Raw genomic sequence first — 106,667 nt, 5'->3', positions numbered from 1 at the left:
GAATACTTCCAAGATGTGAAAGTATATTTCCTTATCGCAAAATGCTAGGTGAATGATGAAAGGATGGCAAACTCATTTCGTGATCTGCCGCACATGCTAGAGTGCAGTCTTGCCGGTGGATGCCTCGGAGGACAAATAAGTCCCACCTGAGGTGCAGAACCTGGAGCTGGGCGGTAGAGCCTGGAGCTAGGGGGCAGAGCGCGGTATCACCTCGAGCGCAGAACTCACTCGCGGACCTGCGTCCCGTACATCTTCACCGGACGGCGGAGCAGCAGACGCCGAGAAACCTGAGCTGGCGGCGATTCGCCCCCAGTCGTGTCGCCGCACAACGGTCGATGTGATGATTCGGCCGAATCAGCACTGAAAGGCGGCAGATATGACCACAGGTATCGAATCCCCACTACCCAGTACGACTGCAGCTGGCACCCCGGCAGCCAGCACCCGAACAGCTGGCACCCCGGCAGCCAGCACCCCGACGGCTGGCGCTGCGAATGGCTCCACTCTGTGGCTGCGCAATCCCATGGCCGTCCACCTCGGCCGCGACACCGATCCGGCGCAAGCTTCCGGCGGAATCGTCGTCGATAGGCAATCCGGGACGATCGTCGAACTTGTCCCTGTAGGTGGCGAGCCCACTGGAGGGGCACAGTCCGTCGCCGAGGTGGTCGATGCGAGTGCGCATGTCATCACTCCAGGGCTCATCAACACTCACCATCACTTCTACCAGACCCTGACACGAGCGTGGGCTCCCGTGGCGGACCTGCCACTCTTCGGGTGGCTGACAAACCTGTACCCGGTCTGGGCCCGACTGACGCCGAAGGCTCTTGAGCTGGCCACTACTGTGGCTATGGCCGAACTCCTCGAGTCCGGGTGCACGACAGCCGCCGACCACCACTATCTGTTCCCGACCGGAATGGACGATGCGATCGATATCCAAGTCGAGGTGACCAGGAAGCTCGGCATGCGCGCCATGCTCACCCGCGGGTCCATGTCCCTGGGCGAGAAGGACGGCGGGCTGCCGCCGCAGCAGACCGTGCAGGATGCCGACGTCATCCTTGCCGACTCCCGCCGCCTCGTCGAGGCCTATCACGAACGGGGCGCCGGGGCGCAGGTGCAGATCGGATTCGCCCCCTGCTCGCCCTTCTCCGTGACCACCGAACTCATGCGCGAAAGCGCGATTCTCGCCGAGGAACTCGACGTCCGACTCCATACGCACCTTGCAGAGACCCTCGACGAGGAGGAGTTCTGCCGCGAACGATTCGGGCTGCGCACCGTCGACTATCTCGAGTCCGTGGGGTGGTTGAGTGACCGATCGTGGCTGGCCCACGGTGTCCACTTCGATACGGATGAGATCACCCGCCTCGGCGAGGCCGGTGCCTCCGTGGCGCACTGCCCGACGTCGAACATGCGCCTGGCCTCGGGCATCGCTCGGGCTGTCGAGCTCGAGGACGCAGGTGTCAACGTCGGCCTCGGCGTCGATGGCTCGGCGTCGAACGATGCCTCGAACCTCATCCGTGAAGTCCGGCAGGCGCTCTACATCCAGCGCCTGCGCTACGGCTCGGCTGATGTCACCTGCGCTCGCGTGCTCGACTGGGCCACTCGCGGATCCGCGGCGGCGCTGGGCCGTGATGACGTCGGTCGGATCGAGGTCGGCAAGCAAGCAGACCTGGCGATGTTCCGCCTCGACGGACTCGCCTTCTCCGGCTCACACGATCCGATTCCTGCCCTCGTGCTCTGCGGGGCGGAGAAGGCAGATCGGGTGATGGTCGCCGGTCAGTGGCGAGTGCTCGACGGCAATGCGATCGGCAGCAACGGGGTACAGCTGGATAAGGAAGCGCTCATCGCGGCCCACCAGGAGGAGGCTCGCAAGCTCGTGGCCGGCTGAGACCCAGCCCACGGGCCCAGCCCGCCCTCAGCTCTCGGGCTTGCGGAACACCTCGCGCATATGATCGCTGGTGAGGAAATCACCGACGCCGATCATGATGAGGCTGAAGACGATCTGCTCGGTGATCATCCAGACCGGATAGAGGCCGGGGATGGCCGCCATGACGAGGGTAATCACCGGGAAGATCTGGGCGAAGAGGCGCAGTCGCTGGTAGCCCCAGTAATAGCCCTTCGTCGAGCGCCAGAAGAAGTAGAACAGGGTGGCGGTCATTCCGAGAACGACGACGGTACGCATCCAGACTGCGAACGGCACGGGTTCGCCCGCGCGGGCGATGATGACAGCGAAGACGACGGCCCCGACGCCGAGGACCAGCTCGAAGGCGAGCAGCCCTGTGATCCACGCGAATGCGCGCTGAGTCTTCGGGTGGGCGAGCCCTTCGGCAGGAACGATGAGTCCTGCCTTGCTGCCACCCGCGATGCGGTCGATCTTTGCGAACAGATTCTCCATGGACATGCTTTCAGGCTAACCGTCGTCGACCCGGATACCCTGCGAAATCGGGAGGTTTGAGGGTGTGAGGACGAACATCAATCAAAAGTTGGGATAAGAGTTCAATCCTCTGGGTCAGGATTCGAATGCCGGATCTTGATGAAGTAGAAGCATGAAGAAAATATTCAACGCGGCATTCGCATACATGATCATCGGCGTCCTCTCCGGCCTGTTCTACCGGGAGTTCACCAAGGCCAACGATTTCCCAGAAGGAGGCTTCACCCAGCTCAGCGTCGTCCACACCCATCTGCTCACGCTCGGCTTCATCGTCCTGCTCATCGTCCTCGTCCTCGACAAGGTCTTCGGCCTCTCGGGCACCAAGATGTTCTCCTGGTTCTTCTGGACCTACAACGCCGGCATCATCCTCACTTCAGGCACCATGGTCTGGCACGGCATGCTCACTGTCCTCGGCCAGGAGTCCAGCGCCATGATCTCCGGCATCGCCGGACTCGGGCACATCGCACTCTCCGTCGGCATGGTTCTGCTCTTCCTGTCACTGCGCAAGGCCATCGTCGCCGATAAGGCCGTCACCACGGCCACAGCCCGGTCAATCGCCGGCTGACCACCCCTCGGATCTCAGTTCAGATCCCAATTCGGAATAACCACTCAAATACCGCCGCCGAGGTGGTGCCGGGGCCCGTGTTCAACGACGTCATCGTTGAGTACGGGCCCAGTTTCGTGTGCCTATGTGTCACGGTGACAGATTCACGGCGCCGTCGGCGTCAACGCAGTGTCGGTTTCGAGACCTTGTCGGCTTCAAGCCAGTCTCGGTTTCGAGACTCTGTCGACGGCGCCGGTTCGCATCGGTGACAATGGCGGCATGAGCGAAGTGAGAATCCTGGTCATCGAACACGAGAGCGGCGCTGGCCCGAAGAGGTTCGGCGAGTGGCTGAGCGAAGCTGGCGCCGAGGTGGTTGTCATTCGTCCCTACCTCGGCGATGAGATTCCTTCCGCTCTCGACGGCTCGCCTGCGCCTGTCGGCTCCGCTGAAAGTGACAGCTATGACGCTCTTCTCGTCCTCGGCGGGTCTGCCGGGCCACTCGAGGACACCGTCAATCCATGGCTGCCCCAGGTCAGGGACCTGTTGCAGCGATCGGCGGCGGGGGAGTTCCCGAGCTTCAACATCTGCCTCGGCGGGGAGCTCCTGGCCGCGGCCACCTCGGCGAAGATCATCCGCCGGGAACACCCGCAGATCGGGATCTACGATCTGCACACCACCTCGGCGGGCGAGGAGGACCCAGTGTTCTGCGCAGTTGCAGGGGAGACATTTCCGGCGGTCCTCTTCCACCAGGAGGAGATGGAGCTGCCGGACAGCGGTGAACTCCTGGTCACCGGGTCCGATGCTCCGATCCAGGGTTACCGGGTAGGGGAATTCGCGTGGGGGACACAGTTCCATCCCGAATCGGACGCCACGCAGGTTCAGCAGTGGCTGAGCTCGGACCCGTTGCGGCTGCCCGACGGCAAAACCAACGAGTCCATCAAGACGGAGGTAGCCGAGGCGGACGCCGATCTGATCCGGATCAACCAGACACTTGCGCACAGCTTCGTTCACTTCCTGCGCGGACGGCAGTGACCTGTGGAAGAGCGCGGTGATTTCGGAAACGGCACAGTGGCCTAGGCCCCGTTGAAAGCTGAATATTAGCTGACAGCTTGCGGCGTTCTTGCTAGGTTGTTGTCAGGCGCCGGTGCCGGACCGATCCTCCGGACGAATCGCTAGCAAGCGCCCGTGAGAATGAATCCCATAATTGAAAACTCTGCCCAGATCCACGACACCGATGTCCTGGATGCCCTTCCGATCAGCGCAGATCGGATGATCCCCACCTCACCAGCCGCCGATATTTCTGCGACTGCAGACATCACCGCCTCCGACATCACCGCCGCCTCCGGCGTCGATCAGGCGATCGAATCGTTCTTCGGCCCGATTGCACAGGCCTTCAGCAACATCGTGTTCTTCGAACTCAACATCGGCGGGCTCGGTATACCCCTCATCGTCGTCTGGCTCATGGCGGCCGCGGTCTTCCTGACCATTTACCTGAGGTTCCAGCCGGTCAGGGGGCTGAAGTATTCACTCGGAATCATCCGCGGACGCTTCACCCGCAAGACCGATCCTGGTCAGGTCTCGAGCTTCCAGGCGCTCGCCACGGAGCTCTCCGGCACTGTGGGACTCGGCAATATCGCCGGTGTGGCCGTCGCGATCACCATCGGCGGGCCGGGTGCTGCCCTGTGGATCATCATCTTCGGATTCTTCGCTATGTCGGTGAAGATGGCCGAAGCCACGCTCGGAGTGAAATACCGCAAGATCCACGCCGACGGCACTGTCTCTGGTGGACCCATGTACTACCTGCGAGACGGGCTGGCCGAGATCGGACGCCCGAAGTTGGGCAAGTTCCTCGCGGTCTTCTACGCCGCGACCACCGTCATCGGTGTGATCGGTGCGGGCAACCTGTTCCAGGCCAACCAGGCGGCGTCGATCCTCGTCAAGGCCACCGGCGGTGAGAACAGTTTCTTCGACGACAAGCTGTGGCTCATCGGCGCAGTCATCGCAGCACTGACGGCACTGGTCATCCTCGGCGGAATCAAGAAGATCGGGCAGTGGACCTCGAAGCTCACCCCGATGATGGCGATCCTCTACTTCCTCAGCGTCGTCGTCATCCTGACCATGAATGCCAGCGAGATCCCGCACGCATTCGTGCTGATGTTCACCGGGGCATTCAGCCCCGACGGGGTGACCGGTGGACTCATCGGCGTCGCCATCGTCGGCATCCAGCGTGCCTTGTTCTCAAACGCGGCAGGCGTCGGTTCGGCCGGTATGGCCCATGCCGCATCGAAGACGACGAAACCCGCGACCGAGGGCTTTGTGGCGATGTGGGAGCCGCTCATCGACTCCGTCATCATCTGCACCCTGACCTCCCTGGCGATTATCACCACAGGCCTCTACGAGTCGACATCCGAGGACGGGATCGGACTGACCTCCGAAGCGTTCGGTACGGTGGCCGGCTGGTTCCCGATCCTGCTGACGATCTGCGTGGTCCTCTTCGCCTTCTCAACGATCCTCGCCTACGGGTACTACGGCCAACAGGCCCTGGGGTACCTGACGGGGAACTCGAAGAAGGCCGACAAGGCCTATCAAGTCTTCTGGATCCTGGCCGTGATCGTCGGCGCCTCGATGTCGCTTGAGTCTGTCATTGCGTTCTCAGATGCGATCTTCTTCCTCATGGCCTTCCCCAACCTGCTGGGACTCTACTTCCTGTCGCGGATCCTGCGGCTTGAGATTCTGCGCCTGCGGAAGAAGATCGACGCCGGTGTGATGCGGGAGATCACTCCCGAAGAGCTGCAGGTCGGCATGGGCGATCATGAGCCGACAGCCGATCAGATCAGAGCCGCTGAGGCGGGCCGCCGGCGAAAGCGCGACAAGCTGCGTGAGGTCCGGGACTCCCTCAAGGCGAAGAAGCTGGAGCGTGCCCAGAAGGGCAGCTGAAGAACGGCAGCTGAAAAGTTCCGCGTATCCCGACACCAATATCCTCACACCGAAGAGGCCCGTCGTTTCCCAGCAGTACGCAATGCTGGGAAACGACGGGCCTCTGTTGGGTGACGCGCCTGCGACGAACGAGTCGACGCGGGTGTGATCAGGCTTTCTTGAGCTCCTGGTCTGTGTTCGAGTAGTTGATCGAATCGGCTGTGGTACCGACCAGTCCCATCGTGACTCGCAGGAGCCCCGGTTCGACATCGTCCATGGTCGGCGGCGTTTCGGGACCCAGGGTCAGCGAATCGCCGTTCTTCGTCGTGGCGGTGATCGAACCGATGTACACCGTGACATCGCCCTTGAGCGTCATTGTGTCAGCAGTGGTCAACAGTCCTTCCTTCTCCTCCGGCGGGCGCACCGTGAGTGAGAACCCGGAGATTGTTATCTCATCAGCCTGGATCTTCAGCGTGGTGATCTTCCCGCCGTCGGCGGTCGGAACAGCTGCGAACGAGATCCCGCTGAGCCCCTTGAAGGACAGTGACTCAGACCCCATTGCCGCCGGAGTCTTCGTGAAGATCGGAGCATTCTCATCGAGCTGCGCATCCTTCGGGAAGTCGCCGTTGAGCTCTTCATCCGACTTCTCGTCCGGGTCTTTGACTCCCAACCCACCGGGATCGGTGGGCTCCGTCGTCGGTTCATTCGTCGGCGTCTCAGTCGGTCCGTCCGTAGGTGTCTCGGACGGTCCGTCTGTGGGCGTCTCTGTCGGTTCGTCCGTGGGTCCCGGCGATTCCGGGGTCTTCGGCTTCACAGGAATCTCCGGAGAGATCGGTGCTTTGGGCTTCGTGTCATCCGACCCCGGCTCAGTCGAATCCGAACTTTCGCATCCGAGCAGCGGAGTGCACAGCGGGGACGACTGAGCGGGTGCTGCCGCTGTCACTCCCACGGCCGAGGGGACGATGAGGACTGCTGCCGCCAAGAGCGACGCCGTGCGGCGGCTGGGCGCCCTCATGCAGCGCCCTCTTCACCTGCGGATTGAGTGTCTTCCCTCCGCCCGGCAGCTGGTGCCTGAGCGTCCGAGCCTTGAGCATCGGACTTCGGCGCCCGAGGTCCCATCCAGGCGACCACGAGGATCGATCCGATGGAGGACAGCAGCATACCGAGGATGAACCCACCGAGGTTGACCCCGACGAGCGAGTAGACAGCAAGAACGAGGGCGATGATCCCGTAGAACACGTGATGCGTGGGCTTGAAGATCGCCAAGAGCCCGAGCACCACGAGGGCGATCGGAATGACCGTGGCCTGCAACCCTTCGATGCCGAACTGGATTTGCAGGTTGCCTGTGTCGAGCTGCCCGGAGAAGAAGAGCTCGATCCCCCCGAGCGCGGCCAGCACCCCGCCGATGAAGGGGCGCTGGAGACGCCAGTTCCGGAAGCGGCGACGCTTTGGGGCATCCTCACGACCGGCTTCTTCGCGCGCGGCATTCTCAGGACCGGCGTCCTCGCGACCGGATGCTGCAGCATCGAATTCAGCCGTCTCAACGGTCGATTCGGGCTTGGCCTCCTCGCGTTCACTGTTGCGGCGCGACCGGCGGGACAGCGCGAGCAGGCTCGTTCGCTGCTCGGCGCCCTCCGGCTTGTCGGTCTGCTGATCGCTGATTGCGGCCTCCTTCATCAGAAGCACTTCTCGGATCCGTCAGTGAGCTTCAGCTCCATGTCCTTCAGGGTGAACACCGAGGCCGTGGTGCTCCACGAGTCCTGTTTCAAGTCCTTGATCGAGATCGTGTCGGCGTCCTGGGCGAAGTCGCCCTTGGACCCTTTTTCCTTGGTGTTGACGTCGGAAGCGTCCACGCCGATGCGGATGTTCTTGAACTCGGCGTCGCCCTTGAGTCCCGTCATGCCGATCTGAAGGTTCTTGGCCGATGCCGGCTCGCCTTTTCCGCCAGCCTTGATGAGAACGCCCACCTTGCCCATCGGGGTGTCCGCGACTGCAGACTGGCAGAGATTTTCGAGCGTGGCGTTGCCGATGTTGGCGGTCACGACGGAGTGCTTTGCACCCTCTGCGTCCTTGGCGAACCCGCTGTACTGGGAGAAATCTGTTCCCTCGAGCTGTGTGGAGCTGATCTTGAACTGGCTTCCCGATATGGCGAATGAAACAGGTACTGCACCCTGAGCAACCCCGCCCATCAGGATGGCGGAGACAACGCCGGTAGGAATCGCTACCAAAGCGATCCGCCCTGCGTGGGATTTGCCGACCGCGCTGATGCTGCTGGCGAGCTTTGGGAACTTCATTGATCCTCCTCCGGATGCCGACAGCTATGTCAGCATCGCATCGTGACGTATCTCGTCGCGTTGTGATGTATGTTACTGCGGGGTATTACCGACGAGTATATCGGTCGATTGTGTCGAGTCAATAACTTTCTTCGACGTTCTTCGGACATCGCCTGTGGAAACGCCCCTTGTGCTATCGCTGCTGAGACCAGAAACAAGGGGCCTCACCAGCAGATGAACCCATTTCAGGGAACCATTGCGCAGGCCAACCTGTAGACGAGTGGCGAGCGAATGTCGTCCGCGGTGTTTCGCGCGCTGCGATGATGTTCGGTGCCCGAGCGCCGCCGCAGTGCACCTTCGCAACAACAGCAATGGTCTCAATGGGATCCGCGGCCAGGGCAGGTGCGGATGGCGTGGTGACGCATCACCGCACCGGAGCGTCAGGGCCGAGCGGGATGCCCAGGCCCCACCAGAGGAAGAAGAGCAGGCTCCACATGATCGTCATGCACACCGCCAGCGGCAGGGTGTGGGAGGCAAGGGTGCCGATGCCGGCGGACTTCTGATAACGCTGCATGAAGCCGAGGGCAAGGATGAAGTAGGGGCTCATCGGGGTGATCGCAGTCGAGCCCGAATCGGCGATGCGGAAGATCGCCTGCGAGGTCTCAGGCGGAACGTCGAGGAGCATGAGCATCGGCACGATGACCGGGGCCATGATCGCCCACATGGCCGATCCGGAAGTGATGAGGACGTTGACGACGGAGAGGACGAGCAGCACGAGGATGAAGATGACCCATGTGGGCAGTCCGAGGCCGGTGAACAGTTCCGAGCTCGACACGGAAACCAGCATGCCGATGTTCGTCCACTCGAAGTACTCGAGGAACTGCGCGATCGCGAAGAACAGGACGAGGACCGGGGCCATGGACACGATGCCCTGGCTCATGAGCTTGGGGACGTCGGCGAACTTCTCGATCGTGCCCTCACGGAACCCGTAGACCATGCCGCCGACACCGAAGAGCATGGCGATGATGAACGCGATGCCGGTCAGGAACGGTGACTCTCCGATGGGGCCGTCTCCGCGCAGGGGAGCATTGTCCGGGACCACCAGGACGACGACGAAGAGGAGCATCGCGATCACAGCGAACATCGAGTACCGCAGGGCCGAGCGTTCCCTCTCCGTGATGACGAGGTCTTCGTGCTCGGCGTCCTCGTCAGCTTCGAGGTTCTGCCGCTTCGTGAGCACAAGTTCGGTGACGATGGTGATGACGATGGCCAACAGGATTGAGCTGGCGATGTTGAAGTACCAGTTGCCGATCGGGGTGACCAGATAGTCGGGATCGATGATGTGGGCCGCCGCCGAGGTGATTCCCGCGAAGATCGCATCATTGGGAGTCGGGATCGGGCTGGCGTCATATCCCGAGGCGATCGAGGTGTACGCGACGATGACGCCGAGGACGGGGGAGCGGCCGACCGCCTTGAACACCATGCCGCCGAGCGGGACGAGGATGACGTAGGCCGCGGCCGAAGCAACGTGGGAGACCGTTCCCATGAACGCGACGGTGAAGACGATGAGGGATGCGGGGACTCTCGCGATCGAGACCTTCATCGCCGTGGACAGGAGTCCGGTGCGCTCTGCCAGGGCCACGCCCATGATGACGACCATGATCGTGATCAGCGGTGGGAAGGACTGGTAGGCATCGAGCGAGGTGCTCACCGCCATCGCGATCCCGTCGCCGCTGAGCAGGTTGTTGACCGGTGTCCATTCCCCTGTGCCGGGGTCGTTGACCCCGACTCCCATGACGGAGAGGACGAGGCTGAGGACGGCGAGGATTCCTGCCAGGATCCAGAACAGCCAGAAGGGGTGCGGGAGTCGGTTGCCGACGTTCTCGATAACGTTGAGGAATCGGATGACGCCCGGGAGTCGTTCCTGAGTGGGTTTGTCGGTGGTGGTCGTTTCCATGGCTGGCTCCTGTTTGTCCAGGTGATGAAGGAGCCTTTGGGCACGACTCGGCGCTACCCGTGAACTCCATTGGTCAGAGAGGTGGGACTGAGATGGGGAAGATGTGGCAGTGGCGGAAGTCTGTTGGGGCAAACGAGTGCGAAGATCAGGCGGCATAGCCTGTCATAGGCGCAGCATCTCCCGGGAGTAGGCGACAAGTGCAGAGACGACCTCGCCGAGGATGTCCTGCCCGGCCGCGGCCGTGGCGGTGCGTGGATCCCCGAGGACCCCGTTGTCGGAGTATTGGTCGAAGGTGACGGCACTCGACGGTGATTTGGTCCGGGTCAGTCGCGCCCGCGGAGACAGTTCGTCCAATACTGTGGCTCCGGCGCTCAGATGGGCAGAGTCGACGAGGCGGTCATCGATGGCCAGCATCTGCGAGGTCTCTGATTCCCCGGAGTGTCCGCTGACTTCGGTGCGGGGCAGCGTCGCAGTGGTCTCGGTGGCCAGGCCGCTGACCGGTGAGTAGGCGAAGGCGAGATCCGGGTGGGAACTCAGCAGCACCTGTTGGGCGACGCCGAGGGCGGCGATATTGCCCCCGTGGCCGGTGATCACCAGGATGCGGGTGAAACCGGAGTCGCAGAGCTGGCCGGCGACCGTGGTGACGATGTCGACGAAGGTCCGCGGATCGAGGCTCACCGTCCCGGGCAGATTCCCGTGATGAGGAGACACCCCGTAGTCGATGCTCGGGAGGACGAAGGCCCTGCCAGGCACGGTTCTGTCACTGCCGGCCAGATCGTCGGCCCCTGCTAGATCTTCAGCCACTGCTAGTTCTTCGGCCACCGCCATGGCCACATGGTCGGCTCGGATGCTGTCGGTGCTCAGGGGGAGTCCGTCGCCGTGCTGCTCGCAGGCACCGACCGGCAGGATGAGGAGAGCGTTGTCCTCCTTCGCGACGTCGACCTCGAGCGAGGTCAGCTGCCCGTACTTGCGAACCTGTGGTCGGATCTCGGTCACGCTCTGACGGGTCACTGCTCGGTTCCTTCGGTGAGTGCGCGCGATTCGGTCGCCGCGAGGGACTCGGCGGCGGTGGCCTCCTCGGCGTCGGTGCGTTCCGACCAGTCGGCGAGGACGGCGGCCCTGATGCTCTCGAGGTGCTTACGGGTCCGATGTGAGGCTTCGAGTCCGTCGCCGCGCTTGATGGCATCGAGGATGTCGGCGTGCTCATCGTGGTCGCGGAGACGGTCGTAGGTGAACCGAGCCGCCTGCTGAGTGCGGGAGTGGATGGCCAGCAGCGAGACGAGCATCTCGTGCAGGGCCCGGTTTCCCGAGGCCTTGGCCAGCTCCACGTGGAAGTGCCCCGCAGGCACCTCGGTGTGCAGCTGCAGAGCATTGTCGACCGCGGTCTCCATCGTCTGCACGGCGTCCTTGCCCTGGACGCTCGCCGCAAGTTCCGCGATGCCGGGTTCGATGGCGATGCGCGCATCGAGCAGCTCGATGGCGGCGGCGAGGTCGACGGGCACATAGTGCGGGTTGTCGAGGATCCGACGGTTGATCGCCTCCCGCACATAGGTCCCGGAACCGTGCTTGAGTTCGACCGATCCGGTGGCCTCGAGGCGGCGCAGGGCCTCGCGGACGGTGGGGACTGTGACCTCGAAGCGTTCTGCCAGAGCTTTGGCCGAGGGCAGGGTCTGGCCGGGTTGCAGGTTCTGTGAGCGAATGGTTTCGACGATCTCACGAGTGAGACGTTCGACGAGTCCGATGGGTGCTGTCATGGCACTCTCCTTCAAGTGTTTAAGTCATCTAATCACTTAGTGAATCGAGTGTCAAGGGTCACTTGTGGATGCGTGGGTGACTCTCGAAGAAGGTCCATATCGTCTTTGTGGCGGAGAAGTCCTGCGTGACATAACCGCCTCCGCTGTACATGGTCTCACCTGGCCAGACGTGCCCGCCGTCGGCAACAGAATAGAGTTCGACATCGGCCCCGTCTTGGCAGTTCTGCCATTGGGTGCGCACGACTTTCTCACCCTTCTTGCCGACTTTCCTGTCCTTCGAACCCGTGCAGCCTGCGGCCTCTGTCCAAGGCTCCAGCCAGGTGCGCACTGCCGGATAGATCTCACCTTGGCGCTCGCCTCCCTCGTAGTGCATGGTGGCGTCGCCCGTGCCGTGAATGGCGAGCATCGGCGTCGGCTCGGAGTAGTCACATCCCGCGAAGGACTGCGGATAGTAGGCGCCTGCGACGGTGGCGAAGGCGGAGAATCTGTCCCGCAGCTGGCAGGCAAGGACCGAGACCATCCCGCCGCCGTTGGACTTTCCAGTCGCATAGACGCGATCGAGATCGATGCAGAATTCGCTCTCGATCGAGTCGAGCAGATCGGCGACGAAGCGCACGTCGTCGGCTCCGCCGGCGTATGGCGCGCCCTGCCAGGCACGTTTTCCGTCCTCGGCGATGCCGTCGGGGAAGACCGTGATGGCAGGCAGTTCGGGGAGTCCGGTGTAGTTCTGAAACTCCGCCCCGTCGGAGCCTCTGCCGTGGAAGCCGAGGATCAGCGGCAGCGGGGCGGTGAAGTCGTAGTCGCGGGGGATGTTGACCCGGTAGGTTCGTTCGTCGCCCGCCGAGGTGATCGTGCCCTGGTCGTTCCCAGGCTTCTTCTCGACACCGCATCCCGTTGAGTGCCGACTCGCGGCTTGGCCGGGCGGGGAGGCGGCGGCATCGGTTCGCGGTGTGAGTGCAAGTGCCAGGCCGAGCAGGAGGGTCAGGACCAAGCTGACGGGCAGTATGCGTTTCATCATCGAATGCAATGTTCTTCCTTTGATCGTCGGTGATCGTGGGCATCACAATACACGAGTCCTCTAATCACTTGATGAATTATTTTGAGCGCGAACTAGATCTCGGTTGGGTCGGCATGTGGGCTCAGTCGGCCCTATGGCTGGTGAGCGTTGACCAGTTCTCGCATGTCAGTGCGATCGCCAGGTCGGCGTCGCCGGCACGGACGGCGGCAACGATCTCCGCGTGCTGCCCGGGCGAGGCAGATCCCTTGACGGAGTCGAAATGCAGGTACTCGGCTCGCCGCAGTGTCGCGGTGACGACCTCGAGATGATCGGGAATGAGGGGGTTGCCGCTGCGAGCCAGGGCGACCTCATGGAATGCATCATCGGCGGTGATGGCCGCGTCGATGTCGGCATTGCGCAGGGCCCATCTCAGCTCTTCGTTGGCGGCTTCCATTTCGGAGATATCGGATGCGTTGAGGTGCGGGAATGCGAGGCTCATGGCTAGAGCGTGCAGCTGAGCCGCGATCTGGCGGGCGTGGATGACTGCCTCGGGATTCTCCGGTGCCACGCGGGTCATGCGCCCCGGCTCGGCCAGGATCAAGCCGGCCTGCGCCAGACGCTGAAGGGCCTCCCGGACGGGAGTGCGTGAGACCTGCAGCCATGCGCCCAGCTCCTGGTCGCGCAGCTGTTCCCCGGGAGCCAGTTGGCCCCGAACGATGGCGTCGCGGATCGAGCGATAGACGTCATCGCGCAGCAGCCTTCGCTGGGGGATCGGCGCGTTCGTGGGAATCGGCACTCTCGACCTCTCTTGGTCCTCGCATCGGGGTTGGCTTATTGGGCAGTCCGGGCATCGCATCCAGTTGTACTGGCATGTGGGACGTAGCGCTTGTGCCATTGTAGTCGCCACCGGAATGCAATATATTGCATATCGTAGAGACGTATCGACAACAGCTTGAAGCAACTGCTCTCCAGCCTCCAGTACCACCAGACGAAGAGGACACCATGCCAATCACCGATTTCGAACGCTACCCGCTGACCTTCGGGCCCAGCCCGGTCCACGAGCTGAAGCGACTGAGCGACCACCTCGGCGGGGCTCGGGTGTGGGCCAAGCGAGAGGACGTGAACTCCGGTCTCGCGTTCGGGGGCAACAAGACCCGCAAGCTCGAGTACATCGTTCCCGACATCCTCGCCTCCGGGGCGGACACGCTCGTCTCGATCGGCGGCTACCAGTCGAACCACACCCGGCAGGTCGCGGCCGTCGCGGCCCACCTCGGACTGAAGTCGCGCCTCGTGCAGGAGCGCTGGGTCGACTGGGACGACCCGGTCAACGACAAGGTCGGCAACATCGAACTCTCGCGCATCATGGGTGCCGATGTGCACCTCGACTCGGCCGGGTTCGACATCGGCATCCGCTCCAGCTGGGAGAACGCCATCGCCGAGGTCGAGGCTGCGGGCGGCAGGCCCTACCCCATTCCGGCCGGTGCCTCCGAGCACAAGTTCGGTGCACTCGGTTTCGTCAACTGGGCCTATGAGGTCGCAGAGCAGGAGAAGGAGCTCGGCGTCTTCTTCGACACGATCATCGTATGCACGGTCACCGGTTCCACCCACGCGGGAATGATCGCAGGCTTCGCCGCGCTCGAGGCGGCCGGAGGTCCACACCGCCAGGTCATCGGCATCGACGCCTCGGCGACCCTGGACAAGACCCGTGATCAGGTCAAACGCATCGCGAACAACGCGGCAGGTCTCATCGGACTCGGACGGGAGATCACCGACGCTGATGTCGATATCCGTCCCGGCTGGGAAGGCCCGGCCTACGGCATCCCCGATGAATCGACCATCAACGCGATCCGCACAACCGCGGAACTCGAAGGTGTCATCCTCGACCCTGTCTACGAGGGCAAGTCGATGGCCGGCCTCCTCGACCTCGTCGGACGCGCTGATGTCGACGGTCAGGCTGACGTCGAAGGCCAGTCTGACGTCGAAGGCCAGCCTGGTGCTGAAGACCGGGGCGCGGTGGCGAAGGAGTCGACGGTTCTCTATGCCCACCTCGGCGGACAGCTGGCCCTCAATGCCTACAGCTCGATCTTCTGAGGCGTTCCGTCACAACGGAGAACAGGCCGCCTCGTTCAACGCTGAGTCAGAATTTCGCTGTTGCCTTGACGCGAAAACCTGACTCAGCGTTGAATGAGCGCCACGACGCGGTGCAGATATCGTGAGTGCGTCTAGCCGTGGATGCGGATTTCGTGACATCACCCGCGAAATCCGCACAACCTCGGCGAGGGTGGTCCGGTCTGTCGCGAACTGATGATTCCCCCAGGTTCCGCCACTTGTTGCGCACGTCACGTGTTGATAGCGTGAGAGGCAGACATACGCGATCCGTCGATTTCGGCGGTGAACAGCGATGCAAACGCCTTATCCGGCGCCACCAGGGCGCCACTAGTCAAAGGAGTCTGGAATGAGCAATGTAGGCAGTGCTGCAGGCGGCTACCGTGTCGAGAACCCGGCCACGGGCGAGGTCGTCGAGAAGTTCGACAACGCCACTGACGCGCAGATCGAGGAGACCCTCGACGCAGCTCACAAGGGCTTCCTGAGCTGGCGCGAGAAGACGATCGAGGAGCGCGCTGCGATCGTGAACAAGGTCGCCGCACTGTTCGGTGAGCGCAAGGAAGAACTCGCGACGGTCATCGCCTTGGAGATGGGCAAGCCCGTCGCCGAAGGCATCGAGGAGGCCGAGTTCTGCGAGGCCATCTTCAACTACTACGCGGACAACGGCCCGAAGTTCGCCGCGGACGAGCCGATCGAATCGATGTCGGGCGGCAAGGCATTCATCCAGCGCCGACCCGTCGGAGCACTCCTGGGCATCATGCCCTGGAACTTCCCCTACTACCAGGTCGCCCGCTTCGCTGCGCCGAACCTGGTGCTGGGCAACACGATCATCCTCAAGCATGCGGAGATCTGCCCCCGTTCATCGGCGATCATCGCCGACATGATGAAGGAAGCCGGCATTCCCGAGGGCGTGTACAACAATATCTACGCCACGCATGAGCAGATCGAGACCGTCATCGCCGATGATCGGGTCGAAGGCGTATCGCTGACAGGCTCCGAGCGTGCCGGTTCGGCCGTGGCCGCCACCGCAGGCAAGAACCTGAAGAAGGCTGTCCTCGAGCTCGGCGGCTCCGATCCCTACATCGTCCTCGACACCGACAACATGGACGAAGCCGTGGACACCGCCTGGGGCACCCGCCTCTATAACACCGGCCAGGTCTGCAACGCGAACAAGCGGATGATCGTCATGAATGACATCTACGATGACTTCGTGTCCGGACTGACCAAGCGCGCCCAGGATTGGACGAAGGGCACCCCCGACGAGGCAGGCGACGGCAAGTATTCGCCCATGTCCTCACGTGGTGCTGCAGAGAACCTGCGCAAGCAGCTCGACCGTGCAGTCGAGCAGGGAGCGAAACTCGTCGGCGGCGAGCTCGCCAGCGACGGTTCCGCCTACGTATCGCCGGCCGTGCTGACCGGGATCACCTCGGACATGGACGCCTACCGCGAGGAGCTCTTCGGACCCGTGGCCACCGTGTACAAGGTGACCAGCGACGACGAAGCTCTCAAGCTGGCCAATGACACCCGCTTCGGTCTCGGCGGCGCCGTGTTCTCGAAGGACGAAGAGCGTGCTGCGAAGCTGGCTCAGCGTCTCGATGTGGGCATGTCGAACGTCAACACTCCAGGTGGCGAAGGTGCGGAGATTCCGTTCGGCGGCACCAAGCGTTCGGGCTTCGGCCGCGAGCTCGGCCCCTACGGCATGGACGAGTTCGTCAACAAGCGCATGTACTACGTCGCTGACTGACTCTGACTGGGCAGTCCCAGCTGGACACCGAAACACGGTCGTCCTGCCGAGGCACTGCCGCCGAGTCTGAAGCGAGATCGAGACGCGGGCGTTGCGTCGAGAATGACGGGGAGAACCCGATTCTTCGGCACAGCGCCCGCGTCTCGCTGTGTCGGGGCGAGTGTGCAGGCGAGAGCGGGAGCGAAGCGTTTCGCGGGCACGACGTGAGTCTCGTCGAACCCTCGACTCCCAGGTGCTGGGTCGATAGCGTCAATGGATGCCGAAACTGCTCGTACTCGGCCTGTGCGCAGGGTATTTCCTCGTCCTCCTCGATGTGACAGTCGTCAACGTCGCACTGCCGCAGATCAACGCTGATCTGCAGGCGGGCCAATCGGGGATGGCAGGAGTGATCAACGCCTACACCTTCGTCCTCGCCGCACTGCTGCTTGCCTTCGGAGCGATCGGGGATCGCTGGGGTCATCGCCGGATCGTGGTGTTCGGTTTCCTCTGCTTCTTCCTCGGCTCGCTGGCCTGCTCGCTGGCGCCGACGATCGAGTTCCTCGTTGCCTCACGTGCTCTGCAGGGTGTTGGCGCCGCCGCAACGATGACCGGCACCCTGGCAATGCTCTCGGAGTCGGCTGCCGATGACCGCGAGCGAAACAAGCTCGTCGGGCTGTGGGCGGCACTGGGTGGGGTCGCCCTTCCTGTGGGACCTCTGCTGGGAGGACTGCTTGTCGAGCTGGGCAACTGGAGGGCAGTGTTCTGGTTGAACCTGCCCGTCATTGTCGCCGCACTCATTCCCATCCTGATGCACTCCACACCGAGGCCGGCGTTGGCCAGAAGCGGTGGGCCAGCCAAGGGCACGGTGCCCGATCAGGTCTCTGGCCGCGTCGGGTCTCCGGATCACGCTGAGTCTCCAAAGTTTCCGGGCTCTACCCGGTTTTCGGTCTCTTCGCGAGCGAGGCTCCTGCTTGCCTGCATCGTCGCAGCGCTCATGAACTTCTGTGTTCTCGGGTCTCTGTTCCTGCTCACCCAGTTCTTCCAGGGCGATCGGGGACTGAGCCCGCTGCAGGCGGGGCTGGCCACTCTTCCTGCTCTGCTCCCGATGCCGGTATTCGGTGCGCTGTCGGGAAAGGTCAGCAACCGCCTCGGCGCGTGGAGGACGAGTGCAATGGGGCTTATCGTGGCTGGTGTGGGGCTCGGGCTGATGGGTCTGACTGTGTCAGGGGCGAGCCTATGGGGCCTGTGGCTCGCACTGTTCGTGTGGGCGATCGGGGTAGGGATCCTCACGCCCGCGATCGTGGCCGCGGCGATGCATGCCCTGCCGCGTCGGCCGGGATTCGCTTCCGGCGCGGGAAGCACCGCCCGCAACGTCGGCGGCGCAACCGGAGTGACGGTCTTCGCCGTTCTGTACACGGTCGACACCGGAATGCTCATGGCAGGGGCCGGGGTCGTGATGCTCGCCGCCTCGTTCATCTGCCTGGAAGTGGGGCGACGGACACAGGGTGGTCGTTCCCAGGGCAGTCGGTCAGAGGGCGGTCGGTCGCAGGGAGGACATGCCGCATCACCGGCAACTCCCGGTGGAGTGGAGTTACGAGGCAGGGCCTAGGATTCGAAAGTCCACGAAGCATCGTGGGGGAGTGAGGGAATGGGCCAATCGGGATGCGGCTGAAACGTCTGATAGCCGGCATCGAAGGGAAAGCGCCACGCGGTTACGTCATCGACGGCATTTGCAGCCGCTTGGCGGATCTCGGCGACATCACTGCCAGAGAAGAGCCCCGCTTCGTGCGCGAATGCAAGCTCGTCCTCGTCTTTGTAGCGATAGGAGCCATCGGCGCTGGCCACGACATCGAGTACGAGGTCTGAGGTTTCGATACCCACATCGGTTCGAACGTATGGCACTTCGATGTTGATGTAATAGGAGTCCCGCAGTCCCGACTCAGTCTCGAACAACCAGACGGAATACATGATCTCGGGCTGGAACACGGCGAGAATTCCGGCCCCTGCCCAGTCCCGGATCGCCTGAGCTCGAGGAGCCATGAAGCGGTCGGATCCTTCGAGTGAGCGAATAGGACTTCCATCGGCGATCACCTGATGGAGCATGCGAGAGCCAGGTGCCAGCCACACCGCAAGGTGGCGGTCGTCATCGGCGACGACCGTGACGGGGCGCTGGTCAAGGAGTCCTGGAAAGTCGGGATTCACATAGGTCCACAGGATCTGGCTACCTGGTTGCCATCGAGTCTCACCTGCACTGCTCATGCCCACCATTGTCACCCAACGCTGGTTGCTCAGGGCGGAGGTGGGCACAAGCAGTGACCGATTCTCGGTCTGAAGCGGGGCAGCCTCCGATCAGGCCCCGGTTGACTGCGCTGTCTTCGCAGCGGCGCGCTCCTCGGCGGTTGGGATCTGAATGATCGGGCCGAGCACCACTGTGTAGAAGAAGATGCCGATGCCCAGGATGACTCCGCAGACGATGAACGCGGCACCGAAGCCGCCGGTCGCCTGGACGACGAAGCCGGTGACGATCGGCGCCGAGACACCGATGAGGTTGTTCACCGAGTTCATGATCGAGCCGGTCGCGCCGACCCCGCCTTCGGGGGCGATGAGCGCAGGCAGGGAGTTGGTGACGCAGAAGGAGACCGTGATCCCGCTGGTGCCCAGGGTGATCCAGAACAGGGCCCAGCCCGGGTCCTCGGTGAAGGCCGCGCCCATCACCGTCATGGCCAGGAGCATCCCCGCAACGATGAAGGTCTTGCGGACAGCCGTGCCCGACTTCCCGATCCGCATCAGGTGGTCAAGCAGCCAGCCGGGGAAGATGAACTCGACGGCCACGGCGACGAGCCAAGGCAGGGCGGTGAAGATGCCCGAGGACATCACGCTCATGCCCATCTCCGACTGCAGGTAGCCGGGCAGCCACGTGAGGAGCATCCACTGCGTATAGCCGGCGCATCCGAGGCCCAGCGACATACCCCAGACCTTGCGCTGCTTGAGGATGTAGCCGAGGTTGGCCAGAGGGTTCGGGCGATGTGCGTCCTCGTCCTGAGCGCCGCCCTCGCGGATGTATTCGAGCTCAGAGTCCTTGAGCTTGCCGAGGCGATTCATCTCCTTGGGGTCGCGGTACTTCCAGAAGAAGACGAACACATAGGCGAGGCTGAGGAGGCCCATGGCCACGAAGGCTCCGCGCCAGCCGAAGGACACAACGGCCATGGCCACGAGTGGGAAGCCGATGACATTGGACAGGCGCTGACCGGAGTCGAAGATCGCTGTCGCCGTTCCGCGTTCGGAGCGCGGGAACCAATAGCCCGTTGCCTTCATTGCCCCGGGGAAGATCGGTGATTCGGCCATGCCGAGGACGATGCGGGCCAGAATGAGCAGGCCGGTGCCGCTGATGATCGCCGTGATGAAACAGGAGACGCTCCACATGATCGTTGCGGCCCTGAAGACCCACTTGATGCCGATCTTGTCGAGGAGGAGACCGGCAGGAATCTGCATGAGCACGTACGACCAGCCGAAACTGGACAGGACGATGCCCATCTGACCGGCACTGAGCCCGAAGTCCTCGCGAATATGGCCCTCCGCCACAGCAATCGAGCTGCGGTCGATGTAGTTGATGAGGACACCGAAGAACAGCAGGATCGCAATCGCCCACCGCATCTTGCCGATGCCCGACCGGTTGGGCTTCACTCCCGGAGTGTGGGTTTCCTGGGGAGTGAACTTGAGCTCGTCCGGATCGGCGCCACTCGGCTGGGTCTGAGGCTCCACAGTGAGTCCCTTCGTTGGTATCTCGGTATTGGTGTCTCGGTCGCCGATGATCGAGCGACATGGGAATGGACTCCGGGGCGGCAACACCCACGATTCCACGATATGGAAATGGTATTTCGTTAGAGCCAAGTCAACGTATAACGGCGGTTAGCGGAATGTCAAAGAGTCGGCTTTGCCGAGTTGGTCCGGATGGTTACCGAAAGCAAGGGAAAATGGATGATACGCCTCGTCTGCGCAGGTAGCGGGGTTAGTCCGAAATATAATCCGCTATTTCGGATTGTCGTCTCCAGTGAGACAATTGCGTGTTTTCGCGCCAGTCGACCGAAGCCCGATAATTGAATGATTACAGATTAAGAATTGAAACCGGCGACTCCTATACTGGGGAAGCGGCCCAGACCGGGCCACAGGCAGGCTGAGGACGCACCCGGATCCAGCTATGCCGCAGCTATCTGGAGGTCATACGTGCCGATCACCTCGACGGTTCTCAACGCCGCTGGGAACAATCCCGAGCAGCTCGCCCTCGTCGGCGCCGACGAGCGGCTGACCTACTCCGAGCTCGTCGAAGACTCTCGCCGGATGTTCGCCGTCGTCGACGAACTCCACCGAGCGCAGTCCGACCCGCCAGCCCCCGCCCATGAGACAGACGGCATCCCCATCACCGCGGTCAGCCTCACCTCGGCGTTTCACGCCTCGCGGATCATTGCCGGGCTTGCTGGCTACCGAGCCGTATCCGCGACCATCGATCCGCGCTGGCCGCTCGACCATCAGCTCGGCGTCATCCGTACCACCGGAATCGGAGTCGTCATCAGCGACAACAGCGAACTCGCCGAGGCGCTCGCCTCCTCCTCGTGGACCGGCACCCTCATCGGCCTCGTCGACTTCCGAGCCCGCGAAGCTGCCGTCACTTCTGCCCCCGCACCCGCCGTCCGCGATGCGTCCGAGCCCTTTCTCATGCTCTTCTCCTCGGGTACGACGAGCAACCCGAAGGCCTTCATCAAGACGCGGCAGCAGTATCGCGACAATGTCGGCGTCTCCTCAGCCCACCTCGAACCGCTGCCCGAAGTCGCGACGCTGGCACCTGGCCCGGTGTCCTACAGCCTCACGCTCTACGCGATCATCGAGAGCCTCGCGACCGGGGGCAGCGTGCACGTCGCCGACGAATTCGACCCGATCACGATGGGTCGGCGCATCGAAGCCGAGGCCATCACCCGTGTCGTGGCCGTCCCTGCAGTCGTCCGGGCCCTCGCCGAGGCAGCCCGCCGTGACCCCGAACGTTTCACTCACCTCGACCTCGTCGTCACCGGCGGAGCCAATCTGCCGGCGAGCATCCGCGACTGCCTCGCCGAGATCCTCCCGGAAACACGGCTGGTCAGCTACTACGGTGCCGCAGAGATCGGTTTCATCGGTGACAGCCGCGATGGTGACGGCACCTGGATCACCGTCTATCCGAGCATCGGAGCGCAGATCCGGGACGAGTCCGGCGCAGAGGTTCCCGAGGGAGAACTCGGCACGCTGTGGATCCAGGCTGCGGCCTGCTCGTACGGCTACGTCACCGGCACCACCGACGCGGTGCTGCGCGGGGCAGACGGTTGGGCCACCGTCGATGACCAGGGGAGGATCGTCAACGGCATGTTGCAGCTGGCGGGTCGGGTCGGTGACATCGCGATCACCGGAGGTCACAAGGTCTCACTGCCAGAAGTCGAGCGGGCATTCGAAACGTACGACAACCTCGGCGAGGTATGCGCCATCGCCCTCGAGGACCCGGCGTTGGGCAGCCTCATCGCCCTCGTCATCGAGGCCGGTGCCGGTACGCACGAAGGACTGGGCAAGACAGAGCTGCTCGATCATGCACGTGCCCGCCTGGCGCCGCAGTTCGTTCCTCGTCGCATCTATCGACTCCAGCACCTGCCCAGGACAGTCGGCGGGAAGATTCGGCGCGCCGAAACCGTTGACCTCATCATGGACGGACAAGGACAGCGACTGTGAGCGGACAGGTCTCCACAGGCCGGGGCGCACCGGCCACCGAAGGCAACCGCGTCGTCATCACTGGAATGGGCGCGATCACGCCGAGCGGCAATGATGTCGACGCACTGTGGGACTCCGTGGTCACCGGCCGCAGCGCGATCGGTCGACTCGAGGGGGAGCAGTTTGCGGATCTGGCCGTGCGCATCGGCGGCCAGGTGAGAGACTTCGACGCCGAGGCGATCCTGCCCCGCTCTCTCGCTCGCCGACTCAGCCCGGTCCAGCACTGGGCCATCGCCGCCGCAGACCAGGCCCTGACGCAGGCCGGGATCGCACGCCCGGACACAGGGGTGAAAACGGGTGCAGGCGCGCAGACCGACGACGCTGCCCCCGACTCCCTCCCGTGGGACCGATCCCGCGTCGCCGTCATCGCTGCCACCGGCTCCGGCCCCGTCGACGCCATGCAGAACGCCACACGCTCACTCCTCGACGGCGGCCCCCGCTCGGTTCCCCTGACATTGGCGATCCACGGCGCACCCGACTCGGCCGCAGCGCTGCTGAGCCAGCGCTACGATTTCCGCGGGCCCGGGCAGGGAGTCTCGGCCACCTGCGCCAGCGGGGCCATCGCCCTCGGCGAAGCAATGCGCCGCATCCGTCACGGATACGCCGACGCGGTGCTCGTCGTCGGGATGGAGGACTGCCTCAACGCGGTCAACCTCGCCTCGAACGCGAACATGCGTGCGCTCGCCGCCGGCTTCGAGGACGATCCCACATCCGCCAGCAGACCCTTCGACAGTGCGCGATCCGGGTTCGTCATGAGCCAAGGCGCCGGTGCGATCCTCCTCGAATCCGAGGCCGGAGCCGCCGCCCGCGGGACCACCGCGCTCGCCGAACTCGCAGGATTCGGAGCCGCCAGCGACGCCCACCACCCGACGAACCCGCATCCCGATGGCCGAGGTGCCGCCTCGGCGATGGGTGAGGCCCTGGCCGATGCCGGACTGGGTCCCGAGGACATCGGCCACATCAACGCCCACGCCACCGGCACTCCCGCCGGTGATGCGGCGGAACTCAAGGCCTTCGACGCCGCACTCGGCACCACCGCACACGCGATTCCGATCAGCGCCACGAAGTCGTCCACGGGCCACCTGCTTGGTGCTTCGGGCGTCATCGAGGCCATGATCGCCGTCCGTACGATGATGGAGCAGACGCTGCCTCCGACACTCAACCTCGAGACCTGCGAATTCGACGGATGGAGGATCGTTGCAGGTCAAGCGCGCAACATCGGCCGTGACGGCTTCGACGATGCACCGATCGACACAGTCCTGTCGACCTCGTTCGGATTCGGCGGGCACAACGGTGCGATTATTCTGCGCCGGCCCCGCTGATCAACGTGGGACGTCGACTCGCTGCCCCCGATCCAATCGGGAATCTGACCCCATCCGCTAGGAGACATGATGACCGACCGTGAGACCCGCCTCGGCGAACTGGCCGAGAAGTACCTTCCCGCCGAGGTGCTCGAACGTTTCCGCGAACGTGCGGGCGTCTACGACCGCGAGAACCGCTTCTTCGATGAGGACCTCGAGGAGCTGAAGTCGCTGGGCTACCTCACTCTGTTCGTTCCGGACGCCTACGGCGGTCCGGGGCTGAGCCTGCACGAGGTCTCGCGTCTTCAGCAGCGTCTGGCCTCAGCCGCTCCGGCCACGGCATTGGCGATCAACATGCACCTCATGTGCACCGGCGTCGTCAAGGCACTCAACGACCGCGGCGATGCCTCATTGAACTGGGTCTTCGAGGAGGCGATGGCGGGGGAGATCTTCGCCTTCGGCATCTCCGAACCCTCCAATGACTGGGTCATGCAGGGGTCGAACACGGTGGCTGAACCGACCTCTGACGGCGGCTACCGGCTCACCGGCGTGAAGATCTTCACCTCGCTCTCCCCCGTGTGGACGCGGCTGATCGTCCACGGAGAGATCGCTTCCGCTGAAGAAGGAATCGCCGGCCCCGATGCAGACCAGCCAGCCGAGGGCCAGCTGGTCTACGGCTTCATCGAACGCGGCGCCGAGGGCATCACGGTCTCCGACCAGTGGGACGTCATGGGAATGCGGGCCTCCCAGTCGCGGGCGACGATGCTTGACCAGGTGCCCATGCGCCCCGAACGGGTCTCGCGCACCATCCCGGCAGGTAAGCACCCCGACCCGCTGACCTTCGCGATCACCAGCAACTTCCAGCTGCTCATCGCCTCCGTCTATGCCGGCGTGGCCGCCCGCGCGCTCGAACTCGGCGCTGCCGGGCTGAAGAAGCGGAAGTCCGCGAAGTCCGGGACCACCTTCGCCGAGGTGCCCGAGACTCGCGCTCGCCTCGCCGACGCGCATCTGGACTACCTCGCCGTCCCCGCCATGCTCGACGCCTTCACCAGGGACTTCGACGCTCTGGTCGACCACGGGGCCGGTTGGCCGCTGCGGCTGGTGGGAGCCCGGATCAAGGCCTCCGATGCGGCCAGGAACGCGGCCGAGACGGCTCTCATGTGTTCCGGCGGCGGCGGCTTCGACAATAGCCACGAACTCTCGCGCCTGTACCGGGATGCGACCGCCGGTCTGTTCCATCCGCCGAGCGCCGACGCCGCCCGCCCCATGTACGCGGCGGCCCTCCTCGACGACTGAAGGGTGGCCATCGGCTCTCGTTCGATACGGGGCTTTCGTTCAACGTTGAGTCAGGTTTTCGATGTTGCCTCGCGGTGAAAACCTGAGTCAACGTTGAACGAGAGTCTCAGGCTCCGAGTCGGCCGGACAGGGCACGGCTGGACGTGGCACCATGGCCGCAACTATACGAGCTGCAAGGACGGAGTTTCCTATGGAGGAGAGAACACCCACGATCGTGCGGGCGAACTCGATCGTGTCGCAGGCGCGGACGCGGCCAGGCGCCAGCTCGGCTCTCGAACCGGAGGCCTTCGCACTCACCGGTGAGACCATCAGCGCGACCGGAACGCTGACTGAACTGCGGGAGCGATTCCCCACCGCCGAGGTGCTCGACTTCGGTGACTCGACGATCATCCCGGGCCTCAACGACGCCCACATCCACCTGGCCATGACCGCCGGCGACGCCCTCCACCTCGACCTGTCCCATGCAGCGGTGGGAGACGTTCCCACCCTCTTGGACACGATCGCCGCCGAGGTGGGGACAACCTCGGCGGGGGAATGGGTCAAAGGCAGCCGATACGACGATGAGAAGACCGGGATCGTCCTCCGCGACGAACTCGACCGGATCGCGCCCGAAGTCCCGGTGATCGTGAACCACGTCGCCGGGCACTGGGGTGTTCTCAATTCCGCCGGACTGCGGTTCCTCGGCATCGACGAGTCCTCACCCGACCCGGACGGCGGCCGCTATGACCGCTATTCCGACGGTCGGCTCAATGGCAAGCTCATCGAACGGGCGCTGATGAACGTCCTCATGCCGGCCACAGCCCGCGGTGACCGTTTCATCCCCGGTGACACGGTCGAGGACCTGCAGCTCGGTGCCGCGCGGACGATCGCGAAGTGGAATGCCGCGGGCCTGACCTCGATCTGCGACGCACTCATCAGCCCCCAGGACATCGGGATCCTCTCAGCATTGCGCGCCGACGATGCACTCGGCCTGCGCATCGGCATGCTTCTGTCCATCGACCACTATGACAAGGCCGCCGAGCTCGGAGTAGGCAGTGGATTCGGCGATGATCGGCTCAAGCTCATCGGCGTCAAAGCCTTCCTCGACGGGGCGATCGGCGGGCGGACCTGCCTGCTCTCCGAACCATTCACCGACCCGAACTATCAGGGCGTGCAGACCACTTCGACCGATGAGCTGCGAGCCAACGTCGAACGCGTCCATACCGACGGCAACCGCATCGGCGTCCACGCCAACGGCGACGCCGCGATCCGCCTCGTCCTCGACGCCTTCGACGACGTTGCTGCCCGGATCCCGCGCCCGGGCCTGCGGCACCGGATCGAACACTGCAGCCTCATCGACGACGACATCCTGAAGCGGATGAACCGCCTCGGCGCCATTGCTGTCCCCTTCGCCGGATATCCCGGCTATCACGGTTCGGCGCTGAACTCCTGGTACGGCGAGGCGAGGACGGAGCGGATGTTCGCGCACCGCTCGTTCCTCGACGCTGGGGTCACGGTGGCAGGATCATCGGACTATCCGTGCGGGCCCTACCAGCCGCTGTTCGGACTGCAGTCGCTGGTGACGAGGACCGGCGTCGACGACGGGGTCACCGTCGGAGCCTCGCAGAAGGTCACAGCAGCCGAGGCGCTGTCGATCTTCACTCTCGGATCTGCCGAGGCCTCAGGGGAGGAGTCCTACAAGGGCAGACTGGCCCCGGGATACCTCGCCGACTTCACCGTCCTCGGAGACAACCCAGTGACCATCGACCCCCACGGAATTGCGGACATCGACGTGCGCGCAACGTATGTCGGTGGGAGTGAGGTGTACCGGGGCTGAGGTTTCCGTTGACCTGTGTGCCGGCGCCGCTGTCCCGCCTCAGGCATTCACCTTCGCTCGCTCCGCTGCCGGAACCCACCGTGGGTCCGGCTTCGCCAAGGTGACGATGACGACGATGATGAGGTTGACCGCGACTGCCCACAGGCCGCCGTTGATGCCCAACAGCGGATCGTGGCCCGTGTAGTGCAGGGCCACCATGGTCACCGAGCCGACGATGAGGCCGGCGGCAGCGGCCTGTTTGCTCATCCGTGGCCAGTAGAGGGCAAGCAGTGCGGCGGGCACGACTTGGGCGAGACCTTCGTAGCTGAGCACGGAGAGCTCGACGAGGGCATCGGGCATGAGCAGGCTCATCACCAGCGCAATCACACCGACGATGAGGCACACCCACTGGGACAGCGTCTTCTGCCGCAGACCCCGCGCGGCGAGCTGTTTCTTCGTCATCGACGCGGAGTTCTTCGGGCCGGACAGCCCTCCGCCGAGAACCGTGCGACCCCACATCGAACCGATCGAGAGCATATACACGCTCATCGGCACGATGGCTGAGAGTGCACCGGCGACACCGATGAGGGCGACGAGCGGGGCCGGCAATGAGTCGATGACCACGGAGAACAATGCCAGGTCCGCATCCTTGAGCGCGGGAATGACGAAGAGCGCGGCCACGCCGACCATCATCGGCACGAGGAGCAGCAGCTGGTACCAGGGCAGGATGATGGAATTGCGGCGCAGAGTGTTCGCCGAGGTGCCCGACAGGTATCCGGCGATCGAGGTGGGGAAGACGGTGATCGTGATTCCATTGAGGATGATCGTCGAGATGAACCAGGCGCTTCCATAGGTCCCCTCACCTGCACCGGGGAAGGTCAGCCACTGCGACTTCTCACTCACAAGGCGGTCGAGGAGTTCGCCCAACCCGTCGAAGTAGTGCAGCGGAACATAGACCGCGAGGAAAGCCACGGCGAGGATGACGAGGCCGTCCTTGAGGGCGCTGACCCACGCGGAACCGCGCAGACCGGAGAAGAGGATGAACGCCTCGGCGACGATGAAGGAGATGATGGCGGCGACCTTGAGGTCGATCGCCCCGTAGCTCATGGCGTTGACGACGGCACCCATGCCCTGGATCTGCAGCTGGATGTAGGGAACGATGAACACGGTCGCGAGCACGGCGACAAGGATCGCCAGACCCCGCGAGCGGAAGCGGTGCTCGACGATGTCGGAGAGGCTGACGAGCTTGTGCCTGGCCGCATAGGTCCAGAACAGCGGGCCGACGAGGTAGGCGACGACGAGTCCGACGCTGAGATAGCCGATGAGGTAGAGGATCGGCACACCATAGGAATACGACCAGCCGGCTGTGCCGAGGAACGAGAAGCTCGTATAGGTCTCTCCTGCCATGAGCAGGAGGATGAAGACGAACCCGAGTCCGCGTCCGGAGACTGACCATTCGTCGAGTGACTTCTCACGCCCGCGGCCCGACCAGATGCCGATGCCGATGGTTGCGAGCATGGCAATGCCGAAGATAATGCAGGCGATGATTGCTGAAGTGCTCATTTGCCGGCCTCCTCGATCGGGTAATCCTCACCGAAGGCGACATCAGCTGGCACGTGTTCGGCCAAGTTGTGCCGGTAGTAGCGATCACCGCGGGCGGCCATCCACACGAAGAACCAGGTGAGGATCGTGACGACGATCGTGTAGGTGAGGATGAACGGCATCCCGAAGATGCGTGGCTCGATCGAATTCGCGACGAAGGGCGTCAGTAGGTAGCCCACGACGGGAATGATGAGGAGCAGCAATGAGTACCGCCGCCGAGGTGGCCTGGACGGCGGTGGTGAATCGTGGACTCCCGACATGCGCAACCTCTTCCTCTTCGAATTCTCCGGTGGGCGGACCGAGCCAGGCTAGTGGGGAGAGTCGCAGCAGGTCGAAGCCGTTCCGAAGTGTGAAATCCGCCAGTCGTCACGAGGCGCGAATGCGACAAGACATACAGAGACATACAATGACTGACAAGACATACAGAGACATACAAGAATGTTCCTTCTAGGAGGCTGAAATGTCGCTTCCCTATGTCATCCCGCCGTTGCCGAACGATCAGGATCAGCCGTCCCCATTCACGCCGACCTTTGGGCGCGTGCCACCAGTCCTCGCTGATCGTCAATCCTTCATCAACGACTTCGCCTATGCTCTCGATTCAGGTCCTGGTTCTCAAGGCCGCGCAACTTTTGTCACTGGGCAGAGAGGCGTCGGCAAAAGTGTGATGCTCAAGGTGTTCCGTGATGTCGCGGCATCGAGGCAATGGATTTCGGTGCATTCGGACGCATCCCCCGGATTCATTCGCCGGATAGCCGAATCGCGGATTCCTGAAGTCATTGATCAGTTGGACCCCGGCACAAACACCAAGACGCGACTGACAGGTGTGAATCTGCCATTCGGTGGTGTAGGAGTGTCGACTAAGACCGAAACCACCAACCCCATTGTCCGAGACTTCGAGCATCAGTTGAACAAGATCCTCATGCTGCTGGTCGAACACGGGACCGGATTGCTGATCACGTTGGATGAAGTCCACAAGGCGCAGTTGACTGAAATGCGAGAGCTGACCGGCACAATTGCCTATGCATTCAGCGAGGGAGCTCCGGTTGCCTTCGCTGCGGCCGGTCTTCCTGAGACAATCAACTCCTTGGTCAACGATGACATCTCCACCTATCTTCGACGCTCAGCGAGAGTCGAACTTGGAGATCTCAGTGACAGTGGGGTGCGGACGGGTCTGCTGGCACCGATCGAAGACCACGGGAAACGTATCAGCGAGGCAGCATTGAACAAAGCTGCCGACGCGACGGGGCGCTATCCCTACCTGGTTCAGCTGATCGGTGATCAGGCATGGAAGCGAGCTTCACGCCGAGTTGAAATCACCGACGCCGATGTGACGGCTGCCGTCGAAGCATCGCGCGGAATGATGTTTGAACAGATTCATCGGCCAACATTCAGCCAGTTGTCCGGGCGGGAGCGCGAATTCATGGTGGCCATGAGCGCTGATGCCGAAGACTCGGCGCTCAAAGATATTGCTGCTCGAATGGAGATCAGCGGAAAGAACGCAAGCGTATATCGCCTGAGGCTTTTGGCTAAAGGCGTCATCGAGGCTCCTGCCCACGGCAAACTCCGCTTCGCGGTCCCCTTCACGCGAGAATATCTCCGCAGCGCCTGATCGGATCTCCGTCAGCATAATATGTTGCTTGATCACCGGGCGTGAGACTCAATGACGTCCTTGATAGAATGGGTGACATGTACCTCGGTATTGCTTCGATGAAGTTGTGGGACCGCCGCTGACGGCGGCGGGACCTTCCTGATCTCTCGTTCGCCGTCCTGGCCTTTCGCCGGACGGTCCAATCGTGCTGTCCGGCTCCATGACGAGCGGAGAGAACGCAATGCCGATCACTTCATCCTTGAGAAACCGAACCCTGCCCGCAGGATCAGCCGCACACATTCGAGCAGAAGGCCTCCACGTCGCCCTCGGCGGCCGAACCATCCTCGACCGACTCGACGTCACGATCTCGGCCGGCTCGCGTCTGGCGATCGTCGGTGAGAACGGTCGGGGCAAGACGACCCTGCTGCACATCCTCGCCGGCACGCTGACCCCGGACAGCGGGACGGTCGTGCGTGCCGGAACCGTCTCCGTCATCGAACAGGACCTCGACGTTGACAATGACAAGACCGTCGGAGATCTCATCGACGACGCCATCTGCGAAGAACGTGCTGCCCTCGAAGCCCTCGAGTCGGCGACCGAACAGATGGCCCAAGGCGAGGCTGGGGCAGACGACGCCTACGCCGAGGCACTCGAACTGTCGATCCGATTGGATGCTTGGGACGCCGAGAGGCGCATCGACATCGCCCTCGAGGGGCTGAACGCCTGCACGGATCGTGACCGCACTCTGTTGAGTCTGTCCGTCGGGCAGCGCTACCGGGTCCGTCTGGCCGTGGTGCTCGGGGCGAACACCGATCTGCTGCTGCTCGACGAACCGACCAACCACCTCGACGCGGCAGCGCTCGAGTACCTGGCCGGGCGCCTGCGAGACCACCCCGGTGGAATTGCAGTCGTCAGCCACGATCGAGCACTGCTGCGGGATGTGGCGTCGACCTTCATCGACCTCGATCCCAGCCGTGACGGGCTGCCCCAGACATATGCTGGCGGCTACGAAGGGTGGCTCGAGGGTCGGCGAAGAGACCGCGAACGCTGGGAACAGGACTACGCCGCCGAGGTGGCCGAGCACGCGCGCCTGACGCAGGCGGCAGAGGACGCTCGTGGTCGCCTGTCGACCGGGTGGCGCCCGCCCAAGGGCACCGGCAAGCACCAGCGGGCGACTCGAGCCGACGGGATCGTGCGGGCCTTCAACCGTCGCACCGAGGACCTCGAGGCTCATCGGGTCACAGTGCCCCAGCCGCCGATGCGTCTGCGGTGGCCGGAGTCCCGGACTCGAATCGGCAGCCGGATTGTCGCCGCCGATGACATCACTGTGTCCAAGAGGCTGTCCGTGCCGGTGTCGGTGGAAGTCGACGGCGGTGACCGGTTGGCCCTCAGTGGCCCGAACGGTGTGGGCAAGTCGACTCTGCTGGCGGTGCTCGCCGGCCGAATCGAGCCGAGCGAAGGCACAGTGTTCCGGCATGCGGGTTCGCACATTGTGCTGCTGTCGCAGGAGGTGCCCGAATGGAACTCGGCGGCTCCGGCGCATCGTGTATTCAGCGACCACCTCGCCAAGAGCGGTCGAACCCGCGATGACGCGCCATCGCTGTCGAGTCTGGGCCTGCTCGATGCGGCTTCCGCAGGGTCGCCGGTGGGACGTCTCTCCCAAGGACAGCAGCGGCGGCTGCAACTGGCGATGTGTCTGGCTGAACGGCCGGACCTGCTGATGCTCGACGAACCGACGAATCATCTTTCGTCATCGCTGGTCGACGAATTGACCGAGGCGGTGGAGGCCACCTCGGCGGCGATCGTCGTCGCCACTCACGACCGGCAGATGCTCAGCGACCTCGAGTCCTGGCCGCGTTTCGAGCTGGATGGCTGACCTGACGCGGCCGCACCAGCTGGGCCCAGCCTCAGAGCTCGGAAAGCAGTGAGATCGGGTTCGCGATGAACGGCGTGAACAGATACCCCACGACCGGAATGATGAGAAGGAGTAGAGAGTAGCGCCGCCGAGGTGGCCTCGGCAGGGGTGACGAATCGCGGACCCGTGACATGCACAACCTCTTTAGCTTGCTCTGCGTCGACTGCCTCTGGCATCTGAGGCACGGCTCCTTCGTTCATCACGTCTTCGTGCTTTCCAGTAGTTGAGGAGCAACAAACTAACCATTTGCATGTTGCAAGAGAGCTTGACGGTACCATCGAAACGGCCAAGCGCCGTATGCGAAGACGGAACTTCCTCCCGGCCGACCTTTCATCGGCAGCCTGAAGCATTCGAGACGCACTTGACGGCCGTGTTCACAGCGTTGGCAGTCGCGAGGTTCATGCAGGCAATAACGGGCCTGTCGTTGAAGAAGATGATCATCGCGCTGAGGCCGCTACGGGAATGCACGGGCGAGAATGATGGGCACGAACCCGTGTTCCCACCCGAACTCACATCGACTGCCGCCGAGTCGGTCGGCAGAATCGAAGACCACGGGTCCGGGCAGGGACACTAACGTGAAGTGCCTCCGATCACAGCTCCGGCAGCAGGGAGATCGGGTTCTCGATGCAGTCGGCGACGAAGGTGAGGAACTGGCTCGGCTCGGCACCGTCGCAGGCGCGGTGGTCGAAGACAAACGACAGGTACATCACCTTGCGCACAGTGAGCTCGCCATCGACGACCCACGGACGTTCCTTGATCCGCCCCAGGCCGAGCATCGCGACCTCCGGCAGGTTGATGATCGGCGCAGAGCCGTCGACCCCGAACACGCCGTAGTTGTTGAGAGTGAACGTGCCGCCAGTCAGCTCGGCCGTGTTGAATTTGCCGGTCGACGCTTTGACGACGGTCTCGGACACGGAGTCGCGCAGCCGCCGCAGGCTCATCTCATCGGCGCCGTGAACGACGGGAACCATGAGGCCACGCGGCGTCTGCGCGGCCAGGCCCAGGTTGATGTCACCGTGGGTCACGATCTCGTTGGCTTCGGTGTCGATCGAGGAGTTGATGATCGGGAACTTCTTCAGCCCGGCGACGACGAATCTGGACACGAGTGAAAGCAGGGAGTACTTCTCTCCGGTGCGGGCCTCGAGGGTACGTTTCGTGTTCAGCAGTTCGGTGGCGTCGACGTCGAGCCAGATGGTCGCCTCGGGGATTTCCTGACGTGATCGCGTCAGTCGTTCGGACACGACCTTGCGCAGCCCCGTGATCGGAGTGCGGGTGTCGCGGTCGGCAGATTCCCCGGAATGGTCCACGCTCGCCGAGGCGGTGGTGCCGACATGGTCGCCACTGGCCAGGGCGGCATGGTTCGCGACCGGGGCCGTCGTGCCCGATTCGATGGCTTTGAGCACATCTGCCCTGGTGACAATGCCGCCAGGGCCGGTGCCTTGGAGATGTTTGGCACTGAGTCCATTGTCCTTCGCGAGCTTGCGCACGATGGGGGAGGAAACCGGAGAAGTCATCGGCTCGACTGCGGGCTCGGCAGCAGTGTGGGCCGGGGCTTCGGCAGCGGTATGAACTGGGGCTTCGGGGGCGGAGGCCGGGGGAGTGGCCGCCGCCGAAGCAGAGTGAGCATCCGGTGAGCCGCTGGTCTTCGCACCGAATGACCGCTGCTTCGTCGACCGTGCTTTGGGCTCGGACGTGCCGTAGCCGATGAGGTTCGCACCGCCGCTGTCAGTCTCTGCCGCCGAAACTGATGCCTCGCTCGAGACAGGGCCGGCACCGGAGTCCACGTCCGCACTCGGCCGGGCACTGGAGTCCGTGTTCGCACTCGAACCAGCACCCACCTCGGCGACGGAGAGCAGGGCCTGACCTGCGGATACGGTGTCACCGGCGGCCGCATGCAGCGCCTCGATGCGTCCTGCGAACGGGCAGGGCAGCTCGACGACGGACTTGGCGGACTCGACCTCGACGACCATCTGGTCGACGTGGACCTCGTCGCCGACATTGACCAGCCAGCTGATGAGCTCGGCCTCGGTCAGTCCTTCGCCCAGGTCGGGGAGGATGAAATCGCGGGCGCTCGTCGTGCGTGCGGAATTCCCAGTGTCGGCAGCACCGGACACACTCGTCTCGGCACTCATCACAGCTCCCAGTCCCAGGATTCGAGAGCATCGAGAATGCGTTCGGCGGTCGGCAAGAAGTACTCCTCGAGCTTCGGGGACGGGTAGGGCACATCAAATCCGGTGATCCGCAGGATCGGGGCCGACAGATGGGTGAAGTTGGCTTCGGTGACCCGGGCGGCCACCTCGGCGCCGTAGCCTCCGAACTGGGCGGCCTCATGGATGATCGCGGCACGGGACGTTTTGCGCACCGATGCGGACACGGTCTCATCGTCGAAGGGTGAGAGCGACCGCAGGTCGATGACCTCGATCGACAGTCCGTGCTCGGCACCTTCCTCGGCCGCGGCCAGGGCGGTGCGCACGGTGGGCCCGTAAGCCAGAAGAGTCACGTCGGACCCAACGCGTACAACCTGGGCTCGATCCATCGGTGCGGTCTGCACGGGCAAGCTGAGCTCGTCCTTCATCCAGTACCGCGACTTCGGCTCCATGAAGATCACCGGATCCTCGGAGGCGATGGATTCGCGCAGCAGGGAATAGGCATCGGCTGGGTTCGAGGGGGTGACGACGGTGAGGCCCGGGGTCGAGCACCAATAGGCCTCGGACGAATCCGAGTGGTGCTCGACGCCGCCGATATCGCCCGCGTAGGGAATCCGGATCGTCAACGGCAGGCTGACCTTGCCCTTCGTGCGGTTGCGCATCTTCGCCACGTGGGACACGATCTGCTCGAACGCAGGGTAGGCGTAGGCATCGAACTGCATCTCGACGACCGGGCGCATCCCGGCCATCGCCATGCCGATCGCGGTGCCGACGATCCCCGACTCCGCCAGCGGAGAATCCCAGACGCGTTCGGGACCGAATTCCTTCCGCAGGCCCTCGGTGACACGGAATACCCCGCCGAGGCGGCCGACGTCCTCACCGAAGACCAGGACGTTCTCGTCCTCGCTCAGGCTGTCGCGCAGAGCCTGGTTGAGCGCCTTCGTCATCGTCACCGAAACTGGCGTCGGAACGTCTTCTGCCGTGGTGGCAGCGGTGACGGTCATGACTGCGCCGCCGTTGCCAGCTCGGCCTCGAGCTTCTCCTGCTGTGTGGCAAGGTTCGCACGCGGGTTCGCATAGACGTAGGCGAAGAGTTCGCTCGGATCGACCTCGGCATCGGTATTCATGGCGTCACGGACGGAGGTGGCAAGCTCTTCGGCGCTCGCCGTGATCTCTGCCGCGCTCGCGTCATCGAGGACCCCGGCTGTGCGCAGGTGCTTCTCGAGGCGATCGATGGGATCGAACTGCTTCCAATGCTCGACCTCCTCGGCGTCACGGTACTTCGTGGGATCGTCGGAGTTCGTGTGCGACTCCATCCGGTAGGTCAGGCACTCAATGAGGGTCGGGCCCTCGCCGTTGCGGGCGCGTTCGAGGGCTGCCGTGACGGCGGCGAACACGGCGGCGATATCATTGCCGTCCACCCGGAGGCCGGGCATTCCGTACCCGGCGGCGCGGTCGGCGAGCATGGTCGCATTCGACTGCTCACGCAGCGGAGTCGAGATCGCATACTGGTTGTTCGCCAGCACGAAGACGGTCGGGGTCTGCCATACCGAGGCGAAGTTGAAAGCCTCGTGGGTGTCACCCTCACTGCTGGCGCCGTCACCGAGGAAGGTCAGGGTGCAGGCGTCTTCGCCCTTGAGCTTGGCGGCCATGGCGTAGCCGGTCGCGTGCAGAGTCTGCGTGGCAAGAGGTGTCGCCGCAGGTGAGGTGTGATATTCGTTCGGGTCGAATCCGCAGTGCCAGTCGCCGCGGAAGGCAGAGAGGATCTCCGTCACCGGAACGCCGCGGGTCAGCAGCGAAGCTGAGTCGCGATAGGTGGGGAACAGCCAGTCGCCCGGCGCCAGTGCGGTGGTAGCTCCGACTTCGATGGCTTCCTGGCCGGCGGCGGACGGGTAGGTCGCGAGTCGCCCCTGCCTGGTCAGGTGGGTGACCTGAGCCTCGAACCGTCGGACCTGCACCATCTTCTGGTAGAGACCCAGGAGGGTGCGATCGCTCGGGATCCTCAGCCCATCGGTGGGAACATCGGTGGGCTGACCGTCTGCACCGATGAAGCTGACTGGCTGCAGCTGGGGCAATGAACGGTGAGAGGTGGGAACGTCAATGGTCATGGCCCCATGGTGGCGTGAGCCGAGTCACCGATCCAGGGTCTGCCGTCAGGTCCGGACGGGGGTGCCGATTGTCTTGGGAAGAGTGGACGAAGTGTTCGGTTGCCGCGTGAGCGGAGGGACGTTTGGCCCGGGTCGATTAGTGCCCAGAACCGGGACGGTGTCCTTCCGCCTCATCGAGGATGAGCAGAGAGCGGGAGGACACCACGCCGGGGACTTCGTGGATTCTGCGCAGGATGACCTGGGACAGGGCCGTGTTGTCGGGAGCATTCACGGTCACCAGGGCATCGATGTCACCGCTGACGGCCTGAACCTTCTCGACGAACGGCAACTCTGCGAGGTCGTCTCTGACTTCGGGCCATGGCCGATCGCCGATCTTGACAACGACCACAGCGGTCACGGTCATGCCGAGGGCACTGCGGTCCACCTCGGCGGTGAATTTCCTGATCGCCCCGGACTCGACGAGAACCGAGAAGCGCTTGTGGGCAGCCGACCGGGAGATGTGCACCTGCTCAGCCAGCTGGCGGACGCTCAGGCGCGAGTCGTCGACAAGGGCGGCGATGATGCTGCGGTCGATGTCGTCGAGATCGAATGCCACGAGGCGCTCCTTCAGCGTTGATGCGGGCGTCGGACTCACCGGGTCACTTCCGTTTCCAAGGGCGGTCGTTGCCCGGTCACGGTCGGTGGCTCCATTCTAGGGCCCGTTTCTTGAGCGCGCTCTCACTCCTTCTGCAATCGCTTCAGTCGCCACGATGAGGACGCAATCGGTCTGTGCGGGTAGAATTTGTTCGAACGTTCGTACAATAAGCATGTTAGCTATGGCACACAGGAAGTAGGATGTCTGACTGAGTACTTTTCCGGGCTTCCTCACAGACCCGGGTGTCGGACGAGAACGTGCTGACTGTAGATTATGAGGCAGAAGTCTCATTTGCAGATGAATTGCCTCACGGAATAGGAGTCATCCTTGAAGATCGCGGTGTTGGTCAAAGAGGTCCCGGACACATACGGGGATCGGAAACTGAATTTGGAGACCGGCTTGGCGGATCGTTCCGCTTCGGAAGCGGTCCTCGACGAAATCGGCGAGCGTGCCCTCGAAGTGGCTCTCTCCTATAAGGATGGCAGCGACGGAACCGAGGTGACCGTCATTTCGATGGCGCCCGACACCGCGACCGCCACGATCCGCAAGGGCCTGGCCATGGGCGCGGACAACGCCGTGCACGTGTCTGACGAGGAGCTCCTCGGTGCCGATCTCGGCCTCACCGCCGAAGTCCTGGCAGCAGCCATTCGCCGTGGCGGCTTCGACCTCGTCGTGACCGGCAACGTCTCCACCGACGGCAACGGCGGCATGATTCCCGCGATGCTCGGCGAGCACTTGGACTTCCCACACGTGACCGGCCTGACCTCTGTCGAGATCAGCGACGGCAAGGTAGCAGGAACCCGCGGAGTCGAGGCCGGCAAGCAGGAAGTCAGCGCGCAGCTTCCAGCCGTCATCTCCATCACCGAGGCGCTTCCCGAGGCCCGGTTCCCGAACTTCAAGGGCATCATGGCGGCCAAGAAGAAGCCGTTCGAGGTCATCAGCCTGTCCGACCTCGAGGTCGATGCCAACGACCAGTCCACAGCACGATCGATCATGGTCACAGTGGCCGAGAAGCCGCCGCGTGAAGCTGGAGAGAAGATCGTCGACGAAGGAAACGGCGGAGCAGAGCTCGCCGAATACCTCATCAAGAACCGCTTGGCCTAAGGAGAATCGATATGTCCGAATTCCCACAAGACTCCATTCTCGCCGTCCTCACCGCCGATGCCGAAGGTCAGCTGGAGAAGCCGGCTGCTGAACTGCTCGGCGGCGCCGGTGAGATCGGTTCGCCCGTCGCGCTGATCCTCGCACCTGCCGGTCAGGGCGAGACCGCTGCGCAGCAGGCCGCATCATTTGGTGCTGCCCAGGTTCTCACCGCTGAGGTGCCCGAGGGCAACTCTGCGCTGGGAACCTTCGCAGTCGACGCCCTGAGTGCCGCGAGCGATCTCGTTGCCCCCGACGCCGTCCTCCTCTCCCACTCGATCGACGGACGCGACATCGCCGGACGCTTCGCAGTGCGCAGCGGTTCGGCTCTGTCCGTCGATGCCTTGGGTGTCGAGCGTGACAGCGAAGGCATCGTGGCCAACCACTCCGTCTACGGCGGCGGCTACACCGCATCCTCGGCACCGACTTTCGGTGCCCCGGTCATCACCATTCGCCAGGGATCCATCGAGACTCGTGGCGAGGCGCAGTCGACGAACTCTCAGGCCCTCGAGGTTGCCGATTCGGGCAAGCGCTCGGCCCAGATCGACTCCTTCGAAGCTGTCGTCGAGACGTCCTCGCGTCCCGAGCTGCGTGGCGCTTCGAAGGTCGTCTCCGGTGGCCGCGGTGTCGGCTCCGAAGAGTCCTTCGAGCTCGTCGGCGAACTCGCCGATGTCCTCGGTGCCGCAGTCGGTGCCTCCCGCGCAGCCGTCGACGCCGGCTACATCGCCCAGTCCCACCAGGTCGGACAGACCGGTGTCTCCGTGTCGCCGCAGCTCTACGTCGCACTCGGCATCTCCGGCGCGATCCAGCACAAGGCCGGCATGCAGACCTCGAAGACCATCGTCGCTGTGAACAAGGACGGCGAAGCGCCGATCTTCGACATCGCCGATTACGGCGTCGTCGGCGACCTGTTCAAGGTCGTCCCGCAGTCGATCGAGACCTTGAAAGCGAAACAGTCCTGATATGGCCACCTACTCCAGTTCGCTGCGCTCGGGCCTGCCCAGAGTTGAGGGCGGTGATCCATGGCCACCTGAAGGTGTCATCGGTGAGCCGCTCGAGCCGGGCGCCTCAGTTGTGTCGGAAGAGTCCTTCGAGCCGGAAGATTCGGCTGCCCCGGACGAGTCCGTCGACGAATCCGGCTCCGTCGGGACCGGTGCTGCCATTGGAACTGGGGCTGCCGTCGGCGCGGCTGGCGTCGCGGCGGGCACGACCGCTGTTGCCTCAGATTCGAATGAGGATGCGAATTCAGTAGATGACTCCGATGAGGGTCCAGGAGTCGTTGAGAGCTCAGAGTTCATTGAGAGCTCAGGGTCCGTTGAGGCGCTGGAGCAGCCGTCTGAGTCGTCCGAATCCGTCGCCGAGGCGAGCAGTGAGGTTCCGCTGCGCCGTGGTCTGCCTCGTGTCGAAGGCGGCGACCCGTGGCCGCCGGAAGGCCTCGCACCTGCCGGTGTGAAGGCTCCTTCGAGCACCTCTGATGCCGAGAGCGAACCGGAAGCTCAGTCCGACTCCGAGTCCTCTGCTGCTCCTGCCGCCGCAGTCGCGACAGCGGGTGCAGGAGCCGCTGTGGGCACAGCCGCTGTGGCATCAGGCTCCGGCGCTCGGGACGCAGCCGCTTCGGAAGAACCTGTTGCAGCTGAGACTGCGCCGGCTGAGTCCGCAGTGACTGAGCCTGCACCTGCTGGTGACGTTCCTCTGCGCAGGGGACTGCCTCGCGTGTCCGGGGGCGATCCGTGGCCACCAGAAGGTCTGGCTCCGGCTGGTGCGAAAGCCGCCTCGACCACTTCTGCGTCCTCCTCGGCGCCGGCAGCTGCGGTTGCTCCGGCCGCCGAAGCCTCAAACGCACCGACAGATCAAGAAGCTCCAGCTGCGGGTGAACAGCCTGCCGAGACGGAAAAGTCATCGGCAGCTCCAGCCGCTGCAGCAACTGCCGGTGTCGCCGGTGCAGCTGTCGGCGCTGGTGCGGCGGTTGCCGCGTCCGGGAAGAAATCCTCCGGCGAACTCAGCGACACACCGCTGCGCCGCGGATTGCCTCGCGTCGTCGGCGGTGACCCATGGCCGCCCGAGGGCTTCGCTCCGGCGAGTGCTGGCGCCACCTCTGCTTCGACATCTGCCTCGACCGAAGCGGACGCTTCACGTGCAGGCTCGGCCGACAGCACGTCGACCGGCGCCGCCTCGACGCCCGCTGCCACAGAGGCGGACACCGCTGCCCCGGCTGAGAAGCCGGCTGCGGACACCTCCGCACAGGCAGACACCTCCGCACAGGCGGATTCCGACTCCTCTTCGGCAGCTCCGGCCGCCGCAGCGGGAGCCGCGGCCGTCGGTGCAGGTGCGGCCGGTGCCGTGGCTGCCTCGTCGAGCTCGGACGAGAAGCCAGCAGCCGCCTCGGCGGAAGACAAGCCTTCTCGATCCGGACTGCCGAAGTCCACAGCACCGGCGCAGCGGAAGCCGATGGCCAAGCCCGCTGCCAAGGCCAGGGACAAGCCGACCGCGAAGCCGGCTGCCAAGCAGGCCGACAAGCCTGCCGCGAAGTCGAGCTCCGCACCGGCGAAATCTGCCTCGAGCTCGGCGGCGGCCAAACCTGCTGCCGCGAAGAAGAAGGAACCGACGATGATCGGTTCGAAGTCCGTGGGTCAGTGGGCGAAGCTCGGTGGCCTCGGACTCGGCGGACTCATCGTCGCTGCTGGGATCATCATCCTCGCGGCTCGTGGAGTCACGACTCTGCCCGGTGTGCCCGAGTTCCTCGAACGCTACCCGGGCGAATACCACCTGCCTGAGTTCGTCGACCCAGGGTTCCCCGCGTGGGCCCGCTGGACGCACTTCCTCAACTTCTTCTTCATCGTGCTCATCATCCGTTCGGGTCTGCAGGTACGTCACCAGCAGAAGCCGCCGGCTTTCTACACCCCGAAGAAGGGTGGCAAGAAGGTCAGCATCAACCTATGGCTGCACACGAGCCTGGATCTGCTGTGGCTGGCCAATGGTGTTGTCTTCGTCGTCCTGCTGTTCATCTCCGGACACTGGGCGCGGATCGTGCCGACCAGTTGGGAAGTCTTCCCGAATGCGGTATCGGCGATGCTGCAGTACATGACTCTCGAGTGGCCCGCTGAGAACGCGTGGGTCAACTACAACTCGCTCCAGCAGCTCATGTACTTCATCGTCATCTTCATCGCGGCTCCCCTTGCTGCGATCACCGGCGTGCGGATGAGCGAATGGTGGCCGAAGGATGCCACGAAGCTCAACAAGTTCTACCCGGCACCGCTGGCTCGTGCGATCCACTTCCCGACGATGATCTTCTTCGTCGTGTTCGTCCTCATCCACGTGTTCCTCGTGTTCACCACGGGGATCCTGCAGAATCTCAACCACATGTTCGCAGGCACACACGCGGACAACTGGGTCGGATTCATCTGGTTCGTGGTCTCACTGGCATTCGTCGTCGGAGGCTGGTTCGCTGCCAGACCAATGCTGCTGGCGCCGATCGCGAATATGTTCGGCCGGGTGTCCAGCCGGTAGCGGGGCTCGCAGCGGAGGAACGACTCCGGGGCGCAGCTGGAAGCGCGGGACGAGGAGGGCCCCTGCAGGACGATAGCGTCCTGCAGGGGCCCATTCGCTTTGACGGGACGTGTACCGGCACTTGTGCGTCATCGTCGACGTTAATTCTCGGTGAGCGCTCTTGGGATGCCGTCGAACGCCTGCCCGGAGCGTTCGGCGATCTGCTCGTCCGCTGATAGCACCGGCGGACGAGGCTGTCACCTACGACCCAAGTGACCTGGCAGCCTTGTTCGCCGACAAGCACCGAGTCTCTCAGGGCAGAGGTGGGAGCTCATGGCCTCCGGTGAGTCGAGCACCGACTTCGCCAGCGGTGTCTTCGTCGGCCCACCGGCATTCGGTGCAGGCCGATCACTTCTTCTGCCGACGGCTGCCGCCGTGCCAATCCTCCTGCTGACCGACTGAATCGGTGTCGACGCCGAAAGCAGCAAGCTGCGGTCGCTCCCGCAGACTGCGCTTGAGTTCTGAGAAGCCGGGGAAGCTTGCCAGTCCGATGACATGGTCCCACAGCTCGACGGCCGCGTCCTCGTCCGGCAGCCGACTGATCACCGGCCCGAAGAAGGCCACACCCTCAGGCGGCGAGAAGTGGATGATCGGTGTGCCCACGTCCTTCCCTGTCAGCGCGAGTGCCTCACCTGTCTCCTGGCGAATCTCAGCGTCCCAGGTTACGTCGTCGAGGGCCTGCGCCAACTCCACGGGCAGGCCAGCCTCGGCGAGGATCGGTTTCGCGAACTCCTGTGTCCCGCGTTCGTCACGCACCTGGTCTTCAGAACGGTGGTTCGGCCAATCAGCCGCGCCATCGAAGATGTGTCTCCCCATCGCCGCATACAAGGCACTCACGGACTCGCGGCCGAATTCCGCTCGTGCCCGAGCTGCCACTCGCAGAAGCCGAAGTCCGGCCGTATGCCCGGCCTCGTATTCGGGTGGAAACTGCGCATCGTAGTCAACATCGGCATTGATCACACGCAATGAGATGAATCTCCAGTCCACGGTGTAGTCGCGCTGGGCTTGCACTTGCCGTACCCATTTGCTCGTCATCCATGCAAAAGGGCAGACCGGGTCGAAATAGAAGCGTATGTCGGCGTTCATGCGGCCAACGCTTGCACCGTCTGACGACCAGCGTCAAGCCTGGGATGTGGCGCAGCGCTGCATTACTGGTCCTGTCAGCTATCGTCGGCACATCCATTGTTCCGCGGGATTACAGGCCGCATCGGCGAAGAGCCCATGGACAGCCGAAAGGATGATCGTTACTCGCCTGGCCGCTGGCGTCGGCTCACAGGTCTCTGAGCAGGGTGGTGAACCAGAGCTCGGCCATCGTCCCGGGCGCCGCGACCTCCTCGAAGAGCCCGGACAGTGGTGACATGTCCGAAAGGGTTTCGTTCACGTCGAAGACGATGATTGAGGGGCTGGCGCTCACAACGCTCTCCTTCACAGCACGGGGCAAGTTCAGTGAATCCATTCTGCCCGAACCTCGGGATGCGGAACAGGCACCGTGCAAAAGAGTCGATTCGGTCGGCCCGATGAAAGTTCTTCTTGAAAAACACCCTTGACCCTGTCACTCCAGCCCCTTAATGTTTATGCAACAGGGTTGCAAGCAGTGCAACACCTTCGTATCAGTCACGATGATGGAGAAGACAACGATGTCGATATTCGCTCCCATGAGATCGGCGGTGTGACCATGTCTCAGATCTCGGCTCCCGCCACGTCCCCCTCGGTCAGACAGAAACGCGTCCTGCGCCGTGTCATCTCGGCGAGCTTCATCGGCAACTTCGTCGAGTGGTTCGACTACGGCGTGTACGGATACTTCGCGGCCACGATCGCACTCGTCTTCTTCCCCGCCTCCGAGGGCAACATCGCCCTGCTCTCGACCTTCGCGGTCTTCGCGGTATCCTTCGTCGTCCGTCCGATCGGCGGGTTCATCTGGGGCCACATCGGTGACAAGATCGGTCGTCGATCGGCGCTGTCCGTGTCGATCCTCATCATGTCGGTCTCGACCTTCGCCATCGGACTGCTGCCCAGCTACGCCATGGTCGGTCTGTTCGCGCCGCTTCTCCTCCTGCTCGTCCGTCTCGTGCAGGGCTTCTCCGCGGCAGGTGAGTACGCGGGCGCCTCGGCATTCCTCGTCGAATACGCACCCCCAGGCCGGCGTGGTCTCTACGGGGCAGTGGTCCCGGCCAGCACCGCTTCCGGACTCCTGTTGGGCTCCGTGCTCGCCGCGATCCTGACCTCTGTGCTCACCGACGTGCAGTTGGAGACTTGGGGGTGGAGGCTGCCGTTCTTCCTCGCGGCTCCCATGGGTCTCATCGGCCGCTATATACGCACGCGACTCGAAGACACCCCGGCCTTCCGTGAGCTGGCCCAAGAGGACGAAGTCATCAAGGCGCCGGTCTTCGCAATGTTCCGCGACCATTGGCGACCCCTCATCATCGCCATGTGCGCGGTTCTGCTCAATGCGGTCGGTTTCTACGTGGTGCTCACCTATATGCCCACCTACCTCACGACGGAATTGGGATACGGTGCCACCGAATCCTTCGTCGCCACGACGATCGCGCTGCTGACGTATATCGGCTTCATCCTGCTGACAGGGCTGGCCTCGGACCGGTTCGGGCGCAAGCGGATGCTCTTCATCGCCTCCATCGTCTTCATCATCTTCACGGTCCCGGCGTTCATGCTTCTCGGGTCCGGCAGTTTCACCGTCGTCGTCCTCGTCCAGATCGCGCTGGGCGGCATGCTCACCCTCAACGACGGGACGCTGCCGACCTTCCTCGCCGAGATGTTCCCGACGAGGATCCGCTACAGCGGATTCGCCGTCAGCTTCAACCTCTCGAACTCCCTCTTCGGCGGCACAGCACCGTTCATGGCCACTCTGCTCATCGGCATGACGAATTCACCGCTGGCGCCCGGCTGGTATCTCATGGCTGCTGCCGTCGTCTGCCTGAGCGCAGTCCTCTGTGCCAAGGAAACCTTCCACAAACCTCTGCGCGACGTCTGAACGCGCAGACGCACCGCTCCCTACTCACCCGCAACGCACCCCGACTCACCCACGGTTCACCCACACGAGAAGGAGATCTCATGACCACCACCAACACCGCCTCTGTCGCCGATCTCGAGCGCCTCAAGGTCCTCCACAACGGCTCCAAGTCGAAGCTGACGTTCTCTGACGCAGAAATGGAGCGTCGGCTGACCGGATTGCGGGCGATCATGGCCGAGAAGGAGCTCGACGCCGTCGTGCTCACCTCGTATCACAACATCAAGTACTATTCGGACTTCCTCTTCACCTACTTCGGTCGCTCCTACGCGATGGTCGTCACGTCAGATGACTCGGTGACGATTACGGCCAACATCGACGCGGGCATGCCTTGGCGGACGAGCTATGGCGAGAACATCGTCTACACGGATTGGCGTCGCGACAACTACCTCTATGCGATTCGGGAGGGCCTGCGCCAGCGCGGCATCGATACTCCGAAGCGCCTCGGCGTCGAGGACGACAATCTGCCGCTGGAGAATCGCAATAAAATTCAGGCGGCGTTCCCATCCGCGAGCCTCGTCGATATCTCACAGCCTGCGATGCGTCAGCGCATGATCAAGTCGGGCGAGGAGATCGAGGTCATCAAGCACAGCGCCCGGATCGGAGACCTTGGTGGAGAGGCGATCAAGGCTGCGATCACTGAAGGCATCAGCGAGTACGAGGTTGCCCTCATCGGCACCGAGGCGATGGTCCACGAGATCGCAAAGACCTTCCCTGACCAGGAGATCCGCGACACCTGGGTGTGGTTCCAGTCGGGCATCAACACCGACGGAGCGCACAATTGGGCGACGACGCGGAAGGTGCGCAAAGGCGACATCCTCAGTCTTAACTGCTTTCCGATGCCCTCGGGCTACTACACCGCTCTCGAGCGCACCCTGTTCTACGGTGAGCCCGACCAGGCCTCGCTCGCCTTGTGGAACGTCAACGTCGAGGTGCACAAGCGGGGGATCGAACTGATCAAGCCGGGAGCGGTGTGCAAGGACATCGCTGCCGAGCTCAACGAGATCTACGTCGAGCACGGGCTGTTCCCGAACCGCACATTCGGCTACGGTCACTCCTTCGGTGTACTCAGCCACTACTACGGCCGCGAAGCCGGTCTCGAACTGCGCGAGGACATCGACACCGTGCTCGAGCCGGGCATGGTCGTGTCGATGGAGCCGATGATCACCGTCCTCGAGGGGCAGCCGGGAGCCGGCGGCTACCGCGAGCACGATATCTGCGTCGTCGGCGAGTCCGGATCAGAGGACATCACGAAGTTCCCCTTCGGACCCGAGCACAACATCATCCCCGCCTGAGCGGTACGACCACTCACGCAGGAGCTGAAACAGGAAGGACCGGGTTGATCCCGGTAACGTCTGCGGGCATCGTCAGTCGGTGCCCGCGGACGAATACACTGACACCATGCCTCGACAGTCTTCCGACACCTCCCACCGCGGTGCCTCCGTCATCGAGAACACTGTGTCGATCCTCCGCTGCTTCTCCCCGGATCGGCAGGAGCTCGGCGTCACGGAGATCGCGCCGCGAGTGGGTCTGCACAAGAGCACCGTGTCCAGAATCCTCACCGCACTCGAGGCCCAGGGCATCGTCGAGCAGGAATCGTCCCGCCGCTACCGACTGGGTCTCGGAATCCTCGCGCTCGCCGGGCCCTTGCTCGCCGATCTCGATGTCAGAAGGGCGGCCTATCCGATGCTTCAGGACCTGACCCGCGATACCGGGGAGACCAGTGCCCTCATGGTGTGGAACGGGGCCGAAGCGATTACCGTCGAGCAGATTCCCAGTCCCCAGCAGGTCAAGCACACGTCGAGTCTGGGTTCACGGTACCAAACCGCCCACAGCGCTTCGGTGCAGGTCTTCCTTGCTTTCGAAGAAATCGAAGAGATCCACGCCCTTGTCGACAGCGGCACACTCCAGGGGCTGGACTCCAGCTCCGGCGGTTTCGACAAGTACCGTGACCTCCTGGAGAGCAATCGCGATCGTGGCTACGCGCTCAACGACGCTGAAACGTCACCGAATGAGGTCGGCATCGCTGCAGGTGTCCACGACCATCGGGGAGCGCTCGTTGCAGCCGTTCTCATCGCCGCTCCCAAATTCCGCACCGATGCGGAGCAGATTACGAGTCTTGGTGAGCGGTGTGTGGAAACTGCTCGTCGGGTCTCGCAGCGTCTGGGGGGACGCTGACCTCAGAACTCAGCGCAGGGCGGAGCGCAGTGTCTTGTCGAATTCGCGGACGTGTTCGGCCGCGTGGGCTTCGACAGCCGACTCCTTGCCCTCGAGAATCGCCTCGAGGAGGTCGATGTGCTCGCGGATGTGGCCGATCAGGTCTGGAATGCGCGGGATGACAAGGCACCAGATCCTGGTGGCCAGGTCGTCCAGGCGCACGAGCGTCTCCATCAGGTGGGGATTGTCGACCGAGCTGTAGATGAGGCGATGGACTTCGAGGTCACGCTCCATGAGGGCGCGCGGTTCATCGTCGGCGCTGAGCTCGCGCAGGTCGGCGATTGTCGCTTCGAATTCGCGGCGGCGCTCAGGGGTGAGGTTGAGGGCAGCTTTGCGGGCGGCGATGGGTTCGAGGACCTCTCGCATCTCGGAGATCGTCGACAGGTCTTTGAGGTCGACATTGCTCGCGAAGGTTCCGCGTCGGGAGTAGGAGACGACGAGATGGTCGCTCTCCAGACGCTTGAGCGCTTCCCTGATCGGGGTTCGTCCGACCTCGAGCTCTGCGCTCAGGGCCGCCTCGTTGATGGGGTCACCGGGGGCGATGTCGAGCATGATGAGGCGGTGCCGAAGAATCTCATAGGCGCGTTCGGCCAGGGAAACCTTCGGTGAGCTCACGGTAGCCGACGACGACATTATCAATCTCCTGAAATCACCCATTGCACTTTCGTGTTTTCTCGTCATAGACTACAGGAACGCAGCTGATATATTAGTTGACGATCAAATGGTCGAAGGAGATCACATGACAGAACAACTCGCGGAACGTTGCGAGACTGCGACGTCGGCGCAGGCCACATCCCCGTCATCGAGCCGGGCCTGCGGAGAATTCGCCAGCAGAGATCCCGTCGAGCTGAGCACCTCCCTCGCCGAGCTTGATCCGCAGATCGCGGGCTTCATCGATGCGGAGCTTGCTCGTCAGCGCGAGGGACTCGAGATGATCGCCTCGGAGAACCACACCGCCTCCGCCGTCATGGCCGCGCAGGGATCGGTGCTGACCAACAAGTACGCCGAGGGCTACCCCGGACGCCGCTACTACGGCGGCTGCGAACACGTCGACGAGATCGAACGCATCGCCATCTCCCGCGTCAAGGCCCTCTTCGGCGCCGAGTACGCCAACGTCCAGCCCCACTCCGGTGCTCAGGCCAACGCCTCTGTCATGCACGCACTCGTCCGGCCAGGCGACACCGTGCTCGGTCTCGACCTCGCCGCCGGCGGGCATCTCACCCACGGCATGAAGATCAACTTCTCCGGTCGTCTCTACAACATCGCCGCCTACGGTGTGCGCGAGGACACCAACTGCATCGATATGGCCGAGGTCGATCGCCTCGCCCAGGAGCACCAGCCCAAACTCATCGTCGCCGGCTGGTCGGCCTACTCCCGCCAGCTCGACTTCGCCGAATTCCGCCGTATCGCCGATTCCGTCGGTGCCTACCTCATGGTCGACATGGCTCACTTCGCCGGGCTCGTCGCGGCAGGGCTGCATCCCTCTCCGGTCCCACACGCCCACGTCGTGACCTCGACGACGCACAAGACCCTCGGCGGTCCACGCGGCGGGATCATCCTCACCAACGACGCTGACATCGCGAAGAAGGTCAATTCCGCAGTCTTCCCCGGTCAGCAGGGTGGGCCGCTTGAGCACGTCATCGCAGGCAAGGCCGTGGCCTTCGGTCTCGCCGCCACTGAGACCTTCGTCGAGAAGCAGGCGCGGACACTGTCCGGCTCGTACGAACTCGCTCGACGCCTCGGCGAATCCGATGTCGCCGACCTCGGGATCACCGTCCTCACCGGCGGCACCGACGTCCACCTCGTCCTCGTCGACCTGCGCAACTCCGTCCTCGACGGTGGACAGGCCGAAGACCTGCTCGCTTCGATCGGCATCACCGTCAACCGCAATGCCGTGCCGAACGATCCGCGCCCGCCGATGGTCACCTCCGGCCTGCGGATCGGCACCCCGGCCCTGGCCAGCCGCGGGTTCGGTTCCGCTGCCTTCGCCGAGGTGGCCGGCATCATCGCCGAGGTGCTCAAGGCCGGCGCTGCCGAGGCCGGTGCCGAACCGCAGGTCATCGCCGAGCTCAGCGACCGTGTGTCGGCTCTGGCGACCGCCCACCCGCTCTACCCCACCATGAACGAAATCGGAGCACGCTGATGGCTGACCAACTCCCCGAACACCCCGACTTCCTGTGGCGCAACCCGGAACCGAAGAAGTCCTACGAGGCCGTCATCATCGGCGGCGGCGGGCACGGTCTGGCCACTGCGTACTACCTGGCGAAGAATCACGGCATGACCAACATCGCGATCCTCGAACGCGGTTGGCTGGCCGGCGGCAACATGGCCCGCAACACGACCATCATCCGCTCGAACTACCTGTGGGACGAGTCCGCAGCCATGTACGAGAAGTCGCTCAAGCTCTGGGAACAGCTGCCCGAGGAACTCGACTACGACTTCCTCTTCTCCCAGCGCGGCGTGCTCAACCTCGCCCATACACTGCAGGACGTGCGTGAGTCTCAGCGACGGGTGAATGCGAACGCACTCAACGGAGTCGACGCCGAGTGGCTCGACCCCAAGCAGGTCAAGGAAGTCTGCCCGATCATCAACATCGGCGACGACCTGCGCTACCCGGTGATGGGCGCGACCTATCAGCCGCGCGCCGGCATCGCCAAGCATGATCACGTTGCCTGGGCATTCGCCCGCAAGTGCGATGAGATGGGCGTCGATATCATCCAGAACTGCGAGGTCATCGGGATCGAGCGCATCGGCGACAAGGTCGTCGGCGTCGAGACCACCCGCGGCCACATCACCACCGAGAAGGTTGCCATGTGTGTGGCCGGAGATTCCTCGGTGCTGGCCGACATGGCCGGCATCCGCCTGCCGATCCAGTCCCACCCGCTGCAGGCGCTCGTGTCCGAACTCTTCGAACCCGTGCACCCGACCGTGGTCATGTCCAACCATGTCCACGTCTACGTCTCCCAGGCACACAAGGGCGAACTCGTCATGGGTGCCGGGGTTGACTCCTACAACGGCTATGGCCAACGAGGCGGCTTCCACGTCATCGAGGAACAGCTGGCCGCCGCTGTCGAACTCTTCCCGATCTTCGCCCGGGCCCACGTGCTGCGCACCTGGGGCGGCATCGTCGACGTCACCCTCGACGCCTCGCCCATCGTGTCGAAGACCGAAGTCCAGGGCCTCTACGCCAACTGCGGCTGGGGCACCGGCGGCTTCAAAGGCACACCCGCCGCCGGACTGACCTTTGCGCACACGATCGCCAATGACGAACCCCACCCGCTCAACGCCCCCTACGCCCTCGACCGGTTCGAAACCGGCCACCTCATCGACGAGCACGGCGCCGCAGCCGTGGCGCACTGAGCGAACCCGACAAGGAAGGACCAGTCATGCTCCTCATCAGCTGCCCGCACTGCGGACCACGCGACGAAACCGAATTCCACTACGGCGGCCAGGCACACGTCGCCTACCCGGCCGACCCCCACGCGCTCAGCGACACAGAGTGGGCCGAATTCCTCTTCTATCGCGACAACGACCGCGGCGCCTACGCCGAACGGTGGAGTCACAGCCTCGGGTGCCGCAAATGGTTCAACGCCATCCGCGACACCGTGACCTATGACTTCACAGCCATCTACCCCATGGGCGCGGCCCGTCCGACGACTGCGGTCCCTGCGACGAAGGAGCCGGTGACCGCGGAACTGACACTAGTCGAAGCGGATCCGACTCCAGCAGAAGGTGAGGGTGCACGATGACCTCCGCAGATACGAATTCCCGCCTCGAGAACGCGACCGGCATCGACCGATCGCGCCCCATCGCCTTCAGCGTCGACGGCCAGCCGTACTCCGGCTTCGCCGGTGACACGATCGCCAGCGCGCTCATCGCCGCCGGACGAATCGAGTGCGGCAACTCGACCTACCTGGGCCGGGCCCGTGGCATCCTGAGTGCCGGAATCGAAGAGTCCAACGCACTCGTCCGCGTAAAAGGACGGATCCCCGGCGACGTCAGCGAATCCATGCTGCCCGCCACCCGCGTGCCGATCACCGAAGGACTCGAAGCCGACTATCTCTCCGGTCTCGGCATCCTCGATCCCGGCCAGGACGAACTGGTCTACGAACACAAGCACGTCCACACCGATGTGCTGGTCATCGGCGCGGGTCCCGCCGGACTCGCCGCGGCACGTGAGGCTGGAAAGTCGGGAGCCCGGACCTTGCTGCTCGACGACAGGTCCGCTCCCGGTGGGTCGCTGCTGTCGAATTCGGCAGTCAGCGTCGACGGCATGCCCGCCGCCGAGTGGATCGAGTCCACCGTCGCCTCGTTCGCCGAGGCGGAGGAACTGACCTACCGAACGAACACGACCGTCTTCGGCAGCTACGACTCGAACTACTTCGTCGCCCTCGAAGACCGCACTCTTGAGCTCGTTGAAAACGGGGGAGCGGGTGCTCGGGGCAGCGACAATGCCAACGGTGCGTCCGCAGCCAGCGGCGGTCCTTCCCGCCCGGGCACCCGCCAGCGGGTCTGGCACATCCGGGCCCAACAGGTCGTGCTGGCCACCGGAGCCCATGAACGCCCGATCGTCTTCGCCAACAACGACCGTCCGGGCATTATGCTCGCCTCTGCCGTGCGCACCTACCTCAATCGCTACGGCGTCGCCGCAGGACAGTCCGTCGCGATCGCTGCGACGAACGACTCGGCCTACGAACTGCTCGCCGATCTTCACACGGCAGGCATCGAGGTGCCCTCGATCATCGATTCCCGGACCACCGCCTCGGCGATGGCGGAATACGTTGCCCGGGAAACCGGAACCCGGCTCATCCTCGGTTCCGCGGTCAGCGACGCCGCAGGGGAAGGGCCTGCCGGACGCATCAGTGCGATCACGGTCTCGGGCCTCGACGAGGACGGTGTGGCCACCGGCGACTCCGAGGTCATCGACGTGGATCTGCTGGCCGTGGCGGGCGGATTCTCTCCCGTCATCCACCTGCACGGGCAACGCAAGGGGCCGATCGAGTGGCGGAGCGACATCGCCGCCTTCGTCCCGACGAGGCCCGTGCGCGATCAGTTCACAGCCGGCGCGATCAATGGTGACTACTCGCTGGCAGCAGCGCTCGAGCAGGGTGCCGAAGCTGGCAATGCGGCCGCTGAACGCACAGGATTCTTAGCCGTGCTCAGTGTTCCGACGGCAGCGTCGGTGCCCCCTGCCGAGACCCGACCGCTGTGGCTGGTCACCTCGGCGAACGACGACCACACGGCGCTGACCACGCACTTCATCGACTTCCAGCGCGACCAGTCCGTTGCTGACGTGCAGCGGGCGATGAACGCGGGCATGCGCTCGGTCGAGCACATCAAGCGCTACACCTCGATCTCGACAGCCAATGACCAGGGCAAGACCAGTGCGGTCAACGCCATCGGCGCGATCGCCAAGGTGCTCGGCGAGGACGACCTGGGCTCGGTCGGCCACACGACCTTCCGCGCACCCTTCGCCCCCGTGCCCTTCGCGGCACTGGCCGGTCGGCGCAAGGGCGTGCTCTTCGACCCCGCCCGGATCACTGCGATCCACCCCTGGCACGTCGACCACGGTGCTGAATTCGAAGACGTCGGCCAGTGGAAGCGCCCCTGGTTCTACCCGCAGAACGGGGAGGACATGGACGCGGCGGTGCTGCGCGAATGCAAGGCTGTGCGCGAATCGGTCGGCTTCCAGGATGCCTCAACCCTGGGAAAGATCGAGATCCGCGGCACCGACGCCGGCGAATTCCTGGGCCAGATCTACACCAACGGGTTCAAAAAGCTGGCGATCGGCAAGGGCCGCTACGGTCTCATGTGCAAACCCGATGGGATGGTCTTCGACGACGGCGTCACCCTGCGCGTGGCCGAGGACCGCTACTACATGACCACGACCACCGGCGGCGCTGCCACCGTCCTCGAATGGCTCGAGGAATGGCACCAGACCGAATGGCCGCACCTCGACGTCGTCTTCACCTCGGTGACGGAAGAATGGTCGACCGTCGCGGTCGCCGGACCCAAGTCCCGTGAGGTCATTGCGAAGCTCGCCCCGCACCTGGACGTGTCCAATGAGGCCTTCGAGTTCATGGGATTCAGGGAGACGACCCTGGCGAGCGGCATTCCGGCGCGCATCTGTCGGATCTCGTTCTCCGGGGAGCTCGCCTTCGAGATCAACGTCGAGAACTTCTACGGGCTCACCGTCTGGGAAGCCGTCGCCGAGGCGGGGGCCGAGTTCGGCATCACCCCCTACGGAACCGAGACAATGCACGTTCTCCGCGCGGAGAAGGGCTTCATCATCGTCGGCCAGGACACCGACGGGACCGTCACCCCGCAGGACGCGGGCATGGACTGGATCGTCTCGAAGCTCAAGGACTTCATCGGCAAACGCTCCTACTCACGGGTCGATACATCCCGCGAGGACCGCAAGCACCTCGTCGGCGTGCTCCCGGTCGACGGCACGACCCGCCTGGCCGAGGGCGCGCAGCTCATCACCTCCGGCACCCCGGTGACTCCCGAGGCAGGACCGGTCCCGATGATCGGGCACGTCACCTCCTCCTACATCTCCCCGAGCATGGACCGACCCTTCGGCCTCGCGCTCGTCGAGAACGGCCGGAACCGGATGGGCGAGATCGCACAGTCTCCGGTCGGCGGCGAACTCGTCGACGTCGAGATCACCTCACCCGTCTTCTACGATCCAGAAGGGAACCGCCGCGATGGCTGACACCACCCAGAGCACACAGACCACTCAGCAGCAGAACTTCGACACTCCCGCCGAGGTGCTTGATGCACTCCGCGTCTCACCGGCAGCCCACCTCGCCGAGGACATGGCCACCGCCACTGCCACCGGCGGACAGGCCGTCGGCCTGCGGGAACGGTGCTTCGCTGTCCAGCTCGGATTGCGCGCCACCCCGGGAACCGCCTCGGCGGAGGCGCTCGAATCTGCGCTCGGAATCACCTTGCCGCAGCAGGTGGGCGAGGTCACCGGCGACGCCGCGAGCCTGCACACGCTGTGGCTGAGCCCCGATGAATTCCTCACCGTCGACGTCTCCCGACAGCAGCGGCCCGGGGAGACCCTCGTCGCCGAGGCGGCCCTCGAAGGTCTGCCGGGACAGGCCGTGGATCTCTCGTCCAACCGCACGATCCTCGAACTGACCGGGACGAAGGCAAGAGAGGTCCTTGAGAAGAGCGTCCGCGCCGATCTGCACCCGCGTGCCTTCGGCATCGACACAGCGATCTCGACCCAGATGGGTCCGGTTCCGGTCATCGTGCACCACTCATCGGAGCTCGAATATCGGGTCTACCCGCGGGCCAGCTTCGCGGACTTCGCGGTCCGTTGGCTGCTCGACGGGATGGCGGAATTCCTCACCGACTGACACCGGGAGGGAGCGGGGTCGGCGTGGGCGCCTCGGGCGCGACCGGAGAGTTCGAAGTTGACCGACGTGAGCCTCGCACCCAATGATTGAGTACACCCATCGAGCAAGGAAGCAGTGGATATGCAGGATTACGTCTTCACCCTGGAATGCGACGAACGGCCGGGAATTCTTCATTCCGTCACCGGAGCGCTCCTCACTCACGGCGGTGACATCAAGGAGCTCAAGCAGTTCGACGACCAGTTCGCCGAGCGCCTGTTCCTCAGGATCGACTTCAGTCTCCAGGACGAGTCGAGTGCCTCGATCGATGCTCTGCGCACGGACTTCGAAAACATCGGCTCCGAGTTCGAGGCGACGTGGAAGCTGTGGCCGCAAGGGGAGAAGCGTCGGGTCCTCATCATGGTCTCGAAGTTCGAGCACTGCCTCAATGACCTGCTGTTCCGGTCCCAGATCGGTGAGCTGCCCATCGAGATCGCGGCCGTGGTGTCCAATCACCCCGATCACCGTGAACTCGTCGAATGGCACCACATCCCGTTCTTCCGCATCCCGGTGACCAAGGAGACGAAGCCGGAGGCAGAGGCGAAGCTGCTCGAACTCGTCGACCGCTTCGAGATCGACCTCGTCGTCCTCGCCCGCTACATGCAGGTCCTCTCCGATGACCTGGCGCGCGAACTGACGGGCAAGGCCATCAACATCCACCACTCCTTCCTGCCCTCGTTCAAGGGCGCCAAGCCCTACCACCAGGCATGGGAGCGGGGAGTCAAGACCGTCGGGGCGACCGCACACTTCGTCGACAGCGAACTCGACGAGGGCCCGATCATCGCCCAGCAGGTCGTCGACGTCGACCACTCCTTCGGTCCCAAGGACCTCGTCGCCGCTGGCCGTGACGCCGAGTGCAAGGCTCTGTCCAATGCCGTGAAGTGGCACTGCGACGGCCGCGTGTTCCTCTCCGGGAAGCGCACCGTCGTCCTGCGGTGAGTCTGTGGGGCCGGGTCGCGGCGCCGGGGCGCAGCGCCGCTGCATTTCATCGCGGGGCGACCTCAGCTTCGAGAGCAGACTCCAGGGAGTGTGCTCTCGACGCTAAGCTGTGCTCTCGACGGCCGGGCGGTGGGGCGGCCACGTCGATGCGCTGGTGGTCGCAGGCTCAGCGGGCGTGGTTGATCTGGACGTGCTTGGTGCGGGAGAAGTCGTTGAGGGCGTAGATCGAGAGGTCGCGACCGTAGCCCGAGCCCTTGAACCCACCCCAGGGGACCTCGGTCGCGAGCACGAGGTGCGAGTTCACCCACACGGTGCCGAAGTCTAGGTGACGCGGAACGTCGAGGCTGCGCGCCGAGTCCTTCGTCCACACCGATGCCGCCAGGCCATAGGGCACTTCGTTGGCGCGTTCGAGGGCCTCGTCCTCAGTCTCGAAGGTCTCGATCGTCACGACCGGTCCGAAGATCTCATGTTGTGAGGCCTCCGCTCCGGGTGCGACGTCGGCGAGCACAGTCGGAGCAATGAAGAACCCTGGCCCCTCGAGTGCATTCCCACCGACGACAGGGGTCGCCCCATCGGCGATCGCGCGCTCGAGGAAGCTCGTGACGCGCTCGAAATGGGCCTGCGAGATCATCGGTCCCAGCTCCACCTTGTCGCCGCCGCGAGGGTCGCCGACGACGTAGCTGCGCACCTGGTCGGCCAGGAGCTTCGTGAACTCCTTCGCAACAGATGAATGGACGAGCACTCGGGTGCCGGCGCCGCACTCCTGGCCCGCATTCCAGTAGCCGGCGTTGCGAACACCCTCGGCGGCCGCCTGCAGGTCGGCGTCGGGAAAGATGATGACAGGGGCTTTGCCGCCCAGCTCGAGGTGAACGCGCTTGAGCGTGTCGCCTGCACTGGTGGCCACTGCCTTGCCGCTGGCCACGCTGCCGGTCAGCGCCACGAGATCGATGTCCGGGTGACCCGAGAGCCTCGCCCCGACCTCGGGGCCCAGCCCGGTGACGATGTTGAGCACACCTGCAGGGAGGAGATCGGCAATGAGCTCGACCAGCTTGAGCGTGGTCAGCGGAGTCTGCTCCGAAGGCTTGAGCACGAGCGTGTTCCCGGTTGCGAGGATCGGGCCGATCTTCCACGCGGCCATGAGCAGCGGGTAGTTCCAGGGCACGACTACACCCACAACACCGACTGGCTCGCGCAGGATGATCGACGTGTGATCCTCGACGTAGTTGCCCGAACCCAACTCGGTGAAGGCACGTCCGGCTCCGGCGGAGAAGCGGAACGTGTCGGCGGCCATCGAGATATCGTCTTCTGATACGACGGTCGGCTTGCCCGCGTTGAGAGATTCGAGGCGGATAAGTACATCCGCGTTCTCCTCGATGCGATCAGCGATCCTATAGAGGATATCGGCGCGGTCCTTCGGGGTCGACTCGCGCCAGTTGGTCAGGGCTCGCCGTGCCGCCACCACAGCGGAATCGACGTCGGCGGCGGTGCCTTCGGCCACCTCAGCGATGGTGGTGCCGTCTGCCGGATTGACGATGGTCGTCGACGCTGATTCCGTGTTTGGTGCTGCGTCTGTCGTGCGGTCGACGAACGCGCCGTCGATGAAGTGCGTCAGCGGTGGGAACTCGTCCTCGGCAACCAGAGAGGTCGACGAATTGCCGCGGACGACTTCGGTGGTCGGATTGGTGGTCATGGAGGCCTCCACTTCCTTGGGTCGGCAGATGCTCATCCGATCACAAGCCGTGACGGATGTGATCACATTATCTCGAATTTCATGTAGCATGCAATGGAATCGTCAGAAAGAACTGCCCGAGATCCCCGTTGCCGCATCGCTGGCCGAGGACTGACCACGACCACGGAGAAGTGCTCATGGACATCACAGCTCAGCTGCAGGAAATCGCGAACGCCATGTGGATGCCGGTCATCGTGCTGGCCATCGTCACAGGTCTGTACTTCACAATCCGCACCCGCGTGCTGCAAATTCGGCTGTTTCCGCAGATGCTGCGAGAGCTCAAGGGCGACGGAGAGGTCGCTGCCGGCGGACTCACTCCGTTCCAGGCACTGGCACTGACGATCGGCAACCGCGTCGGCGTCGGCAACATCGCCGGTGTCGCCACAGCGGTCGGCTGGGGTGGGCCCGGAGCGCTGTTCTGGATGGGCGCGATGGCCTTCTGCGGTGGAGCCACAGCCTTCATCGAGTCCACTCTCGCCCAGATCTACAAGGAACGGGTCGGAAACGAGCTCAAGGGCGGAGTCCCCTACTATCTCTACAAAGTATTCCAGAAGCGTTGGCTGGGCATGATCGCCGCAATCATCGCCCTCATCCTCTACACTCTCCTCGCTCCCGGGATACAGGCCAACAGCATCGCAGTCAGTGCCGAGTACGCATTCGGCATCCCCGGCTGGGTGACCGGAATCGTCGTCACCGTGGTGCTCGGCGCCATCATCTGGGGCGGACGTGAACGTATCATCAGAGTCGTCAACATCGTCGTTCCGATCATGGCTGTGGGCTACATCAGCGCGGCGATCGTCGTCCTGTGCGTCAACATCACCGCTCTGCCCGGTGCCCTCGGGCTCATCATCTCCTCGGCTTTCGGTGCCGATCAGGTCTTCGGCGGAATCGTCGGCTCTGCCATCGCCTGGGGTGTTCGCCGGGCCCTGTTCTCCAACGTCGCCGGCGTCGGAGAGGGAACCTACGCTGCCGGCGCAGCCGAGGTCAGCCACCCCGCCAAGCAGGGGCTCGTGCAGACCTTCTCGATCTACATCGACACGCTCACCGTCTGCATGCTCACCGGACTGATGATGGTCGTGACCGGCAAGTACAACGTCATCACCGAAGACGGACAGGAGATCCTGGTCAACCTCCCCGGGGTCGAAGCTGGGACGAACTTCACCCAGGCCGCCGTCGACACCGTGGCGGTGGGCTTCGGCAGTCCTTTCATCGCTGCCTCGGTGGCCATGTTTGCGATCACGACGATCGTCGCTTTCTACTTCATCGCCGATACGAACCTCTCGTTCATCGTCGGCGAAGGCAAGAAGATCTACGTCAGGATCCTGGAACTCGTGATGCTAGCAGTCTGCTTCATCAGCTGCATCGTCGATGCCGGAGCCGTGTGGGCGGTGGGCGATATCGGCTATGCGACTCTGGGCATCATCAACTTCATCGCCCTCATTCTGCTCTCACGCATCGCGCTGAAGACCCTGAAGGACTTCGACCAGCAGCGCAAGCTCGGACTCAACCCGGTCTTCGATCCGCGGAGGCTCGGCATCAAGCACGCTGACTTCTGGGAGAGGCTGGGCGATGAGGACGAGTTATCACATGCCCGCCGATCAGACTCCAGAGACTCACAGGAAGGCCCGAAATGACGATCGTTGCCGCATTCCCCTATGGAAAGAGGGACCGCTCCGCCCTCCACCTCGCCGGGCTGTTCGCTCGCTCGAGTGGTGAGTCGGTGCGCATCGTCAGCATCGTCCCTGAACAGGGGAAGTCGATGATTCCCAGCGGCAGTGAGCTCCAGTTCGCCGCCTGGTCGCGTGAACGCGGACGCAGAGCCATCGCCGAGGCTGAGCAGGCGGCCGATGAGATCTGCCCTGATATCGACACCGAGGCCGTAGCCGTCGCCTCTCGGTCACGGGCCAAAGGCCTCATCGCCGAGGCGGTCGCCGCGAATGCCTCTATGCTCGTCGTCGGGTCTGGCACCGAGGGAGCACGTGGTCGGATCCGCGTCAGCGCGACCTCAGACCGACTCCTCCACTCCTCACCCGTCCCGGTGGCGCTCGCGCCAAAGGGGCTGGTCACCGAACTCGGGGCGCAGATCGTGCGAGTGACCTGCTCGTTCAGAGGTGACGGTGGGTCAGGCCGGGTGCTGGAGAAGACCGCCGAGATCTCCCAGTCCGTCGACGCGAAGTTGAGAGTCGCGACATTCGGCGTCGGCGGACGCACCGTCGAACCGTCCTCGCTCGACGAGGACTCGCGCCGAAGGGAATACGCAGCGCACCTCAAGGCGGTACAGGCCAGGGCGGTCGACAAGGTCGATGAAGACATATCGGTCGAGGAGGCAGTGGGCATCGGCAGGGACTGGAAAGTAGCGCTGGGTGCGATCGACTGGACGCCCGGCGAGGTCCTCGTGATCGGGTCCTCGTCCGAGGGGCGGCGTTCCAAGGTCTTCCTCGGCTCGAACGCCGCGAAGATCATCCGGCACACCCCGGTTCCGGTCGTGGTCGTGCCATGATTCTGGTGACGATTACTTGGGTAACGAGGACTCCGGAGTCGTCATCTGTGAGCCAGTCGCTTCGGTGAGGTTGAGCTCATCGCTGGGCACCACCTCGGCGACGATAGACTGTCGAGCATGAGTGAGACCCAGGCTGAGACCGGCATGCGCATCGGGGACCAGGTGTTCGAGGCCATGCAGGCGAGTATCCTCAACGGCGAGTATCGGAGCGGCCAGCGGCTGCGGATTCGGCAGCTTGCCTCCGCGCTGGGGACGAGTGTGATGCCCGTGCGGGAGTCGATCGCGCGACTCGAAGAGGTCGGCTTGGTCGAGACAAGCCCGCACAGAGGAGCCGCGGTAAAGGTGTTCACCGCGGAGGAGCTGCTCCAGATCTACTCGGTGCGTCTCATGCTCGAGGTCGAAGCCACGGTTCAGGGTGTGACGAAGCTGGACAAGGAATCTCGTGTGCGACTCGAATCGGAGTACACGGCCATGGAAGAGGCACTGGCAGCCGGCGACGCTTCGAGCTACCTCGACCATGACGAAGAGCTCCTCGCGATCATCTACGCGGCAGCGGGAAATCCTGTGCTCGTCGAGACGATTCGCGTGCTGTGGCTGCGCTGCCGGGCATACAAGTTCGTCGGCGCGCGAGGAGTGCTCGCCTCCGACGATGTCTCGCCGTTGCTCAAGCACCAGCAGCAACTGATGCGAGCCATCGACGACGGCGATCAGGAAGCCGCCGGTCGGGTCACCAAGGAGTCGCTGAACGAGGCGATCCTTCGGATTCGGAGCGCACTCGTGCAGTAGCCGGATCTCGCTCGCGGAGCGGATTCCGCCAGGACGAGCCGTCGCCGTTATGGGGCTGACAAAACGCTTGAAGAAAAGTCACCGAATCGCTTGCAATTAAATGTGATCACATCCTACGCTTTGTGCAGAAGCCTGCGCGACGGTGCGTCGGTGCACATAGGAGAGAGGGGGTATCACCCCATGAAAGATGCCGTGATTGTCGGTGGAGGACTGGCTGGACTGTCTGCAGCGTGGCGACTGCGCAATTGGGATATTGCCCTGCTCGAGTCAACCTCGCGCGTCGGCGGGCGAATCCGGTCGGAAAACAGAGGGCGCTACTTCCTCAACTGGGGCGGGCATATGTTCGCCGGAGGCAAGACCGCCACGAACGACCTCATCACCGAGACCCAGACCCGGTCCACGGAGATCCCCGGGTCGTTGTCGGCGATCTCGATGAACGGAAAGCTGCTCATGGGCGGGCCCGTCCAGTCCTATCCGTTCCGGATCCCGATGGCGATGAAGGACCGGGCGTCCATGATCAAGGCCGGAGCCAAGGTCAGCGCCGATGTGCTCCGCTACGCCAAGGCTGTGCGTCTGCGACCGAACGAGAGCGCGGAGATGCGCCAGCAGCGGATCTACGACTTCGAGAATGACCGCTCCTTCGCCGACTACATCGGGGAGCTCTCCGAAGACGCCGAGGCAATGTTCCGCCCGACCATCACTCGCTCCGCGGCTGATCCCGATGAGCTCTCGGCCGGTGCTGGCATCGGCTACTTCAGCCTCGTGTGGAACATCGGCCAGGGGCTGAACCGCAGCATCGGCGGTGGGCCCTCCAACCTCGTCGAATCGATCGCCGCGCCTCTGCAGGAGAGCATTCAGCTCGACGCCAAGGTGCATGAGATCGTGCATAAGAAGGATCACGTCGTCGTCCGCTACCGTCAGGATGACGTCGACCACGAGATCGAAGCGCTCTCCGTCGTCCTCGCGACCCCGGCCACCGTGGCGCACAAGATCGCGGTCGACCTGCCAGCCGATAAGCGCGAAGCTCTGTCGAAGATCGTCTACGGCCCCTACGTCTCCGCGGCATTCCTGACGAACGAGACCGAACGTCAGCCGTGGGACGACGCCTATGGCATCGCGACGCCGAAGCGCTCGTTCAACGTCGTGATGAACCAGGGCAACATCGTCCGCGGTGCGGAAGCCGAACGACAGCGCGGCGGCAGCATCATGACCTTCTCCCCGGCGAGCCTGGCTCGGAAGCTGCTCGACCTCGACGACGAAGACATCCTGGACACCTACATCAAGGACCTCGAGGAGGTGCTGCCCGGATTCGCCGGCATCATCGAAGAGGCCCAGGTCCAACGCTGGCGCACCGGCGCACCGTACTGCTTCCCGGGCCGGGGAAAGCTCCAGCCGACATTCAACCAACTCTCCGGCCGTGTCTTTCTGGCAGGGGACTACCTGGGAACCCTGTACACGGAGACGGCCATCAGCTCCGGATTCACCGCAGCACAGGAAGCGGCGAACATCCTCGTCACCGCTCGACAGACCCGAAAGCACCATCCCGTGCAGCACCCGAACGAGGACGCACCTCCGCAGCACAGCTGAGCATGACCGAAACAGCGCACATGTGCCACGGAGCGTGCCTCATCGACACGGACTTTCCATCACCACAGATCTTCCATCCACACCACTGATTTCACAGGAGAAACCATGACCACGAACCTCCGCGGTGTCCTCACCGCACTGACCACCCCCTTCGACGCGGAGGAGAACATCGACTTCGATGTCCTCGGGCGCGTCGTCGACCGCTCCATCGACGGCGGAGTCGACGGCCTCGTCGGCGGCGGATCCACCGCCGAGTTCGCCACCATGAGCGCCGAGGAGCGCCAGAGCATGGTCGATTACGTCGTCGATCGCGCGGCCGGGCGAGTGCCGGTCGTCGCACAGACCGGAGCCACCACAACGCGCGAGGCTATTCGACACTCCCTCGCGGCCCAACGCTCTGGAGCCGATGTGCTCATGCTCGTGACACCGTACTACGAGCCACTGACACTGGCCGAGACCGTCGATTACATCAAGACGGTCGCCGCGGCCGTCGACATCGACGTCATGCTCTACAACATTCCCGGAGCGACAGGCATCAACCTCGACCCGGACACCGTCCGCTCCCTCGCCGAGGAGGTGGACAACATCCGCTACATCAAGGACTCGAGCGCGGACTGGGAACAGGCCCTCAAGCTCATCCACCACCACAGCGATGTCATCGGCACCTTCATCGGCTGGGACAGCTACATCTACTCCGGCCTCGTCGAAGGTGCGGCCGGGATGGTCGCAGGTGCTGCGAACGTGGTCCCAGCAGAGATCGTGTCCGTGTCGCAGAAGATCGCCGATGGTGACCTGCACGGTGCCCGGAGCGAATGGAACCGGATATACCCCGTCATCGACGCGATGATCTCCGAGCCCTTCATCCAGTCGGTCAAGGCGGGTCTGGAGCTGCAAGGCGAACCCGTCGGGTCACCTCGGCGTCCGATGGCCGACACCGGCCCTGATGCGGTCGAGCGGATCAAGGCAGCCCTTGCCGGACTGAAGGGCTAAGCGGCCCGTTCGACGAGAGCCGCGTGGATGGCTTGGGGCAGGTCGATGATCTCGTCATCACGCTTGCGCCCGAAGTCGATTCCGAACTCGCGATCAAGTCTCGCCAGATGCTCTTCGACCCGGTGCGTGTACTCCGGGTCGAAGGCATCAGTGCTGATCGCGATGACGAAGAGCCCGGTTCCGGGAGTCGTTGTTCCCTCATCGATGGGTGGGGCGTCGACTGAGAAGTTCGCGCCTCCGTGGGCTGCGAGGAGTTCGATCATCAGGGCGAGATTGCTGCCCTTGACCCCACCGAAGGGGAGCAGCGAGCCAGCGAGTCCCTGCTCAGGGTCGGTTGTCGCAGTCCCGTCTGGTGCCTGCGCCCAACCCTCGGGGATCGACTCCCCACGTTCGGCAGCCTCGCGGACATTCACCCAGGCCGTGGCGCTGCCGGCCTGATCGAACATGCGCGGGCCCTGCGAGTGGGGGAGTGCGAAGGAGAACGGGTTCGTCCCGGCGACCGTGTCGCGGCTGCCGAAGAGTGACATGAGCGCGGGCGAATTCGCCCCGGCCAGGGTGATGAGACCACGATGGGCCAAGCGCATCGTGTAATAGCCGAGCTCGCCGGCGGGAAACGCATTCATGACGTTGAGGATCGAAATGCCCAGGCTGGCGGCTGAATCGGCGAAGCGATCGAACACCTCGTCGAAGGCGAGCTGGGTGATGCCCCCATCGGCGTCGACGAGGTGGGTTGCCGGGAGTCTGTTGACCGGCTTCGGTATGGCGGCACCGTTGATCCGGCCGGACGCGAGACCGTCGAGGTAGTCGAAGAGGTGTGCCGTACCGACCTGGAGTTTGCCGCGCCGATCCGCCGCCACGGTGGCGGCGGCCAGGGATGTTGCCAGTCGATCCGAGCCTCCCGCGGCGAGAATCGCAGCGAAGCACAAGCGCTCCAGCTCGTCTGCGGGCAGGGACACAGTCGGGGATACGTCGGCAACGGGCATGCTCCTCACGCTACCGCAGGAGGAGCAGCTGGGTTCGGCAGGTCTCAGCTCGTCTCGGCCACGACGTTGAAGGTGTCCATCCTCGAATCCTGGGCTCCGCGGACATACCCGGAGGGAGCAGCGGCAGTGGCACGAAGGAAGTCGACGACCTCGGCGCTGAGCACCTCACCAGGCAGAACATTGGGCACACCGGGCGGGTACGCGGCCAGAGCATCGGCCGAGACCATGCCGACAGCCTCGGCGAAGGGAACGGTCTGCGGCGCCGCGAAGTAGGCATCGCTGATCTCCAGTCGCTTCTCGCAGCTGCCGGGCAGAACGATGGGACGCTCCGGCTCGGACTCAGAGCGCGGCAGTTCCTGCAGCGCGGTCCAGAACCGTTCGACGTCGACGGGAGATGTCGCACCGATGAGCAACAGCAGCGCCGAGGGGGTCGCCAGCTCGCAGTAGATCCGGTGGTCGCGGATGAGCTGGTACTGGGCATCGGCGCCGGTGATCCCGGCTCCGCGGGTGTCGATGACGACCTTGAACGGATCGGTGGCGATCGCATCATGGCCACCGAGGATGTCCGGGGTCGCATCGCGGAACCGCGAGTCGTTCTGAACTCGAGTTCGGATCTCCTCGGCGGTGGCCAGTGCTTCGTCGATCGCCTCCGGGTGGGTGACGAGATGACGGCGTGCCTCGTCGAGGGAGGATAGGAGGATGGCACTGGACGAGGTCGACTGGTAGGACTTCACGATCCGATCGACCAGGGTCTCGTTGCGCTGTGCCTGTCGTCCGTGGCCGAGGTGGACCATCGCTGACTGCGCCAAAGATCCAGCGCCCTTGTGGGTGCTGGAGATGACGAGATCGGCACCGAGGCGGACCGCGTTGACGGGCAGTTTCGGGTGCATGCCGAAGTGGGAGCCCCAGGCTTCATCGACGATGAGGGGAACATCGTGAGCGTGGGCCACCTCGGCGACGGCGGCGATATCGGCCACGGCACCGAAGTAGCTGGGGGAGACGAGGTAGACGGCGGCGGACTCCGGATGCTCGGTCAGGGCGTACTCGACCTGGGCCGGAGTCACGCCGTGGGAGGAGCCGAGGCCAGGATCGACGCGACCGTGGATGAAGTGCGGGCGCAGTTCGGCGTGGGTGACGCCATCGATGACCGAAGAGTGGACGCTGCGCTGGAGGACGAATTCGCGCCCCAAGCCGCGCACGACGGTCGTCGCGATGTGATTGCCCCCGGAGGCGCCATTGGTGATGAACCAGGTCCGGGCTGCGCCCCAGGCTTCGGCGGCGAGCTGCTGGGCGGCCATGATCGGAGTCACGCGTTCGTGGTTGATCATCCGCCAGTTCTCCTGATCGACGCCGCTGAAGAGCATGGGGAAGTCGATGCCCATGCCGGCCTCGCCGACGACTTCGGCCAGTCCCGGTGCATGGTCGCGGGTGCCCTGATGAGCGGGCACGTGCAGGCGCTGCCAGTCCTCGGCGGCTAGGGAGCGCAACGCCTCGGCATACGGCGCGGTGTGCTGGCGAGGGTCGATGGAGGTCGTCGCGGTGTCCGGGTGCAGATGAGTTTCGGCGAGCATGAGTCCCACGCTAGGCGTCGAAAGCTGAATAGGATATAGCAAGAAATCGTTCACGGTGGCATAGTGTCTATGCCATGATGAATCTGCAGCAGTTTCGGGTGCTCTTAGCGATCAGGGACGAGGGAAGTCTCAACCGGGCCGCCGAGGTGCTCGAACACGGAGTCCCGACCGTGACCCATCACCTGCGCACCCTCGAATCCCATCTGCGGGTCCAGCTCGTCGACCGGTCCCGTAACGGAACTCGACTCACGCCCTTGGGCGAGTCCTTCGCCGAGGAGATCGAACCGGTACTGGCCCGCATCGATCGGGCCGAGCAGCTTGTCACCGCCCAGCGCGATGCTGGAGTGGTGTCCCTGCGCGTCGGGTCGTTCTCCTCGATCGGCTCACGTCTGCTGCCGGCCGCGATCGCAGAGCTCCAGCAGCGGACGTCAGTGCGCGTCGAGGTCGTCGAAGCCGAACCCAGCGAGGTCGTGCGGATGCTCCACAGCGGTGAGGTCCACGCAGGCCTCATCTATGACATCCCCGAACTGCCGGAGTTCGCGGGCCCCGAGCTGCGGCTGCGCACCCTCCTCGACGAACCGTACAGGGTCATGGTCGCCAGCAGCGGAGAGCTGGCAGGGCACGAGATCCTCGACTTCGCCACGATGAGCGACATCGACTGGGTCCTCAGCCGAAACGAATCGGAAGCCTCGGTGCGGGTGCTGCGGCGGATCTCCCGGGGACTCGGCTATGAACTGCGCGAGCTCATGCGCAGCGACGACCTCTACATGATCCACGGGCTCGTGGCCGAAGGCCTCGGATGCGCCCTGACCACCGAGGTGGCGGTGGACACTGACTTCGATGTCGTTCTCAGGCCGGCGAAGCAGGACCTGGGCCAACGCCGGGTTTCGTTCGTGACCCGTTCGGGCCCGAATCCTGCAGCGGTGGGTTGGCTGGGCGAGATCCTGAGTGCGGTGGCCACTCGACTGGAGGCCGCCTCGGCGGGATAAGTGGTGGTGTCGGTGCGAGGGCAACTGTCGGTGCCTGCGCGGTGATCAGGGGTCGGCCTGCGTGCCCAGCGCCTCGGCGATGGCCTTGGCCTCGCGACGGAGGAGAGCCACGAGGCGTTCGACGCGCGGGCCGGTGACGCGGTCGGCGATGCTCGCGATCGACAGGGCCGCGCGGGAGCGGCTGCCGCGGATCCGCAGCGGCACGCCCACGGCCCACGACCCCTGGGCGAAGAGGCCTGGATTGTGGACGAAGCCGTCGACTCGGGCCCGGTCGATGATGTCGCGCAGCTGCGTGACCGAGACCTTGGGATACCGTTCGGCGTAGATCTGCGCATTGGCCTCGAACTGGGCGTCCACCTCGGCGGGGGAGAGTTCGGAGAGAATCGCGAGACTGCCCGCGCCGATGCCCAGCGGGTGGCGATCGCCCACGGACAGGGCGTTGTTCAGAATCTCGCCGAAGCCCTCCTCGCGGCGGGCGCAGATCGAATAGCTGCCGGTGCGCAGGGTCAGGAAGGCCGTGTCCTGGCTCAGCTCGGCCAGGCGCAGCAGGCTCGACTCCGACTCTGTGACCAGGGGGTCGACCGATTTCTGGGCGAGCTGACCGAGGATCTGCGACTGCACGCCGAGGCGGTAGCCACCCTCCTCGAAGCGTTCGACGTACCCCATGGCGATGAGCGCCTGGAGCATGCGGTGGACGCTGGCCTTGGGGCGGCCGCTGATCGAGGCGACCTCGGACAGGCTGGCCCCGCTGCTGCGCTCGCCGGCGATGAGGCCGACAAGGTTGAGCAGGGACAACGCGCGCTGGATGCTCTGGGCGCCGGTGCCGGGTTCCAGATCGTCGACGGCATGGGCGACGTTGAATGACGCGGACCGTCGCAGGATCTTCCCGCGCATCTTCGTGCGGTGTTCGTCATTGGGGTCGGCGCCGTTGTGCATGCTTCCATTATGGTCGGCTTGCGCGCGCACGCGGTACCCGCCGTATCGGTGCCGGTTTGCCGGGAGCCCATTGGAGCGGAGGGCCGATCGGGCCCGCGGTGGACTGCCGCAGCCGAGCTATCCATGATGTGGAACATCGTCCTGCCCGGGAACGCCCACCCCGGCGAGTGATCGACCTAGAATCGGATCGGCACCGACCGGGAGCCGGCCATGAGTGGTGCAGGTGGTTCCTGCCGCAGCGGCGCGATCATGATGAGGAAAGTGAGTGTGGACAAGGTGGGCGAAACGGTCCTGCAGCTCGACGATGTGACCTTCCGACGTGGGGAGACGAAGATCCTCCACGGCATCGATCTGGCGATCGGGCAAGGTGAGCATTGGGTCCTCATCGGCCCCAACGGAGCGGGGAAGTCGACGATTCTCAGCTTCGCCTCGGCGCAGGTCTTCCCGACTTCCGGAACCGTGGACATCCTCGGTGACCGCATGGGTCGGGTCGAGCTCCAGGCTCTGCGTCGCCACATCGGGCACGTCAATCCGCGCCATCCTCTGCGCTCGAACCTGTCCGTGCGCGAGGTCGTCCTCACCGGATTGACCGGCACGATCGAACGTCCCCTGCGCTGGGAACCCAGCCCAAACGAGATCTCGAGGGCCGATGACCTCATCGCCGAGGTGGGGCTGACCTCCCGTGCGGATGCGGGCTGGAAGATTTTGTCGCAGGGAGAACGGGGCCGAGCGCTGGTGGCTCGAGCTCTCATCGCCGAGCCCCAGCTGCTGCTCTTCGACGAACCGACCACCGGCCTCGACGTGGCCGCCCGCGAGCAGCTGCTGGAGACCATCGATTCGCTGTCCGTGACCTCGCCGGAGCTCACGACGCTGCTGGTGACCCACCATCTCGAGGAGATCCCGGAGTCCACATCCCACGCGATGCTGATCTCCCACGGGCGGCTCACTGCGGCAGGTGAGATCGCCGAGGTGCTCACCACCGACCAGGTCAGCGCGGCCTTCGAGCATCCGATCGACGTCGGTTTCGCCGGCGGTCGTTGGTCGGCGCGGGCGATCCGGCAGCGAGTCGCGGCGGTCTGAGCATCAGTCCGCGTCATTGCGCGCTCAGACCGCGCCGCCTAATCTTGAGACATGAAGATGAGTACCGTATGGAGCATCATCGGCGCGATCATCGCGATCATCATCGCGTGGTGGGTCGTCAACGTCGCGTTCTCAATCGCGTGGTTCCTCGTGAAGGCGATCATCGCAGTCGTCGTCGCAGCCGCCATCTTCGCCCTGATCAAACAGTCCCTCCGGTCCAAGGACAAGTAGCGCCAGCACTGACTGACTAGGTGCGCCAGTGCGCCTGAAATGGCGCGCCCGTGCACATGGCTAGCAGACGCTTCAGAGGTCGCCGAGGCTGGTGTTCGCCCCGCAGAGGACGACGCAGACCTTCTCATCGGGTGTCGGAACATAGCTTCCGGAGTCCTCGGAACCGTGGATTCCCGCCAGTGCCGTTGCCGCCGCATGCTCGACTGCCAGGCGGTGTTCGCCCCATAGATGCCGGCGTGCGGAGATGATCTGCTCGTCATCGACCAGCACCGAGGTGACCAGGTCGTTCTGCGCCGCCGCGACCGCCAGGGGAGTGGCCCGCCTGGCGCCCAGCGAATCTGCGGCCACCGAATCGACCGGGACGTCGACAGGATTCCCCGCCTCCAAAGCCGCATTCAGCGCCCGACAGTTCTTCGGCTCCACAGCGACGGTGCGCACCCCGTGGAAGGTGGCGGCCGTGGCCACACCCGCAAACAGGCCGCCCCCGCCGACAGAGACGACGATGGTGTCGAGGTCGGGGATCTGCGAGAGGATCTCGGTCATCATCGTGCCGGCACCGGCGGCAATGAGCGGATGGTCATAGGCATGTGAGGCCAAGGCGCCGGATGACTCGACGAATTCCTCGCAGGCCAGGGCCGCCTCGGCGAATTCCGATCCGTTCAGACGCACCTCGGCACCGTAGCTGCGCAGACGCTCGACCTTGACGGCGGGAGCATCGGCAGGCAGGAACACGGTCGCCGGAACCCCGGCGTCCCGAGCAGCCCAGGCGCAGGCCAGACCCGCATTGCCGCCCGAGGCGATCGTGACTCCAGCCTCAGGGAACGTACCCTCGGCCAGGTGGGCCTGGATGAAGTTCTGTGCCCCGCGAGCCTTGAACGTGCCCGTGTACTGCATGAACTCCAAAGCGAAGTGCACACCCGAACCAGTCGGGTCGCTGCTCGGCGGGGCACTCCACGTCGCGGCCGTGGGAGTCGGAGCCGCAGGTGCATTCCCAGGCTGGGCGGAGGCCACCGTGACCGGTCGTACCCGTCCGGAGATCCTGGCGGCGGCTGCTTCGATATCGGGATAGGACAACTGCGTCATCGGTGTCTCCTCGAATTGTGCACTCTCAGTTGTTGAGAATGGACAGGTTGATCACCTTTGATGCAACGAGCCAGTCTGCAGACTGGCCTGCTGCACCAAAAGTGATCGGTTCCGACTCCACCCTACGGGCATGCGCGTTCAGTTCGTGTGCTTGACGATGCCCAGTGGTGCGCCCTTGGGCTCCTTGACCAGGCTGACGGCGACCAGCGAGATGATGCAGACGATGATCATGTAGGCCGCGATCGACAGCGATGAACCGGTGCGAGCCAGCAGGGTCTCGGCGATCGTCGGGGCAAAGGCCCCGCCGAGGATCGCGCCCAGAGCGTAGCCGATGGACACGCCGGAGTAGCGGACCTGCGGTGGGAACATCTCCGCATACATCGCCGACATCGGACCATAGGACAGGCCCATGCCCACGGTGAGGATGAAGATGCCGATGCCGTACATCCAGATGTTGGCCTGATCGATCATGATGAACGTGGGCACCAGCCACAGGATGAGGAGGACGTAGCCGATCTGGAAGGTGCGCACGCGACCCAGCTTGTCCGACAGCGCCCCGCCCCACATCGTGAAGACCAGCCATCCGAAGCTGGCCAGGGTGGTGGCCAGAAGCACGGGCGCCCGGTCGAGGCCGACGGTGCCGCCCTGGTCCAGAGGCCGCGAAGCGTAGGCGGCGAAAAACGCGATGATCATGTAGCCCACGGCGTTGTTGCCGATGAAGATGAGCGCGGAGAGGACGACTTCCTTTGTGTTCTTTTTGAACAGGGTCGACAGCGGAGCCGAGGACTCGGCGCGGCGCTCAGCGAGCTCGGCGAAGACGGGGGACTCCTCGACTTGGCGGCGAATGTAGTAGCCGACAAGGACGAGAACGACGGAGAACAGGAACGGGATCCTCCACCCGAAGCTCGCGAACTGCTCGGTGGTGAGCACGGTGGTGAGGATCCAGATCACGCCGGTGGCGAGGATCATGCCCACGGGCACACCGATCTGCGGGTAGGCACCGAAGAGCCCGCGCTTATTCACCGGCGCGTGCTCGACCGAGAGCAGTGCGGCGCCGCCCCATTCGCCGCCAGCAGAGAAGCCCTGCAGGATCCGCAGCAGTGTCAGCAGGATCGGTGCGCCGACTCCGATGGCCGCATAGTTCGGCAGGAGTCCGATGAGCGAGGTGGCCAGGCCCATGAGGATGAGCGTGAGGACGAGCATCTTCTTGCGTCCGATGCGGTCGCCGAGGTGGCCGGCGATGATCGCGCCCAGTGGCCTGAACAGGAAGGAGATCCCGAGAGAGGCCCAGGCCATGATCTGCCCGAGCGCCGGGTTGTCCGACGCCAGGGGGCCGAAGTACTGGACCGAGAGGATAAGGCCCGCGGCCTGTGCGTAGATGAAGAAGTCGTACCACTCGATGGTGGTGCCGACGAGGGTTCCGGCCAGAACCTTGCGTTCCTCGCGGGTGGTCGAGGCGGGAGCTGCGGCGGCGGGTGAAGATGTGGACATGAGAGAACTTTCCTCGGGAGTTGTGCCGGGTTGTGCGCTGCGAAGCGGCGGTCCTCGACTCTGAGTGATCGCCGACGCTTCCGCGCGAGTGACTGAATGGTCAGTAATTGTTCTCGATCATAGTGCAGGTGGTGATCGGTGTCACTTGCCCATCTCGCACCCTGCCTGTGCGGGCGGCGGCAGGGGTGGGTGGAGGTGACTGGACGGGTCAGGCGAAGACGGCGCACGCAATGACAATAACCGACCGATTGGTTAGTATTGCAGTCAGGAATCGGCAGCGGTGCCGACGTCGGCCGCCGTGCACCCGGAGACATCGTTGAACAGGGAGAGCAGACATGACCGAAATTCTCAGTTCGTATGTGGCAGGCGACTGGCACACCCCCAGTGGGAGCACTGACGGCACCCGAGCCGTCCATGACGCGACCAACGGGCAGCTCCTCCACCATGTCTCCTCTGCGGGCGTCGACTTCGCCGCCGTCGACGAGTACGCACGGAGCACAGGGGTCGCCGAACTGCAGAAGCTGACCTTCCACCAGCGTGGCGTCATCCTCAAGAAGCTCGGCGCCTACCTCATGGAACGCGCGAAGAATTACCACGAGATATCCTTCTCCACAGGCACCACCAAGCGCGACGGTTTCGTCGACATCGAAGGCGGCATCGGCACTCTCTTCACCTACTCCGGCGTCGCCCGTCGCCAGATGCCCAACTCCACCGTCCACCTCGACGGAGGAATCGAGCGCCTGTCGAAGAACGGCACCTTCGTCGGCCGCCATATCCTGACCTCCCGGCAGGGCTTGGCAGTCCAGATCAACGCCTTCAATTTCCCCGTCTGGGGCATGCTCGAGAAGTTCGGCCCCATGTTCGTCGCCGGTGTCCCCGTCATCGTCAAACCCGCCACCGACACCGCCCACCTGACCCGTGCAGTGGTGGCCGACATGATCGAATCCGGTCTGCTGCCGGCCGGTTCCATCCAGCTCATCGCCGGTGACGTCACCCCGCTCTTCGACCATCTGGCCGAACAGGATGCGATCGCCTTCACCGGGTCGGCGACTACGGCGAAGCACCTCGGCGGCCTGGACTGCGTGCGCGATCGCGGCACGCGCTTCTTCGCCGAGGCGGATTCCCTGAACTTCTCCCTGCTCGGCCCCGATGCCGGACCGGGTACCGAGGAGTTCGACCTCTTCGTCTCCGGCGTCGTCGCCGAGATGACGATCAAGGCCGGCCAGAAGTGCACGGCGATCCGCCGCACTTTCGTCCCCGAACAGTACAAAGAGGCCGTCGCCGAAGCGCTCATCGCAAAGCTGGAGACTCAGGGCGTCGGCGACCCACGTGAGAAGTCCACCCGGCTGGGGCCGGTCGTGTCTGACAAGCAGCGGACCGACGTACTCGATGCCATCGATGAGATCACCTCGGCGGGGGCGCATGTCCTCACCGGTGGTCGCGAGGCCTCTGATGAACTGGCGAAGAATCTCGGCGGGGCCTATGTCGCGGCCACCGTGCTCCAGGCCGACGACTCCTGGGTCGACGCCGTCCACGATATCGAGGCCTTCGGTCCGGTGACCTCGCTCATCACCTATTCCTCCACCGAGGAGGCTGTGCGTCTGGCCGCTCGTGGACGCGGTTCCCTGGTCGGCTCGGTCGTCACCCACGATGCCGAGTTCGCCACCGAATTCGTCCGCCAGGTCGCGCCCTGGCATGGACGCATCCTCGTCCTCGACCGCGACGACGCCGAAGAGTCGACCGGGCACGGTTCGCCGCTGCCCACCCTCATCCACGGCGGTCCCGGACGCGCCGGCGGCGGCGAGGAGATGGGCGGACTGCGCGGTGTCGAGCACTTCATGCAGCGCACCGCGATCCAGGCCTCCCCGGACATGCTCACCGCCATCGGCGGCGAATGGGTCGCCGGAGCGCAGCGCCGGACGGGGCAGCACCCGTTCACGAAGACCCTAGCCGACCTGCGCGTCGGCGATGCCCTCGAATCAGAGCGGCGAATCGTCACCCTCGATGACATCTCGCACTTCGCAGAGTTCACCGGCGACACCTTCTACGCCCACACCGACGAGGAAGCTGCGGCCGCGAACCCGTTCTTCCCGGGCCGCGTCGCCCACGGCTACCTCATCGTGTCCTTCGCCGCCGGCCTCTTCGTGCAGCCGGACCCCGGCCCGGTCCTCGCGAACTACGGCCTCGAGGGGCTCACGTTCATCACACCGGTTTCACCAGGGGATTCGCTGAAGGTCACATTGACCGCCAAGCGCATCACCCCGCGTGAGACCGATGAGTACGGCGAGGTCCGCTGGGACGCCGAGGTCGTCAACCAGAACGACGAGCCGGTCGCGAAGTACGACGTGCTGACCCTGGTCGCGAAGGAGTAGAGCCCGCCCAAGTTGCGCGGTCGGCCGCAAGCTCCACGGTCGGGTGCGAGTTGCGCGGTCGGACGCGAGTTGCGCGGTCGGGTGCGAGTTCCACGTTCAGACGCCAACGGTTGGTAACTTCGTGTCGAAGTTCTGCAAAGTTTCGACACGAAGTTACCAACCGTTGGCGCTGGTTTCGCACTGCTACGGCCGCCACTGGCACCACTGCCGCACCGCCACTGCCGCCACTGCCGCCACTGGCGCCACGGCCGGGCCGCCCGCTACGGCCGCCACGGCCGGGCCGCCGCGCCGTCGGCAGCGGTGATCGGCTATTTCGCGTTGTCTTCCAAGACGCGGACCTTCAGCGACTCCGGGCGAATCGTCACCCGCGCCGGGGTGTGCGCCACCGCATCACCATCGGCGTGGATCTCGACCGGCTCTGCGCCCTCGGGCGTGGCGATGTGGATCTCGCGGGCATGACTGAAGTGAATGTTCGGGTGGCTGTTGTGGCGTCCCAGGGTGAATGACACCAGCTCCGCCCCGAGCTTCGGCAGAAACGTGTCCTTGAGCAGGACCACATCGATGAGACCGTCGTCGAGCTCGGCCTCGGGTGAGAGCTTCAGGCCGCCTCCGTAGCGACCGGAATTGGCGAAGCCGGCCGACAGACCACGGAAGTCGAGGCGTTCACCATCGACGGTGAGCTCCAGCTCGATCCGCCTGGGCCGCATGATCGCCCGCGCCACCCCGTAGAGATACACCCAGTGGCCCTTGATGCGCCGGACCTCGTTGGCGTAGTTGTGGACTGCGGTGTCCAGACCGAGGCTGACATTGCCGACGCAGATCTGCCCATCGAGGTCGAGGACGTCGATCGAGCGGTCGTGACCGCCGGCGATGATCGCAGCGGCCTCAGCGATGTCCTTCGGAATGCCGACCTTGCCGATGAAGTCGTTGCCGCGACCGCCGGCGATGATGCCCAAGGAGGTTGTCGACCCCACCAGGCCGGCCGCGACCGACCGCACCATCCCGTCGCCGCCGAGGGAGACGACGATGGGCTCGTTCCGGGCTGCGAACTCGGCGGCGAGGTCGGTCGCATTCTGCTCGCTGGTGCTCTCGACCAGCACGACCTCCAGACCGTTGGCCGCGAAGGCGCTCTTCAACGGGCCGATCCGCTTCGCGACGGCGCCGTTGCGTGCCGCCGGGTTGAGGATGACCGGGACGGGTGTCAGTGACGCGCTGCTCACAGTGCCCTCGGCCCATTCATGAGCTTCCCGGGGTTCATGATTCCAACCGGGTCGACCTCGCCCTTTGCCGCGCGCAGCATCCGCATCCACAGCTCGCCGTGCTCCTTCGGGAGCCAAGGGGCATGGTCCGCACCGACCGAATGGTGATGAGTGATCGTTCCGCCGCCTGCGACCATGGCGTTGCTGGCCGCAGCCTTCAGCGCCTTCCACTGCTCCATCTCCTGTCCCCCCTGCTGCTGGGCGAAGACCGTGTAGTAGAGCGAGCAGCCGGCGGTGTAGAGATGCGACACGTGGCAGAGGACGAACGCAGGGGTCCCGCGATCGGCCATCGCCTCCTCGATGTCGGACTTGATCGTGTCGTGGAGCTCCTCGATGGTGCTCCAGGGTGCGGAGGTCTCCATGGTCTCGACCACGACGCCCTCGGTCAGCAGCTGGTCACGCAGATACGGTGTCGAGAAGCGGTGCTTCTCCCACATGGTCTCCGGGGAGCCGCCGATGCTCACGCCCTTGTGCTTCCTGGCGATCGTGCGTCCGGCGGCCCGCCGCGCCCTGGCGTCGGCCTTATGCCCGTCGTAGCGCAGCACCAGCATGCACGGGGTCGTGATTTTCCGTGCCCGCAGATAGGTCAGGAGGCCCCTGCGCTGAGTGTCGCTGCCGAGCTGAGCCAGACCGAAGGCGGTCTCGTTGACGTCGGAGAGTCGTGCGATGTCTGGCCGCAGACCGTCCTGCTCCAGCTCGCGCAGGGCGGCCGAGCCCGAGTGGAAGTCGGGGAAGAACCAGGCGTCGGGCAGTGTCGTCTCCGGCAGGCGTTTGATGCGCAGCGTGGCCTGCGTGATGATGCCCAATGTGCCTTCGGAGCCGACGAACATCTGGCGCGGGTTGGGTCCGGCCGCCGAGGCTGGAGACGTTCGCAGCTCGACCGGACCGCTCGGAGTGGAGCAGCGCAGACCGAAGACGTTCTCGTCGATTCGTCCGTATCCGGTCGACTGCTGCCCGGCCGACCGCGTGGCCACCCAGCCGCCGACGGTGCTGAACTCGAACGACTGCGGGAAGTGTCCGAGGGTGAAGCCCTTCGCCTGCAGCTTCTTCTCCAGGTCCGGGCCGAAGACGCCGGCCTGAGCGGTCACCGTCAGCGACTCCTCGTCGAGGTCGAGCATCTCATCGAAGCGGGCCAGGCTGATGCACACACAGCTGCTGAAGTCGCGGCGGAAGGCATCGAGGCCGGCGACGACGCTGGTTCCTCCGCCGAAGGGAACGACCGCGATGCGATCTTGCTGGCAGATGGCCAGCAGCTCATCGACCTCGGCGTCCGAACTCGGGTAGAGGACGACGTCGGGCGCGAAGGGCACCTTTCCGCTGCGCAGTCGGATCAGGTCGGGGACACTGCGGCCGGCGGCGTGGGAGACACGTGTGGCGTGGTCACCGCGGACGAACTCGGCACCCAGCAGCTGCTCGAAGCGGGCGCGCGAGCTCTCCGGAAGGACGACCTCGGGCAGGGAGACTGCGTCGAGGTCGACCGGCGGACGGTTGATGCCCTTGGGCCAGCCGCACGTCTTCGTCAGCATCTTCTTGGCACCGGGCTTGACCGGACCGTCGTTGCCGTCCTCGCCCCAGCCCCACCAGCGCATCCGCGGTTGTGTGTTGTCCATGTGAGTCAGCCTTCTTCCTGTGTGTATGGGTTCTCGATCAGTTCCGGAGCGTGCTTGCGCACGGCAGCGGCCAGGTCCTCACGGTCGGCGTCGACGAGGCCCCAGCGGGTGCGGCGATCGACCACGTCGTCAACGGTCACGGCGAGTTCGTGCTCGACGGCGAACCGTATCTCCGCGCCGCTCAAGGGAATTCCCGCCCTCACGGGTTCATTCAGTTCGGGATCGTCGGCACCATATGCCGCGACCGTGGCCGCGTCGGTGCCGTAGCGCCGAACCAGGTGCTCCGAGAGTCCGGGTTCCGGGGTTCCGGCACCGACGAGGCTGAGGGTCGTGGTGCGGCACGGCTCTGCCGTCAACCCGCCCGCCTTGACCACCTCGTCGACGGCGTCTTCGGCCATGCGACGGTATCCCGTGAGCTTGCCGCCGACGATCGTGAGGACGTCGTTGTGTGAGTCGCGCAGCAGTGCGTGCTTGCGTGAGAGGTCTGCGCTGGAGTCGCCCTTGCTCTTGAGCAGCGGCCGGAAGCCGGCGTAGGTGCCCACGATGTCCTCCGGTGTGAGGGGCTTCTCCAGCACGGCGTTGATAATCGTGAGCAGAAATGTGCGCTCGTCCTCGTCCGGGCGGGCACGTTCCGGGATCGGCCCGGAGTGCGGGTCATCGGTGAGGCCGATCATGACGAGTCCGTCGGGCCACGGCACCGCGAAGACGAACCGACCGAAGTGGCCGGGCACGGGCGCTGTGACAGCTGCGGACGGGCTGCCGATGCTCTCGGCCCTGACCAACAGGTGCGAACCCTTGCTCGGGGCGAGCTCGACATCGTCTGACAGGGTGTCGGCCCAGACGCCGGCGGCATTGACGACCTGCTTCGCCCGGATCGTATGGCGGTCGCCGGTGAGCTCGTCGGTGAAGTGGACCTGTCCCGGTTCGACACTGGTGGCGGAGGCGTAGGTGAGGATGCGCGCCCCGTGGGACGCCGCAGTGCGGGCGATGGCGACGACGAGACGGGCATCGTCGACGAGCTGTCCGTCCCAGCTGAGCAGCCCGCCGCGCAGGCCGGATTTGGCGGTGGCGGGCGCCAGCTGATTGACGTCGGCGGTGGATATCCGGCTGGGGTGGGGAAGCAGCGATTTGGGTGTCTTCGCGAACATCCGCAGGAGGTCTCCTGCAAGGAAACCGGTGCCTGTCAGAGCCGCGTCGAAGCGGCTGACGCCGTTGTGCAGCGGGAAGATCATCTGCATCGGGCGGATGAGGTGGGGCGCAATCCGACTCATCAGGTGGCCGCGTTCGACTGCTGACTCCCACGCGATCGGGAAGTCGAGTTTGGCCAAGTAGCGCAGACCTCCGTGGGCGAGCTTCGAGCTCCAACTGCTGGTGCCCGAGGCGAGGTCCGTGCGTTCGATGAGGACGACGCTGAGTCCACGGGCCGCCGCGTCGAGGGCGACGCCGACACCGGTGAACCCACCGCCGATGACCGCGAGGTCGACGGGTTCGTCCGCGGCGACTGCCTCGGCGAGGTCTTGGGTGCGTCGTGCGGCATTGAGCGCGGCGTGTCCTGAAGAGCTGGATTTCATCAGCGACCTTTCTGGTACGAGTTCGTGCCAGTTTGCATTCACTGTCCGATGTTGTCAAGATCACACTGTGACTGATCAGGGACGTCCGTATGCCGGTGCCAGCCGCGAGGAGCGCCAGAGCGCCCGCCGCGAGCAGGTCATCGCTGCCGGAATCGCACTCTTCGGCACCGTGGGCTATCGAGCCACGACGGTCGGTGCGATCTGCGAGTCCGCGGGACTCAACAAGCGCTACTTCTACGAATCATTCGCCACCTTGGAGGACCTCCTCTGCGAGGTCTACGGGAGGGTGGTCGCCGATCTGCGCGCCGCGGTCCTCGCCGGTGGCGGTGATGATGGTGCCGCGGTGCTGCGCGGATTCATATCAGGCTTCCTGACCTGGGCGCAGGCCAACCCGGTGATGGCCAGAGTCCATCTGTTCGAGGTCCTGGGAGTCAGCGCGCGCGTCGACGAACTGTACCGCCGGCACGGTCGAGCGATCGGCGACGAGCTGGCCGACCGCCTGTCGGAGTCGATCGTCGGCCCCCAGCTCACCGCGGGCCAGCAGCGTGTCATGGGCAACGCGCTCGTCGGGGCCGGTCTGCAGACCGTTGTCGACTGGGTCATCAGCGACTATCAGCCGCCGCGCGACGAGCTGCTCGATGAGATGGACGCGACGCTGGGGTGGGTCCTGGTCGCCGGTTTGGCGGCGCTGGGCTGAGCGGAATCTGCCCTCAGGCCTCCAGGCCGTTGAACGCCATCGAGGTGACCGCGTCGGCGATCTTCTCCGGGGCGGCGGGGTAGCCGGGCCGGTACCACTCGGTGATGGAGTTGACCATGCCGAAGAGCAGGCGCGTGACCAGGCCGGGTGTGAAGTCCGAGCGCAGCCCGCCCTCTTCGATCGCCGCAGCGACGAGGACGCGGATCTTGTCGTCGATCTTGCGGCGTTGGTCGAGGGCCTCGATCTCGACGGCTGAGTTCCCGCGCACCCGCAGCAGCAGGGTCACGGAGTGGTGGTATTCGATGAGGATGACCACGCTGGCATGCACTGCCGCCCGAAGGCGCTCAAGGGCGCCCAGCCCAGGCCGCTGACTTTCGGCCTCGACCGCGGAGTCGAGGGCGCGAATGCCGCGGTTGATCGCCAGGTGCAGCAGCTCTTCCTTCGACTTCACATGATGGTAGATCGCGGACTTCGTGATGCCCAGCTCGCGCGCCACGGTGTCCATGGACGTGCCGTCATAGCCGCGGGAGACGAAGACCTCTGTGGCTTTGTTGATCAGGGTCTCCCGGTCGTAACCGGGGCGTCCACGACGGGTGCGCTTGGGCTGGTTCGGTGCGCCCGCCTCGGCGTCGGTGGGCTCCGTCTGTGCGCTCACGGCAGCATCGACACCTGACTCGAGGTCAGGTGTCGGCGCAGGTGAAGTCGTTTTCGGCATGCGCACCAGTCTAACCAGCCTGCGAGGGGCTGATCACCTGAGACCCTCGCGGCGGTCGATGATGCGCTTGAGCTTGCCGACTGAGCGGGGCAGGTCGCCGGGCTGGAGCACCGACACGGTCGATGAGACGCCCAGGCGCTCCTTGATCCGCGCGGCAACCAGACCGTCGAGTCCGTCGAGCTCGATGGCTCCGACGCCTTCGCGGGACTCGACCTCGACGGTGACCTCGTCCATGCGGCCGGGACGGGTGAGCACCAGCTGGAAGTGCGGGCTGAGGTGTTCGAACTCGAAGAGCACGGACTCGACATTGGCCGGGTAGACGTTGACGCCGCGGATGATGATGAGGTCATCGGAGCGGCCGGTGATGCGCGAGATGCGGCGGAAGTTCGGATTCGCGGTGCCGGGCAGCAGGCTCGCCAGATCGTGAGTGCGGTAGCGGATGATCGGCAGTGCTTCCTTCGTCAGGGAGGTGAAGACGAGTTCGCCCTCCTCACCGTCGGGCAGGACCTCGCCGGTGTAGGGGTCGACGATCTCCGGATAGAAGTGGTCCTCCCAGATCGTCGGGCCGTCCTTGGTCACCGCGGATTCGCAGGCGACGCCGGGGCCCATGACCTCGGAGAGGCCGTAGATGTCGACAGCGTTGATGTTGAAGGACTTCTCGATCTCCCTGCGCATCTCATCGGTCCACGGTTCGGCACCGCAGATCGCGGTCTGCAGGCTTGTGGTCGTGGGGTCGATGCCCTGCTTGTGGAACTCGTCGAGGATCGTGAGCAGATAGGTCGGCGTGGCCGTGATGATATCGGGCTGGAAGTCCTGGATCAGCTGCACCTGCCGCTGCGTCTGACCGCCGGAGATCGGGATGACGGTGAAGCCGTGGCGCTCGGCACCGTGGACTCCCAGTCCGCCGGTGAACAGTCCGTAGCCGTAGGCGTTGTGCATCATCTGGCCCCGTTTGCCGCCCGCGCCGAGGATCGAGCGGGCGATGAGGCTGCCCCACTTGTCGAGGTCACCCAGCGTGTATCCCACGACGGTCGGCAGCCCGGTCGTGCCCGAGGACGCATGGACGCGAGCGACATCTTCACGTGGAACGGCGAACATGCCGAACGGGTAGTTGTCGCGCAGGTCCTGCTTGTTCGTGAACGGCAGCTTCGCAATGTCGTCGAGGCTCGTGATATCTGCGGGGGTGACGCCGAGTTCGTCGAAGGCCTTCCGGTAGAACGGCACCTTCTCGTAGACCTTCGTGACAGTGGACTTGAGGTTGGCGAGCTGGTCGGCGCGCAGCTCGTCGAGGCTCATGCGCTGGCCGGCGTCGAGTTCAGTGGCAGTCATCGTTGTCTCCTTGGTCAATCCTGTTGTGCTTCGCAATTCGTGGGGCGCCGAGGTGGGGCGTCGGATCAGGTGGACGCGGGCTTCTGCGGGGGCAGGGTGCGGGAGCGGCCGCGGTAGGTCGCCACGATCTCGTCTCCGCGAGTGACTTCGATGTCGTAGATGCCTGAGCGGCCCTGTCTGACGATCTCTTTGCCGCGGGCGACGAGTTCGTCGCCGATGTAGGTTGGTTTGAGGAAGTCGATGTCCCCGCCCGAGGCGACCGTGGTGGAGCCGGGATAGTTGCAGGCCATCGCAAAAGTGGTGTCGGCGAAGAGGAAGATATAGCCGCCGTGGGTGATCTCGTGCCCGTTGGCCATGATGTCGGTGATCGTCATCGAGCACTGTGCCCAGCCGGGGCCGTGATCATCGACGGTGATGCCCAGATGCTGGGAGGCACGATCGTTGGCGAACATCGCCGCAGCGCCGGTCAGCGGTTCGCTGTCCGTGCCCGGTTCGCCGTTCGCGCTGTCCGCAGACGCCGCCGTGCGAGCGGTTGTCGTTGCCTCGGGACTGGGCTCTCCCATGTCAGGCTCCTCTTCGAGTCGCTGATTGCTGTGGCGATCACTTGCCGGGCAGGGGTGAGCGCATGTGGACGATGGCTGTCAGCAGCCCGAAGCTCCCGGTCGCGGCACCTTCGAAGAATAAACGACCATCTGGTCAATAAATATCGTTGTGATCGGCGTCGCTGTCAAGTCGGACCACGGTATCCCGTCGCCAGCGGCCCGGTGGTGGCAAGTCAGTCTGGCCTCGCCGCGGACCGCGCGTTGCACCGAGACTCGGGGGCGCACGGGAGTGTCTCGGGGCAGCGTCCGGTTCTCGGTGAGGCCGCTGCGAGGCGAGGCGAGTCTCGGCGCGCAGCCCGAATCTCGAAGTGCAGTGCGGGCCTCGGTGAGCGGCATGGGTCTGGCCTCGGTCCTCGGCGCGCGGCCCGAGTGCCGATGGGCCCCCGCGGCCCGGCGACGCCCTGGTGCTGTACATTGCACCTCGGCGTGCGGTGTGCCACACTGATAGTGAACAATACAGAACAAATGGTCAGTAAATGGTTTCGCCGGTGCGTCGGACATACGACGGGCGGACCGAACGCAGAAGCCGGAAGGGCACATCCAAGGGTGGAGTGGTCATGACAACGCAGATCAATGAGAACCAGTTCGACGCGACAGAGCTCGAAGCTCAGTTCGCGGCGACGATCAAGGCCAAGGACCGGATCGAACCGCGCGACTGGATGCCGGAGAAGTACCGCAAGACTCTCGTGCGGCAGGTGGCTCAGCACGCGCACTCGGAGATCATCGGCATGCAGCCCGAAGGCAACTGGATCTCCCGCGCGCCTTCGCTGCGACGCAAGGCGATCCTGCTGGCGAAGGTCCAGGACGAGGCCGGTCACGGTCTCTACCTGTACTCCGCTGCCGAGACCCTGGGCGCGACGCGCAACGAGCTCACCGAGAAGCTCATCGCCGGCAAGCAGAAGTACTCCTCGATCTTCAACTACCCGACGCTGGCCTACACCGACGTCGGCACGATCGGCTGGCTCGTCGATGGTGCCGCGATCTGTAACCAGGTGCCTCTGTGTCGAACCTCCTTCGGCCCCTACGGTCGAGCGATGATCCGCGTCTGCAAGGAAGAGTCCTTCCACCAGCGCCAGGGCTACGAACTGCTGATGACGATGATGCGCGGCACCGAAGAGCAGCGAGCCTCGGTCCAGGAATCGGTCAATCGCTTCTGGTGGCCCTCGCTCATGATGTTCGGCCCGCCCGATGACGACTCCCCGAACACCGAGCAGTCCATGGAGTGGGGCATCAAGACCCACACCAACGACGAGCTGCGCCAGAAGTTCGTCGACATGTCCGTCCCGCAGGCCGAGGCCCTGGGCGTGACCTTCCCCGATGACGGCCTGAAGTGGAACGAAGAGCGAGGCCACTACGACTTCTCGACCCCGGACTGGGACGAGTTCTGGGCCGTCGTCAAGGGCAACGGTCCGTGCAACGAACAGCGTGTGGCCCACCGCAAGCGCGCATGGGACGAGGGAGCCTGGGTGCGAGAAGCCGCGCTCGCCTTCGCCGAGAACACCGCCGCTGACGCAGCTGACACTGACACCGCAGCTGACACTGACACCGCGAACACTGCTGACACCACGAACACCACCGCCGAGGAGACCGCCAAATGAGCGCAGAGACCAGCCCCGGATCCGCCGCGGCAGGCAAGACACCGGCGACTCGCGGCGAATGGCCCCTCTACGAGGTCTTCGTGCGCGGCAAGCGCGGACTCAACCACGTCCACGTCGGATCGCTGCACGCAGCCGATGACCAGATGGCGATCCACCATGCCCGCGACGTCTACACCCGCCGCAATGAAGGCGTGAGCCTGTGGGTTGTCCGCTCCTCGTCGATCACGGCCTCGAGCCCCGACGAGAAGGACCCCATGTTCGCCCCCAGCGGCGACAAGGTCTACCGCCACCCCACCTTCTACGACATCCCCGCCGATGTCCCTCACATGTGAGAAGGGCCTGACGATGACCAACGAACCTTCCATCCACGTCGACCACGACGAAGCCGGAGCCAACATCGAGCACGGCGACCACGAAAACGCCTATTCGGGGCTGCTCGTCAATGATGCGCACTGGGCCTTCGGCACAGACTTCGAAGATCCCCTGGCCGGAGTCGACACCACCGTTCCCTCCGGTGTCGACCCGAAGGACCTCGCGGCCTACTGCCTCATGCTCGGCGACGATGCTCTCGTCTTCTCCCAGCGAATCTCCGAATGGTGCTCCAGCGCGCCCGACCTGGAAGAGGACATCGCGCTGGCCAATATCGCCCTGGATCTGCTGGGCCAGTCCCGGCTCCTGCTCGCCCGGAGCGCAGCCGCAGATCCGAGCCTCGTGCCGCAGCTGCCCGAGGGCTCACCGGTGCCTGATGAGGACCGTCTCGCGTTCTTCCGAGAGGACCTGGCGTTCCGCAACGTCCGCCTGGCCGAGGTCCCCAACGGCGACTTCGCCGAGGCGGTCGCGAAGATCCTCATCTACTCCACCTGGCGCCTGGCGATCTTCGAACGACTCCAGTCCAGCAGGGACTCCGTGCTCTCGGCCATCGCGGTCAAGGGTGTGAAGGAGATGTCCTACCACCGTGACTTCGCCGGCCGCTGGGTCCTCACGTTGGCCCGCGGCACCGAGGAATCCAAGACTCGCCTGCTCACCGCACTCGAGGGGCTCTGGCCGCTGTGGGGCGAACTCTTCGAGACCCACCCGGTCGAAGCCTCGGTGGCGGCTGCCGGAATCGGGGTCGATCCCGCCGAGGTGGCCGATGAGGCCGGCGTCATCCTCGACCAGGTCTTCGCCGCAGCCGGCATCGAGCGCCCCGAACGGGGCGCGCTGGCCGGAGTGAGAGGCGAGAGAGGCCGCGACGGACTGCACACCGAAGCACTGTCGAAGATGCTCGCCGACATGCAGGTCGTCGCCCGCCAATACCCGGAAGGACAATGGTGACCGCAGCACTTCAGACCCCCGCGTCCACCGTCCGTGGAGACAGTGACGACCGCAATGACCGCGTCACTGGGTCGATGGCAACCCACACCGACGCCGAGGCGCTCGATCGTGCCCGCGCAGCCGCAGCTCGCGTGACCGACCCGGAGATGCCGATGCTCACGCTCGTCGACCTCGGCGTGCTCCGTGATGTCGCGATCGAGGACGGACACGTCGTCACGACCATCACCCCCACCTACTCGGGATGCCCGGCGATGGCGACGATGCGCGATGACCTGCAGCGCGAACTCCAGGACGCGGGATTCCCCGACGCGCAGGTGCGTGTATCCCTGACACCGGCCTGGACGAGTGACTGGATCACCGACGAAGGGCGGAGGGCGCTGCAGGGTGCCGGAATCTCCCCGCCCGGACAGGCACCCAGGCATCAAGGGCCGGTGGCCCTGACTCTGATGCCCACGAAACGGGCACTGAACTGCACTCTGTGCGGATCGGCAAATGTGAAGCTGTCCTCGGAATTCGGGCCGACGGCGTGCAAGGCGATGTACCAATGCCTCGACTGCCTCGAACCGTTCCAGCATGTGAAGGAGATCTGAGATGACCGAGACGATCAATCAGAGCGCCGAGGCGACCGAGCCGAGCGTTTCAGGTGCGGGCGCATCCAGGTCGAGCTTCTACCCGCTGACCGTGAAGTCCGTCGACCACCTCACCGAGGACTCGGCGGCAGTGACCTTCGACGTTCCGGCCGAATACGCGGAGCTCTTCGACTTCGCCGCAGGGCAGTCCCTGACCCTGCGCCGGATCATCGACGGCGGAGAGCACCGTCGTTCCTACTCCATCTGCGCCCCGGCCGGAACAGACCCGCGCATCGGTGTCCGTGAGATCCCCGACGGACTCTTCTCCACATGGCTCGTCCGAGACGTCCGCCCTGGTGAGACCATCGAGGTCCAGCCACCCAGCGGCAGCTTCCAGGCCGACCCTGACCTCGGCGGACGGCACCTGTGCATCGCCGCAGGATCGGGCATCACCCCGATGCTCTCAGTCGCCACGACCGTGCTGTCCAACCCCGACGCCTCGGTGACGATGCTCTACGGCAACCGCACCACGAATACCGTGATGTTCGCCGAGGAGCTCGCCGACCTCAAGGACTCCCGCAACCAGCAGCTCGACCTCATCCACATCCTCTCCCGCGAACCCCGGGAGGTCGAACTCTTCTCCGGCAGACTTGATGAGGAGAAGCTGCGCGCGCTGCTGACGAATCTCGTGCCCATCGGCGATATGGACCACGTGTGGCTGTGCGGCCCCTTCGGCATGCTCAGCGATGCTCGCGCCGTGCTCGCCGAATTCGGTGTGCCCAAGGACAAGATCCACTTCGAACTCTTCTACGTCGACGAACCGCCACCAGAGGTCGTCCACGCGGACAAGGTCGTCGAGGGCGCCACCAGCGACGTCACGATCGTCCTCGACGGACGACGGACCACCTCGGCGATGTCGCAGGGCCAGACGATCCTCGACTCCGCGCAGGAATCGCGCTCGGATCTGCCGTTTGCCTGCAAGGGCGGGGTCTGCGGTACCTGCCGGGCCAAAGTCTGCGGCGGCGAGGTCGACATGGTGCGCAACTATGCCCTCGAAGACGCCGAGGTGGAGGCGAACTTCGTCCTCACCTGCCAGACTTTCCCCGTCAGCGACGAGGTCACGGTCGACTACGACTCGTGAACGAAGTTTCGCGAGCGCCGAGACTTCCGAGCGTCTGACGCTTTCGGTCGCTAGGCTTGAGGACCAGCGACGCTGCACCACACATCACACTTGAGGAGACCCATGCCCGAGGCTTTCATCCTGGACGGACTGCGCACACCCATCGGCCGCTACGGCGGAGTCCTCGCTGATCAGCGCCCCGACGATCTGGTCGCGACCACGCTCAAGGCCGTCGTGGATCGGTCGGGAATCGACCCGTCCGACATCGACGAGGTGATCCTCGGCTCTGCCAACCAAGCCGGTGAGGACAACCGCAACGTCGCCCGCATGGCCGTGCTGCTGGCCGGTCTGCCCGAGTCCGTTCCCGGCTTCACCGTCAACCGCCTGTGCGCCTCGGGGCTGACCGCGATCACGACGGCCCGGCAGATGATCGCCGCCGGTGACGCCGATGTGGTTGTGGCCGGCGGAGTCGAATCGATGACCCGTGCACCCTGGGTGACCGAGAAGCCCTCACGTCCCTGGGCGAAACCCGGCAAGTCCTGGGACACCTCGATCGGCTGGCGCTTCACCAACCCCGCCTTCGGCGAGGACACGACCCTGTCGATGCCCCAGACCGCCGAGCGTGTGGCCGAACAGTGGAAGCTGAGCCGCGAAGCCCTCGACGAATTCGCCTACGCCTCTCACCAGAAGGCACTTGCGGCGCAGGAGGCCGGCAAGTTCGATTCCGAGATTCTGCCCATCGGCGACGTCAGCGCCGATGAGGGGCCGCGTGCGGACACCACCGTGGAGAAGCTCGCCAAACTGCGCGCGATCCACGGACCCGGGGGAGTCATCACCGCCGGCAACTCCTCCTCCCTCAACGATGGAGCCGCTGTCACGATTCTCGTCAGCGAACGCTACGCCGAGAAGCACGGTCTGAGTCCCAGAGCACGAGTCGTCACGGGTGCCAGTGCCGGCGTCTCCCCGGAGATCATGGGCATCGGGCCCGTTCCGGCCACCCGCAAGGTCCTCGACCGTGTCGGCTGGAGCGTCGGCGACCTCGAGGCCGTGGAACTCAACGAGGCCTTCGCCTCACAGTCCCTGGCCTGCATCGGCGACCTGGGCCTGGACCCGGAGACCGTCAACGGCTTCGGCGGAGCGATCGCGCTGGGACACCCACTGGGCTGCTCGGGCGCACGCATCACACTGACCCTGCTCAACCGCCTCGAACAGGCCGATGCCAAGCGCGGACTGGCGACGATGTGCGTCGGCGTCGGCCAGGGTTCGGCACTGCTGTTGGAGCGGGCATGAGCGCGGGCGGCGAGGGCGCAGCGAGCAGCTCCGAGAGCGCAGGGTCGAACTCCCCGCTGCTCATCGAGCGCCTCGAGGATCGGACGATCATCCGACTCAATCGGCCCAAGGTGCGCAACGCCATCGACCTCGGCATGGTCGAAGCCCTCCACTCGGTGTGCGCCGAACTCGAGGCCACGCCGAAGGTCGCGATCATCACTGGTTCCGACGGAGTCTTCGCCGCCGGCGCAGACATCGGGCAGATGCGCAATCGTGGCCGCGAGGAGGCCCTGGCCGGCATCAACTCGAAGGTATTCTCTCGCATCCAGGAACTGCCGATGCCCGTCATCGCCCTCGTTGAGGGCTACGCTCTGGGCGGCGGGGCGGAACTGGCGTTCGCGTGTGACTTCCGCATCGGCACTCCCACGACCAAGATCGGCAACCCCGAGCCGGGACTCGGCATCATCGCCTCGGCCGGAGCCGCCTGGCGATTGCGCGAACTCGTGGGAGAACCACGAGCCAAGGAGATTCTCTTGGCCGGTCGCACCCTCCAGGCCGACGAGGCGAAGTCGATCGGACTGCTCAATGACGTCGTCGACCCCGAGGACCTCGAGCTCGCCGGTGAAGCACTTGCCGACCGGATCGCGAGCTTTGCTCCATTGGCCGTGAGACTGAGCAAATCCGCGTTCCACGCACCCCGTGAGGCCCACCCGCTCATCGATAACGTGGCCCAGGCAGTGCTGTTCGAGACCGAGGAGAAGTACGCGCGGATGGATGCGTTCCTCGCGAAACGAGAAGCCAAGAAGCGGAAGAAGGCAGGAGCGGTGGCGACGGAAGCCATCGACGAACAGCCCGTGCCGGGAACCGAACAGAAAGGCGACACCGAATGAGCGAGCAGGCCGCGCGCGAACCTGACGCAGTTCACACCCCGAACTCGACAACGGACTCAAGCAGCGGCCCCCTGGTCCCAGAGACCGTCGGTGTCTACGGCGGCGGCCGGATGGGTGCAGGCATTGCCCATGCCTTCGCCAGCGCCGGAGCACGCGTCATCATCATCGAGAACACCGACGAGACCGTGGCCGCGGCCCAGGAGCGCGTGGACGCCTCGATCGAGAAGTCGAAGTCCAAGGGCCTCGAGGTCAAGGGCAGCGTCGAGGTCGTACGCGATCCGACCCTGCTCGACCAGGCTCTTCTCGTCGTCGAGGCCGTCCCCGAGATCGTCGAACTCAAGCAGGAGATCCTGGCGGCCATCGCGAAGTATGCGCCGGCTGCGAGCATCGCCACGAACACCTCGGCCCTGTCGATCGATGAGCTCGCCGCCGCACTGCCACGGCCACACGCACTCATCGGACTCCACTTCTTCAACCCTGTCCCCGTCAGCGACCTCGTCGAGGTCGTCGTCGGCACCCATACGCAGCCGGCTCTCGTTGAGGTCGCGAAGTCCTGGGTCGCGGGTCTGGGGAAAACGGCGATCACGGTCAAGGACTCGCCGGGATTCGCCTCCAGCCGCCTCGGCGTGGCCCTGGCCCTCGAAGCGATGCGGATGGTCGAGGAAGGAGTCGCGAAGCCTGCGGACATCGACAACGCGATGACCCTGGGCTACCGCCATCCGGCGGGACCGCTCAAGACCACGGACATCGTCGGCCTCGACGTCCGCCTCGGCATCGCCGAGCATCTGGAAGCAGAGCTGGGACCCAGATTCACGCCGCCACAGCTGCTCAAAGACAAGGTCGCAGCCGGTCAGCTGGGTCGAAAGTCCGGTCAGGGATTCTATACTTGGTGACCAGGCAGGCAACAAGCCTGCTTGTTACACTGTCATCTCAAACACCGTCAGCTGCAAGGGAGCACACGTGACCGAGATCCAACTGTCCAACCGGGGGAACATCGCAGAGATCGTCCTCGACGGTCCCGATTCCCGCAACGCCCTTGACGCTGACAACCTCCGCGACCTCGCGGCGGCAGTGGCCAAGGTCGCCGAGGCGATCCCGAGCGTTCGTGTGCTCCTGATCAGGGGAGAGGGCAAGGTCTTCAGCTCCGGTCGTGACATCTCGGCCGTCGACGTCGAGACCGATGACGCGCATGCATTCCTCGCCGAGGTCTTCACTCCCGTCTTCCAGGCCATCCGGGCACTGCCGATCCCCGTGATCTCGCAGGTCCAAGGTGCCGCCCTCGGCCTCGGCTTCGGGGTTGCAGCGGCCGCTGACATCATCATCGCCGCCGACGATGCGAAGTTCGGTTCGCCGTTCGCCGCGATCGGCGCGATGCTCGACTCGGGCGCCCACCACGTGTTCCTCGATCGGGTGGGCTATCACCGCACGATGGACCTCATCATCACCGGTGACTTCATGACCGGCGCCGAGGCGGCCGCTGCGGGCATCGTGTCCCGTGCGGTCCCAGCCGATGAGCTCTCTGAGTTCGTCGAGTCGAAGCTGGCCAAGATCGTGACCGGCCCAGCAGACGCGTTCGCGATGGAGAAGGGCTTCGTGCAGAAGCTCGCCGACGACCGCCCGACCCTGGCGCAGGTGCTCGCGGAAGAGGCCAATCTGCAGGAGACCGCCCGACAGACTCCGGACTACGCCGAGGGATTCAAGGCTTTTCAGGAGCGCCGCGCGCCGCAGTTCGATTGAGCTGCCGTTGAGCCTTCGTCTCCGACGCTGAGATCACTTGACCGGCTGGACCTCGTCCTCGGTGACCCACTTGTGGTTGGTGATCGCCATATCACCTGTATCGACGTCGACCATGTAGACGGTCTCATCGGTCGAGCCGTCGATCGTTGCCTTCGCGCCCTTCATCCCGGGCATGTGGTCTGCGTTGAGAGTTACCTTCGCCCCGTCCTTGAGGGGAGCCTTGCCGGGGTTCTTCAGTTCTTCGTGGACGACCCATTTGTGGTCCTTGACCGGGTCGCCGTCATCGGTGGGCGTGTAGCTGACCGAATAGGTGGTGGTCTCGAAGGCACCTGAGATCGTCGCCTTCGCCCCTTTCATTCCGGGCATATGGTCAGCGGTGAGAGTGACCTCATCCCCGACGGCGTATGTGGGATCGGATGCCTTTTCGATGCCCTTGGGCGGCTGGCCGCCGTCCGAGGCGTGCTCATGGCTTTCGCCGTGGTCCTCACCCGATGCCGCCTCGGACTGTTTCTCATGCTGTGAGTGCTGAGCAGCCTCGTCGCCTTCAGAGCTGGCGCATCCCGACAGCAGCAACGCTGATGCGGCTGCGACCGCAGCGATGGTCGTCAATGGAGTGGATGTGTTCATCTTCTCTCCTGGAGTATCCCTGGCAATGGCGGTCCGATCGCGGGCTGCACGAAGGAGCCCGATGCCGACGCTATACCTAGAGGGGGTATAGTTGTCAACGTGATTCAGACTCAGACGGCGCCTGCGTCGAAGCTCAGGCGAACCATCTCCATTGTGGCCCTGACCTTGGTGTTGGCAGGTTGTGGAACTGCGGGATCGAGCTCCGAGCCAGACAACGATCAGGTATCGACAGGGGAGTTCCTCTCCGAGCACGGATTGGACGGAATGAACGCTGTTGAAGCCATTGACCATCTTGACCGACTGGCGGTGACTGATCGCCCGAATGATCTCATGGCATCGGTCTACCCTGCTGAGCTTGTGTTGGCCGGTGAAGCGCAGGAAGTGACGATCGATCTGCCGAGGGAGAAGGCGTATGTCTCGATTGCTCCCTACGTGGACACCACCCACGACTGCTTCTATCACAGTCTGACAACCTGTCGTGGAGAGCTCGGCAACGAGGAGCTTGACGTGAAGATCACCGACAGCGCCTCCGGCGAAGTGGTCGTCGACGATCGGGCGACCACGTTCGACAACGGCTTCGCCGGCTTCTGGGTTCCAAGCGACATCGAAGGAACCATCTCCATCACTCACGAGGGGAAGTCCGGTTCTGTTGACTTCTCGACCGGGGAAGACGGTGCGACCTGCATCACCGACCTGCGTCTCTCCTGATCTGAAGCCTCGGTTATCCGGGTCTGATCAGTCCTCGGGGTTCGCCTCAGGCTCGTTCTCTGTCGTCGCCGGGTCCTTCTGCTCCGACTTCCAGCGGCGGAAGGTGAGGATCGTCAGCACGATGACCAGCGCCCACGAGATGCCGACAGCGGTGCCTGTGATGATGCCGGGATTGCCGATGAACGCGCCGACGGCGACAAGGGACAGCTGACCCGGCAGAGCCGATATCACGGTAGCGATGAGGAACGTGCGGCTCCTGATTCCCAGCGCCCCGCTGCCGTAGTTCACCGGCCAGTAGGGAAATCCTGGCATGAGGCGAAGGGTGCACACCGCATAGAACCCGCCGTTGGTCAGCCGCGACTCGATCGCCTCTGCGTGAGAGCCCAACAGCTTCATCACGGTGTCGCGACCCAGGCCGCGTGCGACCCAGTAGCCACCGACACAGCCGGCTACAACTCCGATCATCGACAGGATCGTGCCGAAGATGAGGCCGAAGGCGAGGCCGCCGGCCACAGCCATGATGGTCACCGGGATCGGCGTGGCTGCGACGAGTGCATAGAGAAGAATGAAGATGCCGAAGCCCCAGAAACCGGCACCGGCAATCTGCTTCTGGATTCCGTCGAGTGAGGGCAGATGCACGTTGAACACCAGCCACAATCCGGCGAGCACAGCCAGTGCCAAAGCCACATTGCGCAGGATCGATCCCCACGGCACTCGAGATTCGCCGTGAGCGCTCGGGTGCGGTGCGGAGTTCTCATCATTCGGCATGGAACGATCCTACGTGTCAGGGTAGGCGGGCAATGAATCGACGAGGCCCGACGACGTGACGTCGACGGGCCGCCTCGGTGAGGATCGGGTTGATATCAGCCGGTGAAGATTGCGACGGCTTTGATCACGGTCAGGGTCAGGCCCCAAACGAGGCCGCCGACCACGACGACGGTCAAGGTCGAACCGACCGCTTTATAGGTGCCGCCGACAGGGGACTGTGGTGAGCCCTCGGACGGGACGTGTGCTGTCGGAGTGGAGCTGCTCATGAGATGTCCTTCCCTGCTTTCAGTTGTCGTCTTCGAGGGCGGCGGCCTGCTCGGCCTTGACGTCGGCTTCCCGTTCGAAGAATTTCTCCTTGACGGGGCGGACGAGGATGTTGGCGATGAAGCCGATGGCGAGTGCACCGACCATGATGTACATGCCCGGTGTGTAGAGCTCGGGGCCAGTCTTTCCGGCCTTCTCTCCTGCCTCGACGACGGAGTTGACGATGAGGGGGCCTGCCACGCCGGCCGCGGACCATGCGGTGAGCAGGGCACCGTGGATGGCTCCGACCTGGTAGACGCCGAAGAGATCCTTGAGGTAGGCAGGAATGGTCGAGAACCCGCCGCCGTAGAACGAGATGATGACCAGTGTTGCGAGGATGAACAGGACGATGGAGCTGCCCCCGAAGAGCGCTACGACCAGGTAGAGCAGCAGTCCGACGCCGAGGTACATCATGTAGTTGTTCTTCCGGCCCAGGTAGTCCGAGGTCGTCGACCAGATGAAGCGGCCGCCCATATTGCCGATCGACAGCAGCCCCACGAAGCCGGCAGCTGCTGCAGCCGTGATGCCGAAGTAGGACTGAATCATCGGAGCGGCGTTTTCGAGGATGCCGATGCCGGCAGTGACGTTGAGGAAGAGGACCACCCACAGCAGCCAGAACTGCGGTGTACGGATCGCATTGCGAACCGAGACATTGCCCGTGGTCTGCATGGGCTTGGTCGTCGCTTTGGCGGGGTCGAAGTTCTTGGGCGTCCACTCGGGGTGAGGCACGCGGATGACGAAGGCACCGGCGGCGATGACCACGGCGTAGACGATGCCGAGGGTGACGAAGGTCGGAGTCAGACCGGCAACGAGATTCTCCGGTTCCGGACCACCTCCGTAGAGGCTCATCAGCTGGTTCGACATCGGGCTGGCGATGAGTGCGCCGCCTCCGAAGCCCATGATGGCCAGGCCGGTGGCCAGGCCCGGGCGGTCCGGGAACCATTTCATCAGAGTCGAGACTGGAGAGATGTAGCCGATGCCCAAGCCGATGCCGCCGATGACGCCGTAGCCGAGGTAGACGAGCCAGAGCTGACCGGTCATGATTCCCAGTGATGCGATGAAGAAGCCGACGACCCAGCAGGTGCCCGCTGCGACCATTGATGCGCGCGGGCCGTTCTTCTCCACCCAGGGGCCGAAGACGGCCGAGGAGATGCCGAGCATGAGGATCGCGAGCGAGAAGATCCAACCGATCGAGACCTCACCGGCGTCGAAGTGCGTCATGAAGGGGATCTTGAACACGCTGAACGCGTAGACCTGTCCGATGCAGAGGTGGATGGCAAGCGCGGCCGGCGGGATCAGCCACCGGTTGAAGTTCTTCGGCGCGACGATCGCTGATCGCGTGAGGACGGAAGCCATGGAGGGATCCTTAGATTGGTGTGCTCTGCGTGCGACCGTCATCGGTCGCACGTGCTGTGAGGACGAGCGTGTCAGGACGACACGTTTCTGTTCTCCTACAGGTTAGAGCGCACGCAAGGATTTGGCGAGGAACACTCAGGAATTCCCCAAGAATGAGACTCGGGCCTGTGCGGCCCGAGTCTGTGGTGGTCCGAGCTCGATGGCTCGAGTCTGTCGTGCTCTGGTCAGAGGTTGATGGTGACGTCGCCCTGCTTGCGAAGCTTCTTGGCGAACTTCTGAGTCGCTTCAGTCGACTTCTGGCTCTTCACCTGCTTCTCGAGCTGGGGACGCATCTCCTCAAGAGGCGGGACTTCCTGAGCCTGCTGGCCGCCCTGCTGCGCCATCTGCTCCTGCTGCGTCTTCGCCTGCTGGTAGGCCTGGCCGATCTCTTCGCCGCTGACCTTGAACTCGCCGTATTCGTCCTTGATGAGGTCTTCGATCGACAGCTGGGTCTTCAGCTCGGAGTGGACCTTCTTCTCGCCCATGCCCTGCTTCTTCATGGCGGCGAGGAAGTCCTTCTTGCTCATCTGACTGGACTTGGCGGACTCTTCGAGACCCTTGTCGACGTCCTTTTCCGAGACCTTGATGCCGCGCTTGTCGGCTTCCTGGCTGAGCAGCTCGGTGCTCACCAGGTTCTCAGCGGTCTGCGTCTTGAGCTGCTTATCATCGACCTGCTGGCCCGACTGCTGTGACTGCATCTGCATCTGCTGGTACTGAGTCTCGTAAAGGGGGACGAAGTCATCCTTCGTGATCTTCTTGCCGTTGACCTCGGCGACGACCTTGGGGATACCATCGGTGTTCGGCTTGCCTTCTTGGCTCTTGTCCTGTCCCTGGGCCTGGTCTTGCCCCTGCTTCTGCTCAGCCGCGGCGGATGTCTGCTCGTCCGCTGGTTTGTCCTCGGCTGAACCGCAAGCGGCGAAGGACACCACGGATACGGACAAGGCGAGGCCCAGCAGCCACTTGCTCTTCTGCACATTCACTCCTGAAATCGGGATCAGCCTGTCAGGCTAACAGCCGCGATTCACCGAAGTATGTGTGGAGTATGAATATCGCTTGGCAAGCCGGATTGCGGCGGTCGGACATGGAGGCGTCCATGGGGGTGCTCAATGCCTCGGGTCTTCTTCGTGCTACCCCTATGTCGAGTTCGCGATACCCCTCCGTCGAGTCAGCGATACTCCTATGTCGAGTCAGCGATACTCCTATGTCGAGTCAGCGACTGCGGATAGACTCGGATGAATCGGATGTGCGGTCGGCCCCCACCGGAGGCCGGGCTGCGGACGGAGGTGTCCACGGATGCAATCGAAATTTCGCGGAGTGTTCCTGACCTGCGATGACGCCGAGGTGACAGCTGACTTCTACCGGGACGTCGCCGGGGTGCCGGTGGAAGCCGTCAGCAGCGACGAGTACACCTACTGGATGCTGGACATCGACGGCCTCCAGATTGCTCTCCATAACGCAAAAGCCTTCGCGGACTACAGCTATCCGCCCAACCCGGCCTCCAATCTCACCCACCTCTACTTCCGGATCCCCGATCTGGGGGCATTCCTCGATCACGTGAAGAGTGTGGGTGCACCACTCATTGAGGTCGATGATGTTGTCGTCACGGTCGAAGACCCGGACGGTCGGAAGGTCATGTTCGGTACGGAGTGAGATGACCGGTGCGGTTCGAGTCCCGTATGACCCGGTGTGTTCAGAGGTGGGTGAGTCGCTTCACGCCTGTGGGCGGTAGGCCGAATAGACAATGCCGCTGACGAAGGACTTCGAGTCGAGCAGTTGCAGTCGGGGCTGGACGTCCTCGGGGAAGAAGCCGCGGCCACGTCCCTGCCACACCGGATAGGTGAACATCCGGAACTCGTCGACCACCTCGGCGGTGATGAGCGCATGCGCCAGGGTGATGCTGCCGGTGAGAATCACATCGCGTCCGGGCTCTTCGCGCAGGGCGGCGACTGCGTCGACGGGATCGCCGTCGATGATGCTCGAGTTCTCCCAATCGGGTTCGGTCAGGGTGGTCGACACAACCCGCTTGTCGACCCGGTTGAGATGATCGGCGACCCCTGTGGTGTCATCGGTTTGCAAGGGCCAATAGCCACGGAAGTCCTCGAAGGTCTGCCGACCCAGCAGCAGCACATCGTCGTTGGCCGACTGCCGCATGAGCTCGGCGGACAGCTCCTCGTCCTGGGCCTGTGGGTCGAACCAGTTGTCGAGCATTTCGACTCGACCGTCAAGTGTCATGTTCTGGGTGATGATGATGCGCACGGTGGGCTCCTCTTTGAGCGTCGTCAATCAGTCTCGTCGTTGATCGTCTTCGTTTCCACGGTACGCACGACGAAGCCCGAGGTCCATGAGTCCAGAGAGTTCATGGGCCTCGGGCTTCGAGGGGTCGTGGGGATCAGGCGTGGGACTCGGCGTGTGTCGAGGTCTCGACCACGTGCGATTCCGGCTTGCTGCGCTTGATCAGAAGCACGACGAGAGCTCCGGCCAATGCTGCCCCGGCTCCGACGATGAAGCAGGTGCGGAAGGCCGCCTCGGCGGGGATCTCAATTCCATTGTTCGGCACGGTCTGACTTGTCAGGATGATCGCCATCACGGCACCTGCCGCAGTCGTTCCCATCGAGCGCATGAGGGCATTGACGCCCACCCCGGCACCGGCCTCGGAGGCGGGGGAGTTCTCGAGGATGAGCGTTGGCATGGCGGCGTAGCCGATTCCCACTCCGGCGCAGGCGATGCAGGTTGCGACCATGAGCAGCCATGGTGCTCCGGCGAGGAACACTGCGAATATGTACCCGGCGGCGATGACCAAGGCGCCGATCGCGAGGGTCGAGCGGCCACCCAGAGTCGAGAGCAGGCGACTCGAGATAGGGGTGAAGGCGAGCATCATGAGACCGCCCGGAGCCATCCACAGTCCAGCTTGGAGCATCGTCTGACCGAGTCCGTATTCGGTGGTTTCAGGCATCTGCAGAAGTTGGGGGACGACGATGGACTGGGCCATCATCCCGAAGCCGATGAGCAGGGCCGCGATGTTCGTCAACAGGATCGGCCGCTTGATCGTGGTGCGCAGATCGACGAGAGGGTGAGTGTGATGGGCCTCGTAGAACCCCCAGCCGACGAGGACGATGAGTCCGCCGATGATAGATAGGAGCGTCGAAGGCGCCGTCCACCCCCAGTCGTTGCCCTTGGAGACTCCCGTGAGCACGCAGACGATTCCCACCGCGAGGCCGATGGCGCCGAGGAGGTCGAAGCGTCCCCGATCGACGGGGGAGATCTGCGGGAGGAAGAGGGCCGAGAGTACGATCATCGCAGCCGCGAGAACGGCGGAGAGCCAGAACAGCATGTGCCAGTCGAAGGCCTGAGCGATCCAGGCGGCGATCGGAAGCCCCAGCGCTCCACCGACTCCGAGGGTGGCGCTGATGCCGGCCACGGCGGAATTGCGCATCGCCGGTGGTGTCACCTCACGCACGAAGCTGATGGCCACCGGAATGTAGCCCATGGCGAAGCCCTGGAGGATTCGACCGATGAGCACGGGGCCGATGCTCGAGAACAGGGCACAGATGATGGACCCGGCCAACATGATGACTGCGGAGGCGACGAGGATCGGTTTGCGTCCGTAGATGTCAGCGAGTCGTCCGGCGACGGGCATAGCAACACCGCCGGCGAGGAGTGTGGCTGTCACGACCCATGCTGCATTGCTGGCGGGGGTGTCCAGCAGTTGGGGGAGATCCGGTTGGAGGGGGATCACCAATGACTGCATGAGTGCTGCGCACAGGCTGGAGAAGCCGAGAACGATCGCGATGAGAATCGGTCGAGGAGCCGCAGGCCCGCTGTCTCGTTCGGGAGAATCAGTGCTCGTGCGTGGGGAGTTCAATGATCTGGCCTCGTTTTCTCGGAATCGGTTGTGGGAGTATTCCGCGGTCAGATATGTAATTTACATATTTATGACTTATGTAGAATACATTTCTATGGACGAGCGATCAAGCGCGAGACGCAGAATAGTTCGGAGTCTCGGCGAATGCCGAGGGGATCACAGCGATGCGCCAGTTTCCGGAGACCGCCGGGTTGCCGATCTGATCGTGCGACTTGATGCCGCCAGAAGGACCCATGGGAACCAGATGGTTCTCGGTACGGCTGACCTGCGGATCCTGTGGATGTTCTCCGACAATCGGGCTCGTACGCTCAAGGAGATCGCCGAGGAGCTGCGGCTCGAGCAGTCCACGGTCAATCGCCAGATCAATGCCGCGCTCAACACGGGGCTTCTGCACCGCAATCGCCGTGCCAGCAGTGCCGCACACGAGTTCTCTGCTTCAGCCGAGGGACAGCGGGTTTTCGAAGCCGATGTTGCGAAGTCCATGGCTGCCTACCACTCCGGCCTCGAAGCGCTGGGTCCGGACAGCGAGGATTTTCTCGCCGATTTCAGCCGATTCGTTCAAGCGTACGGACAAGCGGTTCGCCCTGACCCCAGCGTTGAGACAGGAGAACCGGGCGAGGGTCGAACTCAGTAGAGTCGAGTTCGCTGCCCACACTGCACCCTGCGCACATCGCTCACACTGCACCCTGCGCACATCGCTCACACTGCATCGAACCGCACGCGAGACGTTGAGCCAGCCATCACTCGAAGAGGAGAACCATGTCCATTCCCGATTTTCGCACCGAAGCTCAGAGCCTGCTGAGCGATCTCCGGGCCCTGCGCCGCACCCTGCATGCCAATCCCGAGCTCGGCTACCAGCTGCCTTTCACTCAGAAGACTGTCCTGGCTGAGCTCGCCGACCTGGGCCTTGAGATCACCACCGGGGAGTCGCTGACCTCGATCGTCGCCGTGCTCAAGGGCGGTCGTCCCGGACCCGCAGTGCTGCTGCGCGGAGATATGGATGCCCTGCCCGTTGTCGAAGACACCGGTCTGGACTATGCGTCGACGAACGCCAACATGCACGCCTGCGGCCACGATATGCACACCGCCGGGCTCGTCGGTGCCGCTCGTCTGCTCGCCGCGCACAGGGAGGAGCTGCCCGGGTCCGTCGTGTTCATGTTCCAACCCGCAGAGGAGGTCGAAGGCGGAGCCGAGCCGATGATCGTCGAGGGTGTGCTCGAGGCTGCCGGTGTCCCCGTCATCGCCGCCTACGGAATTCACGTCGAGGCCGATGTGCGCGGCCGGTTCACGACCAGGGCAGGCACGCTCATGGCCGGCTTCGCCGACCTCAATCTGACCGTTCACGGCGCCGGCGGCCACAGCTCCCAGCCGCAGGCCACCCGAGACCCGGTCCCAGCGGTCGCCGAAATCGCGCTCGCCCTGAACACGATGACGACTCGGTCCTTCGACATCTTCGATCCCATCGTCGTCTCCGTGACGCAGCTCGAGGGCTCACAGGCCAGCAATATCATCCCGGACAGCGCGAAGCTCACCGCCTCGGTCCGTTATCTCTCCGCAGACTCCATCGCACTGCTGCAGGAGCGTGTGCCCGAGATCGCCGAGAACATTGCTCGGGCACACCGGTGCACCGCCGAGGTGAATTTCCGAATCGGCTTCCCCGTGACCGTGAACAACCCCGCCGAGACAGGGCGCGTCCTCGACCGTCTCGGCGAGGTCTTCGGCACCGAGCACGTTCAGGAAATGGCCGTGCCGCGGATGGGTTCGGAGGACTTCTCCTATGTGCTCGAGAAGGTGCCGGGCACGTTCGTGTTCCTCGGAGCCACGCCGGAGGGGGTCGACCCGAACGCCGAGACGAACCATTCGCCCCGGGTGGTCTTCGACGACGGGCTCCTCGGCGACCAGGCTGCAGCCCTGGCCCACCTCGCGTTCGCGCGTCTGGTCGACGAGGTGAGCTAGGGCTGCGCGTAGGGCCTGAGAGTGAAGCACTGAAACGCGGGCGCTGCGCCGAGACCTGGGTGCAAAGAACCCTGGTGCTCGGCGCAGCGCCCGCGTTTCGACGAAGAGGCGGCGAACGGTTGGTAACCTCTGCTCGAAGAATTTCAGCTCTGCAAGCAGAAGTTACCAACCGTTGCTGGGTAGAGGGTTGTGGCTCCCTCGTGCCCTGGAGGCCGTGCGCCCCCAGTGTCCGGATTCCTCAGGCCTTGATCATGCCGTGGGGATCGAGGACGAACTTCTTGGCGACACCCGAGTCGAAGTCCGCGTAGCCCTGCGGGGCGTCGGTGAGGGCGATCGGGGTGGCGTTGACGTTCTTTGCGATCGTGACCTTGTCGCTCAGGATCGCGTGCATCAGACCGCGGTTGTACTTCATGACCGGGCACTGGCCGGTGACGAAGACGTGTGACTTCGCGAACCCGAGGCCGAAGCGCATCGACAGCGATCCCTGCTGGGCTGCCTCATCGGCTGCGCCCGGGTCGCCGGTGACGTAGAGGCCCGGGATGCCCAGGCTGCCGCCGGCTCTGGTGATGTCCATGAGCGAGTTGAGCACGGTCGCCGGGGCTTCTGTCGCCGCATCCTTGCCGTGGCCGCGGGCCTCGAAGCCCACGGCGTCGATGCCGCAGTCGACCTCGGGGGTGCCCAGGATCTGCTCGATCTGATCCTTCGGGTCGCCCTTGGATACGTCGACGGTCTCACACCCGAAGCCGCGTGCCTGTGCGAGCCTGTCCTCATTGAGATCGCCGACGATGACGACCGAAGCGCCGAGCAGCTGCGCCGAGGTGGCCGCAGCGATTCCGACCGGACCCGCACCGGCGACGTAGACCGTCGAACCGATCGTGACGCCGGCGCCGATTGCACCGTGGAAGCCTGTGGGGAAGATGTCGGAGAGCATGGCAAGATCGAGGATCTTCTCCATCGCCTGGTCCTTGTCCGGGAACTTCAGGACGTTCCAGTCGGCGTAGGGGACGAGGACGTATTCGGCCTGTCCGCCGACCCATCCGCCCATGTCGACATAGCCGTAGGCCGAGCCCGGGCGGTCGGGATTGACGTTGAGGCAGATGCCGGTCTGGCGTTCGATGCAGTTCCGGCAGCGACCGCAGGAGATGTTGAACGGCACCGAGACGAGGTCTCCGACCTTGACGAATTCGACGTCACGGCCGACTTCGACGACCTCGCCGGTGATCTCGTGGCCGAGGACGAGCCCTTCGGGTGCAGTGGTGCGGCCGCGGACCATGTGCTGGTCGGAGCCGCAGATGTTCGTGGCTACGGTCTTGAGGATGACGCCGTGATCGACCTTGCGGCCGACATTGGCGGGATGGACGCCGGGCCCGTCCTTGAGGACGAACTCGGGATATTCGGTGTCGATGACCTCGACCTTGCCGGGGCCTGCGTAGCTGATTGCCTTGTTGCTCATCGTTGAGTCTCCATCTGTGTCGCACCGCTGTCGATGTCCAAGAAGCGTCGTCGTCCCATGGTCGGTGGGCGAAAAGGCGGTCAGGAAGCGCCGACGGTTCCTGAAATATCAGTCTGTTATCAGACGTACGAGCAGTCTCGCGGTCACGGGAGACTTCTGTCAATAGGTCCGGTCCCGTACCTCGAGACCACCCACGTCAGGCCGTCCCGGCCGTCCTGCAGCCCGAGACTACCCACGTCAGGCCGTCGCGGGCGTCTCATCGAGGCGGGTTGAGAGGATGTGCCGCGAGGTCGTTCGCAGGTGCGCCAGTGATTCTTTGATGAATGGCGAGTCCCGGCTGCCCGCTCTGACGGCGGCGATGATCTTCCGACTCAGCCTCCCGGAGCCGCTGAGTCGAACCCGTGTCACATTCGCCTCACCCAGTGAACTGGCCAGCCGCGGAATGAGGCTGACTCCGACTCCCGCACCGACGAGTGCGGCAGACGTCTCCCACTCGATGGTCTCGTGGGCGACGGTTGGGGTGACGCCGGCCGCAGTGAACGCCGCAACGAACAGCGCGTGATACGGCGAGCCGGGTCCGGCACTGATCCATTCCTCCCCGGCGAGCTCCGCGAGAGAGACCGACTCACGCTCAGCCACCTCGTGGTCGGAAGGGACCATGACGTCGAGCGGATCGTCGAGGAGATCGATCTTGTCGAAACGCGGGTCCTCCTCGACCTGAACCTCACCCTGCATCGCGACCACCACCGCGAGGTCGATGCGTTCAGCCACGAGGAGCTCGAAGCAGCGTGCCGGGCTGGCCTCGATCACGTGGACTCCGACATCAGGGTGAGCCCCACGCAGCTTCGCAGCCAATGGGGCGAGGAGGTTCGACGAAGCGGTGGAGAACCCGCCGATGCCGAAATGTGAGGGGGTGTGGTCGCCGGCCGTCAGGGACGAGGCTCGAATCTCCTCCCACTCGGCGATGAGTCGGTCGGAGCGGCGGACAAGATGCCGACCCGTCGCGGTCAGGCGCAACCCTCGCCCGTCCTTGACGAGCAGCGTCATTCCCAGTGAATGCTGGAGCTCGCGCAGCTGTCCGGAGACGGCCGAAGGCGAGTAGCCGGTGAGCTCGGCCGTGGCGGCGACGGTACCACAGGCGGCGAATGTGCGAAGCGTGATGAGACGCGGATCGATCATGACACCATTGTGCCCCGAACCATGCGGATAAACCGCATATAATTAATCAGAATCTCCCGCTTTTCCTGCAGTGTTCAGGTCGCTAGTGTCGTTTGTGACAGCACGGATCGAGGCACTGTGCTCCGAGCAGGGAGCCGAAGCCGACGCGCTGTGCAGCACAGCAGCAGACATCAAGGGAGATGGAATTGACCGCAGTGAATCTGGCGCCGACGAAGAAGGGCTTCCCTGCCGGCTTCAGCGCAGAGAGACTTGATGAGATCCGTTCACTGCTCGACACGCGACGCACCGGATTCTCTCTCGAGGCTCCGTTCTACACCGATGACCATCTCTTCAACCTCGATATGCAGGCCATCTTCGGACAGAACTGGGTCTTCGCCTGCAGCGTTGCAGAGATTCCAGAGCCCGGGGATTATGTCACCCTCGACTACGGCCCCTACTCCCTTCTCGTGCTGCGCACCGACGACGGCGGAGTCAACGTCTTACACAATGTGTGCCGCCACCGCGGCGCCCGCGTCCTCACCGAGGCCGCCGGCACCACGGGCAACCTGGTCTGCGGGTACCACTCGTGGACGTACTCGCCCGATGGCCAGCTCATCCACGCCTCGGCGCCGGGTGAGATGGAGTTCGACAAGGCCTGCTACTCGCTCAAGCGTGCGCACGGGAAGATCGTCGCGGGACTCGTCTTCCTGTGCCTGGCCGATGAGCCCCCGGCCGACTTCGACGACACCGCCGCGATCTTCGCACCCTATGTCGCCCCGCACGAGCTGGCGAAGACGAAGGTGGCGTATCAGCAGAACATCATCGAGGAGGCCAACTGGAAACTCGTGATGGAGAACAACCGCGAGTGCTACCACTGCGACGGTCACCCGGAGCTTGCCTGCGCCCTGTTCCCGACCTGGGGGCTGACCGATGACACGATCCCCGCCCACCTCGAGGACGTCTGGGACCGCAATCAGCAGGCGCAGGCCTCACTGGAATACCGGTGCCGTCGCTACGGGCTGCCCTATGAAGTCGTCGAGGAACTCGACACCCGCATCGCCGGAATCCGGATCTCACGCGAATCCCTCGATGGGCAGGGAGAGTCGTTCTCAGCCGACGGCAGACGCCTGTCGAAGAAGCTCCTCGGCGATCTTCCCGATTTTCGCTTGGGTCGCTGCTCCATGCATCTGCAGCCCAACAGCTGGTTCCACCTCCTCGGCGATCATGTCGTGACCTTTACGGTGCTTCCGATCAATGCTCACCAGACTCAGGTGCGCACGACCTGGCTCGTCGCCGACGATGCCGTCGAAGGTGTCGACTACGATCTCGAGACGCTGACACACACGTGGAAGCAGACGAACCTGCAGGACAAGAACTTCGTGGAACTGTGCCAGCAGGGTGCGAGGAGCCCGTTCTACGAGCAGGGCCCCTATATGAAGAGCGAATACCAGGTCGAAGCCTTCATCAACTGGTACGTGACTCGGATGCGGGAGCACGTGGAATGAAGCGCTTCGCCGACTCCACGACTCCGCTGGCACAGCGGATCCGGGGCCTCGAAATGCCATGGAACCGGGTGCTCTCATCCACCACCGGACCTGCCGGAGCCGCCACGGCGCTGGGTCCCTGGCACCCGCAGGAATTCTGGGCCGAATGCGTGGAGACCATCCCCGAAGCGGGCGACATGATGGTCTTCGTGTTCCGGCGTATGGACGGTGCTCCACTGGCATTCCGGTCCGGTCAGTACATCAACATCGACTTTCCCGTGCATGGTCCGGATGCCGAGCCGGTGTCGAGGAGCTACTCGATCTCGAGCGCACCGACGGAACCATGGACGTTCTCCATCACGATCAAACGTGACCCGAAGGGACTCGTCTCGCCTTGGGCGCACGAGTCCCTTCGGGTCGGTGCCACGCTTGAGATGCTGGGGCCGGTGGGAGCCTTCCACCTCGCCGACTACGATCGGCGAGCCCGTTACCTCCTGCTCGCAGCGGGGGCGGGCATCACCCCGCTCATGTCGATGGTGCGTACGATCCATTCACTGCCGGGTCAGGCCGATGTCGTCCTTCTCTATCACGGCTCTGCGCCGGATCGCTTCGCCTTCTCCGAGGAGCTCAACTTCTTAGCCAAGGCCGATTTTCGGATCGAGGTCATCTACACGCTGGGGGATCGGGCGCAGGGGGAGGAGTCGGGCGGTGCCGCCAGTACATGGGTCGGGAAGACCGGCCGCCTTTCGACGGCGCTCCTCGACGAGGTCGTCCCTGATGCCAATGGGCGCCAAGTGTTCGCCTGTGGTCCCGAGGGCTACCTCAACACAGCGACGGACTGTCTGCGCGAGGTCGGCGTGGACGACACCTCGGTGTTCATGGAGTTCTTCTCCGGCGACCGCGCAACCCGTGCCGAATACGCCGAGGAGGTCGCGATCGCAGGCGAGATCGCCGAGGAGATCGCGTCCTCGACCGAGGAGTATTACGAAGCGCAGCCCGCGGCCTTGGAGATGTACGAACCGGAGTACACGGCCGACGGTCCCGTCGAAGTCACCGGCGCCCCATTGGAGGCCGTCGACGCCTTGGCCGAGGTTCCCGTCGAACCGGAGATCGAACTGATCGTGCCTGACGCCGAGGCGGGGGCGGCGGTCGAGACCGACCCGACAGCAGCCTCGGCGGGTGACCCGACAACCGCCTCGGCGGGAGAGGCTGCGGTAGCCGCTGTCGAGCCAGGTGACGAAACTGCGGTTGTCGACCCGGCGAGCTTCGCTACGGTGGGCGAGGGCGAGCACACGATGGCGTTCGTGCGTTCCGGGCTCAACGTCCGAGTCGCCTCCGACGAATTCGTCCTCGACGCCGCCAGGCGCGCGGGAGTGAAGATCGGGGCGAACTGTCAGGAGGGCATGTGCGGGTCCTGCAAGGTCGTCAAGCTCGACGGTGACGTCGACATGAACCATCAGGGCGGCATCCGCGCACGGGAGATCGACGCCGGCAAGTTCCTGCCTTGCTGTTCCACCGCATTGAGTGACCTGGTCATCGACGCCTGACGCGACGGGTTGGGCGCACAGCCCTCTCTGATCGCACCATCTGCACCATTCGCACGACCACAGATTTCGCACCCACCCCAGATTTCAGCTGCACCACAAAGGAGTACACAGTGCCGAATTCCTCACCCTCCTCGTCATCCTCACCATCTTCACCTCGGGTCGTCATCATCGGAGCCGGCATCGTCGGAGCCAACCTCGCCGACGAACTCGCCCAGTTGGGCTGGACCAACACACTTGTGCTCGAACAGGGGCCCTTGAATATCCCTGGTGGTTCGACCTCGCATGCCCCCGGCCTGGTGTTCTCCTCGAACGGTTCGAAGTCGATGACCGAGTTCGCGCAGTACACGATCGACAAGCTGACTTCGCTGACCGGGCCTGATGGTCGCGGTTCGTTCCTGCCCGTCGGTGGCCTTGAGATCGCCACCCAGGACGACCGGCTCCAGGATCTGCACCGTCGTGCCGGTTGGAATCGGTCCTGGGGTGTCGACGCCGAGGTGGTTGATGCGCAGGAGTGCCTGCGGCTGTTCCCTATGCTCAATCCGGACAAGGTCCTCGGCGGGCTTCTGACTCCGGGAGATGGGCTGGCGCTCGCCGCTCGTGGCACCCAGCTGGTCATGGACCGTGCTCGGGCCGCTGGTGTCGAGTTCCGCGACCGCACCACCGTCACCGGTATTGAACAGTCCGGTGGCAAGGTCACCGCAGTGCTGGCCGGCGACGACAGGTTCCCGGCGGACATCGTCGTCTCCTGCGCCGGATTCTGGGGTCCGAAGATCGGTGAGATGGTCGGCACGACGATCCCGCTGCTGCCTCTGGGGCACCAGTTCGCCTGGACAACCGAGGTGCCCAGTCTCGTCGGCAAGAACGAGCAGCCGGCAGGAGCCTCGGCGCCCATTCTTCGCTACCAGGACAAGGATCTGTACTACCGCGAATGGGGCGAGCGGATCGGCATCGGCTCCTACGCCCACCGGCCGATGCCCGTCGACCTCGACACGCTGCGCACCTATTCGCCCGACGAGATCACCGACGAAGTCATGCCCTCGAGCCTGGACTTCACCCCGGAGGACTTCGCCCGAGAGTGGGAAGCCACCAAGGAACTGCTGCCCGAACTGCGCCAGACTCAGGTCCAGCGCGGCTTCAACGGCATCTTCTCCTTCACCCCCGACGGCGGATCGCTCGTGGGGCAGTCCCGAGAAGTCGACGGTTTCTTCGTCGCCGAGGCAGTCTGGGTCACCCACGGAGCCGGCATCGCGAAGGCCGTTGCCGAACTCATCTCACTTGGGCGTTCGAACACGGACCTGTCGGGCATCGACCTCAACCGCTTCGAGGACGCACTGACGACCCCCGAATACGTCAGCGAGACCTCCCAGCAGAACTTCGTCGAGATCTACGACGTCATCCACCCGCTGCAGCCACGGGTCTCGCCTCGGGACGTGCGGCTCAGTCCCTTCAATGACCGGCAGAAGGAGCTCGGGGCATTCTTCCTCGAGACGAACGGGTGGGAGCGCCCGCACTGGTACGAAGCCAACGCTGCGCTGCTCAACGACCTGCCTGAGGAATGGAAGGCTCCTGAGCGTGAGGGCTGGGCGGACATGTTCCACTCGCCGATCGCGGCGGTCGAAGCGTGGAAGACGCGGACAAACGTGGCCATGTATGACATGACC

Annotated in this window: 92 protein-coding genes (1 of these 92 cut by a window edge); 51 read left to right on the top strand and 41 right to left on the bottom strand. The window is 64.3% G+C overall.

What is annotated here, in order from left to right:
* Window positions 1-376: 376 nt before the first annotated feature.
* Entirely contained in the window at window positions 377-1,882 is a 1,506-nt protein-coding gene (locus tag JFC13_RS12485) for an 8-oxoguanine deaminase (RefSeq protein WP_269770036.1), read from the top strand.
* Window positions 1,883-1,909: 27 nt separating this feature from the next.
* Here JFC13_RS12485 and JFC13_RS12480 read toward each other — a convergent pair whose 3' ends face one another.
* Window positions 1,910-2,395: a hypothetical protein gene (locus JFC13_RS12480; protein ID WP_198397384.1), complete on the bottom strand. Its 486-nt coding sequence runs from the start codon at window positions 2,393-2,395 to the stop codon at window positions 1,910-1,912.
* A gap of 145 nt (window positions 2,396-2,540) precedes the next feature.
* Here JFC13_RS12480 and JFC13_RS12475 point away from each other — a divergent pair, with 145 nt between their 5' ends.
* From JFC13_RS12475 to JFC13_RS12465, 3 genes are all read left to right on the top strand, one after another.
* Complete coding sequence (locus tag JFC13_RS12475) at window positions 2,541-2,990, top strand: DUF2871 domain-containing protein (RefSeq protein ID WP_198397383.1); 450 nt, start codon at window positions 2,541-2,543, stop codon at window positions 2,988-2,990.
* A gap of 258 nt (window positions 2,991-3,248) precedes the next feature.
* Window positions 3,249-4,001, top strand: a complete 753-nt coding sequence (locus tag JFC13_RS12470) for a type 1 glutamine amidotransferase (RefSeq protein WP_198397382.1) — start codon at window positions 3,249-3,251, stop codon at window positions 3,999-4,001.
* A gap of 159 nt (window positions 4,002-4,160) precedes the next feature.
* On the top strand, window positions 4,161-5,906 hold the full coding sequence (locus tag JFC13_RS12465) for an alanine/glycine:cation symporter family protein (protein ID WP_198397412.1): 1,746 nt from the start codon (window positions 4,161-4,163) through the stop codon (window positions 5,904-5,906).
* A gap of 148 nt (window positions 5,907-6,054) precedes the next feature.
* On the opposite strand, the gene JFC13_RS12460 is transcribed toward JFC13_RS12465, so the two are convergent.
* The 8 genes from JFC13_RS12460 to JFC13_RS12425 form a co-directional block, all read right to left on the bottom strand.
* Complete coding sequence (locus tag JFC13_RS12460; protein ID WP_198397381.1) at window positions 6,055-6,900, bottom strand: hypothetical protein; 846 nt, start codon at window positions 6,898-6,900, stop codon at window positions 6,055-6,057.
* Window positions 6,897-7,562: a DUF6114 domain-containing protein gene (locus tag JFC13_RS12455; RefSeq protein ID WP_198397380.1), complete on the bottom strand. Its 666-nt coding sequence runs from the start codon at window positions 7,560-7,562 to the stop codon at window positions 6,897-6,899. The genes JFC13_RS12460 and JFC13_RS12455 overlap by 4 nt, the downstream gene beginning before the upstream one ends.
* The gene (locus tag JFC13_RS12450; RefSeq protein ID WP_198397379.1) at window positions 7,562-8,179 is read right to left on the bottom strand and encodes a DUF6230 family protein; all 618 of its coding nucleotides are present in this window, start codon (window positions 8,177-8,179) and stop codon (window positions 7,562-7,564) included. The genes JFC13_RS12455 and JFC13_RS12450 overlap by 1 nt, the downstream gene beginning before the upstream one ends.
* Before the next feature lie 403 nt (window positions 8,180-8,582).
* On the bottom strand, window positions 8,583-10,115 hold the full coding sequence (locus JFC13_RS12445) for an AbgT family transporter (RefSeq protein WP_198397378.1): 1,533 nt from the start codon (window positions 10,113-10,115) through the stop codon (window positions 8,583-8,585).
* 162 nt (window positions 10,116-10,277) lie between these two features.
* Entirely contained in the window at window positions 10,278-11,126 is an 849-nt protein-coding gene (locus tag JFC13_RS12440) for a creatininase family protein (RefSeq protein ID WP_198397377.1), read from the bottom strand.
* The gene (locus JFC13_RS12435) at window positions 11,123-11,869 is read right to left on the bottom strand and encodes a FadR/GntR family transcriptional regulator (RefSeq protein ID WP_198397376.1); all 747 of its coding nucleotides are present in this window, start codon (window positions 11,867-11,869) and stop codon (window positions 11,123-11,125) included. Before JFC13_RS12435 ends, JFC13_RS12440 begins: the two co-directional genes overlap by 4 nt.
* 58 nt (window positions 11,870-11,927) lie before the next feature.
* Window positions 11,928-12,887, bottom strand: coding sequence for an alpha/beta hydrolase family esterase (locus JFC13_RS12430; protein WP_198397375.1), 960 nt, complete (start codon window positions 12,885-12,887; stop codon window positions 11,928-11,930).
* Window positions 12,888-13,008: 121 nt separating this feature from the next.
* Window positions 13,009-13,662, bottom strand: coding sequence for a GntR family transcriptional regulator (locus JFC13_RS12425; RefSeq protein ID WP_198397374.1), 654 nt, complete (start codon window positions 13,660-13,662; stop codon window positions 13,009-13,011).
* A gap of 206 nt (window positions 13,663-13,868) precedes the next feature.
* Between JFC13_RS12425 and JFC13_RS12420 the strand changes: the two genes are divergently transcribed.
* From JFC13_RS12420 to JFC13_RS12410, 3 genes are all read left to right on the top strand, one after another.
* Window positions 13,869-14,957, top strand: a complete 1,089-nt coding sequence (locus tag JFC13_RS12420; protein WP_198397373.1) for a 1-aminocyclopropane-1-carboxylate deaminase — start codon at window positions 13,869-13,871, stop codon at window positions 14,955-14,957.
* Between the two features lie 364 nt (window positions 14,958-15,321).
* Window positions 15,322-16,716: an NAD-dependent succinate-semialdehyde dehydrogenase gene (locus JFC13_RS12415; RefSeq protein ID WP_198397372.1), complete on the top strand. Its 1,395-nt coding sequence runs from the start codon at window positions 15,322-15,324 to the stop codon at window positions 16,714-16,716.
* A 256-nt stretch (window positions 16,717-16,972) separates the two neighbouring features.
* Complete coding sequence (locus JFC13_RS12410; protein WP_198397371.1) at window positions 16,973-18,304, top strand: MFS transporter; 1,332 nt, start codon at window positions 16,973-16,975, stop codon at window positions 18,302-18,304.
* Here the strand turns inward: JFC13_RS12410 and JFC13_RS12405 are convergent.
* Both JFC13_RS12405 and JFC13_RS12400 read right to left on the bottom strand, forming a co-directional pair.
* Complete coding sequence (locus JFC13_RS12405) at window positions 18,301-18,954, bottom strand: DUF402 domain-containing protein (protein ID WP_198397370.1); 654 nt, start codon at window positions 18,952-18,954, stop codon at window positions 18,301-18,303. The two genes, JFC13_RS12410 and JFC13_RS12405, sit on opposite strands and share 4 nt — an antisense overlap.
* A 90-nt stretch (window positions 18,955-19,044) precedes the next feature.
* Window positions 19,045-20,457 (bottom strand): MFS transporter, encoded by a 1,413-nt coding sequence (locus tag JFC13_RS12400; RefSeq protein WP_198397369.1) that lies wholly within the window; start codon window positions 20,455-20,457, stop codon window positions 19,045-19,047.
* A 462-nt stretch (window positions 20,458-20,919) separates the two neighbouring features.
* On the opposite strand from JFC13_RS12400, the gene JFC13_RS12395 reads away from it, so the two are divergent.
* From JFC13_RS12395 to JFC13_RS12380, 4 genes are all read left to right on the top strand, one after another.
* Complete coding sequence (locus tag JFC13_RS12395) at window positions 20,920-22,443, top strand: class I adenylate-forming enzyme family protein (RefSeq protein ID WP_198397368.1); 1,524 nt, start codon at window positions 20,920-20,922, stop codon at window positions 22,441-22,443.
* Between the two features lie 65 nt (window positions 22,444-22,508).
* Complete coding sequence (locus tag JFC13_RS12390) at window positions 22,509-23,804, top strand: beta-ketoacyl-[acyl-carrier-protein] synthase family protein (RefSeq protein ID WP_198397411.1); 1,296 nt, start codon at window positions 22,509-22,511, stop codon at window positions 23,802-23,804.
* A gap of 69 nt (window positions 23,805-23,873) precedes the next feature.
* On the top strand, window positions 23,874-25,079 hold the full coding sequence (locus JFC13_RS12385) for an acyl-CoA dehydrogenase family protein (RefSeq protein ID WP_198397410.1): 1,206 nt from the start codon (window positions 23,874-23,876) through the stop codon (window positions 25,077-25,079).
* A gap of 190 nt (window positions 25,080-25,269) precedes the next feature.
* A complete protein-coding gene (locus tag JFC13_RS12380; protein WP_198397367.1) occupies window positions 25,270-26,895 on the top strand; it encodes an amidohydrolase in 1,626 nt (541 codons plus the stop codon).
* Window positions 26,896-26,934: 39 nt separating this feature from the next.
* Here the strand turns inward: JFC13_RS12380 and JFC13_RS12375 are convergent, their stop codons facing one another.
* The gene (locus tag JFC13_RS12375; RefSeq protein WP_198397366.1) at window positions 26,935-28,437 is read right to left on the bottom strand and encodes a sodium:solute symporter family protein; all 1,503 of its coding nucleotides are present in this window, start codon (window positions 28,435-28,437) and stop codon (window positions 26,935-26,937) included.
* Window positions 28,434-28,736 (bottom strand): DUF3311 domain-containing protein, encoded by a 303-nt coding sequence (locus JFC13_RS12370; protein ID WP_198397365.1) that lies wholly within the window; start codon window positions 28,734-28,736, stop codon window positions 28,434-28,436. Before JFC13_RS12370 ends, JFC13_RS12375 begins: the two co-directional genes overlap by 4 nt.
* Window positions 28,737-28,936: 200 nt before the next feature.
* Here JFC13_RS12370 and JFC13_RS12365 point away from each other — a divergent pair, with 200 nt between their 5' ends.
* Together JFC13_RS12365 and JFC13_RS12360 are read left to right on the top strand one after the other, a co-directional pair.
* On the top strand, window positions 28,937-30,085 hold the full coding sequence (locus tag JFC13_RS12365) for an ATP-binding protein (protein WP_198397364.1): 1,149 nt from the start codon (window positions 28,937-28,939) through the stop codon (window positions 30,083-30,085).
* 220 nt (window positions 30,086-30,305) lie between these two features.
* Window positions 30,306-31,940: an ABC-F family ATP-binding cassette domain-containing protein gene (locus JFC13_RS12360; protein WP_198397363.1), complete on the top strand. Its 1,635-nt coding sequence runs from the start codon at window positions 30,306-30,308 to the stop codon at window positions 31,938-31,940.
* 629 nt (window positions 31,941-32,569) lie between these two features.
* Here JFC13_RS12360 and JFC13_RS12355 read toward each other — a convergent pair.
* The 4 genes from JFC13_RS12355 to JFC13_RS12340 all read right to left on the bottom strand — a co-directional run bounded on the left by JFC13_RS12355 (window position 32,570) and on the right by JFC13_RS12340 (window position 36,828).
* Window positions 32,570-34,111, bottom strand: a complete 1,542-nt coding sequence (locus JFC13_RS12355) for a dihydrolipoamide acetyltransferase family protein (protein WP_198397362.1) — start codon at window positions 34,109-34,111, stop codon at window positions 32,570-32,572.
* Window positions 34,111-35,130: an alpha-ketoacid dehydrogenase subunit beta gene (locus JFC13_RS12350; protein WP_198397361.1), complete on the bottom strand. Its 1,020-nt coding sequence runs from the start codon at window positions 35,128-35,130 to the stop codon at window positions 34,111-34,113. Before JFC13_RS12350 ends, JFC13_RS12355 begins: the two co-directional genes overlap by 1 nt.
* Window positions 35,127-36,233 carry a pyruvate dehydrogenase (acetyl-transferring) E1 component subunit alpha gene (pdhA, locus tag JFC13_RS12345; RefSeq protein WP_198397360.1) on the bottom strand — a complete coding sequence of 369 codons (1,107 nt, stop codon included), beginning with the start codon at window positions 36,231-36,233 and terminating at the stop codon, window positions 35,127-35,129. The genes JFC13_RS12350 and pdhA overlap by 4 nt, the downstream gene beginning before the upstream one ends.
* A gap of 136 nt (window positions 36,234-36,369) precedes the next feature.
* Window positions 36,370-36,828, bottom strand: a complete 459-nt coding sequence (locus JFC13_RS12340; RefSeq protein ID WP_198397359.1) for an Lrp/AsnC family transcriptional regulator — start codon at window positions 36,826-36,828, stop codon at window positions 36,370-36,372.
* Window positions 36,829-37,194: 366 nt separating this feature from the next.
* On the opposite strand from JFC13_RS12340, the gene JFC13_RS12335 reads away from it, so the two are divergent.
* Genes JFC13_RS12335 through JFC13_RS12325 form a run of 3 tightly spaced genes read left to right on the top strand, consistent with a single transcriptional unit; the run spans window position 37,195 to window position 41,514 of the window.
* Window positions 37,195-37,971 (top strand): electron transfer flavoprotein subunit beta/FixA family protein, encoded by a 777-nt coding sequence (locus JFC13_RS12335; RefSeq protein WP_198397358.1) that lies wholly within the window; start codon window positions 37,195-37,197, stop codon window positions 37,969-37,971.
* An 11-nt stretch (window positions 37,972-37,982) separates the two neighbouring features.
* On the top strand, window positions 37,983-38,969 hold the full coding sequence (locus tag JFC13_RS12330; RefSeq protein WP_198397357.1) for an electron transfer flavoprotein subunit alpha/FixB family protein: 987 nt from the start codon (window positions 37,983-37,985) through the stop codon (window positions 38,967-38,969).
* 1 nt (window position 38,970) lies between these two features.
* A complete protein-coding gene (locus JFC13_RS12325; protein WP_198397356.1) occupies window positions 38,971-41,514 on the top strand; it encodes a cytochrome b/b6 domain-containing protein in 2,544 nt (847 codons plus the stop codon).
* A gap of 387 nt (window positions 41,515-41,901) precedes the next feature.
* Here JFC13_RS12325 and JFC13_RS12320 read toward each other — a convergent pair whose 3' ends face one another.
* Together JFC13_RS12320 and JFC13_RS12315 are read right to left on the bottom strand one after the other, a co-directional pair.
* On the bottom strand, window positions 41,902-42,639 hold the full coding sequence (locus JFC13_RS12320; protein ID WP_198397355.1) for a mycothiol-dependent nitroreductase Rv2466c family protein: 738 nt from the start codon (window positions 42,637-42,639) through the stop codon (window positions 41,902-41,904).
* 184 nt (window positions 42,640-42,823) lie between these two features.
* Window positions 42,824-42,967, bottom strand: coding sequence for an HAD family hydrolase (locus JFC13_RS12315; protein ID WP_198397354.1), 144 nt, complete (start codon window positions 42,965-42,967; stop codon window positions 42,824-42,826).
* Window positions 42,968-43,228: 261 nt separating this feature from the next.
* On the opposite strand from JFC13_RS12315, the gene JFC13_RS12310 reads away from it, so the two are divergent.
* The 3 genes from JFC13_RS12310 to JFC13_RS12300 all read left to right on the top strand — a co-directional run bounded on the left by JFC13_RS12310 (window position 43,229) and on the right by JFC13_RS12300 (window position 46,756).
* Window positions 43,229-44,542 (top strand): MFS transporter, encoded by a 1,314-nt coding sequence (locus JFC13_RS12310; protein ID WP_198397409.1) that lies wholly within the window; start codon window positions 43,229-43,231, stop codon window positions 44,540-44,542.
* Between the two features lie 80 nt (window positions 44,543-44,622).
* The gene (locus JFC13_RS12305) at window positions 44,623-45,873 is read left to right on the top strand and encodes an aminopeptidase P family protein (RefSeq protein WP_198397353.1); all 1,251 of its coding nucleotides are present in this window, start codon (window positions 44,623-44,625) and stop codon (window positions 45,871-45,873) included.
* Between the two features lie 106 nt (window positions 45,874-45,979).
* A complete protein-coding gene (locus JFC13_RS12300) occupies window positions 45,980-46,756 on the top strand; it encodes an IclR family transcriptional regulator (RefSeq protein WP_198397352.1) in 777 nt (258 codons plus the stop codon).
* A 9-nt stretch (window positions 46,757-46,765) separates the two neighbouring features.
* On the opposite strand, the gene JFC13_RS12295 is transcribed toward JFC13_RS12300, so the two are convergent.
* The gene (locus JFC13_RS12295; protein ID WP_198397351.1) at window positions 46,766-47,428 is read right to left on the bottom strand and encodes a GntR family transcriptional regulator; all 663 of its coding nucleotides are present in this window, start codon (window positions 47,426-47,428) and stop codon (window positions 46,766-46,768) included.
* Between the two features lie 106 nt (window positions 47,429-47,534).
* Here JFC13_RS12295 and glyA point away from each other — a divergent pair, with 106 nt between their 5' ends.
* The 6 genes from glyA (at window position 47,535) to purU (ending at window position 55,137) form a co-directional block, all read left to right on the top strand.
* Window positions 47,535-48,938, top strand: coding sequence for a serine hydroxymethyltransferase (glyA, locus tag JFC13_RS12290; RefSeq protein WP_269770035.1), 1,404 nt, complete (start codon window positions 47,535-47,537; stop codon window positions 48,936-48,938).
* Entirely contained in the window at window positions 48,938-50,155 is a 1,218-nt protein-coding gene (locus JFC13_RS12285) for a sarcosine oxidase subunit beta family protein (protein ID WP_198397350.1), read from the top strand. The genes glyA and JFC13_RS12285 overlap by 1 nt, the downstream gene beginning before the upstream one ends.
* Window positions 50,156-50,181: 26 nt before the next feature.
* The gene (locus tag JFC13_RS12280) at window positions 50,182-50,544 is read left to right on the top strand and encodes a sarcosine oxidase subunit delta (protein WP_232488543.1); all 363 of its coding nucleotides are present in this window, start codon (window positions 50,182-50,184) and stop codon (window positions 50,542-50,544) included.
* On the top strand, window positions 50,541-53,510 hold the full coding sequence (locus JFC13_RS12275) for a 2Fe-2S iron-sulfur cluster-binding protein (protein ID WP_198397349.1): 2,970 nt from the start codon (window positions 50,541-50,543) through the stop codon (window positions 53,508-53,510). Before JFC13_RS12280 ends, JFC13_RS12275 begins: the two co-directional genes overlap by 4 nt.
* A complete protein-coding gene (locus JFC13_RS12270; protein WP_198397348.1) occupies window positions 53,503-54,162 on the top strand; it encodes a sarcosine oxidase subunit gamma in 660 nt (219 codons plus the stop codon). Before JFC13_RS12275 ends, JFC13_RS12270 begins: the two co-directional genes overlap by 8 nt.
* A 120-nt stretch (window positions 54,163-54,282) precedes the next feature.
* A complete protein-coding gene (gene purU, locus JFC13_RS12265; protein ID WP_198397407.1) occupies window positions 54,283-55,137 on the top strand; it encodes a formyltetrahydrofolate deformylase in 855 nt (284 codons plus the stop codon).
* A gap of 166 nt (window positions 55,138-55,303) precedes the next feature.
* Here the strand turns inward: purU and JFC13_RS12260 are convergent, their stop codons facing one another.
* On the bottom strand, window positions 55,304-56,827 hold the full coding sequence (locus JFC13_RS12260; RefSeq protein WP_198397347.1) for an aldehyde dehydrogenase family protein: 1,524 nt from the start codon (window positions 56,825-56,827) through the stop codon (window positions 55,304-55,306).
* Window positions 56,828-57,003: 176 nt separating this feature from the next.
* Between JFC13_RS12260 and JFC13_RS12255 the strand changes: the two genes are divergently transcribed.
* From JFC13_RS12255 to JFC13_RS12235, 5 genes are all read left to right on the top strand, one after another.
* The gene (locus tag JFC13_RS12255; protein ID WP_198397346.1) at window positions 57,004-58,500 is read left to right on the top strand and encodes an alanine/glycine:cation symporter family protein; all 1,497 of its coding nucleotides are present in this window, start codon (window positions 57,004-57,006) and stop codon (window positions 58,498-58,500) included.
* On the top strand, window positions 58,497-59,366 hold the full coding sequence (locus tag JFC13_RS12250; RefSeq protein WP_198397345.1) for a universal stress protein: 870 nt from the start codon (window positions 58,497-58,499) through the stop codon (window positions 59,364-59,366). The genes JFC13_RS12255 and JFC13_RS12250 overlap by 4 nt, the downstream gene beginning before the upstream one ends.
* Before the next feature lie 117 nt (window positions 59,367-59,483).
* Window positions 59,484-60,152, top strand: a complete 669-nt coding sequence (locus JFC13_RS12245; protein WP_198397344.1) for a GntR family transcriptional regulator — start codon at window positions 59,484-59,486, stop codon at window positions 60,150-60,152.
* Window positions 60,153-60,332: 180 nt separating this feature from the next.
* The gene (locus tag JFC13_RS12240; RefSeq protein WP_198397343.1) at window positions 60,333-61,739 is read left to right on the top strand and encodes a flavin monoamine oxidase family protein; all 1,407 of its coding nucleotides are present in this window, start codon (window positions 60,333-60,335) and stop codon (window positions 61,737-61,739) included.
* A gap of 105 nt (window positions 61,740-61,844) precedes the next feature.
* A complete protein-coding gene (locus tag JFC13_RS12235; RefSeq protein WP_198397342.1) occupies window positions 61,845-62,729 on the top strand; it encodes a dihydrodipicolinate synthase family protein in 885 nt (294 codons plus the stop codon).
* On the opposite strand, the gene JFC13_RS12230 is transcribed toward JFC13_RS12235, so the two are convergent.
* Entirely contained in the window at window positions 62,726-63,712 is a 987-nt protein-coding gene (locus JFC13_RS12230) for an Ldh family oxidoreductase (protein WP_198397341.1), read from the bottom strand. The two genes, JFC13_RS12235 and JFC13_RS12230, sit on opposite strands and share 4 nt — an antisense overlap.
* 44 nt (window positions 63,713-63,756) lie before the next feature.
* Window positions 63,757-65,283, bottom strand: a complete 1,527-nt coding sequence (locus tag JFC13_RS12225) for an aminotransferase class I/II-fold pyridoxal phosphate-dependent enzyme (RefSeq protein WP_232488542.1) — start codon at window positions 65,281-65,283, stop codon at window positions 63,757-63,759.
* 74 nt (window positions 65,284-65,357) lie between these two features.
* Between JFC13_RS12225 and JFC13_RS12220 the strand changes: the two genes are divergently transcribed.
* On the top strand, window positions 65,358-66,272 hold the full coding sequence (locus tag JFC13_RS12220) for a LysR family transcriptional regulator (RefSeq protein ID WP_198397339.1): 915 nt from the start codon (window positions 65,358-65,360) through the stop codon (window positions 66,270-66,272).
* A gap of 45 nt (window positions 66,273-66,317) precedes the next feature.
* Here the strand turns inward: JFC13_RS12220 and JFC13_RS12215 are convergent, their stop codons facing one another.
* Window positions 66,318-67,208: an IclR family transcriptional regulator gene (locus JFC13_RS12215; protein ID WP_198397338.1), complete on the bottom strand. Its 891-nt coding sequence runs from the start codon at window positions 67,206-67,208 to the stop codon at window positions 66,318-66,320.
* A gap of 261 nt (window positions 67,209-67,469) precedes the next feature.
* On the opposite strand from JFC13_RS12215, the gene JFC13_RS12210 reads away from it, so the two are divergent.
* Both JFC13_RS12210 and JFC13_RS12205 read left to right on the top strand, forming a co-directional pair.
* Complete coding sequence (locus JFC13_RS12210) at window positions 67,470-68,288, top strand: ABC transporter ATP-binding protein (protein WP_332839403.1); 819 nt, start codon at window positions 67,470-67,472, stop codon at window positions 68,286-68,288.
* Between the two features lie 51 nt (window positions 68,289-68,339).
* Window positions 68,340-68,519: a hypothetical protein gene (locus JFC13_RS12205; protein ID WP_198397337.1), complete on the top strand. Its 180-nt coding sequence runs from the start codon at window positions 68,340-68,342 to the stop codon at window positions 68,517-68,519.
* A gap of 72 nt (window positions 68,520-68,591) precedes the next feature.
* Here JFC13_RS12205 and JFC13_RS12200 read toward each other — a convergent pair whose 3' ends face one another.
* The gene (locus tag JFC13_RS12200) at window positions 68,592-69,602 is read right to left on the bottom strand and encodes a threonine/serine dehydratase (RefSeq protein ID WP_198397336.1); all 1,011 of its coding nucleotides are present in this window, start codon (window positions 69,600-69,602) and stop codon (window positions 68,592-68,594) included.
* A 138-nt stretch (window positions 69,603-69,740) separates the two neighbouring features.
* A complete protein-coding gene (locus JFC13_RS12195; protein WP_198397335.1) occupies window positions 69,741-71,093 on the bottom strand; it encodes an MFS transporter in 1,353 nt (450 codons plus the stop codon).
* 335 nt (window positions 71,094-71,428) lie between these two features.
* Between JFC13_RS12195 and paaZ the strand changes: the two genes are divergently transcribed.
* Window positions 71,429-73,465, top strand: coding sequence for a phenylacetic acid degradation bifunctional protein PaaZ (gene paaZ, locus JFC13_RS12190; protein ID WP_198397334.1), 2,037 nt, complete (start codon window positions 71,429-71,431; stop codon window positions 73,463-73,465).
* 308 nt (window positions 73,466-73,773) lie between these two features.
* Here paaZ and JFC13_RS12185 read toward each other — a convergent pair whose 3' ends face one another.
* The 3 genes from JFC13_RS12185 to JFC13_RS12175 are packed head-to-tail and all read right to left on the bottom strand — an operon-like array spanning window position 73,774 to window position 77,905.
* Window positions 73,774-74,685: a diacylglycerol/lipid kinase family protein gene (locus tag JFC13_RS12185; RefSeq protein ID WP_198397333.1), complete on the bottom strand. Its 912-nt coding sequence runs from the start codon at window positions 74,683-74,685 to the stop codon at window positions 73,774-73,776.
* The gene (locus JFC13_RS12180) at window positions 74,682-76,334 is read right to left on the bottom strand and encodes an FAD-binding oxidoreductase (RefSeq protein ID WP_198397332.1); all 1,653 of its coding nucleotides are present in this window, start codon (window positions 76,332-76,334) and stop codon (window positions 74,682-74,684) included. Before JFC13_RS12180 ends, JFC13_RS12185 begins: the two co-directional genes overlap by 4 nt.
* 5 nt (window positions 76,335-76,339) lie before the next feature.
* The gene (locus JFC13_RS12175; protein ID WP_198397331.1) at window positions 76,340-77,905 is read right to left on the bottom strand and encodes a glycerol-3-phosphate dehydrogenase/oxidase; all 1,566 of its coding nucleotides are present in this window, start codon (window positions 77,903-77,905) and stop codon (window positions 76,340-76,342) included.
* Between the two features lie 67 nt (window positions 77,906-77,972).
* Here JFC13_RS12175 and JFC13_RS12170 point away from each other — a divergent pair, with 67 nt between their 5' ends.
* Entirely contained in the window at window positions 77,973-78,602 is a 630-nt protein-coding gene (locus JFC13_RS12170) for a TetR/AcrR family transcriptional regulator (RefSeq protein ID WP_198397330.1), read from the top strand.
* 13 nt (window positions 78,603-78,615) lie between these two features.
* Here JFC13_RS12170 and JFC13_RS12165 read toward each other — a convergent pair whose 3' ends face one another.
* From JFC13_RS12165 to paaI, 3 genes are all read right to left on the bottom strand, one after another.
* Window positions 78,616-79,317, bottom strand: coding sequence for a TetR/AcrR family transcriptional regulator (locus JFC13_RS12165; protein ID WP_198397329.1), 702 nt, complete (start codon window positions 79,315-79,317; stop codon window positions 78,616-78,618).
* 33 nt (window positions 79,318-79,350) lie between these two features.
* Window positions 79,351-80,646, bottom strand: a complete 1,296-nt coding sequence (gene paaK, locus JFC13_RS12160) for a phenylacetate--CoA ligase PaaK (protein ID WP_198397328.1) — start codon at window positions 80,644-80,646, stop codon at window positions 79,351-79,353.
* Window positions 80,647-80,711: 65 nt separating this feature from the next.
* Complete coding sequence (gene paaI / locus JFC13_RS12155) at window positions 80,712-81,209, bottom strand: hydroxyphenylacetyl-CoA thioesterase PaaI (protein WP_198397327.1); 498 nt, start codon at window positions 81,207-81,209, stop codon at window positions 80,712-80,714.
* A gap of 596 nt (window positions 81,210-81,805) precedes the next feature.
* On the opposite strand from paaI, the gene paaA reads away from it, so the two are divergent.
* The 9 genes from paaA to JFC13_RS12110 all read left to right on the top strand — a co-directional run bounded on the left by paaA (window position 81,806) and on the right by JFC13_RS12110 (window position 89,745).
* On the top strand, window positions 81,806-82,846 hold the full coding sequence (gene paaA / locus JFC13_RS12150) for a 1,2-phenylacetyl-CoA epoxidase subunit PaaA (RefSeq protein ID WP_198397326.1): 1,041 nt from the start codon (window positions 81,806-81,808) through the stop codon (window positions 82,844-82,846).
* A complete protein-coding gene (paaB, locus tag JFC13_RS12145) occupies window positions 82,843-83,178 on the top strand; it encodes a 1,2-phenylacetyl-CoA epoxidase subunit PaaB (protein WP_198397325.1) in 336 nt (111 codons plus the stop codon). The genes paaA and paaB overlap by 4 nt, the downstream gene beginning before the upstream one ends.
* Window positions 83,179-83,191: 13 nt before the next feature.
* Window positions 83,192-84,160: a 1,2-phenylacetyl-CoA epoxidase subunit PaaC gene (paaC, locus tag JFC13_RS12140; protein ID WP_198397324.1), complete on the top strand. Its 969-nt coding sequence runs from the start codon at window positions 83,192-83,194 to the stop codon at window positions 84,158-84,160.
* On the top strand, window positions 84,154-84,750 hold the full coding sequence (paaD, locus tag JFC13_RS12135) for a 1,2-phenylacetyl-CoA epoxidase subunit PaaD (protein ID WP_344221156.1): 597 nt from the start codon (window positions 84,154-84,156) through the stop codon (window positions 84,748-84,750). Before paaC ends, paaD begins: the two co-directional genes overlap by 7 nt.
* A gap of 1 nt (window position 84,751) precedes the next feature.
* The gene (paaE, locus tag JFC13_RS12130; RefSeq protein ID WP_198397323.1) at window positions 84,752-85,870 is read left to right on the top strand and encodes a 1,2-phenylacetyl-CoA epoxidase subunit PaaE; all 1,119 of its coding nucleotides are present in this window, start codon (window positions 84,752-84,754) and stop codon (window positions 85,868-85,870) included.
* Between the two features lie 102 nt (window positions 85,871-85,972).
* Entirely contained in the window at window positions 85,973-87,139 is a 1,167-nt protein-coding gene (locus JFC13_RS12125) for a thiolase family protein (protein WP_198397322.1), read from the top strand.
* Entirely contained in the window at window positions 87,136-88,008 is an 873-nt protein-coding gene (locus JFC13_RS12120; protein ID WP_232488540.1) for an enoyl-CoA hydratase/isomerase family protein, read from the top strand. The genes JFC13_RS12125 and JFC13_RS12120 overlap by 4 nt, the downstream gene beginning before the upstream one ends.
* On the top strand, window positions 88,005-88,901 hold the full coding sequence (locus tag JFC13_RS12115) for a 3-hydroxyacyl-CoA dehydrogenase family protein (RefSeq protein WP_198397321.1): 897 nt from the start codon (window positions 88,005-88,007) through the stop codon (window positions 88,899-88,901). The genes JFC13_RS12120 and JFC13_RS12115 overlap by 4 nt, the downstream gene beginning before the upstream one ends.
* Before the next feature lie 67 nt (window positions 88,902-88,968).
* Window positions 88,969-89,745, top strand: a complete 777-nt coding sequence (locus tag JFC13_RS12110) for an enoyl-CoA hydratase/isomerase family protein (protein WP_198397320.1) — start codon at window positions 88,969-88,971, stop codon at window positions 89,743-89,745.
* Window positions 89,746-89,778: 33 nt separating this feature from the next.
* Here JFC13_RS12110 and JFC13_RS12105 read toward each other — a convergent pair whose 3' ends face one another.
* Window positions 89,779-90,372 carry a YdhK family protein gene (locus JFC13_RS12105; RefSeq protein ID WP_198397319.1) on the bottom strand — a complete coding sequence of 198 codons (594 nt, stop codon included), beginning with the start codon at window positions 90,370-90,372 and terminating at the stop codon, window positions 89,779-89,781.
* Window positions 90,373-90,471: 99 nt separating this feature from the next.
* Between JFC13_RS12105 and JFC13_RS12100 the strand changes: the two genes are divergently transcribed.
* A complete protein-coding gene (locus JFC13_RS12100; RefSeq protein ID WP_332839401.1) occupies window positions 90,472-91,080 on the top strand; it encodes a CueP family metal-binding protein in 609 nt (202 codons plus the stop codon).
* A gap of 27 nt (window positions 91,081-91,107) precedes the next feature.
* On the opposite strand, the gene JFC13_RS12095 is transcribed toward JFC13_RS12100, so the two are convergent.
* The 4 genes from JFC13_RS12095 to JFC13_RS12080 form a co-directional block, all read right to left on the bottom strand.
* Window positions 91,108-91,848, bottom strand: a complete 741-nt coding sequence (locus tag JFC13_RS12095; protein ID WP_232488539.1) for a TVP38/TMEM64 family protein — start codon at window positions 91,846-91,848, stop codon at window positions 91,108-91,110.
* 95 nt (window positions 91,849-91,943) lie between these two features.
* Window positions 91,944-92,114, bottom strand: a complete 171-nt coding sequence (locus tag JFC13_RS12090; RefSeq protein WP_198397318.1) for a hypothetical protein — start codon at window positions 92,112-92,114, stop codon at window positions 91,944-91,946.
* A 19-nt stretch (window positions 92,115-92,133) separates the two neighbouring features.
* Complete coding sequence (locus JFC13_RS12085) at window positions 92,134-93,507, bottom strand: L-lactate MFS transporter (protein WP_198397317.1); 1,374 nt, start codon at window positions 93,505-93,507, stop codon at window positions 92,134-92,136.
* Between the two features lie 224 nt (window positions 93,508-93,731).
* Window positions 93,732-94,520 carry a SurA N-terminal domain-containing protein gene (locus JFC13_RS12080; protein WP_332839400.1) on the bottom strand — a complete coding sequence of 263 codons (789 nt, stop codon included), beginning with the start codon at window positions 94,518-94,520 and terminating at the stop codon, window positions 93,732-93,734.
* 319 nt (window positions 94,521-94,839) lie between these two features.
* Here JFC13_RS12080 and JFC13_RS12075 point away from each other — a divergent pair, with 319 nt between their 5' ends.
* A complete protein-coding gene (locus tag JFC13_RS12075) occupies window positions 94,840-95,196 on the top strand; it encodes a VOC family protein (RefSeq protein WP_198397316.1) in 357 nt (118 codons plus the stop codon).
* Window positions 95,197-95,256: 60 nt separating this feature from the next.
* Here JFC13_RS12075 and JFC13_RS12070 read toward each other — a convergent pair whose 3' ends face one another.
* The gene (locus JFC13_RS12070; RefSeq protein WP_198397401.1) at window positions 95,257-95,802 is read right to left on the bottom strand and encodes a dihydrofolate reductase family protein; all 546 of its coding nucleotides are present in this window, start codon (window positions 95,800-95,802) and stop codon (window positions 95,257-95,259) included.
* 133 nt (window positions 95,803-95,935) lie between these two features.
* Window positions 95,936-97,408, bottom strand: a complete 1,473-nt coding sequence (locus JFC13_RS12065) for an MFS transporter (protein ID WP_198397315.1) — start codon at window positions 97,406-97,408, stop codon at window positions 95,936-95,938.
* Window positions 97,409-97,652: 244 nt separating this feature from the next.
* Between JFC13_RS12065 and JFC13_RS12060 the strand changes: the two genes are divergently transcribed.
* A complete protein-coding gene (locus JFC13_RS12060; protein ID WP_198397314.1) occupies window positions 97,653-98,042 on the top strand; it encodes a MarR family transcriptional regulator in 390 nt (129 codons plus the stop codon).
* A 125-nt stretch (window positions 98,043-98,167) separates the two neighbouring features.
* Window positions 98,168-99,364, top strand: coding sequence for a M20 metallopeptidase family protein (locus JFC13_RS12055; protein WP_198397313.1), 1,197 nt, complete (start codon window positions 98,168-98,170; stop codon window positions 99,362-99,364).
* A 238-nt stretch (window positions 99,365-99,602) separates the two neighbouring features.
* On the opposite strand, the gene fdhA is transcribed toward JFC13_RS12055, so the two are convergent.
* Together fdhA and JFC13_RS12045 are read right to left on the bottom strand one after the other, a co-directional pair.
* Window positions 99,603-100,817 (bottom strand): formaldehyde dehydrogenase, glutathione-independent, encoded by a 1,215-nt coding sequence (fdhA, locus tag JFC13_RS12050; protein WP_198397312.1) that lies wholly within the window; start codon window positions 100,815-100,817, stop codon window positions 99,603-99,605.
* 237 nt (window positions 100,818-101,054) lie between these two features.
* The gene (locus JFC13_RS12045; RefSeq protein ID WP_101570094.1) at window positions 101,055-101,996 is read right to left on the bottom strand and encodes a LysR family transcriptional regulator; all 942 of its coding nucleotides are present in this window, start codon (window positions 101,994-101,996) and stop codon (window positions 101,055-101,057) included.
* A 179-nt stretch (window positions 101,997-102,175) separates the two neighbouring features.
* Here JFC13_RS12045 and JFC13_RS12040 point away from each other — a divergent pair, with 179 nt between their 5' ends.
* The 3 genes from JFC13_RS12040 to JFC13_RS12030 form a co-directional block, all read left to right on the top strand.
* Window positions 102,176-103,480: an aromatic ring-hydroxylating oxygenase subunit alpha gene (locus JFC13_RS12040; protein ID WP_198397311.1), complete on the top strand. Its 1,305-nt coding sequence runs from the start codon at window positions 102,176-102,178 to the stop codon at window positions 103,478-103,480.
* Complete coding sequence (locus tag JFC13_RS12035) at window positions 103,477-105,006, top strand: flavin reductase family protein (protein WP_198397310.1); 1,530 nt, start codon at window positions 103,477-103,479, stop codon at window positions 105,004-105,006. The genes JFC13_RS12040 and JFC13_RS12035 overlap by 4 nt, the downstream gene beginning before the upstream one ends.
* A gap of 110 nt (window positions 105,007-105,116) precedes the next feature.
* On the top strand, window positions 105,117-106,667 hold the 5' portion of the coding sequence (locus tag JFC13_RS12030) for a GcvT family protein (protein ID WP_198397309.1). The gene runs 1,053 nt beyond the window's last position; only the first 1,551 of its 2,604 coding nucleotides appear in the window; the start codon lies at window positions 105,117-105,119; its stop codon lies off the right edge, out of view.

It is taken from the genome of Brevibacterium antiquum, from assembly GCF_016107655.1.
GTDB classification, from domain to species: Bacteria; Actinomycetota; Actinomycetes; order Actinomycetales; family Brevibacteriaceae; genus Brevibacterium; species Brevibacterium antiquum.
The sequence above is the reverse complement of the archived record's forward strand: the minus strand, read 5'-3'. Positions and strand labels throughout refer to the sequence as shown.

Coding starts and splice junctions, on each gene's coding strand:
- JFC13_RS12325 (WP_198397356.1), top strand. CDS start 38,971: ATGGCCACCTACTCCAGTTCGCTGCGCTCGGGCCTGCCCAGAGTTGAG.
- JFC13_RS12390 (WP_198397411.1), top strand. CDS start 22,509: ATGGGCGCGATCACGCCGAGCGGCAATGATGTCGACGCACTGTGGGAC.
- JFC13_RS12360 (WP_198397363.1), top strand. CDS start 30,306: ATGCCGATCACTTCATCCTTGAGAAACCGAACCCTGCCCGCAGGATCA.
- JFC13_RS12205 (WP_198397337.1), top strand. CDS start 68,340: ATGAAGATGAGTACCGTATGGAGCATCATCGGCGCGATCATCGCGATC.
- JFC13_RS12220 (WP_198397339.1), top strand. CDS start 65,358: ATGATGAATCTGCAGCAGTTTCGGGTGCTCTTAGCGATCAGGGACGAG.
- paaD (WP_344221156.1), top strand. CDS start 84,154: ATGGTGACCGCAGCACTTCAGACCCCCGCGTCCACCGTCCGTGGAGAC.
- fdhA (WP_198397312.1), bottom strand. CDS start 100,817: ATGAGCAACAAGGCAATCAGCTACGCAGGCCCCGGCAAGGTCGAGGTC.
- JFC13_RS12055 (WP_198397313.1), top strand. CDS start 98,168: ATGTCCATTCCCGATTTTCGCACCGAAGCTCAGAGCCTGCTGAGCGAT.
- JFC13_RS12275 (WP_198397349.1), top strand. CDS start 50,541: ATGACCTCCGCAGATACGAATTCCCGCCTCGAGAACGCGACCGGCATC.
- paaI (WP_198397327.1), bottom strand. CDS start 81,209: ATGGGAGAGCCCAGTCCCGAGGCAACGACAACCGCTCGCACGGCGGCG.
- JFC13_RS12295 (WP_198397351.1), bottom strand. CDS start 47,428: ATGTCGTCGTCGGCTACCGTGAGCTCACCGAAGGTTTCCCTGGCCGAA.
- JFC13_RS12405 (WP_198397370.1), bottom strand. CDS start 18,954: ATGAGCAGTGCAGGTGAGACTCGATGGCAACCAGGTAGCCAGATCCTG.
- JFC13_RS12415 (WP_198397372.1), top strand. CDS start 15,322: ATGAGCAATGTAGGCAGTGCTGCAGGCGGCTACCGTGTCGAGAACCCG.
- JFC13_RS12310 (WP_198397409.1), top strand. CDS start 43,229: ATGTCTCAGATCTCGGCTCCCGCCACGTCCCCCTCGGTCAGACAGAAA.
- JFC13_RS12305 (WP_198397353.1), top strand. CDS start 44,623: ATGACCACCACCAACACCGCCTCTGTCGCCGATCTCGAGCGCCTCAAG.
- JFC13_RS12270 (WP_198397348.1), top strand. CDS start 53,503: ATGGCTGACACCACCCAGAGCACACAGACCACTCAGCAGCAGAACTTC.
- purU (WP_198397407.1), top strand. CDS start 54,283: ATGCAGGATTACGTCTTCACCCTGGAATGCGACGAACGGCCGGGAATT.
- JFC13_RS12045 (WP_101570094.1), bottom strand. CDS start 101,996: ATGATCGATCCGCGTCTCATCACGCTTCGCACATTCGCCGCCTGTGGT.
- JFC13_RS12465 (WP_198397412.1), top strand. CDS start 4,161: ATGAATCCCATAATTGAAAACTCTGCCCAGATCCACGACACCGATGTC.
- JFC13_RS12450 (WP_198397379.1), bottom strand. CDS start 8,179: ATGAAGTTCCCAAAGCTCGCCAGCAGCATCAGCGCGGTCGGCAAATCC.
- JFC13_RS12420 (WP_198397373.1), top strand. CDS start 13,869: ATGCCAATCACCGATTTCGAACGCTACCCGCTGACCTTCGGGCCCAGC.
- JFC13_RS12455 (WP_198397380.1), bottom strand. CDS start 7,562: ATGAAGGAGGCCGCAATCAGCGATCAGCAGACCGACAAGCCGGAGGGC.
- JFC13_RS12480 (WP_198397384.1), bottom strand. CDS start 2,395: ATGTCCATGGAGAATCTGTTCGCAAAGATCGACCGCATCGCGGGTGGC.
- JFC13_RS12120 (WP_232488540.1), top strand. CDS start 87,136: ATGAGCGCGGGCGGCGAGGGCGCAGCGAGCAGCTCCGAGAGCGCAGGG.
- JFC13_RS12350 (WP_198397361.1), bottom strand. CDS start 35,130: ATGACCGTCACCGCTGCCACCACGGCAGAAGACGTTCCGACGCCAGTT.
- JFC13_RS12460 (WP_198397381.1), bottom strand. CDS start 6,900: ATGAGGGCGCCCAGCCGCCGCACGGCGTCGCTCTTGGCGGCAGCAGTC.
- JFC13_RS12085 (WP_198397317.1), bottom strand. CDS start 93,507: ATGGCTTCCGTCCTCACGCGATCAGCGATCGTCGCGCCGAAGAACTTC.
- JFC13_RS12385 (WP_198397410.1), top strand. CDS start 23,874: ATGACCGACCGTGAGACCCGCCTCGGCGAACTGGCCGAGAAGTACCTT.
- JFC13_RS12090 (WP_198397318.1), bottom strand. CDS start 92,114: ATGAGCAGCTCCACTCCGACAGCACACGTCCCGTCCGAGGGCTCACCA.
- JFC13_RS12240 (WP_198397343.1), top strand. CDS start 60,333: ATGAAAGATGCCGTGATTGTCGGTGGAGGACTGGCTGGACTGTCTGCA.
- JFC13_RS12115 (WP_198397321.1), top strand. CDS start 88,005: ATGAGCGAGCAGGCCGCGCGCGAACCTGACGCAGTTCACACCCCGAAC.
- JFC13_RS12075 (WP_198397316.1), top strand. CDS start 94,840: ATGCAATCGAAATTTCGCGGAGTGTTCCTGACCTGCGATGACGCCGAG.
- JFC13_RS12370 (WP_198397365.1), bottom strand. CDS start 28,736: ATGTCGGGAGTCCACGATTCACCACCGCCGTCCAGGCCACCTCGGCGG.
- JFC13_RS12435 (WP_198397376.1), bottom strand. CDS start 11,869: ATGACAGCACCCATCGGACTCGTCGAACGTCTCACTCGTGAGATCGTC.
- JFC13_RS12200 (WP_198397336.1), bottom strand. CDS start 69,602: ATGACGCAGTTGTCCTATCCCGATATCGAAGCAGCCGCCGCCAGGATC.
- JFC13_RS12230 (WP_198397341.1), bottom strand. CDS start 63,712: ATGCCCGTTGCCGACGTATCCCCGACTGTGTCCCTGCCCGCAGACGAG.
- JFC13_RS12105 (WP_198397319.1), bottom strand. CDS start 90,372: ATGAACACATCCACTCCATTGACGACCATCGCTGCGGTCGCAGCCGCA.
- JFC13_RS12410 (WP_198397371.1), top strand. CDS start 16,973: ATGCCGAAACTGCTCGTACTCGGCCTGTGCGCAGGGTATTTCCTCGTC.
- JFC13_RS12260 (WP_198397347.1), bottom strand. CDS start 56,827: ATGACCACCAATCCGACCACCGAAGTCGTCCGCGGCAATTCGTCGACC.
- JFC13_RS12195 (WP_198397335.1), bottom strand. CDS start 71,093: ATGTCCACATCTTCACCCGCCGCCGCAGCTCCCGCCTCGACCACCCGC.
- JFC13_RS12040 (WP_198397311.1), top strand. CDS start 102,176: ATGGAATTGACCGCAGTGAATCTGGCGCCGACGAAGAAGGGCTTCCCT.
- JFC13_RS12355 (WP_198397362.1), bottom strand. CDS start 34,111: ATGAGTGCCGAGACGAGTGTGTCCGGTGCTGCCGACACTGGGAATTCC.
- JFC13_RS12375 (WP_198397366.1), bottom strand. CDS start 28,437: ATGAGCACTTCAGCAATCATCGCCTGCATTATCTTCGGCATTGCCATG.
- JFC13_RS12430 (WP_198397375.1), bottom strand. CDS start 12,887: ATGATGAAACGCATACTGCCCGTCAGCTTGGTCCTGACCCTCCTGCTC.
- JFC13_RS12445 (WP_198397378.1), bottom strand. CDS start 10,115: ATGGAAACGACCACCACCGACAAACCCACTCAGGAACGACTCCCGGGC.
- JFC13_RS12470 (WP_198397382.1), top strand. CDS start 3,249: ATGAGCGAAGTGAGAATCCTGGTCATCGAACACGAGAGCGGCGCTGGC.
- paaB (WP_198397325.1), top strand. CDS start 82,843: ATGAGCGCAGAGACCAGCCCCGGATCCGCCGCGGCAGGCAAGACACCG.
- paaC (WP_198397324.1), top strand. CDS start 83,192: ATGACCAACGAACCTTCCATCCACGTCGACCACGACGAAGCCGGAGCC.
- JFC13_RS12250 (WP_198397345.1), top strand. CDS start 58,497: ATGACGATCGTTGCCGCATTCCCCTATGGAAAGAGGGACCGCTCCGCC.
- JFC13_RS12255 (WP_198397346.1), top strand. CDS start 57,004: ATGGACATCACAGCTCAGCTGCAGGAAATCGCGAACGCCATGTGGATG.
- paaE (WP_198397323.1), top strand. CDS start 84,752: ATGACCGAGACGATCAATCAGAGCGCCGAGGCGACCGAGCCGAGCGTT.
- glyA (WP_269770035.1), top strand. CDS start 47,535: ATGACAGAACAACTCGCGGAACGTTGCGAGACTGCGACGTCGGCGCAG.
- JFC13_RS12060 (WP_198397314.1), top strand. CDS start 97,653: ATGGTTCTCGGTACGGCTGACCTGCGGATCCTGTGGATGTTCTCCGAC.
- JFC13_RS12095 (WP_232488539.1), bottom strand. CDS start 91,848: ATGCCGAATGATGAGAACTCCGCACCGCACCCGAGCGCTCACGGCGAA.
- JFC13_RS12380 (WP_198397367.1), top strand. CDS start 25,270: ATGGAGGAGAGAACACCCACGATCGTGCGGGCGAACTCGATCGTGTCG.
- JFC13_RS12280 (WP_232488543.1), top strand. CDS start 50,182: ATGCTCCTCATCAGCTGCCCGCACTGCGGACCACGCGACGAAACCGAA.
- paaA (WP_198397326.1), top strand. CDS start 81,806: ATGACAACGCAGATCAATGAGAACCAGTTCGACGCGACAGAGCTCGAA.
- JFC13_RS12175 (WP_198397331.1), bottom strand. CDS start 77,905: ATGAAATCCAGCTCTTCAGGACACGCCGCGCTCAATGCCGCACGACGC.
- JFC13_RS12225 (WP_232488542.1), bottom strand. CDS start 65,283: ATGCTCGCCGAAACTCATCTGCACCCGGACACCGCGACGACCTCCATC.
- JFC13_RS12320 (WP_198397355.1), bottom strand. CDS start 42,639: ATGAACGCCGACATACGCTTCTATTTCGACCCGGTCTGCCCTTTTGCA.
- JFC13_RS12035 (WP_198397310.1), top strand. CDS start 103,477: ATGAAGCGCTTCGCCGACTCCACGACTCCGCTGGCACAGCGGATCCGG.
- JFC13_RS12245 (WP_198397344.1), top strand. CDS start 59,484: ATGAGTGAGACCCAGGCTGAGACCGGCATGCGCATCGGGGACCAGGTG.
- JFC13_RS12215 (WP_198397338.1), bottom strand. CDS start 67,208: ATGCACAACGGCGCCGACCCCAATGACGAACACCGCACGAAGATGCGC.
- JFC13_RS12365 (WP_198397364.1), top strand. CDS start 28,937: ATGTCGCTTCCCTATGTCATCCCGCCGTTGCCGAACGATCAGGATCAG.
- JFC13_RS12125 (WP_198397322.1), top strand. CDS start 85,973: ATGCCCGAGGCTTTCATCCTGGACGGACTGCGCACACCCATCGGCCGC.
- JFC13_RS12300 (WP_198397352.1), top strand. CDS start 45,980: ATGCCTCGACAGTCTTCCGACACCTCCCACCGCGGTGCCTCCGTCATC.
- pdhA (WP_198397360.1), bottom strand. CDS start 36,233: ATGACCATTGACGTTCCCACCTCTCACCGTTCATTGCCCCAGCTGCAG.
- JFC13_RS12285 (WP_198397350.1), top strand. CDS start 48,938: ATGGCTGACCAACTCCCCGAACACCCCGACTTCCTGTGGCGCAACCCG.
- JFC13_RS12485 (WP_269770036.1), top strand. CDS start 377: ATGACCACAGGTATCGAATCCCCACTACCCAGTACGACTGCAGCTGGC.
- paaK (WP_198397328.1), bottom strand. CDS start 80,646: ATGACTGCCACTGAACTCGACGCCGGCCAGCGCATGAGCCTCGACGAG.
- JFC13_RS12330 (WP_198397357.1), top strand. CDS start 37,983: ATGTCCGAATTCCCACAAGACTCCATTCTCGCCGTCCTCACCGCCGAT.
- JFC13_RS12475 (WP_198397383.1), top strand. CDS start 2,541: ATGAAGAAAATATTCAACGCGGCATTCGCATACATGATCATCGGCGTC.
- paaZ (WP_198397334.1), top strand. CDS start 71,429: ATGACCGAAATTCTCAGTTCGTATGTGGCAGGCGACTGGCACACCCCC.
- JFC13_RS12165 (WP_198397329.1), bottom strand. CDS start 79,317: ATGCCGAAAACGACTTCACCTGCGCCGACACCTGACCTCGAGTCAGGT.
- JFC13_RS12180 (WP_198397332.1), bottom strand. CDS start 76,334: ATGGACAACACACAACCGCGGATGCGCTGGTGGGGCTGGGGCGAGGAC.
- JFC13_RS12235 (WP_198397342.1), top strand. CDS start 61,845: ATGACCACGAACCTCCGCGGTGTCCTCACCGCACTGACCACCCCCTTC.